General features: G+C 49.4%; 106 protein-coding genes and 1 pseudogene (1 of these 107 running past the window's edge). 89 read left to right on the top strand and 18 right to left on the bottom strand.

All coding sequences use genetic code 11. The annotated features are described in order from the left end of the window. From ACX1DY_RS16050 to ACX1DY_RS16080, 7 genes and pseudogenes are all read left to right on the top strand, one after another. Window positions 1–936 (top strand): annotated as a pseudogene (locus ACX1DY_RS16050) (hypothetical protein); the annotation flags it as partial. 80 nt (window positions 937–1,016) lie between these two features. Further along, entirely contained in the window at window positions 1,017–1,310 is a 294-nt protein-coding gene (locus tag ACX1DY_RS16055) for a hypothetical protein (RefSeq protein ID WP_458965198.1), read from the top strand. 108 nt (window positions 1,311–1,418) lie between these two features. After that, window positions 1,419–1,868 (top strand): hypothetical protein, encoded by a 450-nt coding sequence (locus ACX1DY_RS16060; protein ID WP_458965199.1) that lies wholly within the window; start codon window positions 1,419–1,421, stop codon window positions 1,866–1,868. A gap of 151 nt (window positions 1,869–2,019) precedes the next feature. After that, window positions 2,020–2,733 carry a response regulator transcription factor gene (locus ACX1DY_RS16065; RefSeq protein WP_458965200.1) on the top strand — a complete coding sequence of 238 codons (714 nt, stop codon included), beginning with the start codon at window positions 2,020–2,022 and terminating at the stop codon, window positions 2,731–2,733. Then, a complete protein-coding gene (locus ACX1DY_RS16070) occupies window positions 2,734–4,077 on the top strand; it encodes a sensor histidine kinase (RefSeq protein ID WP_458965201.1) in 1,344 nt (447 codons plus the stop codon). It begins immediately after the preceding gene. 135 nt (window positions 4,078–4,212) lie between these two features. Further along, a complete protein-coding gene (locus tag ACX1DY_RS16075; protein WP_458965202.1) occupies window positions 4,213–5,445 on the top strand; it encodes an aminopeptidase in 1,233 nt (410 codons plus the stop codon). 281 nt (window positions 5,446–5,726) lie between these two features. Continuing rightward, window positions 5,727–9,803 carry an S-layer homology domain-containing protein gene (locus ACX1DY_RS16080; RefSeq protein WP_458965203.1) on the top strand — a complete coding sequence of 1,359 codons (4,077 nt, stop codon included), beginning with the start codon at window positions 5,727–5,729 and terminating at the stop codon, window positions 9,801–9,803. 159 nt (window positions 9,804–9,962) lie between these two features. Here the strand turns inward: ACX1DY_RS16080 and ACX1DY_RS16085 are convergent, their stop codons facing one another. Continuing rightward, window positions 9,963–10,514, bottom strand: coding sequence for a hypothetical protein (locus ACX1DY_RS16085; protein ID WP_458965204.1), 552 nt, complete (start codon window positions 10,512–10,514; stop codon window positions 9,963–9,965). 212 nt (window positions 10,515–10,726) lie between these two features. Between ACX1DY_RS16085 and ACX1DY_RS16090 the strand changes: the two genes are divergently transcribed. From ACX1DY_RS16090 to ACX1DY_RS16125, 8 genes are all read left to right on the top strand, one after another. Continuing rightward, window positions 10,727–11,857 (top strand): amidohydrolase family protein, encoded by a 1,131-nt coding sequence (locus ACX1DY_RS16090; protein WP_458965205.1) that lies wholly within the window; start codon window positions 10,727–10,729, stop codon window positions 11,855–11,857. After that, on the top strand, window positions 11,850–12,875 hold the full coding sequence (locus ACX1DY_RS16095; protein ID WP_458965206.1) for a LacI family DNA-binding transcriptional regulator: 1,026 nt from the start codon (window positions 11,850–11,852) through the stop codon (window positions 12,873–12,875). The genes ACX1DY_RS16090 and ACX1DY_RS16095 overlap by 8 nt, the downstream gene beginning before the upstream one ends. 427 nt (window positions 12,876–13,302) lie before the next feature. After that, the gene (locus tag ACX1DY_RS16100; RefSeq protein ID WP_458965207.1) at window positions 13,303–14,550 is read left to right on the top strand and encodes a sugar ABC transporter substrate-binding protein; all 1,248 of its coding nucleotides are present in this window, start codon (window positions 13,303–13,305) and stop codon (window positions 14,548–14,550) included. Window positions 14,551–14,711: 161 nt separating this feature from the next. Further along, on the top strand, window positions 14,712–15,566 hold the full coding sequence (locus ACX1DY_RS16105; RefSeq protein ID WP_458965469.1) for a carbohydrate ABC transporter permease: 855 nt from the start codon (window positions 14,712–14,714) through the stop codon (window positions 15,564–15,566). A gap of 43 nt (window positions 15,567–15,609) precedes the next feature. Further along, on the top strand, window positions 15,610–16,431 hold the full coding sequence (locus tag ACX1DY_RS16110) for a carbohydrate ABC transporter permease (RefSeq protein ID WP_458965208.1): 822 nt from the start codon (window positions 15,610–15,612) through the stop codon (window positions 16,429–16,431). A 43-nt stretch (window positions 16,432–16,474) separates the two neighbouring features. Then, window positions 16,475–17,467 carry a LacI family DNA-binding transcriptional regulator gene (locus tag ACX1DY_RS16115; protein WP_458965209.1) on the top strand — a complete coding sequence of 331 codons (993 nt, stop codon included), beginning with the start codon at window positions 16,475–16,477 and terminating at the stop codon, window positions 17,465–17,467. 142 nt (window positions 17,468–17,609) lie between these two features. Further along, window positions 17,610–19,778 carry a glycoside hydrolase family 3 N-terminal domain-containing protein gene (locus ACX1DY_RS16120; protein ID WP_458965210.1) on the top strand — a complete coding sequence of 723 codons (2,169 nt, stop codon included), beginning with the start codon at window positions 17,610–17,612 and terminating at the stop codon, window positions 19,776–19,778. A 57-nt stretch (window positions 19,779–19,835) separates the two neighbouring features. Next, on the top strand, window positions 19,836–23,222 hold the full coding sequence (locus ACX1DY_RS16125; RefSeq protein ID WP_458965211.1) for a GH36-type glycosyl hydrolase domain-containing protein: 3,387 nt from the start codon (window positions 19,836–19,838) through the stop codon (window positions 23,220–23,222). 583 nt (window positions 23,223–23,805) lie between these two features. Here ACX1DY_RS16125 and ACX1DY_RS16130 read toward each other — a convergent pair. The 3 genes from ACX1DY_RS16130 to ACX1DY_RS16140 form a co-directional block, all read right to left on the bottom strand. Continuing rightward, complete coding sequence (locus ACX1DY_RS16130) at window positions 23,806–24,255, bottom strand: aminoacyl-tRNA deacylase (RefSeq protein ID WP_458965212.1); 450 nt, start codon at window positions 24,253–24,255, stop codon at window positions 23,806–23,808. Further along, on the bottom strand, window positions 24,255–25,271 hold the full coding sequence (gene trpS, locus ACX1DY_RS16135) for a tryptophan--tRNA ligase (protein ID WP_458965213.1): 1,017 nt from the start codon (window positions 25,269–25,271) through the stop codon (window positions 24,255–24,257). Before trpS ends, ACX1DY_RS16130 begins: the two co-directional genes overlap by 1 nt. A 530-nt stretch (window positions 25,272–25,801) precedes the next feature. After that, window positions 25,802–27,106, bottom strand: a complete 1,305-nt coding sequence (locus ACX1DY_RS16140; protein ID WP_458965214.1) for a DUF5050 domain-containing protein — start codon at window positions 27,104–27,106, stop codon at window positions 25,802–25,804. Between the two features lie 395 nt (window positions 27,107–27,501). On the opposite strand from ACX1DY_RS16140, the gene ACX1DY_RS16145 reads away from it, so the two are divergent. The 5 genes from ACX1DY_RS16145 to ACX1DY_RS16165 all read left to right on the top strand — a co-directional run bounded on the left by ACX1DY_RS16145 (window position 27,502) and on the right by ACX1DY_RS16165 (window position 32,702). Continuing rightward, window positions 27,502–28,455 (top strand): EamA family transporter, encoded by a 954-nt coding sequence (locus ACX1DY_RS16145; protein WP_458965215.1) that lies wholly within the window; start codon window positions 27,502–27,504, stop codon window positions 28,453–28,455. Window positions 28,456–28,638: 183 nt separating this feature from the next. Then, window positions 28,639–29,379 (top strand): N-acetylmuramoyl-L-alanine amidase family protein, encoded by a 741-nt coding sequence (locus tag ACX1DY_RS16150; protein ID WP_458965216.1) that lies wholly within the window; start codon window positions 28,639–28,641, stop codon window positions 29,377–29,379. A 15-nt stretch (window positions 29,380–29,394) separates the two neighbouring features. Beyond that, on the top strand, window positions 29,395–30,864 hold the full coding sequence (locus ACX1DY_RS16155; RefSeq protein ID WP_458965217.1) for an RCC1 domain-containing protein: 1,470 nt from the start codon (window positions 29,395–29,397) through the stop codon (window positions 30,862–30,864). A gap of 361 nt (window positions 30,865–31,225) precedes the next feature. After that, on the top strand, window positions 31,226–31,960 hold the full coding sequence (locus ACX1DY_RS16160; RefSeq protein ID WP_458965218.1) for a helix-turn-helix transcriptional regulator: 735 nt from the start codon (window positions 31,226–31,228) through the stop codon (window positions 31,958–31,960). A 97-nt stretch (window positions 31,961–32,057) separates the two neighbouring features. Beyond that, window positions 32,058–32,702, top strand: a complete 645-nt coding sequence (locus ACX1DY_RS16165) for a hypothetical protein (protein WP_458965219.1) — start codon at window positions 32,058–32,060, stop codon at window positions 32,700–32,702. A gap of 113 nt (window positions 32,703–32,815) precedes the next feature. Here ACX1DY_RS16165 and ACX1DY_RS16170 read toward each other — a convergent pair whose 3' ends face one another. Then, entirely contained in the window at window positions 32,816–33,193 is a 378-nt protein-coding gene (locus tag ACX1DY_RS16170) for a PilZ domain-containing protein (RefSeq protein WP_458965220.1), read from the bottom strand. A gap of 216 nt (window positions 33,194–33,409) precedes the next feature. Here ACX1DY_RS16170 and ACX1DY_RS16175 point away from each other — a divergent pair, with 216 nt between their 5' ends. Both ACX1DY_RS16175 and ACX1DY_RS16180 read left to right on the top strand, forming a co-directional pair. After that, a complete protein-coding gene (locus ACX1DY_RS16175; protein ID WP_458965221.1) occupies window positions 33,410–33,871 on the top strand; it encodes an OsmC family protein in 462 nt (153 codons plus the stop codon). A 221-nt stretch (window positions 33,872–34,092) separates the two neighbouring features. Next, window positions 34,093–35,664, top strand: a complete 1,572-nt coding sequence (locus tag ACX1DY_RS16180) for an ABC transporter substrate-binding protein (RefSeq protein WP_458965222.1) — start codon at window positions 34,093–34,095, stop codon at window positions 35,662–35,664. A gap of 87 nt (window positions 35,665–35,751) precedes the next feature. Here ACX1DY_RS16180 and ACX1DY_RS16185 read toward each other — a convergent pair whose 3' ends face one another. The 3 genes from ACX1DY_RS16185 to ACX1DY_RS16195 form a co-directional block, all read right to left on the bottom strand. Beyond that, on the bottom strand, window positions 35,752–36,435 hold the full coding sequence (locus ACX1DY_RS16185; protein ID WP_458965223.1) for an ABC transporter permease: 684 nt from the start codon (window positions 36,433–36,435) through the stop codon (window positions 35,752–35,754). 46 nt (window positions 36,436–36,481) lie between these two features. Then, window positions 36,482–37,216, bottom strand: coding sequence for an ABC transporter ATP-binding protein (locus tag ACX1DY_RS16190; protein WP_458965224.1), 735 nt, complete (start codon window positions 37,214–37,216; stop codon window positions 36,482–36,484). 70 nt (window positions 37,217–37,286) lie between these two features. Beyond that, on the bottom strand, window positions 37,287–38,048 hold the full coding sequence (locus ACX1DY_RS16195) for a MerR family transcriptional regulator (RefSeq protein WP_458965225.1): 762 nt from the start codon (window positions 38,046–38,048) through the stop codon (window positions 37,287–37,289). Between the two features lie 134 nt (window positions 38,049–38,182). On the opposite strand from ACX1DY_RS16195, the gene ACX1DY_RS16200 reads away from it, so the two are divergent. Both ACX1DY_RS16200 and ACX1DY_RS16205 read left to right on the top strand, forming a co-directional pair. Beyond that, on the top strand, window positions 38,183–40,576 hold the full coding sequence (locus tag ACX1DY_RS16200; RefSeq protein ID WP_458965226.1) for a polyprenyl synthetase family protein: 2,394 nt from the start codon (window positions 38,183–38,185) through the stop codon (window positions 40,574–40,576). 590 nt (window positions 40,577–41,166) lie between these two features. After that, entirely contained in the window at window positions 41,167–42,132 is a 966-nt protein-coding gene (locus ACX1DY_RS16205) for an alpha/beta hydrolase (RefSeq protein ID WP_458965227.1), read from the top strand. Between the two features lie 321 nt (window positions 42,133–42,453). On the opposite strand, the gene ACX1DY_RS16210 is transcribed toward ACX1DY_RS16205, so the two are convergent. Both ACX1DY_RS16210 and ACX1DY_RS16215 read right to left on the bottom strand, forming a co-directional pair. Next, window positions 42,454–44,730, bottom strand: coding sequence for a preprotein translocase subunit SecA (locus ACX1DY_RS16210; protein ID WP_458965228.1), 2,277 nt, complete (start codon window positions 44,728–44,730; stop codon window positions 42,454–42,456). Window positions 44,731–45,013: 283 nt separating this feature from the next. Then, on the bottom strand, window positions 45,014–45,289 hold the full coding sequence (locus ACX1DY_RS16215; RefSeq protein ID WP_458965229.1) for a hypothetical protein: 276 nt from the start codon (window positions 45,287–45,289) through the stop codon (window positions 45,014–45,016). Between the two features lie 461 nt (window positions 45,290–45,750). On the opposite strand from ACX1DY_RS16215, the gene ACX1DY_RS16220 reads away from it, so the two are divergent. Together ACX1DY_RS16220 and ltrA are read left to right on the top strand one after the other, a co-directional pair. Then, window positions 45,751–45,987: a hypothetical protein gene (locus ACX1DY_RS16220; protein ID WP_458965230.1), complete on the top strand. Its 237-nt coding sequence runs from the start codon at window positions 45,751–45,753 to the stop codon at window positions 45,985–45,987. Beyond that, entirely contained in the window at window positions 45,953–47,149 is a 1,197-nt protein-coding gene (ltrA, locus tag ACX1DY_RS16225; RefSeq protein WP_458965231.1) for a group II intron reverse transcriptase/maturase, read from the top strand. The genes ACX1DY_RS16220 and ltrA overlap by 35 nt, the downstream gene beginning before the upstream one ends. A gap of 99 nt (window positions 47,150–47,248) precedes the next feature. Here ltrA and ACX1DY_RS16230 read toward each other — a convergent pair whose 3' ends face one another. Then, entirely contained in the window at window positions 47,249–48,142 is an 894-nt protein-coding gene (locus ACX1DY_RS16230) for a sulfurtransferase (RefSeq protein WP_458965232.1), read from the bottom strand. Window positions 48,143–48,338: 196 nt separating this feature from the next. Here ACX1DY_RS16230 and ACX1DY_RS16235 point away from each other — a divergent pair, with 196 nt between their 5' ends. Next, the gene (locus ACX1DY_RS16235; protein ID WP_458965233.1) at window positions 48,339–49,415 is read left to right on the top strand and encodes a glycosyltransferase; all 1,077 of its coding nucleotides are present in this window, start codon (window positions 48,339–48,341) and stop codon (window positions 49,413–49,415) included. A gap of 144 nt (window positions 49,416–49,559) precedes the next feature. Here the strand turns inward: ACX1DY_RS16235 and ACX1DY_RS16240 are convergent, their stop codons facing one another. Continuing rightward, window positions 49,560–49,949 carry a hypothetical protein gene (locus ACX1DY_RS16240; protein WP_458965234.1) on the bottom strand — a complete coding sequence of 130 codons (390 nt, stop codon included), beginning with the start codon at window positions 49,947–49,949 and terminating at the stop codon, window positions 49,560–49,562. A gap of 227 nt (window positions 49,950–50,176) precedes the next feature. On the opposite strand from ACX1DY_RS16240, the gene ACX1DY_RS16245 reads away from it, so the two are divergent. The 5 genes from ACX1DY_RS16245 to ACX1DY_RS16265 are packed head-to-tail and all read left to right on the top strand — an operon-like array spanning window position 50,177 to window position 53,701. Next, window positions 50,177–51,148: an ABC transporter ATP-binding protein gene (locus ACX1DY_RS16245; protein ID WP_458965235.1), complete on the top strand. Its 972-nt coding sequence runs from the start codon at window positions 50,177–50,179 to the stop codon at window positions 51,146–51,148. Continuing rightward, window positions 51,141–51,887: a DUF2705 family protein gene (locus ACX1DY_RS16250; protein ID WP_458965236.1), complete on the top strand. Its 747-nt coding sequence runs from the start codon at window positions 51,141–51,143 to the stop codon at window positions 51,885–51,887. The genes ACX1DY_RS16245 and ACX1DY_RS16250 overlap by 8 nt, the downstream gene beginning before the upstream one ends. After that, window positions 51,887–52,261, top strand: a complete 375-nt coding sequence (locus ACX1DY_RS16255) for a GntR family transcriptional regulator (protein ID WP_458965237.1) — start codon at window positions 51,887–51,889, stop codon at window positions 52,259–52,261. Before ACX1DY_RS16250 ends, ACX1DY_RS16255 begins: the two co-directional genes overlap by 1 nt. Before the next feature lie 13 nt (window positions 52,262–52,274). Further along, on the top strand, window positions 52,275–52,976 hold the full coding sequence (locus tag ACX1DY_RS16260; RefSeq protein ID WP_458965238.1) for an ABC transporter ATP-binding protein: 702 nt from the start codon (window positions 52,275–52,277) through the stop codon (window positions 52,974–52,976). Next, window positions 52,970–53,701 (top strand): hypothetical protein, encoded by a 732-nt coding sequence (locus tag ACX1DY_RS16265; RefSeq protein WP_458965239.1) that lies wholly within the window; start codon window positions 52,970–52,972, stop codon window positions 53,699–53,701. Before ACX1DY_RS16260 ends, ACX1DY_RS16265 begins: the two co-directional genes overlap by 7 nt. A gap of 132 nt (window positions 53,702–53,833) precedes the next feature. On the opposite strand, the gene ACX1DY_RS16270 is transcribed toward ACX1DY_RS16265, so the two are convergent. Both ACX1DY_RS16270 and ACX1DY_RS16275 read right to left on the bottom strand, forming a co-directional pair. Beyond that, the gene (locus ACX1DY_RS16270; RefSeq protein WP_458965240.1) at window positions 53,834–54,214 is read right to left on the bottom strand and encodes a PilZ domain-containing protein; all 381 of its coding nucleotides are present in this window, start codon (window positions 54,212–54,214) and stop codon (window positions 53,834–53,836) included. Window positions 54,215–54,303: 89 nt separating this feature from the next. After that, window positions 54,304–54,588 carry a hypothetical protein gene (locus ACX1DY_RS16275; RefSeq protein ID WP_458965241.1) on the bottom strand — a complete coding sequence of 95 codons (285 nt, stop codon included), beginning with the start codon at window positions 54,586–54,588 and terminating at the stop codon, window positions 54,304–54,306. A gap of 164 nt (window positions 54,589–54,752) precedes the next feature. Between ACX1DY_RS16275 and ACX1DY_RS16280 the strand changes: the two genes are divergently transcribed. The 11 genes from ACX1DY_RS16280 (at window position 54,753) to coaD (ending at window position 63,803) form a co-directional block, all read left to right on the top strand. Further along, on the top strand, window positions 54,753–56,387 hold the full coding sequence (locus ACX1DY_RS16280) for a sensor domain-containing diguanylate cyclase (protein WP_458965242.1): 1,635 nt from the start codon (window positions 54,753–54,755) through the stop codon (window positions 56,385–56,387). A gap of 150 nt (window positions 56,388–56,537) precedes the next feature. Then, window positions 56,538–57,365 carry a glucosaminidase domain-containing protein gene (locus ACX1DY_RS16285; protein ID WP_458965243.1) on the top strand — a complete coding sequence of 276 codons (828 nt, stop codon included), beginning with the start codon at window positions 56,538–56,540 and terminating at the stop codon, window positions 57,363–57,365. Beyond that, window positions 57,347–57,625: a holin gene (locus tag ACX1DY_RS16290; RefSeq protein WP_458965244.1), complete on the top strand. Its 279-nt coding sequence runs from the start codon at window positions 57,347–57,349 to the stop codon at window positions 57,623–57,625. Before ACX1DY_RS16285 ends, ACX1DY_RS16290 begins: the two co-directional genes overlap by 19 nt. A 123-nt stretch (window positions 57,626–57,748) precedes the next feature. Continuing rightward, a complete protein-coding gene (locus ACX1DY_RS16295; protein WP_458965245.1) occupies window positions 57,749–58,171 on the top strand; it encodes a hypothetical protein in 423 nt (140 codons plus the stop codon). Between the two features lie 173 nt (window positions 58,172–58,344). Continuing rightward, complete coding sequence (locus tag ACX1DY_RS16300) at window positions 58,345–58,479, top strand: YjcZ family sporulation protein (RefSeq protein WP_458965246.1); 135 nt, start codon at window positions 58,345–58,347, stop codon at window positions 58,477–58,479. A gap of 162 nt (window positions 58,480–58,641) precedes the next feature. Beyond that, entirely contained in the window at window positions 58,642–60,360 is a 1,719-nt protein-coding gene (locus ACX1DY_RS16305; RefSeq protein ID WP_458965247.1) for an alpha/beta fold hydrolase, read from the top strand. Between the two features lie 19 nt (window positions 60,361–60,379). Continuing rightward, entirely contained in the window at window positions 60,380–61,318 is a 939-nt protein-coding gene (gene cysK, locus ACX1DY_RS16310; protein WP_458965248.1) for a cysteine synthase A, read from the top strand. 102 nt (window positions 61,319–61,420) lie between these two features. After that, complete coding sequence (locus tag ACX1DY_RS16315) at window positions 61,421–61,885, top strand: ferritin-like domain-containing protein (protein WP_458965249.1); 465 nt, start codon at window positions 61,421–61,423, stop codon at window positions 61,883–61,885. A 93-nt stretch (window positions 61,886–61,978) separates the two neighbouring features. Further along, on the top strand, window positions 61,979–62,317 hold the full coding sequence (locus tag ACX1DY_RS16320; RefSeq protein WP_458965250.1) for a hypothetical protein: 339 nt from the start codon (window positions 61,979–61,981) through the stop codon (window positions 62,315–62,317). 375 nt (window positions 62,318–62,692) lie between these two features. Then, window positions 62,693–63,301, top strand: coding sequence for a 16S rRNA (guanine(966)-N(2))-methyltransferase RsmD (gene rsmD / locus ACX1DY_RS16325; protein WP_458965251.1), 609 nt, complete (start codon window positions 62,693–62,695; stop codon window positions 63,299–63,301). Continuing rightward, the gene (gene coaD / locus ACX1DY_RS16330) at window positions 63,285–63,803 is read left to right on the top strand and encodes a pantetheine-phosphate adenylyltransferase (RefSeq protein WP_458965252.1); all 519 of its coding nucleotides are present in this window, start codon (window positions 63,285–63,287) and stop codon (window positions 63,801–63,803) included. The genes rsmD and coaD overlap by 17 nt, the downstream gene beginning before the upstream one ends. Here the strand turns inward: coaD and ACX1DY_RS16335 are convergent. Further along, a complete protein-coding gene (locus tag ACX1DY_RS16335) occupies window positions 63,775–65,007 on the bottom strand; it encodes a nucleoside recognition domain-containing protein (RefSeq protein WP_458965253.1) in 1,233 nt (410 codons plus the stop codon). The two genes, coaD and ACX1DY_RS16335, sit on opposite strands and share 29 nt — an antisense overlap. Before the next feature lie 185 nt (window positions 65,008–65,192). Between ACX1DY_RS16335 and ACX1DY_RS16340 the strand changes: the two genes are divergently transcribed. Further along, window positions 65,193–66,230: a SepM family pheromone-processing serine protease gene (locus ACX1DY_RS16340; RefSeq protein ID WP_458965254.1), complete on the top strand. Its 1,038-nt coding sequence runs from the start codon at window positions 65,193–65,195 to the stop codon at window positions 66,228–66,230. Here the strand turns inward: ACX1DY_RS16340 and ACX1DY_RS16345 are convergent. Further along, a complete protein-coding gene (locus ACX1DY_RS16345; RefSeq protein WP_458965255.1) occupies window positions 66,220–67,458 on the bottom strand; it encodes a nucleotidyltransferase in 1,239 nt (412 codons plus the stop codon). The genes ACX1DY_RS16340 and ACX1DY_RS16345 overlap by 11 nt on opposite strands. 148 nt (window positions 67,459–67,606) lie before the next feature. On the opposite strand from ACX1DY_RS16345, the gene ACX1DY_RS16350 reads away from it, so the two are divergent. From ACX1DY_RS16350 to ACX1DY_RS16515, 34 genes are all read left to right on the top strand, one after another. Beyond that, entirely contained in the window at window positions 67,607–68,128 is a 522-nt protein-coding gene (locus ACX1DY_RS16350) for a YceD family protein (protein WP_458965256.1), read from the top strand. Window positions 68,129–68,180: 52 nt separating this feature from the next. Further along, window positions 68,181–68,354 (top strand): 50S ribosomal protein L32, encoded by a 174-nt coding sequence (gene rpmF, locus ACX1DY_RS16355; protein ID WP_019911234.1) that lies wholly within the window; start codon window positions 68,181–68,183, stop codon window positions 68,352–68,354. A 268-nt stretch (window positions 68,355–68,622) separates the two neighbouring features. Continuing rightward, window positions 68,623–69,219, top strand: coding sequence for a transcription factor FapR (gene fapR / locus ACX1DY_RS16360; RefSeq protein WP_458965257.1), 597 nt, complete (start codon window positions 68,623–68,625; stop codon window positions 69,217–69,219). Then, window positions 69,203–70,192, top strand: a complete 990-nt coding sequence (gene plsX / locus ACX1DY_RS16365; RefSeq protein ID WP_458965258.1) for a phosphate acyltransferase PlsX — start codon at window positions 69,203–69,205, stop codon at window positions 70,190–70,192. Before fapR ends, plsX begins: the two co-directional genes overlap by 17 nt. A gap of 8 nt (window positions 70,193–70,200) precedes the next feature. Next, window positions 70,201–71,190 (top strand): beta-ketoacyl-ACP synthase III, encoded by a 990-nt coding sequence (locus ACX1DY_RS16370; RefSeq protein ID WP_458965259.1) that lies wholly within the window; start codon window positions 70,201–70,203, stop codon window positions 71,188–71,190. Window positions 71,191–71,224: 34 nt separating this feature from the next. Continuing rightward, window positions 71,225–72,148, top strand: a complete 924-nt coding sequence (gene fabD / locus ACX1DY_RS16375) for an ACP S-malonyltransferase (RefSeq protein ID WP_458965260.1) — start codon at window positions 71,225–71,227, stop codon at window positions 72,146–72,148. A 47-nt stretch (window positions 72,149–72,195) separates the two neighbouring features. Further along, window positions 72,196–72,945: a 3-oxoacyl-[acyl-carrier-protein] reductase gene (fabG, locus tag ACX1DY_RS16380; protein WP_458965261.1), complete on the top strand. Its 750-nt coding sequence runs from the start codon at window positions 72,196–72,198 to the stop codon at window positions 72,943–72,945. Window positions 72,946–73,068: 123 nt separating this feature from the next. Next, on the top strand, window positions 73,069–73,302 hold the full coding sequence (locus ACX1DY_RS16385) for an acyl carrier protein (RefSeq protein ID WP_019911228.1): 234 nt from the start codon (window positions 73,069–73,071) through the stop codon (window positions 73,300–73,302). A 196-nt stretch (window positions 73,303–73,498) separates the two neighbouring features. Continuing rightward, the gene (fabF, locus tag ACX1DY_RS16390; protein WP_458965262.1) at window positions 73,499–74,737 is read left to right on the top strand and encodes a beta-ketoacyl-ACP synthase II; all 1,239 of its coding nucleotides are present in this window, start codon (window positions 73,499–73,501) and stop codon (window positions 74,735–74,737) included. 12 nt (window positions 74,738–74,749) lie between these two features. Next, complete coding sequence (gene rnc, locus ACX1DY_RS16395) at window positions 74,750–75,454, top strand: ribonuclease III (protein WP_458965263.1); 705 nt, start codon at window positions 74,750–74,752, stop codon at window positions 75,452–75,454. 247 nt (window positions 75,455–75,701) lie between these two features. Then, a complete protein-coding gene (gene smc, locus ACX1DY_RS16400; protein WP_458965264.1) occupies window positions 75,702–79,271 on the top strand; it encodes a chromosome segregation protein SMC in 3,570 nt (1,189 codons plus the stop codon). Between the two features lie 28 nt (window positions 79,272–79,299). Further along, window positions 79,300–80,298, top strand: coding sequence for a signal recognition particle-docking protein FtsY (gene ftsY / locus ACX1DY_RS16405; RefSeq protein ID WP_458965265.1), 999 nt, complete (start codon window positions 79,300–79,302; stop codon window positions 80,296–80,298). 181 nt (window positions 80,299–80,479) lie between these two features. Continuing rightward, entirely contained in the window at window positions 80,480–80,950 is a 471-nt protein-coding gene (locus tag ACX1DY_RS16410) for a DUF3888 domain-containing protein (RefSeq protein WP_458965266.1), read from the top strand. Window positions 80,951–81,414: 464 nt separating this feature from the next. Beyond that, entirely contained in the window at window positions 81,415–82,878 is a 1,464-nt protein-coding gene (locus ACX1DY_RS16415) for a circularly permuted type 2 ATP-grasp protein (protein WP_458965267.1), read from the top strand. A gap of 78 nt (window positions 82,879–82,956) precedes the next feature. Beyond that, window positions 82,957–83,910 (top strand): alpha-E domain-containing protein, encoded by a 954-nt coding sequence (locus tag ACX1DY_RS16420; RefSeq protein WP_458965268.1) that lies wholly within the window; start codon window positions 82,957–82,959, stop codon window positions 83,908–83,910. Next, window positions 83,907–84,773: a transglutaminase family protein gene (locus ACX1DY_RS16425; RefSeq protein ID WP_458965269.1), complete on the top strand. Its 867-nt coding sequence runs from the start codon at window positions 83,907–83,909 to the stop codon at window positions 84,771–84,773. Before ACX1DY_RS16420 ends, ACX1DY_RS16425 begins: the two co-directional genes overlap by 4 nt. Before the next feature lie 384 nt (window positions 84,774–85,157). Beyond that, the gene (locus ACX1DY_RS16430; RefSeq protein ID WP_458965270.1) at window positions 85,158–85,709 is read left to right on the top strand and encodes a M57 family metalloprotease; all 552 of its coding nucleotides are present in this window, start codon (window positions 85,158–85,160) and stop codon (window positions 85,707–85,709) included. Between the two features lie 164 nt (window positions 85,710–85,873). Then, a complete protein-coding gene (locus ACX1DY_RS16435; RefSeq protein WP_458965271.1) occupies window positions 85,874–86,293 on the top strand; it encodes a hypothetical protein in 420 nt (139 codons plus the stop codon). After that, window positions 86,244–86,540 carry a hypothetical protein gene (locus ACX1DY_RS16440; RefSeq protein WP_458965272.1) on the top strand — a complete coding sequence of 99 codons (297 nt, stop codon included), beginning with the start codon at window positions 86,244–86,246 and terminating at the stop codon, window positions 86,538–86,540. The genes ACX1DY_RS16435 and ACX1DY_RS16440 overlap by 50 nt, the downstream gene beginning before the upstream one ends. A 171-nt stretch (window positions 86,541–86,711) precedes the next feature. Further along, window positions 86,712–87,521, top strand: coding sequence for an SDR family oxidoreductase (locus ACX1DY_RS16445; RefSeq protein WP_458965273.1), 810 nt, complete (start codon window positions 86,712–86,714; stop codon window positions 87,519–87,521). A gap of 411 nt (window positions 87,522–87,932) precedes the next feature. Next, window positions 87,933–88,727: a DUF2087 domain-containing protein gene (locus ACX1DY_RS16450; RefSeq protein WP_458965274.1), complete on the top strand. Its 795-nt coding sequence runs from the start codon at window positions 87,933–87,935 to the stop codon at window positions 88,725–88,727. 48 nt (window positions 88,728–88,775) lie between these two features. Further along, the gene (locus ACX1DY_RS16455) at window positions 88,776–89,153 is read left to right on the top strand and encodes a GIY-YIG nuclease family protein (protein ID WP_458965275.1); all 378 of its coding nucleotides are present in this window, start codon (window positions 88,776–88,778) and stop codon (window positions 89,151–89,153) included. Between the two features lie 85 nt (window positions 89,154–89,238). After that, on the top strand, window positions 89,239–89,637 hold the full coding sequence (locus ACX1DY_RS16460; protein ID WP_458965276.1) for a DnaJ family domain-containing protein: 399 nt from the start codon (window positions 89,239–89,241) through the stop codon (window positions 89,635–89,637). A 386-nt stretch (window positions 89,638–90,023) separates the two neighbouring features. Beyond that, on the top strand, window positions 90,024–92,516 hold the full coding sequence (gene hrpB / locus ACX1DY_RS16465; protein ID WP_458965277.1) for an ATP-dependent helicase HrpB: 2,493 nt from the start codon (window positions 90,024–90,026) through the stop codon (window positions 92,514–92,516). 413 nt (window positions 92,517–92,929) lie between these two features. After that, on the top strand, window positions 92,930–93,289 hold the full coding sequence (locus tag ACX1DY_RS16470; RefSeq protein ID WP_458965278.1) for a helix-turn-helix transcriptional regulator: 360 nt from the start codon (window positions 92,930–92,932) through the stop codon (window positions 93,287–93,289). A gap of 117 nt (window positions 93,290–93,406) precedes the next feature. After that, window positions 93,407–93,793, top strand: a complete 387-nt coding sequence (locus ACX1DY_RS16475; RefSeq protein WP_458965279.1) for a DivIVA domain-containing protein — start codon at window positions 93,407–93,409, stop codon at window positions 93,791–93,793. Between the two features lie 36 nt (window positions 93,794–93,829). After that, the gene (locus ACX1DY_RS16480) at window positions 93,830–96,538 is read left to right on the top strand and encodes a CHASE3 domain-containing protein (RefSeq protein WP_458965280.1); all 2,709 of its coding nucleotides are present in this window, start codon (window positions 93,830–93,832) and stop codon (window positions 96,536–96,538) included. Window positions 96,539–96,758: 220 nt separating this feature from the next. Continuing rightward, entirely contained in the window at window positions 96,759–97,631 is an 873-nt protein-coding gene (locus ACX1DY_RS16485) for a PRD domain-containing protein (protein ID WP_458965281.1), read from the top strand. Window positions 97,632–97,668: 37 nt separating this feature from the next. Further along, window positions 97,669–98,178, top strand: a complete 510-nt coding sequence (locus ACX1DY_RS16490; RefSeq protein WP_458965282.1) for a PTS sugar transporter subunit IIA — start codon at window positions 97,669–97,671, stop codon at window positions 98,176–98,178. Between the two features lie 19 nt (window positions 98,179–98,197). After that, entirely contained in the window at window positions 98,198–99,649 is a 1,452-nt protein-coding gene (gene nagE, locus ACX1DY_RS16495; protein WP_458965283.1) for an N-acetylglucosamine-specific PTS transporter subunit IIBC, read from the top strand. Between the two features lie 176 nt (window positions 99,650–99,825). Continuing rightward, a complete protein-coding gene (locus ACX1DY_RS16500; protein WP_458965284.1) occupies window positions 99,826–100,365 on the top strand; it encodes a sigma-70 family RNA polymerase sigma factor in 540 nt (179 codons plus the stop codon). 12 nt (window positions 100,366–100,377) lie between these two features. Beyond that, complete coding sequence (locus ACX1DY_RS16505) at window positions 100,378–101,499, top strand: hypothetical protein (RefSeq protein WP_458965285.1); 1,122 nt, start codon at window positions 100,378–100,380, stop codon at window positions 101,497–101,499. Next, on the top strand, window positions 101,496–102,488 hold the full coding sequence (locus tag ACX1DY_RS16510) for an ABC transporter ATP-binding protein (RefSeq protein WP_458965286.1): 993 nt from the start codon (window positions 101,496–101,498) through the stop codon (window positions 102,486–102,488). Before ACX1DY_RS16505 ends, ACX1DY_RS16510 begins: the two co-directional genes overlap by 4 nt. Further along, window positions 102,485–103,369, top strand: coding sequence for an ABC transporter permease subunit (locus ACX1DY_RS16515; RefSeq protein ID WP_458965287.1), 885 nt, complete (start codon window positions 102,485–102,487; stop codon window positions 103,367–103,369). The genes ACX1DY_RS16510 and ACX1DY_RS16515 overlap by 4 nt, the downstream gene beginning before the upstream one ends. A gap of 105 nt (window positions 103,370–103,474) precedes the next feature. Here ACX1DY_RS16515 and ACX1DY_RS16520 read toward each other — a convergent pair whose 3' ends face one another. Continuing rightward, window positions 103,475–103,801: a winged helix-turn-helix transcriptional regulator gene (locus ACX1DY_RS16520; RefSeq protein ID WP_019911205.1), complete on the bottom strand. Its 327-nt coding sequence runs from the start codon at window positions 103,799–103,801 to the stop codon at window positions 103,475–103,477. Window positions 103,802–104,039: 238 nt separating this feature from the next. Between ACX1DY_RS16520 and ACX1DY_RS16525 the strand changes: the two genes are divergently transcribed. The 6 genes from ACX1DY_RS16525 (at window position 104,040) to ACX1DY_RS16550 (ending at window position 109,380) form a co-directional block, all read left to right on the top strand. Next, window positions 104,040–104,768, top strand: a complete 729-nt coding sequence (locus ACX1DY_RS16525) for a GTP cyclohydrolase II (RefSeq protein WP_458965470.1) — start codon at window positions 104,040–104,042, stop codon at window positions 104,766–104,768. A 56-nt stretch (window positions 104,769–104,824) separates the two neighbouring features. Beyond that, a complete protein-coding gene (locus ACX1DY_RS16530) occupies window positions 104,825–105,880 on the top strand; it encodes an ABC transporter ATP-binding protein (protein WP_458965288.1) in 1,056 nt (351 codons plus the stop codon). 73 nt (window positions 105,881–105,953) lie between these two features. Then, complete coding sequence (locus tag ACX1DY_RS16535) at window positions 105,954–106,748, top strand: ABC transporter permease (RefSeq protein ID WP_458965471.1); 795 nt, start codon at window positions 105,954–105,956, stop codon at window positions 106,746–106,748. A 48-nt stretch (window positions 106,749–106,796) separates the two neighbouring features. Beyond that, the gene (locus ACX1DY_RS16540) at window positions 106,797–107,540 is read left to right on the top strand and encodes an ABC transporter permease (protein ID WP_458965472.1); all 744 of its coding nucleotides are present in this window, start codon (window positions 106,797–106,799) and stop codon (window positions 107,538–107,540) included. Between the two features lie 164 nt (window positions 107,541–107,704). After that, complete coding sequence (locus ACX1DY_RS16545; RefSeq protein WP_458965289.1) at window positions 107,705–108,673, top strand: ROK family protein; 969 nt, start codon at window positions 107,705–107,707, stop codon at window positions 108,671–108,673. A gap of 170 nt (window positions 108,674–108,843) precedes the next feature. Further along, window positions 108,844–109,380, top strand: coding sequence for a hypothetical protein (locus tag ACX1DY_RS16550; protein ID WP_458965290.1), 537 nt, complete (start codon window positions 108,844–108,846; stop codon window positions 109,378–109,380). Window positions 109,381–109,444: 64 nt separating this feature from the next. Here the strand turns inward: ACX1DY_RS16550 and ACX1DY_RS16555 are convergent, their stop codons facing one another. Then, window positions 109,445–109,885, bottom strand: a complete 441-nt coding sequence (locus ACX1DY_RS16555) for a DUF4395 domain-containing protein (protein ID WP_458965291.1) — start codon at window positions 109,883–109,885, stop codon at window positions 109,445–109,447. A 154-nt stretch (window positions 109,886–110,039) separates the two neighbouring features. On the opposite strand from ACX1DY_RS16555, the gene ACX1DY_RS16560 reads away from it, so the two are divergent. The 5 genes from ACX1DY_RS16560 to ACX1DY_RS16580 all read left to right on the top strand — a co-directional run. After that, window positions 110,040–110,618: a TetR/AcrR family transcriptional regulator gene (locus tag ACX1DY_RS16560; RefSeq protein ID WP_458965292.1), complete on the top strand. Its 579-nt coding sequence runs from the start codon at window positions 110,040–110,042 to the stop codon at window positions 110,616–110,618. A 65-nt stretch (window positions 110,619–110,683) separates the two neighbouring features. Further along, window positions 110,684–112,138, top strand: coding sequence for a DHA2 family efflux MFS transporter permease subunit (locus ACX1DY_RS16565; RefSeq protein WP_458965473.1), 1,455 nt, complete (start codon window positions 110,684–110,686; stop codon window positions 112,136–112,138). A 221-nt stretch (window positions 112,139–112,359) separates the two neighbouring features. Beyond that, a complete protein-coding gene (locus ACX1DY_RS16570; protein ID WP_458965293.1) occupies window positions 112,360–113,133 on the top strand; it encodes a stalk domain-containing protein in 774 nt (257 codons plus the stop codon). A gap of 201 nt (window positions 113,134–113,334) precedes the next feature. Next, window positions 113,335–113,949 (top strand): TetR/AcrR family transcriptional regulator, encoded by a 615-nt coding sequence (locus tag ACX1DY_RS16575; RefSeq protein ID WP_458965294.1) that lies wholly within the window; start codon window positions 113,335–113,337, stop codon window positions 113,947–113,949. Between the two features lie 35 nt (window positions 113,950–113,984). Next, window positions 113,985–115,343, top strand: partial view of an MDR family MFS transporter gene (locus tag ACX1DY_RS16580; RefSeq protein ID WP_458965295.1) — the 5' portion only. It continues 135 nt past the right edge of the window; 1,359 of the gene's 1,494 nt are visible here — the first part of the coding sequence; the start codon lies at window positions 113,985–113,987; its stop codon lies off the right edge, out of view.

Raw genomic sequence — 115,343 nt, forward strand, 5'->3', positions numbered from 1 at the left:
GCCAAAGGTGTGAAGAAAATAGCTGGCGCAGGAGCCAAGGGCATCAAGAGCCTTTTGAAAAGCGGAGCGAAGCTGGCCTCCAAGAGCGGCAGCATGATTATCCGTAACGGCAAAATCGTAATCAAGAGCCTGCAAAAAGGGCTCATGAAGGGGGCTAAGAAGCTCAAGGGCCTGCTTGGCCGGATTCTTGCAAGGTTCAAGTTCAAGAAGTTTAAGCTAGAGCGCAAGGGTAAGCATATTCGTCTGTACGGCGAGGTTAATCCTTGGGTATTGCTGGCTGACGGAACGATCGAAGAAGTCGATAGTCTGGAAGGCAGAAAAGCAGGAATCAGTACCCAGGCTGAACTGGATAAGATCAAGAACTTGACAGACTCCCAAAGAATAGACGTCTATAATAAGGCCATTGCTAGTAAAAACGGTAAAATTGATTTTGATAGTATTAATGAGATGGCTGACGATGTTACTTCAAGAGCTCAAAAAGCAGGGCTTGATTTAACGCCGAAGTCCAGTCCGTATAAACAACTAGGCAATAAGACAAAAAAGAGGTTGGAAGATAAAGTAAAGAATAGAACAATAACAAAAGAAGAATGGAGACGACTTGAGTGGAACAAAAGACTTGCTTCTAGAAGAGATGAGGGGGTTGAAAATTTCTGGGACCAAGAAAGAGCTAGAATTAGGAATGGTGAGCCAACAACGCGTGAATGGTCAGATGAGCAAATAATTGATATTTTAAATAATAAAGCACCTACTCTAGATGGAAAAACTATTACTGGGCATCATACTTACTCGGTTTCAAAATATCCTCATCTAGCAGATAAGGGAGAGATAATATACCCTGCGACAATTAAAGAGCATCTAAAAAGATGGCATGGGGGTTCATACCGAAAGAGTTTACCAGGTGAACCCATGAATCCACTATTCCCTGAGGAGTTTTAGGTGGAAATATGAAATAGAGGTGAGATATATTGGTTACGTTCTCTTTAGTTCTCGAATCTGATATCAAAGGTACATTATTAATGGCTATCAAAAAAATAATAAATGCTTCACTAACTGAATTAAAAAATAGTATTACTGATAAGAAACCAATAGTGGTTGTAAACCGCCGAAACAAAGAGGAAATGGACAAGATGAAATATTTAGTTGAGGCACTATCCACTAATCAAGTCACATTTAGGATTCTAAAGCATACCCCAATGGGAACTGAAGAGCTAACACCTGAAATGTTCATGAACAGTTTTGAACTGTCACGTCAAATTGCTGAAGAGAGGGAACGAATAGACGCAATTTTAATAGAAGAGGATGAAGATTGACCACTCCTGAACTTGATGACTTTCATATACTTTTTTCATATTTGTCTCACAAAATTCCCGTATCCAATTGTTATGCTTAAATCACTTCAAAGGAAGAGGTGGTATAAAATGAATAACAAATGGACAAGAAAAGCAATCGCAGTACTGGCAGTAGTGAGTGTGTTGGGAGGCTCTACAAGCGCATTCGCGGCAACAGCTCCAGCTAAATCGGCAGTTACATCTAAGGTAACCGCACCGGCTGTGAAGCACACGGCAGTGGTTAAATCCACAACAGCAAAGGCACCAGCGAAAGCAGTAGTGAAGACTCCAGCAAAAGTAGCAGTAAAAACACCAGCAAAAGCAGTAGTGAAGACTCCAGCAAAGGCAGCAGTGAAAACACCAGCAAAAACCACAGCAAAGGCACCAGCAAAAGCAGTAGTGAAAACACCAGCAAAAGTAGCAGTGAAAACACCAGCAAAAACCACAGCAAAGGCACCAGCGAAAGCAGTAGTGAAGACTCCTGCAAAAGCACCAGCAAAAACAACAGTGAAGACTCCAGCAAAACCTAAGAAGAAATAAGCACTATATCTTTTGCACTTAAAACAGGTTAACTAACTTCACAGCGTATTCTTTGACTGAGACGGGGCCGCAGGCAGGATTCCCGTCTTTTGTCTTTTTGTGTTACCCTGTAGATATAAGACGCTGATATAGAAAGGCAGAGTGACTTACGGTGGGCAAAATAGTGGTGGTAGACGATGATCTTTTCATTTTACAGTTGCTCTCCGAGTATTTGCGGAAGGAAGCCTATGAGGTGACTTCTTTTTCGAATGGTACAAATCTGGTGGAGTATGTGCGCTCAGATGAGCCGGAATGTCTGATTCTCGATATTATGATGCCCGGGATTGACGGACTTTCTCTGCTTACCGAATTACGTTCGTTTACCGAGATTCCAATTATTATGATCTCCGCGCGGGGAGAAGAAAGCGACCGTATCCAAGGGCTGGAGCTGGGCTGCAGCGATTTCCTGAGCAAGCCGTTCAATCCGCGTGAGCTGGTGGGCAGAGTCAAGGCCATGCTGCGCTTGGTGAAATTGGGGAACAGCACGCCGGGGGAACCCTCCGAGCAGTCCAAGTCTGAGAGTGTATGCCGGGCTGGAAACCTGGAGATTTTCCCTGATTTTCGCAGAGTGTCTGTGAATAACGAGGAAATAAGCCTGACCTCGCGCGAATTTGAGCTGCTGCTGTTTCTGGCGTCGCATATTGAGCGGCCGTTCGGCCGGGAGCAGCTAATCCAGCATGTGTGGAATTATGATTTCTTCGGGGATGTCCGCGTTGTGGACGATCTTGTCAAAAGAATCCGTAAAAAGCTTGCTGAACACGGTTCTTCACTACTGATCAATACGGTCTGGGGCTTCGGCTACAAAGCGACCGTGAGAAAACTATAGATGCGCACCATAAGAGGCAAGATGCTGTTGTCCTTTATTTTGGCGCTTGTTATTACGGTTGGAATTACGGTTGCTCTGTTCGTACGCCTGATTGATGATATCCTGGTGAATCAGGTCAAGGCACAATTACACGGACAGGCGGAAAAAGCAGGAAAAATATTGCGCGATGGCGACATCTCCGGGCTGGACAACACGGAATTCAAATTTGTCGTAAAGGGACTAATGCTGGATGCGGATTACCTTATACTCGACTCACACAATAAAATTATTGATGCGAACGACGACAAGGAAATAGGAACAACTTTGAAATATACACTTTCCGGCCGGCAAGGGATAGCGATATTACACGGTAAAAAATTTCTGTTCACCAAGGAGCCGCTGCCAGGCCGTCCTTATGCTATTTTCATCTATGCTCCGCTCTCCTCGCTCAGAGCCCACTACGGGTCACTGATGAGAACGACACTGCTGTCGATCGGGTTCAGCTTTTTCATCATCCTGGCTATTGGTTTGCTTACCGTATCGAGGGTCGTGCGGCCATTGCACCAGTTAAAGGAAGCGGTGGGGCGGTATGAGCCTTTTCGTTCACCGGATGCTGCTTTTCCAAAGGGTGATACTACGGAGATCGGCGAACTGATTACCACCTTTCAATCTATGTCTGACCGCATACAGCAGCATCAGCGCAATCAGATTGAGTTTCTGCAGAACGTATCTCACGAACTAAAAACACCACTTATGTCGATTCACGGTTTTGTCTTCGCCATTCAGGATCAGGTGGTCACTCAAGAGGAGGGGCTTGAAGTGATCCAGACGCAGTCGGTGCGCCTGATGGAGATGGTGGATAAGCTGCTGCAGCTTTCCAGGCTGGAGGCGGTGGATGAAGAGTGGCCGACATCGGAAATCGACCTTCGCGCTATGGCTGAGGAAGCGGCGTTATTGCTTATGCCGGCGGCGAATGCCCGGGCCATTGAACTGAATGTGGAAGGGGATAGCCTGCACACCGTTGTCGCCGGAGAGCAGTTGTTCCGTGTACTGGTAAATCTGCTGCAGAATGCGGTAAGACACACATCGAGCCAAATCAATGTGCGCGTTGAAGCGGATTTTCCGGGAGCTGAGTGGGCAATACATATTGACGATGATGGCAATGGATTAAGCGAAAAGGAGCGTGAGGTAGTTTTTCAGCGTTTTTACACGGGGGCTAATGGTGTTACAGGACTCGGCCTGGCGATATGCCGCCAGATTGCCGCGAATTTGGACGGCGAGTTAACGTATTCGGATTCCCCGCTTGGCGGAGCACGGTTCAGTTTTATCAAGCATTTCGGGCGATCATCCGGGGCAGGAGGCTAATACCAATCCGGGTCAGACTCGCAACCTCGCGTATTTTGCGTTAAAATTACTGTGGAAACGGAACGCCTGCTGCTTCGGTCAGCGTGGATGTCCCGCATGAGGTACAGCAATTAAGGATACGGGGGAAAAGAAGCGATGAAGGATTTTGATGTGATGCTGGAGAAATATGCGGACCTGGTGGTCAAGGTCGGAGTGAACGTGCAGCCCGGACAAGTGCTGATGATTCATTCGCCGCTGGAAACGGCTGACTTGACCCGGCTGATCGTAGGCAAAGCCTACGAAGCAGGAGCCAAATACGTGCTGGTGGATTGGGACGATGAGAAGGTTACCCGCATTCGTTACGAGAAAGCTCCAGAGGACTCTTTCGGCTATTACCCGCAGTGGCATGCGGATATGCTGGAGGGATTCGCCGAGGAAGGCGGAGCGATATTACATATTAAGGTGCCTGATCCGGAATTGTTCCGCGGCATCGACGGCTCCAAGGTGTCAACCGCAGTGAAAGCAGCAGCGGTGGCACGGAAGAACTATCAGAACTACACCCGCAACAACAGAATTAGCTGGTCGCTGATCAAAGCGCCGACACGGGCTTGGGCGGACAAGGTGTTTGCAGATCTTCCCGAGGAGCAGAGTGTGGAGGCCATGTGGGAGGCCGTGTTCCAGATGAACCGTGTGGGCAGTGAAGACCCGGTAGCGGCCTGGCGCGGTCATATTGCCGAGCTCAAACAATCCCAGGAGCGGATGAATGCCAAACGTTATAAAAGTCTGCACTACCGCGCTCCGGGTACGGATCTGCATGTCGAGCTGCCAGAAGGCCATCTCTGGCGCGGCGGCGGCGGCGAGAATGCAAGCGGCGTGTACTTCGTGGCCAATATGCCGACCGAAGAAATCTATACGATGCCGCATCGCAAGGGGGTCAACGGGACGGTGGCAAGCACTCTGCCGCTCAATTTGAACGGACGGCTTGTGGATGGCATAACGATTACTTTTACAGACGGGAAGGTAACCGCTTATGATGCCAAATCCGGACGGGAGCACCTGACCTCACTGCTGGAAACGGATGAAGGAGCTTCTTATCTGGGAGAAGTGGCCCTGGTGCCGCATGATTCGCCGATTTCCCGGCTGAACCGGATTTTCTACAATACGGGAATCGACGAGAATGCTTCCTGCCATTTTGCGCTTGGCAGTGCATATCCGGTCAACATTGAAGGCGGAACTTCACTCAGCAGTGAAGAGCTGCTGGAGCGGGGGGCCAATGTCAGCTTGACGCATGTTGACTTCATGATCGGCTCCGCTGAGCTCGATATCGACGGTGAATTGGCGGATGGGACCATCGAACCGGTATTCCGCAAAGGGAACTGGGTGCTGTAACCTGCTGTGAACCACAGCGGACTGTACAATTAGGCTGAAAAGGCTGCAAGCTCATCTCAGGGTGGGCTTGCAGCTTTTTTTTGGATTTGACTTACGCACTCAGGTGATTTGAGGGGGGCAATACACATGAATCAGCATGTGATAAGCATTTTGTGCGTATTATTGATAGCTTGTATGTCGGCAACCAGTACTTTTCCACTAATTCTTTTTTATATACATCGTTATGTACCATGCAATATACTAGAAAATGGGTGTGAAAATATTGGAAGAGGAGATTGTTCATGATTCGTAATTTTAAAAGAAAGATGGCACTTTTAAGCATTATTGCCTTATGTATCACCAGTATTATGCCTTATGGTTTTGCGGTTACGAAGGTGGCGGCTTTAGGTTCAGCTCAAGAAGTGAGTTCTTTCCCAACTGATTCAAGGATAGGCAGTATGACAGTAGACGAGCAGAGAGGTTATTTGTACGCAACGATGCCTGAGACTAACGAACTACTGTTTATTAACAAGAATACCATGCAGCTTGTCAAAAAAATCTTTGTGGGCAGCCAGCCGAATGTTATGGAGCTTGTAGACAACAAGCTGTATATTGCCTTAAGGGGCGCAACTTATATCGCAGTTGTCGACCTGGACAGCAAGATGTTAGTTCATTCTATCGCAATCAAAGATCAGCCAGATCAGATTGCTATAGATAGAAATGATCTCTACTATTCCAATTACGATCATGCCAATATACATCATGTTGACCTTGCTTCTGAAACGGATACCATTATCGATACGGAAATTGGTTATGCGCTTCTGGATACTGATCCTCAGTCCCATCAATTGTTTGTGGGATCAGACCACGGAGCCCGGCTTACTGCCTATACCTCGACGTATGGTGAGAAGCTTTGGTCGACGTTTTCAGTAGACAAGTTCGCTAGCTCATTACTGGTTAACGACAGCGATATTTATTATGGTACGCTTCGCATTGATACACGAGACAGAAGAATAATCTCTACCGCTGTGGAAGATATCTTGGCTGTTGACCAAGACTATGTTTATAGCAATTCCAGGATATTCACCAAGGCGGAAGGAACAGCGGTCGCTTCATATGGGGACGGAAACTCGCTATTGGTTGAGGTCGACAATGCTCACAATTTGTACAGTACTGACATATGGGGAACAGCCATTCACAAATATGCACTCGATTTGCCAACTACTCCTCCTAAGGCTATCGAATACAGCAACGGAAAAGATAGAATTACTTTTAATAATAGGCTTAAAGCGTTGGCTATGGGAAAAAACGAGAAGTACCTGTACGCCATATCTGAATACCCGAACAGATTGCTGCAAATAGATACTGAAAGCTTCAAGGTTGTTGCTGACCGTTATATCGGCTCATTGCCTACTGATATTGATATTCGCAATGGTGTTATCTATGTATCACTCAGTGGCAGCAGTCACATTGCCATGATTGATACTCAGAATGAAACTGATTTTATGGCTCCAATTAAGGAGCTGGAAGTTGGAGATATTACTACAGATGTTGCCGCGGGGGTAGGAAAGGTCTATTACACTGATTCGGGTTTCCCTGCGCATGTAGGTGTATTTGATTCTGTGTATACTAATTTGCTGGAGAGATATCAACAACCAACGCTTACTCTAAATCAGGATGCGTCCATGCTGTATATCGGCGGTGGCTCTTTGTCTCAGATGAATACTGCTACAGGTGAAATTTCACTGGATCAGACCAAGTATGGTGATGGAGGAAATAAAGAGATTACAGTAGATAGCGGCTATATTTATTACGGCGCTCACAGATATGCTGAAAATGATCTAAAGAACCTTTACGGAGAATATAAAGAAAACAATTTTTACGCACATTTGTTAACCGCAAAGGATAACCTGGTACTCTCTACCAATGCTTTTTACGACAGGGACACTTTTAAGGAATTATTCAAACTTCCGTTTACATCAAGCTTTGGTTATATTAAAAATGATGGGCAAATTCTTCTTTTGGATTCGGGGAATTCATCTACAGACACTTTACAGTATACTCTGTACCGATTTGACAGCTATGATACCATGAAAAGTGGAATTAAAAATGAATTGCGGCCGATTTCTGCCTCATTTATTGATGAGGATTTCACTCCGCAGAGAATCAGCGGAGAACTAATCATGACACCTGGGGATTCAACACTCGATGTCAGGGGCTATCAAATCAGTTATTATGATGCGGACAATAAGACTGTAGATGGTATATACGATGATAGTTTCTATTCTTTCGAAAAACAGTCAGATGGAACCTACATTCATCAATTGAACAAGAGCATTTCGGCTTCAGTGAAAAAAATAGCCATTATTCCAATGGTATATAAAAACTTCGAAGGGCTCGTACCGCAAATTGATTCTCAACTAATCATTCGTTTATGGGATTATGGTACCTATTATGCGGAAAATCCTGTGCTTGTTGACACTGATTCATCCCTAGCTTCCATTGGCGGTAAAGTAAGCTTTGAGGCTGCTAAAGGAGAAGTTTCCGGAGATCAATATGCCGTATTTTTTGCTGATCAAGATGGAGTTATTGGCGGTCCTATTGGAATAGTTGAAGCTTCCGGTCAAACGAAATATGAGTTGCCAATTCCGATGGGTACAGTGATACCGGACGGTGCATTTACAATCTCAGTGAGATTACTGGATCAGGATGGCAGCATGGCTCCAGGATATTCCCTAGCAGCGATTGGGGATCGAATGACGATTGCACCTGATCCTGATCAAATTACGGTCGTAAATGCACCAGGTGCGGCCGATTCTGTCACGGTTACCGGGCTGAAGCCAGGAGACAAGGTTAAAGTATATTCATACTTTGGAGAGCTCTATGGTGAGAAGGTTGTAGATGCTAACAGTACTAAGGTAGTGTTTAAAGAGTTGAACCTTAATGAGATTATTAATGTAGTGCTCGTTTCGGTTACATCAGTCGGCAAACATGAAAGCTTTTATGTGCTAAAAGAGTACCCATGGAAGGTTGACACGAATGGTGGCAATTCTGGCGGAAGCTCTGGTGGCGGAAGCTCCGGTGGTGGAAGCTCTGGTGGTAGTGGCGGAGTCAGTCCAGGTGGTGGTGGCGGTGGCGCTCTTCCGAGTGTAGTAGCTCCTGTAGCGGGCATCAACACCGGCAAGCTTACTGTTACCGAGGTTAGTAAAAATACTGATGGAACCTCCCTTGCGGCTGTTAAGCTTGATGACAAAGTGCTTGACACTGAATTGGCCAAATGGAGCGGGTCAGCAAATAAGATCGTTTTATCGCTCACTGAAGTTGCAGATGTAAGCAAAGTAACGCTAAGTGGGAACCAGATCCTTAAGATTACTGGAAAAGATAAAGATGCTGTCATACAGATCCAAGGTGCCAACAACGGTTTTGTCGTTCCTGCCGATGTATTGGGATTATCTGCTACAGAAGCGGAGAAAACTAATATTGTCCTCACAATCTCTTCATTAAAAGCTGAGGTGGCTGAGACGGCAAATAAGCTCCTCACCGCACAGAAGATTGTACAGGTGGGCCAGCCATACCAATTCTCCATCACCAAAGAAATCACAGGTGGAGCATCCGTCGAGATAACCAATGCTGACCGCTTTATCGGTCATATCATTACACTTAACAAACCAGCGCAGTCGATAGATTCGCTGTCAGCGGTTATGCTTAATCCTTACTTAGGAGAGATTATTACTGTCCCCGCAGTAATCACTGAAGATGGAGACAAGATTACTGCAACCATTTATCGAAAAGGGAACTCCGTATATTCACTGATCGCCGGAAAGGGCGGCTTTACGGATGTCCCGTCTGCGAACTTTGCCAAAGCAGCCATAGACAAATTGGCGGTGCGCATGGTAGTTAAGGGCTACGATGATGGATCTTTTAAGCCTGACAATCTAGTGACCCGTGCGGAAGCAGCTACACTGCTGGTCAAAACACTGGGGATTGTTCCTTCCTCTGCGCAAACTTCCTTTAAAGATGTAAAGCCGGGAGCATGGTATGCAGGAAGTGTGTCTACTGCCGTTCAGGCAGGTCTTTTTAAAGGTTACACAGACGGCAGCTTTAAGCCTGAACAGACGATCACCCAACAGGAGATGGTAGCTATTATTTACCAGGCTCTTCTGTATGGGGGTTATGTACACAACGACACAGGAAATCTTCAACAATTCGCAGCTTCAGCGGGTTATAAAGTTTGGTCTTCCAATGCTGTAGATGCAATGCTTAAAGAAGGTTTGCTTAAGAGTGAGGATGCATTTGCCATTCAAGCCAATAAACAAACCACACGAGCGGAGAGTGCGGAACTGATTTACCGTATGCTGCGTGCATTGAAGCTGATTTAATTCTGCACATTCAGAAGCTGGCTGAGGTTTCTTTTTTAGAGAGAGCGGTCCCTTCCAAAAGGGGGCAGCTCTCTTTTTTTCACAGACAAGGCGGATTTGAAAAAGCTCACGCATGCCGAATGTTAGTGCGTACTCCGTTCATCACGCTCCCCGTACACCTTATTTAGGAGCATTATTAAATCTGAACACCAGCATATGTCCATTGAACGTCTCGCTGAGCTTTTCCTCATAATGTCCACCGGTATAAGCCGACACGGTTTTACGCCAGAATTTCTGTCCCACAATGTTCTTCTCGGCTGGATTGGTGAACAGCTCCCACTGGCCTTGGAAGCGTTCGAATACCTGCATGGCGGCCTGCTGGGCATAACCAGTGCCTCTGAAGGGCTGGAGCACAAAAAATTCATTCATAAAAAAATCAACTCTCTTCGCGCAGTGGGGCGGGGTTGCGACAAAGGCGAAGCCTGCAGGAATGCCATCAATCCTGAACAGGAAAGGAAACAGCACACCGGGCTTCTCCCACCAGATGCTCTGAACGTCATATTGGTCAGCCAAGGTTCTAAGCTCGGGACTTTCCTCAAAGATCCCATGCCGGTTAAGGACCGTTCCACCTGTAAGCCCATAATGCCCGGACAAATCATGCAGGTAGAGCGGATACAGATTCTTGATGATATAGGCCTCAGCATGAGAGGCGAGGTTAACTTCGATGTTCATTTCAAACCCACTTTCTATAGTATTTGTATGATTCTACTGCAACTTTATATCACGGCAATAAGGCTGAACAAGGGAGAAATCAAGTATAGAAAGAGTTTGGTATAGTAAAAAAGAAAACGTTCCCAAAAATATCATTTACATATATCTGTAAACAAAGTATGATTTGCGTATATTCGGGAACGTTCCCGAAAATCAATGGGAGGGTGATGCTCATGCGCAAATATATTTTGCTCGCAGCAGGCATTGTGATTGTACTAGTAGCCCTGGTTTTCTGGTATCCAAGTAATGATCAGACAGAGAAAGCCGAAGTGGTCAAGGAGACCGCCGCTCCTTCACCAAAGATTGTGGAAACGGTTGCGGAACCAAGCGAAAATCCGGTAGAGGAGGAGACTCCACTAGCCGATTTAGTTGCAGAATATAAAGGGCTGCAGCTTATTGATGCCCACAACCACGGGGCCAGCTTCTATAAATACCGGGGGATGCTGAACACCTGGAAAGAAAATGGGGTGCATCAGGTAGTGCTGTTCGGCAATTCTTCCGAGCCGGCGGCGATTGATACAGATGAGACCACATGGAATGCTTACCAGCAATACCCGGAGCTGATTATACCTTATTTCTCAGGCTTTGACCTGCATGACAAGGGAAGTCTGGAGGTGGTGAAGAGCAATCTGGAGAAAGGCTACTTCGGGCTGGGAGAGGTGGCAGGCGCTTCAACGGCCTCGCCGGCCATGTCCAAGGTGGCGTGGAAGGCCAATGATCCGATGGATGGTTATCTTCCGCAGATTTACGACCTTATCGCAGCTTACAAGGCGCCGATTCTGATGCATATTGATCCTCCAAACGGCATGCCGGTTGAGAAGCTTGAGGAGGCGCTTACGAAGCATCCGGATACGATCATTATTTTCGCCCATATCAATGCGTACAACACGCCGGAAGAGGTCGACCGTCTGCTCGGCAAGTATCCTAATTTGTATGCGGATTTTTTCGCCGGGTTCTCTGTGTATAATCCTGACAGCGGCAAGCATCCTGAACTATATATTCCTGTGATGAAAAAATACCCGGACCGCTTCATGCTCAGCACAGACTCCGGTTATGGGATAGGCGGCGAGGAACAAGCAATTGATGCGATGTACCGGATGATTGAGCTTCTTGACGATCCGGCAATTGCCCGTAAAATCGCCCATGACAATCTCGCTGCAATCATTGAAGCCCAGCCGGCTACAGAGACACAATTGAAGGCAATCCGCAAGCTTGAACGGCAGACCGGCAAGAGTTATGATGAGGCAAAACTGTCAAAGGCCGCAGCCGGCAAAATTTTGGCGGAAGCCGCAAAGGGTGAATAATCAATTGGACATAACGATTCAGCACATCGCCGACAGGCTGGGTTTATCGGTCAGTACAGTATCGAGAGCACTTAACGGCAGCTACGGCGTTCATCCCCGGACAATCGCCCGTGTGCAAGAGGCGGCAGCGGAGCTCGGCTACGTTCCGAACCTTGGTGCGAAGCAATTGGTGACACGCAAAAGCAATCTGGTCGGGATCTTTATGCCTGAGCTGGAATCGGAATCAAATCGCGGTTTTGATGATATTTTTGCCTCCTTACGCAAAGGGCTGCGGTTATACCAGAAGGAGATTCTGATTTTTTCCGTCCCGTTTGGGGAAGAGGAGTATCGGCCTGGCAGCTTAACCGAATGGGTGCGGATGCGCAGCCTGGAGGGGTGTGTGTTCATGCAGCCTTTCGGTAAGGAGCATCCGCTGATCAGAGAAGCGATTAAGCTGCAAGTACCTAGCGTAAATATGGGCTCTGCCGTGGGGCCGCGCTGTTCGCTTGCTGTCTCGGACAATTACGAAGGCGGGAGAATGGCCGGTTCCTATCTGCTGGAGCTGGGGCATGAGAAGATAGGCTACATCAATGGGCCGGAGCATTTAAGCATTTGTGAAGAACGTTATAAAGGCTTTTGTGCCGCTTTTCGGAACGGAACCGGGACCGGGCATGATCCGGCGCTAAAGAGAATAGGAGATTTCAGTGGAGCTAGCGGGGCGAAGGCTATTCTCGAACTGAAGGAAAGCTTTCCCGAGCTGACAGCCGTCTGCTGTGCTAACGATATGATGGCCATGGGAGCGATAATGGAGCTGGCCCGCCACGGAATTTCTGTTCCTGAAGATCTCTCTATGGTAGGCTACGACGGAACTTATTTTACCGCCTATACCAATCCGCCGCTCAGCACAATCCGCCACCGCTTCGAACAGCTCGGAATACGTGCCGCGGAGCTGCTGCTTGAACTGATAAACGGAGGGGCCGGACGCACTCTGAAGGTTATGCCAGAGCTGGTCCGGCGGGATTCGGTGCGTTCGATTTAACTCTATTGAGGGGACACTTTGGCATCTACTGCCGTGTGTCCTCTTTGCCGTTTCTGGAGAAACGGATGCTGCCCTCTTAATATGTGACTAAATTCGACATATTTCTTTTCTGTTCGAACATTTTTTAAGTTACCTACTTGAAATCGCTAACAGCAAGTCATATAATAAGTTTGTCGAAACGATTCGAGTCATGAAAGCGTTGAACTAAAGATACATTTGAGAAAAGAACTCCTTTTCGAGGGAAATTGTAGAAAAAGTAGTTTTTGGTCTCCTTTTCATGGTGATTAATGATAATGAGATCAGTGATCAGTACTTTATTTCACAGGAAAATTCGAAATTTTTTTCGAAAATAATCGAAACGTTTCGATGTAAGGGCTTTATTCATAGTTTTTCAAGTTTGGCTAACACTATAACAGGGGTGACAGAAATGAAGAAAAAAACTGGTATTGTAGTTTCAGCAGCAATGTTGAGCTTGTCTCTGGTCGTTGCAGGTTGCGGAAGCTCGAACTCGAACAACTCGGCATCAGGTGACAGCAAAACATTGAAGGTGTGGTTCATGGGGACAGCCGACACTGTAACACCAATTGCCAAGATGTATGAAGAAAAGAACCCGGGCATCAAAGTGGAAGTGCAGGCTATTCCTTGGGATTCCGCGCATGACAAGCTGCTGACCGCCGTTGCTTCCAAAAACGGTCCTGACGTTGTCCAAATGGGAACAACCTGGATTCCTGAATTCGCGGCTGCCGGAGCTTTGAAGGATATGGCACCTTATATCGAAAAATACCCAAGCATGAAAGCTGAGAACTTCTTCGATGGAGCAGTTCAAACGACTAAATATGAAGATAAGACTGTAGCCATTCCTTTCTACGTTGAAACTCGTGCGATGTTCTACCGCACAGATTTGCTTGGTTCCGTAGGTTATCCGGAAGGTCCGAAAACTTGGGATGAGCTAAAGGACGCAAGCAAGAAGCTGGTAGCTAAAGGCGGCGCAGGACACTACGCATTGCCAATCGAGGCGAAGGACTCCATTTACACTGCAATCTTCGCTTGGCAGAACGGAAGCGACCTGATTGACAGCAACCGTAAGCCGCAGTTCAATCAGCCGCCATATGTGGAAACGATTAATTTCCTGAAGAGCTTCTATGACGAAGGTCTGTCCCCTAAAGGTACCGACCTGGATACTGTAGCTGCATTTAAAGACGGCACGATGGGAATGTTCATCAGCGGTCCTTGGATGATTCAGACCGTAAAAGAAAAAGCGCCTGAAATTGATGGTAAATGGGCTGTAACCACATTGCCTGCTAAGAAAACCAATACTTCTTCCATTGGCGGTGCCGACCTGTCGATCTTCAACTACAGCAAAAACCCTGATGAAGCAGCCAAGTTCATTGCTTTCATGGCTGAACAGGATGCCCAGTTGAAATTCTATGAAACTTCGAACTCTATGCCTGCACTGAAAGCCGCTTGGAGCAATGACGCTCTGAAAGATCCAATGATCCAGGCTTTCGGCAAGCAGCTTGAAAATACCCGTCCTGCTCCAATGGTAAAAGAATATGAAGAAATTGCCCAGGCAGCTATGGCTTCGTTCGAACAGATCACAGTTGGGGGCGCGGATACGCAAACCGAACTGGATAAGCTGAATGCAAAAGCAAATGAGCTTCTAGGCAATAAATAAGATCTGAACGTGATCAGGCAGACTGCCGGAATCTCCTTAGCTGAGAGGTCCCGGCAGTGTGTATGTTCATCCTAGTAAATGGAAGAAAGTGTGAGAAAGCGAAGGGATGTGATTTTGTGAGCTCATTTGTGAAGCAATGGAACAAACATAAATATCCATATATGTTCATCGCTCCGGCGGTGCTGCTGCTGACCGTATTTTCAATCATTCCGATAATTATCGCGCTGGTCATCAGCTTTACCGATATGGATTTGGTGGGGCTTGCGGATTATTCCAATATTAACGGCGTGGGATTTTCGAATTATCTCGAAATTTTTAAAGACCCGGTTTTCTTGAAATCCATGTATAATACGCTTATTTATGTAGCCGTTGGAGTGCCGATGGTTGTGATTGCCTCAATGGCTGTCGCGCTGCTGCTTAATTATGGAACAGGCTGGCTGTTCAAAAGCTTCCGCGTTATTTACTACATGCCCTCCATTACCAACATCGTGGCTGTAGCTGTGGTTTGGGGATATTTGTACAACGGCAGCTATGGATTGTTCAACTATATTCTGTCTGTATTCGGTCTTCCGGCACAGCAATGGCTCCAGGACCCGGTACTCGCGAAATTTTCACTGATATTGCTGGCCTTCTGGAAATCCATCGGTCTGAATATGATTATTTTCCTGGCCGCGCTGCAAGGAATTCCCCGTTCGTATTATGAAGCGGCTGAAATTGACGGAGCAACCGGCTGGAAGAAGCTGCGTTACATTACAGTTCCTTTGCTCGGATTCGCTACTTTCTTTGTGACCATTACGACTCTGATCGGCTGGATTCAATTCTTCGAAGAACCGCTGGTTATGACAAAGGGCGGACCGCTTAATGCAACAATGTCGATGGCATTGTTCATTTACAACAACGGCTTCCAGCTCAGCAAGTTCGGCTATGCGGCATCCGGCTCGTTTGTACTGTTCATCATCATCATCATAGTGACACTCATTCAGTTCGCGGTCAAAAAGAAAGAAGTGGAATACTAAACCTCAGCCTCTGGCTGCGGGTTTTAAGAAGGAGGGAACAAGCATGGCCCTAAAGATGAAAATGGAAAAAGGTGTAATGATCGCCCTGCTTATTATCGGAGGACTCCTGATGATGGTGCCGTTCATTTGGATGATAGGTTCATCCTTTAAGCCTGAAAATGAATTTACCGTAATTCCGCCAACGCTCATACCGAGCCACCCGACCTTTTCCAATTATAAGGATTTGTTCGTGAAGATGGACTTTTTGATATATTTGAAAAACACGCTGATTATCGTGCTGTGCTCGTTTGCAGGGCTGTTCCTGAATGCGATGGCCGGCTATGCTTTTGCAAAGTTCGATTTTCCGGGTAAAAACAAGTTTTTCTATCTGATCCTGGCTACCATGATGATTCCGTCACAGGTAACTATGATTCCAACTTATCTGATCATTAACAAAATGAATTTGGTGAATACGATGGCGGGCATTGTGCTGCCTGGTTTGGTCGGGGCCTTTGCGATCTTCCTGTTCCGCCAGTTTATGTCCACAATCCCTATGGATTTGCTCGAAGCGGCAAGACTGGACGGGGCGGGCGAGCTGCGGATTTTCTTCCAGCTGATGGTGCCGATTGTGAAGCCGGTATTTGCCGTGCAGGGGATTTTGACCTTTATCGGCGCTTGGAACAGCTTCCTCTGGCCGCTGATTATTGCCAATGACGAAAGGCTGTATACACTGTCTGTCGGACTATCCCTGCTGAAGGGGCAATACGGAACCCAGTTCGGGCTGCAGATGGCCGGGGCCGCATTTATGGTCGTGCCGATTATTATCATATTTATTATCTTCCAAAAGCATATCATAGAAGGATATACCATCTCCGGCATAAAATAATATAGAGAAATATACCTGAGGGTCTCGGGAAGGATTGAACAGGATGGCAACGATCAAGGATGTGGCAAAGCTGGCAGGAGTGGCCTTGTCAACAGCTTCATATGCGATGAACGGCGACAGCAAGGTAAGCGCCAAGACTAGAGAAAAGGTGCTTGAGGCAGCAAGACAGCTGAGCTATCAGAAAAATGGCTTTGCCATGGATTTGAAAAGAAGCCGGACCAACACCATTGCTCTAATACTCCGGGATCTGTCCGGTCCCTACTATTCAGAGTTGATCCGCAGTATTCAGGATGTGGCATTATCCAATTCGTATGACCTGATTGCCTGCAGCTCAATGGGCGGCAAAGACTCAACTGCGGTGAAATTTTTGATGGAGAAAAGAGTCGATGGGGCCATTGTTCTGGCTCATAATATAACTGATGAGATTCTGCACGCAGCGGGAAGCAGCCGTTTTCCAATCGTTGTTATGGACCGTTTGATTTCCGGAGAGGGACTAATCAATGTAATGGTAGATGGTGAGCAGGGGGGCTACAGCGCAACCCGCCACCTGATCGAAAAGGGGCATAAGGAGATCGCCTTTGTCAGCGGTCCCGCCAATTCCTATGACAATGCGCTCCGCTATCAGGGCTTTTTGCGGGCCATGCGGGAAGCCGGGCTTGAGGAGAAAACGAAGTGGAAGCTGAGCGGCGGTTTTATCCGCGAGGGCGGATACAAGGCGACCAAGATGATGCTGGTACAGGGGGAGCTCCCGACAGCTATCTTTTATGCGAATGATGAAATGGCTGTAGGCGGGATGAAGGCACTGGAGGAGGGCGGAGTTTCCGTCCCGGATGATATATCGGTTATCGGCTTTGACGATATTCAACTGGCTGAATACATTCAGCCTCCAATGACAACGATCCGCCAGCCAATGTATGAATCAGGCTCGCTGGCTGGACATCTGCTGTTCCAAAGACTGAACGGAGATGCAGTCAATTCGTTCTACAAGCTTAAAATCGAGCTGATTGAACGCAGATCAGTCAAAACCCAGAGTTAATTGGAGAGCCTCTGAATGGAGGCCTTAAGTCTGGAAATTAAGTGAAACGTTTCTTATTATGCAATATATTACTGGTTCCAAAGCTATGATATTAAAGGATTTATTAAGAAGAAACGTTTCGTATTCACTGGGGGGAGTAGCTATGAGTGAGCATTTGTATAACAAATATGTAAAGAACATGACGCTTGAAGAAAAGATAGCCCAGCTTCTGCAGCTTGCAGCCCCTTTTTACGACGAGCCTGGCGATGATTCTGAAATTACCGGCCCTATGGAAGAGCTGGGCATCGGGAACGATACCAAACGTGCAGCAGGTTCGGTGCTGGGGATAGCCGGCGCGGAGAAAATGATGGCCGTGCAGAAAGAACACCTTGCTAGTAACAGACTTGGTATTCCGCTGCTGTTCATGGCCGACATCGTGCACGGGTTCAAAACCATTTTTCCGATTCCGCTGGCGATTGGCTGCTCGTGGAACCCGGAGCTGGCTGAACTGAGCGCAGAGATTGCTGCACGTGAGGCTGCGGTCTCCGGTCTGCATGTCACCTTTGCTCCAATGGTGGATTTGGTACGTGATGGGCGCTGGGGCCGTGTAATGGAGTCTACCGGCGAAGATACTTATTTGAATTCTGTGTTTTCCAAGGCATTTGTGCAAGGCTTCCAGGGCGATGATCTGGAGAACGATCTGACCCGTGTAGCTGCTTGCGTGAAGCACTTTGCGGCTTATGGGCTAGCCGAAGGCGGGCGCGATTATAACACTGTTGATTTGTCGGAACGCCAGCTGCGCGAATATTATTTGCCGGCATATAAAGCGGCGGTAGACGCCGGGGTAGAGATGGTAATGACCTCTTTCAATATTGTGGACGGTATCCCCGCTACAGGCAACCGCAAATTAATGCGCGGGCTGCTGCGCGACGAATGGGGCTTTGACGGAGTCGTCATTTCCGACTGGGCCGCGATCAAAGAGATGATTGCCCATGGTGCGGCGGAAGATGATAAAGAAGCTGCCTTCAAAGCGATCTACAGCGGAGTCGATATCGACATGATGACCACAAGCTATGTGAACCATTTGCCGGAGCTGGTGAAAGAAGGGCTTGTTGATGAGGCTCTGATTGATGAAGCGGTGCTGCGCATTCTGAAATTGAAGGAAAAGCTCGGTTTGTTCGAAAACCCGATGCGCGGGGCAGATCCTGAGCTTGAGAAAAAGATTGTTTTCAGCGATGAGCATCGCCAGGTGTCCCGCAAGCTTGCCGAGAAATCCAGTGTACTGCTCAAGAATGAAGGCATCTTGCCGCTGCAGGCGAACCAGCGGGTCGCGCTGATTGGTCCGTTCGCAGACAGCGGCGATATCCTCGGCTGGTGGTCCTGGCAGGGATCTAAGGAGACTGCTGTGAAGCTGGGAGATTCCATGCGGGCATTAAGCGCGAGCCCGGACCATGTAGTCATCGCGGAAGGCAGCGGTATCCACACCATCAGTGAGTCTCAAAAGGCTGAAGCCATAAAGACCGCTGCGGCAGCGGATATTATTGTTCTGGCTGTTGGCGAAGCTTCGGAGATGAGCGGAGAAGGGGGCAGCCGCAGTGATATCAGACTGCCTCAAGCGCAGCTGGAATTGATCCGTGTGATGAAAGAGCTGGGCAAACCGCTGGCAGTCGTATTGTTCAACGGCCGTCCGCTTGATCTGCATGGTGTATACGATGTGGCGGATGCAGTGCTGGAAGCCTGGTTCCCGGGCAGTGAAGGCGGGGCGGCTCTGGCAGACCTGCTATATGGCAAGGTGAACCCTTCCGGCCGTCTATCCATGTCCTTCCCTTATTCGGTTGGTCAAATTCCTGTCTATTACAATTCTTATAATACTGGCCGGCCTAAGCCGGAAGAAGAAACAGACAACCGCTATATTTCCCAGTATATTGACATTCCAAATGAGCCGCTGCTGCCTTTCGGTTTCGGCCTGAGCTATACAACCTTTGCCTATGAAGGGCTGTCGTTATCCTCAGAGGTTATGGCCCCTGACCGTCCGCTTGAAGTGAAGGTAACGGTAACCAATACCGGCAATATGGCCGGAACGGAAACCGTCCAGCTGTACATTCGCGACATATCGGGAGAGGTAGTCCGTCCGGTTAAAGAGCTCAAGGACTTCCGGCAGGTTGATCTCGCGCCTGATGAGAGTAAGGAAGTTGTCTTCCACATCGAAGAATCACAGCTTCGCTACCATCACAGCGACCTGTCGTTTACCAGTGATCCCGGCCAGTTCACCGTCTTTGTCGGCGCAAGCAGCCGTGATGTGCAGAAGGCAGGCTTCCGGTTAGTAAAATAATGTACAAATGACAGAACATTCGCGGCATTAGCCCGATCAGATAAGGAAGTGAAAGAAATGACAACTATAACAAACTCCAAGCTGTCGCTTCAAAAGGGTGAGCTGACCTTTACATTTCTGGAGAGCGGTGACCTCTATCAGGCCTTTGGCGGCAAGATGATGATCAATCAGCTGCTGTCCAATAGTGTGGATGGGGCACCCGGGAATATCTATGCAAGACTTCACTTACAGGACGGGATTCATGCGTTTCCACTGATTGGAGCTAAATCGGGCAGCCGTTTCCGTAAGGAGGGTGAACGCCTGGTATGGCAGGGCGAAATTGGAGCGGAGCAGGCAGGTCAAGGACTGACGGCAAACCTCAAGTATCAGGTCGTCTTCACATTGGCTAATAACGGAATATGGTTCTGGGACGTGACGATCGAAGGCGGCGGTGTTCTGCTGGATGTGATCTACACCCAGGATGTGGGTATTGCTTCCCCCGGAGCGGTTACTAGCAATGAAGCTTACTTATCGCAATACATTGACCATACAGTCTTCGAAGATAAAGACAAAGGCTACGTAGTATGCTCACGCCAGAATCAGCCGCAAGGCGGAAAGTTTCCGTATCTTCAACAGGGATTGCTGGGCGGTTCCGCCGGTTATTCCACCGATGGTTTCCAATTCTTCGGCCTGTCTTACAAAGAGACCGATCAGCCGGAGGCATTGTTCAAGCAGAAGCTTGCGAACGAAGTCTACCAATATGAATTTGCCTATACGGCATTGCAGTCTGGGCAAATCCAGATAGACGGACAGGCACGCTTCACATTCTACGGTCTGTTCCGTGAAGATCATCCTGCTGCGATAACAGAGCTGGAGCATGCTGCGGTTGTGCGGCAAGCCTGGCAGGAGACGCTAACTTTGGGTGACGTGTCTGACCAGGGTGATTGGAATAGCCGTGTTGCTGTATCCCCGAAGGTAGGGGAACCGCTGCAAACCTTGCCGCTGACGCAAGATGAGCTGGATGCACTATTCCCGCATAAATTCCAGGAGGAACGCGAAGACGGCAAGCTGCTGGCCTTCTTTACAGACAGCTACGAGCATGTGGTGCTCAAGGAGAAAGAGCTGCTTGTTGAACGTCCGCACGGACATATTCTCATGAGCGGGGATAATGCACGTCTGAACCCGGAAGTGCTGACTACTACTTCTTATATGTACGGTATCTTCAACTCTCAGGTGGTTGTCGGCAATACCAATATGAATAAAATGATGTCCAATGCCCGCAACGCATTGAATGTATACAAAACCTCCGGTCAGCGCATTTATGTGCAGACAGAAGGCCAGTACCATTTGCTCACCATGCCTTCGCTGTTCGAAATTGGCTTCAACTATGTCCGCTGGTATTATAAAACAGCTTCAGACACCCTGGTAATTACCAATTACACCACTGTGGATGCGCCGGAGATCAGACTGCATGTCCGTTCTGCGAACGGCATTTCGTACCGCTTCCTGGTTACCAACCAGATTACAATGAATGTGGCAGAATATGAGGTTCCTTACCAAATGGCCCAAGACGCAGCCAGCGGAGCATTGACCTTCCGCGCGTCAGAGTCGGGAACTAGCAGCCAGGTATATCCAGAGCTGGCCTACCGGATATTTGTTGAGGGAGCAGCTTACCAGCTCGGCAATGAGTCGGTACTGGTAGAAGGTCAAGCTCAAGGCAGCGCTTCGCTGGTTGTTCTGGAGCTTGAGGACAGTGCGGACTGGACATTGAGACTGCAAGGACTGCTGGATGGCAAAGAGCTTCCGCTCACGCATACTGCGGCAGAGACTGAGATAACCCGCTACCGCGAGTTTTTTGCCGGTGTGATGAATGACTTCAAGCTGACCCAGCCGGGCGGCGATGAAGGTGAGCTGTTCAAGGTGAATGCACTTGCCTGGTGGTATACCCATAACATGCTCGTTCACTATTCGATGCCGCACGGTCTGGAGCAGTATGGCGGAGCGGCTTGGGGAACACGCGATGTGTGCCAGGGACCGGTGGAATATTTCCTGGCTACCCATAAATATGAGCAGGTACGGGAAATTCTTTTGACGGTATTTGCCCATCAATATGAGGATGACGGCAACTGGCCGCAATGGTTCATGTTCGACAAGTATACCCGAATCCAGCAGGAAGAAAGCCACGGCGATATTATCGTCTGGCCGCTTAAGGTTCTGGGAGATTATTTGCGGGCAACCCGTGACTTCGCTGTTCTCGACGAGCAGATTCCGTATACCCGCAAGCATGTCTTTGATTTTACAGAAACGACAGCTTCCCTACGTGAGCATGCGGTTAAGGAACTGAATTATATTAAAGCGAACTTCCTTCATGACACCTTCCTGTCCTCCTACGGAGACGGCGACTGGGATGATACGCTTCAACCGGCCAATGCCCAGCTTAAGCAGTATATGGTCAGCAGCTGGACCGTTGCTTTGACATATCAGACGGTGCTTGGACTGTCGGGAGTGCTGCAGGGTGTGGATGATGTATGGTCAGGAGAACTGAAAGAGCTGGCGGAAGGAATTAAAGGCGACTTTAACCGCTATATGCTGGGAACTGATGTAATCCCGGGCTTCCTGTACTTTGAAGATCCGGCTGATGCCAAGCTGATGCTGCATCCCGAAGACAAGGAGACCGGCATCCAGTACCGTCTGCTGCCGATGACCCGCAGCATGATTGGCGAGCTGCTTACACCACAGCAGATGGAGGATCATTACAAGCTGATCCAGGAACAGTTCCTCTGCCCGGACGGTGTACGTCTGATGAACCACCCGGCACAGTATGCGGGCGGAGTCAGCCTCCACTTTAAACGTGCCGAGCAGGCGGCGAACTTCGGCCGTGAGATTGGCCTGCAATATGTGCATGCACATATCCGCTTCGTTGAGGCTATGGCTAAGATCGGCAAACGCGATCAGGTATGGAAAGGGCTGGCGGTCATCAACCCGATCGGCATCCGTGATGCGGTTCCGAATGCGGAGCTGCGCCAGAGCAATTCCTACTTCAGCAGCTCGGACGGCAAATTCGCCAACCGCTATGAGGCGCAGGAGCGTTTTGCAGAGCTGCGTGACGGCTCGGTTCAGGTAAAAGGCGGCTGGAGAATCTATTCGAGCGGCCCGGGGATCTACATGAACCAGTTGATCTCTAACGTGCTGGGCATCCGCGAAGCCGGCGGCGATCTGATCATTGATCCGGTGCTTCCAGATGAGCTGGACGGCACACGTTTTGATTTTGAATATGGAGGCGCCCCGGCCACATTTGTGTACCACTGTGCACAAGGCGAGCTTAGTGCCGTCAAGGTGAACGGCCAGGAGGTTCAGGCTGAGCGGCTGGCTAACCCGTACCGCACCGGCGGACTGCGGATCAAGCGCACTGACTTTGACCGTCTGCGGAGCGCAGAAAGAACTGTAGTAGACATTTATATGTAAGTTAAGATGAAGAAAGCGGCCAGTGGCGCGGACATCCTTAAGTCGGAATGTCTGCGCTCACTGGCCGCTTTTTTAAAATACAAGAATTTATATGTTTTCACACTATAAATTATCCTTCTATTTCTCGCTGAAACGGATACCTGAAAGCGATACGAAGTATCGCTGCTTCGGAAGCATAGGCTTCTTTTAAGGACGGCGTAGCCGTTTCCACTTGTCAGCTAAAGAATAAGGAGCTTTCGGGAAATAAGCGGATGTCGGCTTGAGGGAAGGGGTGGCTCCGTTAAGATTGCTTCCCAAGCCCTAACTGTATTTCGTACAACTAAAAAGCCGTATTTTCGTGCTGAATCTGACTTAATTGCATTCTGTACATCTAAATTGGCAGCAATCTCATAAAAATATAGATTTAGCCATTTTTAATTGCACAGAATACAGTTACCGCTACAAATACGGGTTTAAGCAGTCTTTTAACTGCAGTAAATACAATTAACTAATACAAGCGTCAGACTAAATTGTGTTTGGGAATGCAGTATGGCTCACAATCCCGCCGCAGTCTATCCAAAGTTTAAAGGTTAGGTGTTATCTGTCAAACAACGAACGCAAGAACTCGATTCAGCCGGACGACATCTGCCGGAGCAATTTTCAAGGTGTGCAGTTCATCGCCTGTGCCTCCATAAATATAGTCCAGGGACAGCAGGCGGTTATCGAACAGGCAGGGTAAGCCGTGGCCGATTAAAGGAATTGCCCCTATATGATAGCCTGTGGCTTCCAGAACTTTGGAGGGATCCGCCATCTTCAGGGTAACATAACTGAGCTCCTGCTTCAGAGCCTTAAGATCTACCTGGCCCCGTTGGGCGCTGGCTATAAAAGCAACTAATCCGTGCTCTGTTTGAACGATAAGTGTAGGTGCAGCTTTTGCAAGATCAAAGTATTGCTCCGCATCCCGGGTCGAGCGGATAGGGGTCTTATGGGCAATCAGCTCATAGTCGCTGTTCTTCTCGTCCAGAAACACTGCAAGCTCCGGCAAAGTAAGCATTAGAGCACACCCCTTTCCATGGCGGAGAGCCCGAAATAATCAAGGCTCATCGCTTCCCGGACTTCCTTCATCGTCCCCTTGGCGATTTCGCGGGCATGCTGCGTTCCGGTCATCAGAATTTCTTCCACTACTTTTGGCTTACTGGCGTAATAGGACCGGCGTTCCCGCATAGGTGCGATTAGCTGCTCAAGCGTTAAGGTGATACGCTCTTTACAGGCGGAGCAGCCCATAGTTCCACGTTCACAGCCTTCACGTATCTCAGGAAGAGCATCCGGCTGGAAGGTTCTGTGATAAGCATAAATAGGGCAGATCTCCGGGTGGCCGGGGTCATTTTTATGCACACGGGCGGGGTCGGTGAGCGCTCTTTTTATTTTATAGGCAATGTCTTCCCTGGTAGAATCAAGCGCGATGGCATTTCCGAGACTCTTGCTCATCTTCGCATTTCCATCGGTCCCCACCAGTCTTGGCGTATTGCTTATGAGCGCTCTAGGCTCTACAAGTACGGGCTGATACAGTTCACCAAACCGGCGTACGATTTTGCGGGCCAGCTCTAAATGGGGAAGCTGATCATCGCCCACGGGAATCAATGTTGCTTTACAGAAAGTGATATCAGCCGCCTGGCTTACCGGATAGCCGAGAAAACCATAGTATAGCTCATCCAGTCCCTGTCCCTTGGACTCCGCCTTAATGGTTGGATTGTGGCGCAGCGAATTGACGGACACGAACATCGAGAAATATACGGTGAGCTCAGCGATTTCGGGAATCATCGACTGAATGAAGATCGTAGACTTCTCCGGGTCAATCCCTGCGGACAAATAGTCAAGGGTCATCTCATGGATGTGGCTGCGGATCAAGTCCTTTTGTTCAAAGTGGGTCGTCAGCGCCTGGACATCGGCCAGAAATACAAAGGATTCATACTCCTCCTGTAATCGCACCCGGTTCTCCAGACTGCCGGCATAATGGCCAAGGTGAAGCTTGCCGGTAACACGGTCTCCTGTTAATACTCGTTCTGTCATAGCTGAACATCCTCCTAAAATGGTTGTAAGTAAATTGCTGCAGCATGTGAAATTGCATGATTAACCGCCACCACCAGCCATCCTCCATGGCCATCACCCCCCTGAAAAACAAAATAACCCCGCCCGCTAAGGACGAAGTTGTCGTTGTACCACCTTAAATAACCGCTCAGCCGCATATAGACGGCATTCGGTCTTCGTTATACGGTGCGGAGATTTATACATGAATCATCTCGAGACCGTTCCCCTGATAACGGCGGGACTCCCGGCATTTCCCTACTGCACCCGAAGGAGGGAGGTTCGGAAAAGCAACTCCAAAGGCCATTCGAGCATATCCTGGACACCGGTTCACAGCAACCACCGGCTCTCTGCAGATCCACGCGGAATATGTCTACTTACCCTTTTTCAATGTTGTTCTTGATATATGGGGAATATTACCTTATGAAGCATGATCCGTCAAGCCTCTATACAAAAAACCGAAGCTCCATTTCTGGAGCTCCGGCTGACTGACGAATTTGAATTAGGTTTAAAACTTATCGTGGAGAGATTGTCTCAATGGAATCCACGGTTGTCTCGGAGAGCTTAATCTTCGATTTGCCGTCGGTGCTCATCCGGTACAGGTTGTCGTTATCTTCTGTATTCCAATAGTAGATGCCTGCTACATCCTCATTAAACGCGCTGTTATCCCAATCCACACCGTTCAATTTGGTTAATGTGAGATTTGCATTCAATGCATAAGCACCTTTAGTAGCAAAAAATACAGTTTGTCCAGAGGCTGTACCGTTCTTGAATTTGGCGACATGTTTTACATTGCTTAGTTCAACCGGTTTTGTACTGGTCACTTTACCGTTAGCTACAGTGCTGACATAGCCTTTGCCGTTGCTGCCGACATAGGCCAGCTTGCCTCCGCCCATATCCGAAAGGCTGACAACACTGGTTTGGCTGAATTGAAAGACTTTACCGGCTTTATCAATTGCATAAGCTTTGCTTTTGGTATAGACGAAATTATCATCATCATCTACTGTGACACCCTTGTTGTAAACGAAGTAGTCATTGGACCACCCGCCCGAGAGGGTAGCGTTCGCATCCAGCGGGCTTTTGGCATTTACTGCTTTTGCATTTCCGCCATTGATTGGAAGTGTGTAGAGGATCATGCAGTCCAGTGAATAATAAGTTTCTTGCGGCTTGGTATCCACCATAACAGAGACTGTGTTGTTGCTTGGATGGATAAAACGGGAGGATGGAATGGCTCCTTTCGCAATCCATTGTACGTTACCGCTGCCATCTCTTGATTTCGAAGCGGCCCAGGTGTTCACACCGTCTTTCAGGGCATTGTAATAAATTCGCCCATTCACTACCGAAAATCCCGGGAATTCTATATCTGCATTGGAAGCAACCTGTTTGATCTGGCTGTCATCTGCCGCATTGGCCAGTGACCGGTAGATCTTTCCTGTATCATCCATGAAATATAGGAAATCACCCTCTGCCAGATAAAATACAATATTTTTGTTAGCGGCAAAACTGCTGATCAGCGGATCTGTCTCTGTCAGCGATAAGCGCTGCAGTTGGGAAGAGGAATCACCGGTTAGAAAATACAAGTACTTATCTGTTGCTTCAACATCTGTTCCTTCGAAATTCTCGGAGAGCTTCTGGATTGTACCTCCGGCCGCCGGCACACGGTATAAAGTATCATCTGAGGTATAATAAACGTACCCATTCTCTGAAGCCGCCGAAGCGGTAGGGGTTAGCTTGCCTCCTCCAAGTGTTCCGATACTTACCAGCACACCTGCAAGCAATGTGAATAATACTCTTTTGACTGATTTTGGCATTCGATTCATTTGACGACTCCTCTGTAGATGAAATAGTGTAAATCAAAACATATCTTAAGATATCGGATTTTAATGAAAAAAATAAATAACACAAAAGAACCATTAATTTACTTAGGGTTTACATCAAAGCGAAAATCATTGAGTAAATAGCACAGATTTTAAGGATTAAGGGTTGACATCAGCTTACTTGCCATGTAACATATGAAAGGTCGTCATACCAATAACTGCATACTTTTCTCGTATAACCTCGCAGCCATCAGGCACCAACAGGGCGAGGGTTTCTACTGGAAGCCTACTCTTCCTAACTACGATGACAAGGACCTTGCTCTATGTCCCTTGTCCCCGGAGTTAGGATTATTTGCGTGTAGCGGCCGATTCAGAGTATTCAGGAGGTTCAAAGAAACATGAAAGATTTGAAATATTTGCTCTCCGTCTTGGCGGGGGCTATGAGCTACGGCATTCTGTCAACAATTGTCGTTCTGGCTTACGGCAAAGGATACCAGCTTGGGGAAGTGGTCGGCACACAGCTCTTGACCGGCTGCATTCTTGCCTGGCTGCTCGCCTTATATACAAAAATCAGACAGACACGAAAGGCACGCGCCCGCGGCATCGCTGCTAGTGTGCAGCAAGCAGCAGCGCCATTGACCTGGAAGCACCGGCTGCTGCTGATGCTGGCGGGAGCCCCAACGGTGGCAACGGGTCTGATGTATTATCAATCCCTGCGCTACATTCCGGCTTCGCTGGCGATTATCCTGCTGTTCCAGTTCACTTGGATCAGCGTGCTGATTCAAGCCGTCAGCAAACGCCAGCGTCCCGACAAGATTACATTGCTGACATTGCTGCTGCTATTCGGGGGAACGCTGCTGGCCGCGGGAATTATGGATCAGGGTGCGGCACATTTCGACGTCCTGGGAATCACTCTGGGACTATTGTCTGCGGTAAGCTATTCCATGTTCATTATTTTCAGCGGCAAAGCTGTTCCTGCTGCGCACCCGGCATACCGGAGTGCCTGGATGATTACCGGAGGCCTGCTGCTGTTGTTCATTTTATTCCCGCCATACTTTCTGTTTAACGGCTTGCTGTGGGGACAGCTGCTGCTGTTCGGTTTCCTGCTTGGTTTGTTCGGCGCATTTATCCCGCCTGTGCTGTTCGCTATCGGTGTCCCTCATATTGGTGGCGGGATGGCCGGAATTCTTGGTGCTGCCGAGCTGCCGGTTGCCGTGTTGCTGTCCTCGTTCGTGCTTCATGAGCAGGTGAGCGGATTGCAGTGGACCGGGGTTGTCCTGGTGCTGCTGGGGGTCATGCTTCCCGAGCTGTATAAGCTGCGCTGGAAAAATGCGTCCGCAATCCCATCATAAGCCTCATGTGCTTAAACGCGAAGCCCTTAGCCTGTCACCGCAGACACCAGTCTGCGAAGCGCAGTGCTTGTCCTTGCCGGACAGGGCTTCGCGTTTTTTTGCGGGTTAAAGAGGAACACTGTTCGGAATGTCGAATTTAGGTACGGGTGAGAAAACCGTTAATCCAATAGATAGGAGTACATAATGAGAACAAATCTGAAGGTTATTTCTTTGATTATCATGATTCTGCTGACATCAGCAAGCGTACCGGCAAGAGCAAATGGGGGAGAAGCGGGGGGACAATCAATAGCCAATGCTAAGAGCAAGCCGATAATCTGCATAGATGCAGGCCACCAGAGCAAAGGCAATAACGCCAAAGAGCCGGTTGGACCTGGAAGCCGTACATTCAAGGCCAAGGTGTCCAGCGGGACGCAAGGCATTACCACGAGAATACCTGAATACAAGCTGACGCTTGAAGTGGCATTGAAGCTGGAAAAGGCACTTCAGAACGATTATGAGATTACGATGATTCGCCGGACCAATAATGTGGATATATCTAATAGTGAACGCGCTACAAGATGCAACCAGGCCGGGGCTGACCTTGCTCTTCGATTACATGCAGACGGAAGCGACAACCGCAGTGTTCAAGGAATGTCTTTTCTCTACCCATCTGCGTCCAACACATTTACGAAAAATATTGCTTCGCAAAGTCTGGAGATCGCGAACGTCCTGTCCCAGGCTGTCCTAAAAGAAACGCAGGCTAACTCACGCGGCATCGTTCCGCGGAGTGATCTGACCGGCTTCAACTGGTCAAAGGTGCCTGTCGTGCTGATCGAGATGGGCTTCATGACGAACCCGAAGGAAGACAAGAAGCTAAGCGAGGCTGCGTATCAGGATAAGATTGTAAAGGGGATCAAGAAGGGACTTGATTCGTATTTTAAGTGAGCAGGGGGAGTCACAGTGAATATCTGTAAAAGGATTGTCCGCCTAATGGTATTCATGCTGATAGCCGCCATATTCATTCCGGCAGGCGGTAATGTGGCCGCTGCGGCTGCGGCTGGACCTGTAAATGTGTCAGGCGGCTATGCGCATGGACTTGCAGTCTGGAGTGACGGTACGGTGACAGGATGGGGCTATAACAAATATGGTCAGGTTGGCGACGGCACAACCATTGATCAGTACATTCCAAAGAAGGTTGCCGGGCTGACTAATATCGTGCAGGTTACTGCGGGCAGCAATGCCTCTTTTGCACTGGACAAGAATGGAGAGGTATGGGCCTGGGGCCAAACCTATGGCGCATACGTCTTTGATGATCCGGTTTTGCCATATCAGAAAAGTGGAGGTCCAGTCAAATTAGCGGGGCTTCAGAACGTTTCATCCATTACTACAGACGGCTCTTCGGGAATAGCGGTGAAAAAAGACGGAACGGCGGTACTGTGGTATCCTTCCTTTGAGCAGAGCGATATCACCATGCAGATGAAGGTCCGGTATTTGCCGTTACAAGGAATTTCGGGAGTTCGTTCTGCTGTTATAGCCGGTAATGACGCGCTGTTTCTTACAGACAACGGCAGTGTGAAGCGATTGAGTATTTATAACAGCGTAATGGGCAGAAGCCGCTGGGCGAGCGATCCGGTCACGGTATATACGCTTGCCGCCTCTGCGATTAAGCAAATTGCCGCATCAAGCGATGATGTTTTTCTCCTCCGCACGGATGGACAGGTTCTGCGCTGGAACAACTCGTTAAAAGAGCCTGTAGCATCAGGATTTGGCAATGTGTATAAGCTGCAGACCGGTTACAAGCAGTTGTTCATGCTCAAGATGAACGGAACACTCTGGCAGTGGAACTATAATTCCGGGCCATTGTCCAAGGCGTTCCAGGTGAAGGGTGCAGAGGGCATCACAAATCTCTGGGGAAGCACGGGGAGCTTTGGTTTTGCCCAGCGCAAGGATGGCACACTTCTGGGGTGGGGGGAAGGCTACTATAGCGGATTAGCGGCGGGTAGCGGAAATACAGCCAAAGATGGAGCTGTTACTGCTGTTCCGGTTCAGTCTACACTGAATTTTCTGGTGAACGGCCAGCCAACCTCTTTTTACGGCACTGCAGGTGTTATTGACGGCAAGCTGTATGTTCCTTATACCAGTGTGTTCAAGGCGCTTGGAGTGAAGGCCGGAAGGAGCGAGTCCAATCCGGACCCGAAGGTTAACAACTCCCGTTTTACAGTATGGTCCTTTGTATATGGCAGCACAACCGTCCAGATCAAAGCCAGCGCACCGGAACAGCTCTTCATCAACGGCAGGAAATCGGAGCGTGCAATCTCGCTTAAAAGCTTGTCGGAATCAACCCAGTTTCCACTTCAGGACCTATGTGATCTGCTGGGTATTAGTCTGCAATGGAATACAACCTCGGGTGAAGTTCGGCTGGGGAAATAGCACAAGATAGAGCAATAATCACTGCCGCCAATTTTTGGTGGTTTTTTTTCTACTATAATAGTAGCATAGTCTCCACATCAGCATGATGCCGCTTTCAAGCAAAAATAGTATAAAAGAATCATTAAAACGGTAAAATCGAGCTGTAAGCTGTTTTAACTTTTATATACATATAGACCTTGCTTTTTTTACGAATGGGCCTGTTGGGATATCTTTACCTCTTTGCTGCGTCTAAGCCCTGTAAGCCTAAAGGCTTAAAGTTCAAATATTCATATATATAGAGTGTTCTGGCAAATTACAAATTTTTCTGGGTTTACCCGATAGATATAGTAGATTCATGTTAGAAGGAAGGAGAACTACAGCAATGATCACAGCAATAGATACATGCCGCCAACCGGTGAAATCAAAAAGCATGTTATCGCAGATGCAGCAGCCTGACCTGAACAGTCCCCCTAATCAGCTTTTAGTCGAAGTTTTTCAGCATAGTATTATAAATATTAAGGATCATCTTTCCGGTCCCTATTTATTCCTGCTTACGGATGAGGAGGGGGTGCTTCTTAGCATGGATTACAGCTGCAATCTTGAAAGCGTTGTGAACCGCTCTCCTATTCATTTAGGCATGTTTTTTTCAGAAAAACATTGCGGAGTGAACGCTATCTCAGAGGCGATATCGCAAGGAGGTCCCGTATATTTGCCGCCGGAGCAGCATGAAAGCCCATTTTTCAAAAATTGGCACTGCTTCTCTGTTCCTTTGACCGTTGGGCCCACTATTCTTGGTTATCTTGATGTGTCAACTATTGATGCGGATATGAAAAGTGAACTGATAGCCATCGCCAAGCTGATCCCGGCGGATATACTGAACAACTATCAGGCCAGACTTGCGTCCCAAGCTGCCGGCCAGCCCTCTGCACACTTAAGCGAACGTCAATTAAAGGTGCTTGAACTGATCTCACAAGGTCTGACCGGAAAGGCGATTGCTTCAAAACTGAAGATCAAAGAGTGTACGGTAAATCATCATAAAAAAGTAATTTTCGATAAACTCGGGGTGCAGTCCAGCTCGGAGGCCGTTTCGGTTGCCACCCGGATGTCTTTTTTGTAGAGCGTCCCCTATAGTTTTATATAGGTGGAAATGATAACATTACATGTTAAACTTTTCTGGTGCTAAAAAAGATAAAAAGAATGACCAGGAGGGTATTATGAACAAGAAAAAAGTTGGATTATTATCAATGGTATTGCTGCTAATGCTGGTGATGGTTACAGCATGCGGCGGGAAAGACAAGGAAGTAACCTTAGGTGTGACTGAAAGCGGTTCTTACACAAATGACTATTTCGGTTTGTCCCTTAGCTTTCCAAAAGAATGGGTTTTCCAGAACGCTGATCAGATGATGGAGGTTGTGAAGGCCGGTCAGGAAGCCGTTGCCGGGGGCAATGAAGCCAAGAGCAAAATGCTGGATCTGGCGAAAACCAAAACGCTTAACCTGCTGATGGCCTCCAAGTTCCCGCTCGATTCCGGGAAGACCGGACCTTCTGCCGTCGCTGTAGCTGAGAAAATCAGCATGCTGCAGGGGATCAAGACCGGAAAAGATTATCTGGAGTCTTCCAAGAAGCTGCTCGTAGACAGCAAGCTTCCGTATGAATTCAAGGATGTCACAACAGTTAAAGTCGGCGGAAAAGATATGGATCTGATGCAGGCCACCATTAATACTGGTACTGTGGTAGTTACACAAGACTATTACAGTATTATTATGGATGGGTATGCACTGAACTTCATCCTTACATATACCGATGATGCATCGAAAGCGGAAACGGATAAGATTTTGGAATCTGTAACGTTTAAATAAGAATCAAAAAGGGGTGTCCCATGGGACACCCCTCATTTTTTTAGTAGGAAAAGCCGCGATTCTCCCATAACCGGAGGATCGCGGCTTTACTGGTTATATACTTTTTTGATAGCTTAACGAACTACTATTTTTCCTTCGCCCGCCAGTCTGCGCAGCATGCTTGGGAGACGGTCACGTTCCGCTTCAGGAATGTCCAATTGAATACCGTATTGGTAGCTGCCCTCGTGCTCCTTATTCCATTTCAATGTTCCTTCGATATACATAGGCTCTTCGGTAAGCAGCATCTCCATGCCAACGCGTACATCGTTGCTTTTCGGATTGACATTCAGGGGGAAGGACAAACGGCAGCCCGAACGGCTGATTTCCAGCAGAATAGCGCTTACAGGCTTGGGAGGAACTGGAATCCCGTTAATTGTAAGAATATGAAGATCAAGTGTAGCAGGTTCTATAAGGGTATATCGAAAGGGTTCAGTTCTGCGGTTCGTGTTCATATACTCCTCCATACTTTTCCATGTGTATTTTATATTTATCGACATGAAAGCGGCAGAAGTTAAGAGTTGAAATCCTTTTACAAGTATGAAAATAGAATAGCATTGACAGTAACCAGCACCTAATTTATAATACCCATAAAACACAGTTGAAAAGTATGTATTTGTGTAAGAGTATATTTCAGAGGATTGATGAACCACTACAGGGAGGGATTAATAATGGCTGCTGTTCAGACTTTCCAAGCAACTGCACATTTGCAAGATGGCGTAAAAGTAAAAGCAACGTCCAGGCAGTTTGAGCTTACTATCGACGAACCTCAGAGCCTCGGCGGAACGGATACGGGAATGAATCCGGTCGAGGCTCTCCTTGTCTCGTTAGGGGCATGCCAGTCTATCGTTGCCCGGGTCTATGCGCCTAGGTTTGATGTTAAGCTCGATGATTTTCGCGTAGAAGTTGAAGGCGATATTGACCTTGATGGATTTTTGGACAAATCGGATGTCCGTCCCGGTTATTCAGACATTCGATATACATTTTATATCAAAACCGATTCGCCAAAAGAAAGAGTGGAAGAGTTTGTACGATTTTTAGAGCGCAAATGCCCGGTTGGGGATACGATCGCTAATCTGGTTCAATTAAAGCTCAAAAATATCATCATCGAACCAGCACATTCCGCGCAATAATAATTGTTCAAGTATTATTTTGTTATAGCTGTAAGCAAGAAGTCCGATGTTCACGCGGGCTTCTTACTTGTGCGCCATAAGTAGCGATAGTTAGGCTCTGAGAGCCGTAAAAGTCGTTGCAAAAGTATGCATAATCGTTGACGGCCTGCATTAGAAAAAATGCAAATACTCTTTATACTATATTTGAAAGCGATTACACATAGCGATTGGGGGAAAATCTAGTGAACAAAAAAAGAGGGCTAACACTAATGTCCGGCATTCTAATGCTGTCGCTGCTCAGTGCGTGCGGCGGGGGCAACAACGGTAACGCCGGAGGCAGCCAGGCGGAGCCGCAGGCTTCGGCAGCCGCGACGAAGGCGGCGGGAGATTCCGGCACAGTGGATACCTCCCAGCCTGTCGCGCTGAAGATGATCATGGTGGGGCCCAAGCCGGTCGACTATGATACGGTTTTTGGGGAGATCAACAAGAAGCTGAAGGAGAAAATCAACACGACTGTGGAAGCCGAGTTCCTGGACTGGTCCGATTGGGCGCAGAAATATCCGCTCAAATTCGCGGCCAATGAGGATTTTGACCTCATTTATGCCGCCAACTGGGCAGGCTACAACGATCAGGCAATCAAAGGCGGCTTCCTGGAGCTGACCGACGACATGCTGCAGAAATACACTCCAATGACTTGGAAAGCGATGCCGGAGGTGAGCTGGGGTCAAGCAAAGGTGAACGGCAAGCTTTACATGGTGCCCCAGAACCGCGGAGAAACGGTTGAGAAGCTGATTCTATACCGGGAGGACCTGCGCAAGAAATACAACCTGCCGGAGATTAACAGCCCTGAAGCCTACGCTACCTATCTCAAGACTATCGCCGAAAAAGAGAAGGGTGTCGCACCGTTCACACCGGAGACCGGAGACTGGAAGTTCCACAATCTGGACCGGGTGCTGCTGAAGCAGCAGAACGAATGGAACATGTTCGACCTTGATATGCCGATAGGCTTCAAGCTGGATGATCCAACCGGTAAAGTGTTCAATGTATACGAAACGCCGGAATTCAAGAAATTGGTCTACTATTATAAAGATTTGTCCGATCACAACGCCTGGTCGAAGAGCGCACTGAACAGCAAGCTGGATCACCAGCAGGAGTTCCGTGAAGGAAAGACGGCGTCGATTACGCATAACGTAGGCACGCTTGGCTCTTTGATGACCGACATGCGGGAAAAGAAAACGCCATATGAGTTGGCGCTGGCTGACGTTACGCCGGACAAGAAGAAGTCGGTCGCTGTCTCCACGCAGAACGGGATCGCCATCCATGCCACCTCCAAGAATCCCGAGCGGGCACTGATGATGATTGATCTGCTGCAGAACGACAAGGAGCTGCACGATCTGATCATGAACGGGATCTCCGGTGAACATTACAACCCGGTCGGAGACGATAAGTACACTAACGCAGCAAAAAATGCCAACTACACCGGCTTCTCCAACTGGGGTTTTAACTCGCCCCTGAACCGCGACAACGCTTCCTTCCCGGACGAGGCAAACGCGCTGACCGACAAATGGGAAGGCGAGGTTTATCACTACCCGCTGGAAACCTTCGTGTTCGATAACAGCAAGGTGAAGACCGAAGTCGCGAACGTCGGCAATGTGATGCTCCAATACGGCATTCCGCTGGAATATGGCATGATAGATGATGTAGACAAGGGGCTGGACAAGCTGCAGAAGCAGGTAAAGGCCGCCGGCATAGACAAAATTATCGCGGAGGTTCAGCGTCAGATAGACGAATTTCTGGCGAAGTCGGCTCAATAATACGCATCAGACCGTTTTCGGCAGTTAATAGCTTCATGGTCATGCACACCTGCAAGGGAGCCGTATAGCTCCCCTGCAGGTAATGCATTATTCCCATCTAAAAAAGCGGAGAGAAGCGCCTGCACAGATTACCGCTACAACGATCATCACAATAATGGGAACCAGAGCATTTTCGATGGGCAAGCCGAGTGAGGTGACCTTCAGCAGCTTGATTCCTTGAGTCAGCGGCATGAAATCGGCAATCCTTTGCAGGGGAGCCGGCATTACCTCATAAGGCAATGTAGTTCCTGAGAAAATCAGCATCGGAAAATACAACAGGCTGGCTAAGATGCCAGCTGTTTTAATATCTGGCGCCACTCCTCCCACCAGCAGCCCAATGCTGAACATAGATGCCATAATTAAGAAGTATGCACCTAAAAATTGGAGCCATGAACCAGCAAAGGTATAGTCGAAGAAAGAAGCTGAAACGGCATATACAAGGATAAGTGAAGCAACGGAATAGAGCGCATAGATGGCAACCTGTACCGCCAAAATGAGGGCAGGACTGACAGGAGTTACCTGGAACCTCCTCAGAATTTTTTTATGCCGGTAATCGGATACAACCAAGGGCAGACCCATCACGCCACCGGCACATATTGCGATAGTTGCAGCAGCCCCGAAGGACTGTTCAAGGAAAGAATATTGTGCTCCGTCAAACGCGGGTTTGTTTCCATAAATAATTCCGAGAATAACCACCATCACAACCGGCATACAGATTGCAAAAATCAGCATATCCATGCCCCGCAGCGATAATTTAAGCTCTGTTTTGAACAGGGTGCTAAATGTCCGCATGTTCTTGTTCCTCCTCATCTGTGTACCACAGGTAAGCATCCTCAAATTTATCATACGGGCTGGCTGCAATAGCCTCCTGTACGGTTCCGTAAAATATGCTTTTACCGTTCTTTAGAATGCTGATCTTGTCGCACAGCGCTTCCACTTCATCCATAAAGTGCGAGGTCAACAGAATGGTCAGCCCTTGTGCTTTCAACTCCGCCAGGCATTTCCACACATCCCGCCGTGCTCTTGCATCCAGTCCAGTCGTTAGCTCATCTAAAAACACAACCTCGGGATTGGGAATTAACGCGAGGACGATGAACAAACGCTGCTTTTGTCCGCCCGAAAGCTCGCCGACTTGATTTTTTACTTTGGCCGCCAGGCCAAATTGTTGCAGCAAGTCTATGTAAGCCACAGATGTTTTGTAAAAAGATTGTGTGACCTCACAAAGCTCCGCCACCGTGATTTTGTTCTGATAATTGGCTTCCTGAAATTGAACGCCAACCCGCTCGAACAGCTTTTTGCGGTCTGAGTGGGGATTCATTCCCAGAATAGATACAGTTCCCGCATCCTGCTGCTTCGTGCCTAAGATACACTCAATGGTGGTGCTTTTCCCTGCACCGTTTGCTCCCAGCAAGCCGAACACCTCGCCGCGGCAGACGGATATACTAATATTGTCGACCGCCTTAAGTGTGCCGTAGGACTTGCTTAGTTCATTGACCTTGATTGTTGTTTCCATGCTAATCGGGCCCTCCCGGTTGTTATTTTTTGGTGCAAAAAAAAGAATAACACCAGAGCAAAGTCTGGTGTTAAAGTGGAGGGTTTGCCTTGAAGTGTTTCTTCATTTCTTCCAGGTGCAGGAGCATGCTTCGAGCATTCGTTTCGGCATATCGCAAGGAGGTGAGCAGCTTATCGCATACCGAAATGATGCCTTCATGAGCTTGAGGCGTATCAATAACCTCACGAATGTCTGCCTTCGGATCACTGGACAGGGCACTTAGCATCCGTAGAATCGCTGCAAGGGAATAATTCGCACAGCGCAAGGAACGTATGATTTTGAGCAGGCTAATATCTTCATGCGTATACACTCGATAGCCATTTTGCCTCCGTTTGACCGTAAGCAAACCGTTCATTTCCCAGTTCCTCAGAGCATCCATTGAGATTTGCAGATGGTCAGCCGTTTCTTTTCTGGTGAAGTAGGTGTTGTCCGTTTCCCGCTTCTTGCCTGACAATAGCTGCTCTGCAATGGATAGAGCTTCTTCGGCGTTTTGGTGCTCCTGCTCAATTTGCTGCAGATAGCTTCGGGTAAGCAGAATCGCTCTGTCAAAATCTCCGGCAGCCGATGTTTTAATAATATCAATCGCTTTTTTTCGCAGGCCGTTTTGCAGAACCTCTACCTGCAGGGCCGTTCTGGCAAGCTTAAACTGCTCCAGATGCAGATCTGTAAAAACCCGGTAGCCATTTGGTTTGCGTTCCGGCTTGGGGATCAGCCCAAGGTCCTCGTAAAGCCGCACCGTATTGGGGTGGATTCCGATGGTGCGTGCAATTTCAGATGTTCTATAGGTATTCATTCAGTGAGTTGACCTCCAATCCTTACCTAGATCATAACACTAAGCAAAAGTATGGTGTATGATTTCGTAACCTTGCAGATTATCTTTCGTATAAAGTTAAAAAGTATGATCCGAACAAATAAAAAATTGAGGTAGTGCATCCTATGAATGAAAACATTAAAAATCAGGCTGATACAGGATATCGAAGGTCGGAGCAGAAGGCGGCCCAGTATTTTGCGTCACTTTGCAATCAGGTTAAGGATAAGTCTTATGTGACTGCCTTGACTGAGGATATCGAAATATGGAAAAAGAATCATATGCGCCGGTTTGCATGGCTATCCTTCTTTTCACAAGGAAAGAGTAAACCCGATACCAGGGATTATTATAGATACATTCAGTGGCTGAATTATACGGGGAAATTGGATGCTTACCTGGACCGGAGTGTCTCCTACATTTATATGAGGGATCTGGGCAAAGCCCTGAATTCTCCTGTCACGCAGACCGGGATTCAGCGAACCATTGCTGACTTGAAGAAATACTTGCTTAAGTCCACCAACGCAAACAGGGAGAACCAGCCGGAGTTTATGAATTTGGCCGGGGTGTACCGGTGGGCTCAAAAGGAAGGGATCGAAGCTGCCACAATCTGGGTATTGGGCAAACTAAGGTCCGTATCTTCCCATATTCCGGAGGGAATGAATGCTGAGCATGCCCAGCGTAAGCTGATCAAAATCATCGTTGGCGTTGTTCTGCATGTGATGGAAGAGATGGGCGATGGAGTATCCCCTGAGGAACGTTCCCGCCGGCTGGATGAAGCTATCAGGCTTGGATATTCCTATGGCTTAACCTATCCGTTCATTGATGATCTTCTTGATTCCAATGTTTTGACGGTTCAAGAGAAAGAGCAATACTCCGACATGATACGTACTGCGCTTCTCACTGGAGCTGTGCCTGAGCTGGGCGAATGGTCCGGAGATAATATGGAGTTGATTTTGTACATCCATTCGGAGCTCTCGGAAGCCTTTGAGTATATCAAGGAACATCAGGGGCCGGATACGCAGCAGACATTTTTCGAGCAGTCGTATGTCTTTTTTCATGCGCAGGATATCGACCGTGTCAAGGTGCTGGCGCGAGCCGATTACACCAATGAAGAGCTGTATATCCCCGTCATTTTAAAATCTTCCTCGTCCCGGCTGATTGCCCGCTCCGTGAGCAGTGCCCCTGAGGATGGGGGATTTGAACAACGGACCTTCTTTTTTGGCATCTATAACCAGCTTGCCGATGATTTTGCGGATATGGTTGATGATATGAATGACGGTGCGGTAACACCTTATACCTATTATCTGCAATATCATCAGCAAAGAGCGGATCTGATCAATCCCTTCGAGCTATACTGGACGGTCATTTCCAATCTGATTCATAACGTATACAGCTCTGATGCGAAGGCCCGCGAGGTGCTGCTGGATCGGGCGATCAATGGACTTAAACGTTATAAAGAACGTGTAGGTGCTGTTAGATATGATGAAGTGATGGCGACTTTTGCCTCCGGTAATCCGGAGTTTAACCGTCTCATTCAGAAAATGGTGCAGCAAGCGGATGATGTGGATTTCTTCGACAAGCTGCTGCGGGACCGGATGATAGCTGAGCTGAGAAGCGATGCCAAGGAGAAGGAAGACTTCTTCAATACGCTGATGAATGTCCGCAATCAGATTAACAGCCAATTGAAATTTACCAAGCCTCAAGGGATTCCGGCAATGAAGGAACAGCTTATAGATGCTGCAAATTACAGCCTGGAAGGGGATGGGAAGCGGGTACGCCCGATTTTGACTTGGGTCATGGGTGTGAATGAGTACGGCTTAGATGGGGAGGCAATCATACCGCTGCTGAGATCGCTGGAGTATATGCACACTGCATCCCTGATTTTTGATGATCTGCCTTCACAGGATAATGCGTCAACCCGCAGAGGGCGCCAGACCTTGCATCAGGTTCACAATAGCGCTACTGCGGAATTAACCGGCCTGTATCTGATCCAGAAGGCGATAGGAGAACAAGCGTCTCTTGAACGGTTCAAGGCTGAGACTGTGCTTGCTTTGATCCGCTACTCGGCCCAAAAGGCAGAAGAGATGTGTATGGGGCAGGCGATGGATTTAGACTCAAAAGGAAAAGCATTGACGCTGGAGCAACTGAATATGGTGTGCTTTTACAAAACAGGGGTAGCGTTTGAGGCTTGTCTGGTTATGCCGGCCATGCTCGCAGGAGTCAGTGAATCGGAAATTGCTGCGCTCAAGAAGTACGCCTATCATATGGGGATTGCTTTTCAGATTAAGGATGATTTGCTTGATGTGGAAGGAGACATGCGCCTACTCGGCAAGCCTGTTGGCCAGGATTCCGGTAACAACAATTCGAATTTCGTATCCATCCTTGGCCTTGAAGGCGCCAGTAAGGAGATGTGGGAGCACTACTGCCTTGCCCTGGAAGCACTGAAGGAATTGCCCCGCAATATCGCGTTTCTGAAGCATTTAATGAATTATGTGGTGCATCGGGACCGTTAACATGCAATATGCGGGGCATAATTCTCTATTTCAAACGCTCATGAATAAGCTCCAGATGGGGTTCTGACAAAGCCCTCGCCAGTAATTCGCTGTCGTAACCATGTTCATTCAACGTGTGTATGATCGCTCTGCTCTATCCTGCCGGTTCCTTCAGTTTCGGTATCCAGGTAGTATACATTACTCCAACACAAAAAGCCCACGCCACAGGTGCGGGCTCTTCGTATTTACCCTTGATAAATCAGTCATAACTAAATGTCCAGATGAGTATGGTGAAATGGGCAAGATGCTTCCGCTCTCATCTTTTATGTGCTTGTTTATTTTTGTGAAAGGAATATGCGGTCCGAATGGTACATGAGATTCATTAAATGCGACATGTTTTTTTGAAATGTTTAAATCATTGCGGACTAGGGTAAAAGATGGTGAGCCAGTTGACATTGGGTATAGTAACAAATTTTAATCGATAATAATTAAAATTTAAGAAATTTAATATTGAATTTATTATAGTCGGACCATTTGGTTCGATGGGAGAATTCTTTTCTCGGAACCGTGCAAGACTAGACCAGGCAACTATGTTTAAGGAGGATTTTTTGATGACAACAGCAAACAATAAAGCGAATGAAAACAAAGTTGTACTTGAGTCGGCAGCACAAAAATTCGTGGAAGATACCGCGGGCCCTCCATATTTGTTTGACCTTGGTCCAACCAAAGGACGCGAAACCGTTGACCAAGTGCAGTCCGGCGAAATCGCCAAACCTGCGGTTGATATTGAAGATTTGACGATTCCGGGCGGGCCAACGGGCGAAGTATCGATCCGGATAATAAGACCGCAAAACGCAAATGTGGCTTTGCCTGTCATTCTATACACTCACGGCGCCGGATGGGTATTCGGCAATGCCCACACGCATGACCGTTTGATTCGCGAACTGGCTGTCGGTTCGAATTCGGCTGTCGTGTTCACCAACTATGATTTGTCTCCTGAAGTCCGTTATCCTGTTGCTATCGAGCAAATTTACACCGTGTTGGAGTGGATCTCTAATGAAGGTTCCAGTCATAACTTGAAATCCGATCAGATTGCGGCAGCAGGGGATAGTGTTGGCGGGAATATGACGGCAGCAACCACGCTGATGGCCAAAGACCGCAAAGGTCCGAAAATCAGCAAACAGCTTCTTTTTTATCCGGTAACAAATGCTGCATTTGACACGCCGTCTTATCAACAATTCGCAGAAGGTTACTTTCTACGCCGGGACGGAATGCAATGGTTCTGGGACCAATATACGACCGATTCGGAGCAAAGAGCGGAAATTTATGCTTCTCCGCTTCGTGCGGATCTGAATCAACTGCAAGGTTTGCCGGAAGCACTTGTCATTACCGGTGAAGCGGACGTGCTTCGCGATGAAGGCGAAGCGTATGCCAATAAATTGCGCGAAGCGGGCGTGCCCGTGACGGCCGTCCGCTTCCAGGGCATCATTCATGACTTCGTCATGCTGAATGTGCTGGCCGATACAAATGCAGCTAAAGGTGCAATGCTGCTGGCCAATGCCTGGATTCGCCAATAAAAGACATAAAACAAAAAGAAACCTAGTTCATGATTGCAGGGGGTCCGATAGACTCCTTGCTTTTGTGTCATTAGCCAAGAATTGAGGCGAGAGATTCCTACTGATGTCTTTCTCCAGCGAATGCTGTCCTGGTTAATGCAACCATCCTGCCATTGGTAAAATTCTTTCCGTTCTCACCATTCTCTCCTAGAGCGGAATCAAGAAGCGGAGCTTGTCAGACATTTACATCGCCAAGTAGCTTATACTCACCGGCGATGTATTTTTTGTGCCCCGAAATCAACACGGAGTCAACGCGATCATTCTTGAAAAAGCTACGCTGCATCAATACTTTGACAGCTTGAATATCGGCCTCATAATCATGCGAATCCAATAAGCAAATACGGTTGTTCCGGTCCATGAGCTGCGCTTATTCTGGAGGTATTGATCGTTGATAATATAAGTCCGGGTGGATGCTGGGCTCTTCAGACCGAACTTTTCCCACTCCGCCGGGTCATTCGAACCTCCGAGCCTTTTAAGCATATTTTCCGACGCGCTATTTATTTTAGAAGGAATTTGCTCGTAGGCTTCGGTGATTTGTGCATGAAATTCGTCGATCGGATTGCGGCTGGCAAGGCTCTCCAAGTGGATGCTTTCGCGAAGGTAAGAAGCGTATGCCAGATGTTCAGCCCAGAACTCGTCGAAATAAAAAAGCCGTATCCGCTGCTCCGAAGGGCTCATCGGCTTCTCGCCTTTCAAAATCCTTAGCCGCTCCGCGTATAGAATTCGCCTCTGATCCTCCACCATATCCGAATAACAGTTCAATTCCTTGTGGATATCGAAATTTTGGCCCATAACAATACGCCGAATACTTGTGATCTTGCTACTGAGCACCGGCTCTTCAAGAGCCTCATCCTGCCTGGGAGCGCGAACCGCTTTATGGATGCCGAAGCGAAGCAGCAGCTCGTCCTCCAAGCTTACATAAAAAACGGAAGCTCCCGGGTCGCCTTGGCGGCCGGAACGCCCGCGCAGCTGGTCGTCGATCCGCACGCTTTCGTTCACATGGGTGCCAATCACGTACAACCCGCCCAGCTTGGCGACAACCTCATCTTGCGCGGGGTCGCCGCCGCCGAGCCGGATATCGACGCCGCGTCCCGCCATATTTGTAGACACCGTCACTGCGCCGGTTTCTCCCGCTTTGGCGATGATGCCGGCTTCTTCCGCGTCGTTTTTCGCATTCAGAACATGACAAGGTACGCCGGCAGCCGCTAGCGCCTCTGCCAGCATGGCAGACTCTTCGACGCTTGACGTACCAATGAGAATTGGACGTCCCGTCCTATGGACGGATGAGATTTCTTGTACGAGTGCCTTAAGCTTGGCTTCTTTATGGGTAAAAACCCGGTGCAGATGGTCGATCCGGTTGTTTGGCCGGTTCGGCGGGATTTGCACGACCTGCAGCGCATAAATATCTTCGAAGTCCGTTGCGGAAGCATGCGCGGTAGCCGTCATTCCGCAAATCTGCGGATACAGGCTGATGAAGTGTTGGATGGTGATCGTCCCGAGAATTTTCCCGCCGGCTACGAGCTGCAGCCCCTCTTTGGCTGTAAGCGCGGCTTGGAGCCCGTCCGGCAAATACCGGTTCTCCGCCACGCGGCCGGTATATTCTTCGATCAGATCGATTTTGCCGTTCCGGACGATGTAATCGATTTCTTTCTTCAATAACGATTCCGCATGCAGCGCGCAATTTAATGACGTTAGCAAATGACTATTATGGCTATCGTACAAATTACCGCATCCCAGCAGCAATTCCGCTTTCGCAGCGCCTGCTTCATTTAAGTAAACGTTCCGCTGGAACTCGTCGAAGTCGTAATGCTCATCTTGCTTGAGCTGCCGGGCCACTTCTGCGAAACGAAAGCCGTCGCTCCTGGAAGAGGCCGAATCGCTACTGATGACCAGCGGCACCCGCGCTTCGTCGAGAAGCAGCGAATCCGCTTCGTCGACGATGACGTAGTGGAAAGGACGATGCACGGTATCGGCTTCGCTTAGTGCGATTGTGTCGCGCAAGTAATCGAATCCCGCTTCTTTGGCCGTAACATAGGTTATATCCTTGGCGTATGCATCCCGTTTCCCGGACAGGCTCATGCCGGATTGAACCGAGTTTACCGTTAACCCGAGGAAACGATAGATCGGGCCCATCCACTCCGCATCCCGCTTGGCCAAATAATCGTTAAAAGTCAGCACATGAACACCTTCGCCGGTCAGCGCATTTAGATAAGCAGGCATAACAGCAGAGAGCGTTTTTCCTTCACCGGTATGCTGCTCGATCAGAAATCTCTCATGTAGAGCGATGGCAGCCATGATCTGGACATCGTAAGGCTGTAGTCCGAGCTTTCTCTTCGCTGCCTCGCAGACTAACGCATAAGCATCGACAAGCAGCTCATCCAAAGGCGTGCCCGATTTTGCTTCTTTTTGCAGCCGGAGGGATTCCGCTTGAAGCTGCCCATCGTCCCATGCTTCCAAATTCCGTTTCCTGATGAGCTCCACTTTGTCCCGATAGACCTTCAGCTTATTCTGGATATCGCGGTCTTTGAATTTTTGCATCAACTTGACGGCTATATTCATAGGAATTTAATCTCCTCTCAGTAGAAATACGCTTAGTTTTCAACAATATTTGCATTGCTTCAAAACGCAAGGCTGACCGCCATCGAGCCTAAGACGCGTTTGCGGTCTTTCTGATTTCTTCGATTATAAATGCTTACAAGCAATGTGGTTGAAAGTAATAGGTCTTGCTGCGACCATCTGAAGCGTGCCCTCAGTTCACGAACGTTGTTAACAAGCATACGAGAAATCCTTTCCAGTTATAGGTTGGGAAAGATTGTAACTTATGTATTTCAAAATGTAAACACTATATTGCATTTTGCATCAACTGGTAGATCTTCAGGACAGTATTGACGTTGCGGACGGTCATGTACCGATACAGCTTGGTCATCCAGCTTTTTTTGACATTCTCGTACTCCACTGCGTACAGAATTGCCCCTTGTACATACAACGGTTCGGGCAGAGTGGGCATGTATATTACTTTTGCCCCGGATACGCTGGAATGGGGATCGACCCAATTGGCTGAGCTAACTGCCGACTCCGAGTTGTCTTCCGAAACAAAAAATACATCGCCAGTGTGCACTTATCCTACATGGCGATGTATTTTTTGTTTGTAGTGCGCCCGGCATGGGCGATAACTAGGCGGTGCAAGTCCGCTACAGGCTTGGCAGTAGGAACTGTTAGCCAAAGGCAAGGGTGTCGGTCGTGAGGCCGAATCTGAAGGAAGCCGGAGGCAAACCCTCGGTCTGACGAACAGAAATCACATCGAAGGCATGGTGAGACGGACGAGCTTGCTACACAAAGCGAAGTCCAATACTGCCCGAATCTCATTATGTAAATGTGGCAGATGGATGAGGGGAAAGTTATCGCTCTTACCCGGGGAGATCTCACAGACGTGGAGTAGAAAAAAAAAAATCCGAAACACGGAGTAAAGCTTGCTGTGAGAAGTCAGCAGAAGCCATAGTACGCGAGCCGCGATAGCGGCAAGCGGAAGGGCTGAACAATCGTAAGTCTCGAGTACAGACCGAAAGGAGAGTCGATGCGATGAAAGCAGAAAACCGAAAGGGCTGCCGACAAAGAGATAGCGTGGAACGCGAAGGGTATGCAGGAGCGCGGAGTATCGAAGTTCGGGAAGGTAGAGAAAGAGACGGTGCAACTGACCTGATGGAATGCGTATTGGACAGAGATAATCTGAACCGGGCGTATAGGCAGGTCAAACGCAACCACGGAGCGCCGGGAATTTGGCATGACCGTCGAGGCGGCGCTGCCGTGGCTGCGTGAAAACAGAGACGAACTCATAGAGCGTATTCGGGAAGGAAGCTACAAACCAAACCCGGTGCGGCGCAAGGAAATCCCCAAACCAGATGGAAGCGGCGGGCGAAAGTTGGGCATCCCGACCGTCGTAGATCGGGTGATCCAGCAAGCGCTCGCTCAACAACTACAACCATTGTTCGAGCCACTCTTCTCGGACGGAAGCTACGGCTACCGCCCGGGACGAAGCGCACAGCAAGCCATTCGAAAAGTAAAAGCCTATGCCGAGCAAGGCTATGGACATGCGGTTGAAATCGACTTGTCGAAATACTTCGACACGCTGAACCATGAGCTTCTTTTGAACATGCTACGCAAACAAATTCAGGATAAACGCGTCATCGACCTGATCAAGAAATACCTGAAAAGCGGAGTGATGGAGAACGGTGTACGTCGGGCAACGGAAGAAGGTGCGCCCCAGGGCGGGCCGTTGTCCCCGCTGCTAGCCAACATCTATCTGAACGAGTTTGATCAGGAGATGGAAAGCCGAGGCGTGAGGGTCATCCGCTATGCGGATGATATCGTCGTGCTTGCGAAAAGCAAGCGGGCAGCCATGCGGCTGCTGGAATCTAGCCGGACGTATTTGGAGCAGAAGCTCAAGCTGCAAATGAATGTGCAGAAAAGCAAGGTGGTCAGCGTCGTGGCACAGAAACACTTCAAATTCCTCGGATTTGCGCTGGGCAAGAGTGGAAGGGGCGTCTACGTCCGCGTACACCACCAATCGCTAGTGAAAGCAAAGAAGAAGTTGAAGGAACTCACGAGTCGAAGTCAAGGCAGGAATGCGCGGCAGGTGATGGAGGACGTGAAAGTCTATATTCGGGGCTGGATCGGCTATTTCTACGTAGCGGACATGAAGCGAATGCTGCAAAGCTGGAACGAATGGCTGCGAAGACGGATGCGGATGTACATCTGGAAGCAATGGAAGAAGCCGAGAACGAAGGTGCAGAACCTGCGAAAGCTGGGAGTGCCGGAGTGGCAGGCCTACCAATGGGGGAACACAAGGCTGGGTTACTGGCGAATAGCCGGAAGCGCGGTGTTGAATCGCTCTGTAACAAACGAAAAGCTCGCACAGGCAGGATATTATGACTTTCCTGCGCAGTACGAGCGTCTGCGTCAATTGCACTCAAGCGGTTGAACCGCCGTATACCGAACGGTACGTACGGTGGTGTGAGAGGTCGGCTGCTCAACTAATGGGCAGTCTCCTACTCGATTATTGTTGTCCGTTGTTCCGCCCTTACTCTTCCCCCGTAGCCACCGGATTCTCCTCATAGCTAATCCAGTCACTCCAGCTCCCCGCATACAACCGCACATTCTTGTACCCGGCCTTCTCCAGCGCCAGTACATTCGGGCAGGCGGTTACACCTGAGCCGCAATAGACGATGATCTCAGCGTTCTTGTCCAGTCCGGCGAAATGCGTTTGCAACTGTTCTGCGCTTTTGAAGCTGCCATCTGCATTCTGCGTATCTTTCCAAAAGTAGTTGACCGCTCCTGGAATATGTCCGGCTTTTTTATCCATGGTCTCGTTCTGGCCTTTATAGCGATCATTAGCGCGGGAATCAATGAGAACCGGGACAGCAGGGAAGACAGCGGAAATGTCACTTCCAGAATCAGTCCCGGCTCCGGCACTAGCCAGCTTCTCCGACACTTGGCGAACCTCGTCAACGCCTGCGAGCATCTGCGGCTGCACATTCGGAATGAAGCTGCTTGGCACCCGCACCGGCTGATGATCCGTGACAGGGAATTTTTCTGCCTTCCAGGCGCTGAAGCCGCCCTCCAGAATGAATACCTGCTCATGTCCCAGATAACGCAGCAGCCACCAGAGCCGTGCGGCGTTCATGCCGCTCTCATCGTCATAGGCAACAACGCGTGTGTCGTTTCCGATTCCGAGCTTCGAGAGGCGTGTTGCCAGATCTTGCGGGTCAGGCAGAGGGTGGCGTCCGCCGTGTTCCCCTACCGGGCTTGAGAGATCCAGCTCCAGATCGAGATAGACCGCTCCCGGAATATGCTCTTGCTCATAGCTTTCTCGTCCAGCCTGAGGTTTCCCCAGTGTAAAACGGCAGTCCACAATTGTCTGCTCCGGCTCATAGAGTCTTGCCAGCAGCCAGCGCTTGGACACGGTAGCTTCCATAGTATCCCATCCTTTGCTCATATCAAGATGAAATTAATTATAGCGGAAAAGCCGTGGACTCGCATGGCAAGATCCATAATATTGTTGTTAGGTTGTTAGCAGCACCTGGCACAACGGCCGGTGGAGCTACATATATATACGAAATGTCTGTTATATTCGTTTTGGGGGGACAGCGATTTAGGGAAAGGGTGAGAGCATGGAAGTATCTGGCCAGCAATTTCACACGCAAGCGAACCGGCGTCTTGCAGTAATTGATACGAGGTTTCCATGGAAGCTAAGCGGTTTCCGTTATTGGGAGAACTTAAATATATTAGAGCAAAGGCCGGATACACTGTTCTTTGCGACTGTACCTAATGATGATGACTTCCCTGCTAAAGTGTATCCTTTTTCTGAGTTCATGAAGGTTGCAGTCTCTGAGGGAATAACAGATGTGTATTGTGTTTTCTTGAATTTAACGCTTAGTTTACTGGGACATTGCTTTCTTCCGGATGGCAGCTATATGCCAGGAGCAAATCCGAATCTCAATATAAAAACGTTTTTGGAGGAGCGGCATATTAGACTCCATGCTACCTTGTACCCTGGCGGCGGTCTCGATCCGTGGACCCAAAAAGAGTTTCTTACCTTTGCAGGACAGCATTGTTCGACCGTATTTACAAATATCAATGAAGTAATTGAAGCAATTCCGGCCAGTATTTATTATCCGGTTGTGATCAATACCGATTTATATACATTCCAACAAAAGAAAGTTGAAATTCCGATACAGCTGACATTCTGTGCGTTTAATGCCATTAGAAAAGGGTTCCCCATTATGGCAGATGCGTTTAATCGCCTTCCGGATGATTTTCATTTAAATTTAATTGGTGATTGGGAGGATCACTTAGAACGATTAACAAATAAAAATTATACATTCTACGGTCTGCTTTCCCCTGAAAAATTAAAGTCAGTGTATGAAAGGACCCATATATTCCTGAATTGCAGTGTTCCGGATCGATTTGCTTTAGATGGTTTTCCAACCACTGCGGCTGTTGATGCGATGTCAACGGGCAGTGTGCTTGTCACGACGAATCCTCGAAGCGACAGGTTTATTCTCGAAGAAGGCAGGGATTATTTTGAAGTTGAACCGGGTGGGGATGCTCTTTATGACAGGTTGATTTGGATCAAGAATCACTTTGAAGCAGCAATGAATGTTGGCAAAAATGGTTCCGATAAGATTAAAAGCAAGTTTAATGCGGGTCAAATAGTGAAATCCAAGCTTGCAGATATATTCAAATAAGTAGTTTACGATGGAAGTTAAGATCGGCGGGCCATCCAAAAAGGTGGAATCCGGCGGTCTTTTCGCCGTGCATAAATGCTTGACTTCTGCCGGGCCTGACCACAATAAAAAAGCTCAGGGATATCCCTGAGCCAGGTAAAGCTTTTAAACGTTGGTGATAAGGTCCCAATCGCCAAATGGGAAGGTTTGTTCGGGAACCGGGAATCCGGCAGCATCTCTCCCTTGAGCGTAAAGAGAAACGTCGCTTACGAATCCGGCTGCTCCTGGTGAAGAGACGTTAATCGTGTAATTGGCTACCGTAGTAGGAATTACAAGAGTAACTACACCATGTGCACTCGCGATTGCAAAAGTTGTTGTGAAATACAGTGTTTCTACCACACCTTCAGGTCCGGCATCTGTAACGCTGTAAGCATTGACCACAATAGGCTGGAGTCTTGCTGCAGTGGTGTTCGTAATGCGAAGCTGAACGAATTGTGAGATAGGGGCGAGAGTTGGGTCCAGGTTGGCAACTGCACCGATCGAATGAACCGCCATGTTTGCTCACCTCCTTTTCTTTTGATAACACAATATATGTCGATTTAATAGATTGTATTGGATTGCTATCATTAGTAAATATAAAAAGGCGAATAACAGACAAGCAATTAACACTTGAGTTTATAGGCTTTACAAAAGCAATGAGTCGGTGTACTATGTAACTAATACACAGATACATTCCTTATATATATCGCCAAGCGATAAATAATACCGATCAGGAGGCTATTATGAATCAGATTGCGTATAAGCAAGGGTCTGCAGGGAAAGAGGCTGCTCCTCCAGTTCTGCAAATGAATGGAGTCAGCAAAATTATTAAGGGAAAAGCTATTGTGAACAAGCTGTCTTTTGACATCCGCAAGGGTGAGATTGTCGGTCTGCTCGGTCCAAATGGTGCCGGGAAGACGACTACCATCCGCATGATGACAGGGCTAATCCGAATGTCGGAAGGGGATGTAGTGGTACAAGGCCACAGCATTCGTAAAGATTTCAACAAGGCTATCGCTCATATAGGGGCGATTATTGAGAATCCTGAATTTTACGGTCACATGACCGGCTATGACAATCTGAAGCAGTATCTGCGGATGAGCGATAACATTGCTGAGTCGCGGATTGCTGAAGTTGTGGAGCTGGTCGGTCTGCAGGAAGCCATGAGCAAGAAGGTCAAGGCCTATTCCCTGGGGATGCGGCAGCGTCTGGGGATCGCACAAGCACTGCTGCATTCACCGAAGCTGCTTATTCTGGATGAGCCTACGAACGGGCTCGACCCCGCAGGAATCCGTGAAATGCGCGAATATATGCGCAGGATAGCTGAGGTGGAGGGGATAGCGATTTTGATCTCCAGTCATATGCTTGCGGAGGTCGAGCAGATATGCCATCGTGCTGTTGTGATCCAGAATGGCAGTCTGGTGACGGTAACTTCACTTGGAGGAGAAGCGCAGGAAGAGGCTGCTGTATCGCTTGCAATCCGTGTTGACGAGGTTGCTGCTGCCGTGTCAGTCATCGAAGGTCAGCAGGGGGTACAGCTTGTCCGCATGGATGCGGCACACTCCGAGGTTATTGTTAACCTGCCGGATTTGAAGGTGCCGGAGCTTGTTGCAGCTTTTAGCGAAGCCAAAGTGGGAGTCTACCGGATTACGGAAAATAAGCAAAGCCTAGAGGAAGATTTCCTGAAATGGACGGGAGGAAACCGCATTGCGTAAATTTAACAGGCTGGTTCTGAATGAGTGGCTTAAGCTATCGAAGAAACGAACCTTTTTCATCGCCTATGGGCTTCTAATTTTGCTGCCGCTATTGCTGGGCTACATTGTTCACTCGGTTGCTGGTGCGAGCTATGCTTCGCCGTTTGCCTTTACAGCGGAAATGCTGCTGCCGTCCCAAGTTGGCCAGATGCTTACAATTATAGTCATTATCGGAACGGCGGGGATTGTAGCCAAGGAGCATAGCCAGGGAACCATCAAGTTCCTGCTGATCCGCGCCCGCAGCCGGTCGGCGATTTTGGCCTCCAAATATGTGACCGTGCTGCTGTATGGCCTAAGCTTGACAGTGGTTGCCGTGGCTGCAACTTTTATCGCAGGGATGCTGTGGTTTGGGGGCAGCGGAGGGGAAGCAGGGATCACTGATATCCTTACTTCCTTGTTGTACACTTGCGTGTACATGGTTGTATATGCAACGCTCGCTTTTATGCTCGGAACAGTGACCACCTCCACTGGCGTAACCATTGGCGCTACGATGTTTGCCATTACGATTGACCGAATGGTGATCTCCCGCGAATTTTACAAATACGTATTATTTCCCAATCTGAATCTATCTGCTTACGAGGGCGGTGGGGCGCCGATTCCGGGGATGACCTTGGGATTTTCGATTATGATGCTTGCTGTGTATATGCTGCTGTTTCTCCTGGCGGGATTTGCCGTGTTCAGACGAAGGGACGTTGCTTGATGACTATTGAATTTGACAACAATCAGCCAATTTATCTCCAGATCATGAATTACATCAAAGGGGAGATCGTCACAGGCAAGCTGAAGCCGGGCGATAAAATCCCCTCCGTGCGTGAATTGGCCGCTGAGCTGCAAATTAATCCGAATACAGTGCAAAGAACCTTTCAGGAACTGGAGCGTGAAGAAATCGTGGAGACCCGGCGGGGAATGGGCAGATATGTGACCGGCAATGAACAGACGATCCTGACGATCAAAAAAGAAATGGCGCAGGAAGTGCTGGACCGTTTCATTCGCGGCATGCAGGAGCTTGGCTTTCAGGGTGAAGATATTCTGTCGGCTGTGGCGGAGAATATTCAGACGCGTGATAAACAATAGGGGGATTGTTGCGGTGGACAGGATACTTCAAGTACAGAATGTAACAAAAAAATACGGCTCCAAACACGCACTGCGTGAAGTTTCATTTTCACTGAGTGCCGGTAAAATCGTCGGACTGCTTGGCAGCAACGGCAGCGGTAAAAGTACTCTTATGAAGCTTATCGCCGGTCTGGCTCAGCCGACCTCAGGCAACATTTCCGTGCTGGGCGTCCCGGTGGGCGAAGCAAGCAAAACACTGGTGTCGTTCATGCCGGACCGTCCTTTGACCGAATCTTGGATGAGAGTTGGGGACGCGCTGAAATTTCAGAAGGATTTCTATCCTGACTTCGATGAAGGCAAAGCGAAGCGGATGCTGGAATTCATGAAGCTTAGAGAGCAAGATAAGGTACAGACTCTGTCCAAAGGGATGAGCGAACGCCTGCAGCTGACCATGGTGCTCTCACGCAGGGCCAGCTTATATATCCTGGATGAGCCGATTGGCGGCGTCGATCCGGTTGCCCGGACGAGGATTCTCAATGCGCTGATGGAGTTCTACGAGGAAGATAGTACGATTCTGCTCTCCACGCATCTGGTGACGGACATTGAGCGGATTTTTGATGAAGTGATTTTTATAAAGGACGGCGGGCTGGTGCTGCAAAGTGAAGTTGAGGAGCTTCGGCTTCAGCGTGGAAAAAGCGTCGATGAACTGTTTAGAGAGGTGTACGCAGAATGCTGAAGCTATTGAAATACGATTTTAGGCGCAAACGGGAGCGGGTGCTCGCTTACTTCGTTATCATGCTGCTTGTCCAGGCTGGAATATGGATTACGAACGGCTCCATGGGCACCGATCTGATCTCGATTAATATGCTGACGTATGGTGTTTTCGGCTATTCTCTGGTGCTCTCCGCCATCATCAGCTATGACCGTTATTTAAGATCCTATGCCAGACGGCTTGTGCCGGTCCCTATCGTTCAGAATGTGCTTTCGCCGTTACTGTTCTGCTGGGTGCTGCTGTTGTCTGTGGTAGGTATTGCCGCACTCCATTTGGGAATTTATATACTTGCCTATTCTCCTGATTTTCTTACTGAGCATTTCTGGACTGTGGCTGCTTGGAACACTTTTTATTTCGTCTGGCTGGCCGGTTTTGAACTCATTCTCTTGATGTTCGTCATCACTGTGGCCAGAAGCTTACGGATCAAAGGGAAAATATGGATTGGAATTGCGGTTTTTATGGTGCTTGAGAATGGTTTGAATTTCATAGAGATGCAGATATGGGGCAATCAAACAATTGGTCTTGAGAATGCATTCCGGTTTAGTGTTTATCAAACGTCTCCTGTGCCTAGTAATCTTAAGGTGGATATCTCCGTAAACAACTTTTGGCCGTTCTTATTTGAAGCGGTTATTGGAGCGATACTTGTTTATGTTACTACTTTGCTTGTGAAAAAGAGGATCGAGAACTAACTCCATTCCGCCGCGTGAAGCGGAAGCTTGGCATGAGCCGATCTTTCGCTTTTGTGCAAAGGGAAAGGTGCCTGGGCGTCTGCAATCCAAAAAGACGTCCTCTGAATGAGGGCGTCTATCATTCCAAATGTTCTATAGTCCCTGCGCGCTGCGTCCATTCGTCCAGATTTCCAGCTCGCGGAGAAGCTGCTCTTCTTGCGCTTCCTGCAAATCAAGTCTTATCCCGTACTGGTATTGACCGAGTCCAAACATCCAGCCCCAGCGTACACTGCCTTCGAAATGAAGCTTTTCTTCCGCAAGCTGGAAATGGATCGTCAGCTTCGTATCGCCCGTGGTAAAACGGATATTAAGCGAGGTGCGCACTTTGCAGCCGGAACGGCTGAGATCAAGCAGTACCCCTTCAGTTAATTTCCCGGCACCTGGGCCGGAACTACTGGCGGGAATTTCAAGCCAGCATTCTATAGGCTGGTTCATTACATATCGGAATGGTTCTTTTCTGCTGGAGTCGTCCATTTTTACCTCCGCTAGCTTTTTTGCTATTATATCGAAATGGACCGGGCAGGGCAATCTACTAAAGTGCTATTTTTAGAAATGACGGGAATTTACAAATTATAGAGAGAAGCCATACAATCGACGAACATCTTGTTATATTCGGAACGCTTCAGATCCCGGGAGCAGGAGATGTCTCTGCCAAGGAATTCAAACCAGGTAATTTCGGTTCCATCTTTTTTGTAGACGAACTTCTCATGCTCGATAGAGAAAACTTCATTACTGTAGGAGGGGACATGCTCATATTTGAGCTCTACGTCCTGCTTCTCGGATACCAGTGTAGCCAGAAGTATAAGCATCTTGAACGGGTCATCGTACATTTCAAATTGTTCAGTCATTACCGATCACTCCTTGTTGTGGTTGCTGAGCAGATTATACTATATTGCCAAATTGTAAGCACTATCATGCAATGAACTCAGTATAATTTTGCTACAAGACATCAGTTAAATTAAGAAAGATGCCGATACATAAATATTGACTCATTTCGACAAGGAGAATTTGAATGTCCTTTAACCTGCGTACCTTATTTGCAAGTGCTTTTGCAGTTGTTATCATTCTAATAACCGTTTTGCTAAGCTATATCATCGGCAGTCATTCTTCGAAATCTGTTGAAGCCAGAATCGGAGGTTCCTTTGCTGAGGAGGCCTATCAGTTGTCGGAGAAGCTGGATCAATTCATGTCGTCGCGTTCCGCAGAAGTAGAGGTGCTGAGCAAGCTAAACGCTTTTCAGACGCCAGTAGATCAGGCGGAGGTCAGCGGCTTGCTGAATCAGCTGAAGAGCAGCCTGCCGGTGTTCACCTGGATTGGATTTCTCGATGCCAAGGGGATGGTGCTCTCCTCTACGGACAATGTATTGCTGGGACAAAATATCAGCCAAAGACCCGTCTTCCAGGAAGGCTTGAAGGGGCTGTACACTGGCGATGTGCATGATGCGGTGCTGTTGTCCAAGCTGCTGCCTAATCCAAGCGGGGAAGTACTGCAGTTCGTAGATGTAAGCGCTCCTGTCTACAACAAAGAGGGGCGGGTTATCGGCGTGCTGGCTGCACATCTTAGCTGGGAATGGTCGCGTGAGGTGGAGAAGTCAATTATGGCTCCCCTGAAGGAACGTTTGCAGGACGTGGAGGCGTTTGTGGTCAGTAAGAAGGATGACACCATTCTGCTCGGTCCTGCGGAGCTGGTAGGCAAGAGGATGTCAGATGGAGCACTCAAGTTAGCCAGGGCGGGAACAAACTCCTGGATAGTAGAAGAGGATGGCAGCAAGAAGGAGTCTTACCTGACAGGATATGCCTATGGCAAGGGTTATCAGAATTATCCGGGTCTGGGTTGGACGGTGATTATTCGTCAGCCAACAGATGTGGCTTTTGCTTCGGTTCATCAGCTTGAGCGTTTTATCGTATTTAGCGGATTGGCTTCTGCTGTATTGTTCGCTGTCATCGGCTGGTTCCTTGCTGGCTGGATTACCCGGCCGCTCAACAATATTACGAAGACCGCCGATCTCCTAAGCGCCGGAGCCAACGTGGAAATTCCGGTCTCAACACGCTTCAAGGATGTGGCGGTCCTGTCCGCCTCCTTGCGCCAATTGGTCAATAATCTGACCAAGGTAGAGAGCAAGCTAACCTATATGTCGGATATGGCGATGCATGACAAGCTCACCGGGCTTCCAAATCGGGCTGCTCTGAATGAATTCCTCGCTCACGCGGTCAGCAAAGCCAAGCAAAACAGGACCACACTCAGCTTTTTATATCTGGATCTGGACGGCTTCAAAAAAGTCAATGATACGCAGGGTCATGCTACAGGCGATGCTCTGCTGCAAGAGGTCGCTTTCCGGCTGCTGGATTGCACCCGCGATAATGAAATTGTCGCCCGTCTGGGCGGAGATGAGTTCATCGTAGTTCTGAATACATCAGCAAGCAAGCCTGCGCAGGAAGCGGAAATCGTGGCTTCACGGATCATCAGCAAGATCAACCTGCCCATTGTGATCAGAGGAGAAAACATTCATGTAGGCTGCAGCGTAGGTGCCGCAATATGGTCGCCTGATGGTGCCGACACGGATGAGACGCTAAGGCTGGCGGATGAGGCACTGTATATCTCCAAGCGCAGCGGCAAGAACCGGATCACCTTTGAGGCGGCTGGTTAAAACATATCAAGTGATGCTAGAACCTTTCTTCATACCGCTGGTGAATCATCCGGCGTGCTGTGGGGAAAGGTTTTTTTGTGATTCCGTCAGACCAACAGCACACGCATTTTTACGGAACAAGCATTAGATATAGAGAAAGGATGTGAGGACATGACTAAGAACGACTTTATTGCCAGAATTGCGCCTTTTGCCGTTGCGGACATGAAGCACAGTCATATTGCGGCTTCACTGACGATAGCACAGGCTGCACTGGAATCCGGCTGGGGCAGCAGCGGGTTAACTGTTAAGGCAGGCAACCTGTTCGGGATAAAAGGCAGCGGTCCAGCCGGAAGCATCACCATGCGGACCATTGAATACCGGAAGGGACAAGCCATCCAGGTCTCAGCGGCTTTTCGTGCTTACAACAACTGGGGTGAATCCATTGCGGACCATTCTTCCGTGATACTCGGAGGGGTGTCCTGGAACCGCAGCCTGTACAGCAGGGTCATCAATGTGGACGGGAGAACTGCTGCCCGTGAGATTGCAGCGGCAGGTTATGCCACTGATCCAGATTATGCGTCAAAGCTTATACAAATTATGAATACCTATAATTTATTCCAATATGATGAAATTAAGGAGGATGATGAGATGTCGGCGGAAGATAAACAGAAACTAATTCATTTGGAGACAGAACTGAAGGAACTCCGCCTGCTGCTGTCCGGACTTACTGCGAGCAAAGATATACTGACAACCGGATTTCAGGAGCAAAGCCAGACTCTAAAGAGTGTGATGGAGCAGCTTGCTGCAGCCCAGGGACGAACAGTAATGGATGTGCCGGATTGGGCGCAATCTGCGGTTAACGCTGCCGTCGATGCCGGCCTCCTGGATACGCCTGCCGGAGGCAGCTATGATTTTTACAGAACACTTACCGTATTGTACCGGGCGGGTCTGTTTCAGCCAAAAAGGAGGTGTGATTCCAAGTGGGGAACGACGCGTTAAATAATGTGCTGGCGTTTGCTTCAGTCTTAGCCGTATTTGTAATGGCTCTTGTGCAGCTGGTGAAGAATACAGTGAAGATTCCACGCAACCTCGTTCCGGCGGTTGGCTTAATTATCGGCCTGTTTGTCGGTGCAGTGGCGTATCCGTTTACGGACATGAATTTAATTTTGCGCCTTTGGGCAGGGGGGCTTGCAGGGTTATCGGCAACGGGACTTTTCGAACTTGCGTTCAATAAAAGGGAAGGTTCAAAGAAAGATTGATAAGCCCCTATATCAGGAAATGGTAGGATCATAGAAAGAGGCTTTGATTACAGTCGATATGACCAAGCAGTCGGCTGGATTTCAGAATACTATGTTGTATAAACGATGAAAGGAGGTGCTCTTATGGGAACTTATCTTGATGCAAGAACATCGCAGAATGCCAGCACTTCAGGCTCCATTTCCATTCCAATTACAATCCTTAATACTCCGCAATTGTTCGGTCAAATTGGCTTGATCACCGCAGGGGTAACAACTAACCCGCGTGTCCTGCTCACTGGTACGATATCGGTAGCACTGCCGCTTAATCCGGTGGGTATAACAATAACAATTGTCAGAGGGACGCTGCCAACCGATCCGGTGGTTTATTCTGCCACCTCCACCTTCAGCCTTAGTGTCCTTGCTCCACAGGTAATCACATTTTCTGCAGCTGATTTCTTGCCTCCGATCACCCCGCAATTGACCTACACAGCGTTCGTTTCCTCGAACCTTGCCGGTACGGTTCGTGTCGGTCCGGAGAGCTTTCAGGGTATTTTAGTTTCAGATTAATGACCAGCATCCTGTCAAGCCGTTAACCACGGATATGACAGGATGCTGTTTTTTATGGAACTACAGAGAATCGTAAATAAAGCTTGCCTAAAAAATAAACCATTTTGCCCAATCTGCCAAAGAAAAAGGTACATATTCTGTTCTGTAGTGATCTTTCAGAAGGAGGTTATCTCATGGGAGCAAATTGTGGTTATGGCGGTAAAGAAGTAGAAAATGTAGGCCATCACGTTAGTCCTTTTACGTCTACATCTGCGATCCTGGTGCTTTTCATCCTGCTGGTCATTATTTTGAGTTCCTGCTTCATCTAAGGCTGTGTGTCAATCTGCGCGTTCCCGGGGCTTATTATGCCGGGAATGCGCTTTTCTGCTCTACTGCTACGGACAAGCCGGTTAATCAGAACAAAAATTGAACCATTTACCATATGAATTCGTATTAGAAGAGGATGTAATTTCAGAGAGGAGATTATTGGGATGAGCAAAAAAGTAACATTCTTCTTAGTCTGTATTCTGCTGCTTGGGGGATGGTCATGGCCGGAACCAGCCGCACATGGGGCAGGGCTAACAGTGAAATTCAGTGTCGACAATGAGGTGCTGAAGTTTCCAGCCGGCGGAGCCCCTTATGTAACCGGAAATACAGTAATGGTACCTATTGGTACGGCAGGTAAAGCGCTTGGTTTGGAAGTCGCTTATAGTAAGAAAGACAAGCTTCTGCAAATAAGCCGCAAGGGGCAGCAGTTAACACTGAAGCTGGGCGGCAGTGAAGTGATCATTAACGGAAAGGACAAGCTTGTAATTGATGGCAAGGCTGTTCAGCAGAACAACCGCATTTATGTCCCGCTAGCATTATTCAACGCTATGGGATTAGTCACATCGTATGATTCAGTCTCAGCCCAAGCCGCAGTGAACACTCCGCAAAATTACTCGGAGACGGTTGCAAATCTGCTTGCCTCGGGAAAATATGAGGTACTATCGCAGCGTTATTTTAGTGAGGATGCGAAAAAAGCCCTTCCGGCAGCGGCGCTTCAGCAGGCTTGGGAGAGTATAACTGCTTCATATGGAGATTTTATTAAGCTGAGTTCCGTATCCAGCAGCAGCCGAGAGAATGTCCAGATTGCCATTACGGGTACTGCCTCTTTTGCCAAGGGGGATTTGGTCATCACCACAACCGTCAACAGCAGTGGTAAAATAATCAGCCTTCGGTTCTCGCTTCCTGCCACCTCAGTCACAGCACCGGAGCTTAAGCTTCCTGAGGGGGTAACAGAGGAGGAGGTTACTGTCGGTGCAGGAACGGCACATCCGCTCAAAGGCATGCTGACACTGCCTAAGAATGCGGCTCATCTGCTGCCTTCTGTGGTTCTTGTTCAAGGCTCCGGCGCTTCGGATTATGACGAAACTGCTTATGGGTATAAACCTTTCCGTGATATTGCATATGGACTTGCCCGGCAAGGCATTGCTGTCATTCGCTACGATAAGCGGACTCATGCATATCCTCAGGAATTTACAGGAGCTGCGGGGGCCCGTATAACTGTTAAGGAAGAAACGGTGGAGGACGCCATTGCCGCATCCAAGCTGCTTAAGCAGGACAAGCGGTTAGACCCAGGTAAAGTCTATTTGGCCGGTCATAGTCTTGGCGGAATGCTGGCACCGAGAATTGATGCCGATGGCGGAGATTTTGCCGGATTGATTATGCTGGCAGGCTCACCGAGAAGCCTATGGGAAATTATGTACGACCAGAACAAGGCTGTCATTAATGCAATGGAGGATACCAATCCGCTCAAGGCACAGGCTAATGCAGCTCTCGATGCTGAACTTACCAAAGCAAAATCATTGTCTGCGTTAACTCTTGAGCAAGCGTTGACAGCTCCAAGTGTGTTCAATGTTCCTGCATACTATTTCAAGGAGATGGATTCACATAGTACGGCGGATCTGGCCCGCAAGCTGACCAAGCCGGTGATTGTACTCCAGGGCAGTGATGATTTCCAGGTCTATGCGGATAAAGATTTTCAGCTTTGGAAGGAAGTTCTGAAAGGTGATGCCGCAGCTTCATTTAAGCTGTACCCGGGCCTTAATCATTTCTTCGTTAATTATGATGGAGCAGGTGCAGGAACAACTGCGGAGTATAATATTCCCGGCATGGTAGATTCACAGGTAATTACCGATATTGGTGAATGGATTGAAGCGCATCAGTAATTTTATTGGAGGGATAAATTTGCCTAATATTTCGAAGAACCTGACAGAACTGATTGGAAACACTCCGCTATTCGAGTTAGCGAATTACGGGAAAAGCCACCAGATCCCGGCCAGACTGATCGGCAAACTGGAATACTTCAACCCGGCAGGAAGCGTTAAGGACCGCATCGGTTTTGCTATGATCAAAGACGCTGAAGCCAAAGGATTGATCCATAAGGATTCTGTTCTGATCGAGCCTACAAGCGGAAACACAGGAATTGGCCTTGCTTTTGCCGCAGCCGCTCTTGGCTATAAGCTGATCATTGTGCTGCCGGAAACGTTCAGTGTGGAACGCCGCAAGCTGCTCAGAGCACTTGGCGCAGAGCTGGTACTGACTCCGGGAGCTGAAGGGATGCTTGGTGCGGTCAAAAAAGCCGAACAACTGGCGGCCGCGACGCCCCATTCGTTTATTCCCCAGCAATTCAGCAATCCGGCTAATCCACAGATCCACCGTGAGACTACTGCAGAGGAGATTTGGAGAGATACCGGAGGTGAAGTTGACATCTTTGTGGCGGGAGTGGGTACGGGGGGCACTGTCTCCGGTGTCGGGGAAGTTCTGAAAGCAAGAAAACCGGATGTACAGATCATTGCCGTTGAACCAGCGGACTCACCAGTTCTATCGGGAGGGAAACCAAACGCACACAAGATACAGGGCATCGGAGCAAATTTTGTGCCGGATAATTTCAATTATGGAGTTGTCGATGAAATCTTCCAGGTGAAGAATGAGGCTGCATTCGAAACAGCACGGAGCATTGCCAGAACCGAAGGCCTGCTTGTGGGTATTTCATCCGGGGCCGCCGTATACGCCGCTGCTGAGATCGCCAAACGTCCGGAGAATAAAGGTAAGAATATCGTTGTCATTCTCCCGGATACCGGAGAACGATACTTGTCTACACCGCTTTTTGAAGATGAGGGATGACAGATTGAAACGGCCCGCCATAGCTGACAGGTACCCTTTGGTTTATGGGTGAATATCCTGTAACCAGTGTTCGTACTTTAGCCTAAGGCGGTGTCATCTGAAATGAATTATCAACCTTATTATGCTGTTTACCCCAATCTGACCAACCGGGTGTATTATCGGAACGACGATATGGTGCTTAAGCTGATTGAGCAATCCATTCAAGGTGAACGTAACGATGAAGTGTTCTATGACTTTCTTATCAAACTTGCCCCCACTGAGCAGGAAAGAGAGGTCATTATCGGCATCCGCAATGATGAAAGAAAACACAGGGCTATGTTCAGAAACTTATATACCCAGTTAACCGGAATGGCTCCCCCGGCTGCGGAAGAAGCAGTAGAAGAGCTGCCGGCAAGTTATTTGGAGGGCATTGAAAAAGCACTTTTAGGTGAGCTAAAAGCGTTTGAGAAATATCGTACCCTGTATTTGCATATCAATCCCCTGTACCGGGACTGGATCTTCGAGATTATGACGGACGAGATCAAGCATGCCGGTTATTATAACTGGCTGTACGCCAAAAACAAATAAAGGTAATAGCATGTGAACGCCCTAATTTCTCAACTAGTATAAGCAGTTTGATTTTGGTACAATCAATATATTAAGTCTCAAGGAGCGGAGCGCATGGATAATGATTTGGCTCAGGCATTGCGGTCGGTTATACGGGAAGAATTAGTTCCTGTGAATGAACGGTTGGACCGGACGGATGAAAGATTGAACGGTGTGAATCAGTATCTCGGCCAAATAGATGAGCGACTTGGCCAATTTGATGAGCATTTTGAACAAATTGATGAGCATCTTAGCCGTATTGAAGAAGATCAGCATTTGATTAAACGTGCTGTGTTAGAAACAAATGAACGGGTTATCAATATAGAATCCATTCTTGAGAATCAGCATCGGATCATTGAACTGCTCTCGGCCCGGTCCATCGAACAGGAAGCCCAGCTTAAGCGAATCAAATAACTTTACCAGTCCGGCACGGTCAGGTGCCGGGCTTTTTTTATAACCAAATTAATACGGATTAACGGTGTTATACGCATAAAATCGGGCACCCCTTTCGGGGTGCCCTTTCATGGGAGAGGAGAAACCGGACGAAGAGCTTATGGGGAAACGTAAGCCTGCTCCGCGGTTGTCTACGACATTTTGTGATGTCGATAGTTACATGATGTCCCTGGGGTCCCATTCTTATACATAGACAGTCTGAAAAAATCTGCCGTCCCCTAAATATGACACATAAAGACATTCTTTTTATTTCAACGGACAATTGTGGTACTATAGGCTTGGACTTATGCCTCATACGGCATAACTAACAGAGATACAAGAGCGGGTGAATGATTGGTGAGAGTTGTATCGGGAAGTGCAAAGGGCAGACCTTTGAAAAGTGTTCCGGGCAACGGAACGCGGCCCACAACCGACAAGGTGAAAGAAGCGATATTCAGCATAATCGGCCCTTATTTTGAAGGGGGAGCTGCACTGGATTTGTTCGCCGGGACAGGCGGATTGGGGATTGAAGCCTTGAGCAGAGGAATGGATAGCGCGGTTTTTGTGGATATGGAGCAGAAGAGCATTGATACAGTACGCGCGAATCTGAAGGCGGCCAAGCTGGAGGAACAGGCAGAGGTCTACCGCAATGACGCCGGAAGGGCCTTAAGTGCGCTGGAGAAACGGGGAAGGGCATTTGATCTTGTTTTCCTGGACCCTCCGTACCGGATGAAGCACGGGGATGAATTGATGCTGACAATGGTTCAGAAAGGACTGCTGAGCTTGGGCGCGGTTATCGTGCTGGAGCATGAATCGGGCTATGAATATCCGGAGAATATTCCGGGATTCTATAGAACGCGGCAGGCTGTATATGGAGAAACAACAGTATCTATTTATGAGTTTGAAGCCGCGCCTCTTCACGAAGAAGAGAGCGGTAAGGAGGGAAACGATGAGTCTGCAAATTAGAAAAGAACGTGTCGCCATCTATCCGGGAACCTTTGATCCGGTGACGCTGGGACACATGGATATTATTCAGCGCGCAGCCAAACAGTTCGACAGACTGATTGTTGCCGTACTTAACAATTTAAGCAAGAATCCGCTATTCTCGGTTGAAGAGCGTACGGAGCTTTTGCGTCAGGCTACTGTGGATATCCCGAATGTGGAGGTAGACAGCTTCCGTGACCTGCTGGTTCATTATGTCCGGCAAAAGGATGCCCAGGTGATCGTCCGGGGAATCCGCACGGTCACCGATTTCGAGTATGAACTGCAGAACGCTTCTATCAATCATAATCTCGACCCTGATGCCGAAACGATATTTATGATGACTAATCCTAAATATTCCTATCTTAGCTCCAGCGTAGTCAAGGAAATTGCCCATTTTGGCGGGGACGTCTCCGATTTTGTGACGCCAGAGGTGGAACAGGCAATGAAGCTCAAATTCAACCGGCTGGACGGCGGAGCCAAGTAATAACATAAACGGCCCCGGAGAGAGCTGCTAATAGCAGCAACAGAAGCGATTGCAGCCCAAACAGCTGCGGCAGAGTGCTCCAGACGGTCAAAGGATTTAGCGTGCCGGAGGGCCAGTCAGCTTCTGGAGCTGCAACCGCAGGCAGGACAGCCGGGTGTAAGCTCAGCAATGGCTTCCACAGCAGCATGGTGAACAGGAAGGCGAATGTCCCGTGCAGCAGCCGGCCGGCGGCAAAAGGCAAAAACCGGACTCCGGCCTGTTTCAGTACCGTTAATGCTTGTAATTGTCCGCAAATTCCGCTCCAGCCCAGGGCTGCAGACAGCATAGCTGCTCCAATGATGCCCGAGGAGTCTGAGAGATCAGCCGTTGTTCCTACGGAAGCAAGGGCATTTGCGCCAAGATGAATCTCCAGCAGACTTGCCGGCAATGCCGCAGGCAACTGCGGAAATGCAGTTGAGGCAATATTGATAACTACAGCGAATATAATCATATAACCGCCAACGATCATCAGATTTTGCACTGCGGAACCAACAGATTCACCGAGCAGCCTGCCGAAGCTGCGGCCATCCTGTGAACGGGCTGTTAAGGCTGCAAGATGTACACGTTTCAGCAAAGAGGCCTGTTTGCGGTTTGCCCCTGCCTTAGTGGATACAGCTTGCTTCTTTGATTGTCCGCCAACCAGAGCGGCGGTAAACCCTGAGGCCAGTCCTGCAAGCCAGTGAATGGCCAGCAGGGCATACCCCGCTGCAGGATTGTGCAAAAAGGCTGCGCCCACCACGATAAGCAAGGTAACCGGACTGGCGAAATGGACCAGCGCGGCCATCCGTCCGGCCTCCTTGTCCGTAATGCTGCCTTGTTTGTGCAGTTGCATCACCCCGCCGGCTCCGGCGGGAAATCCTGCGGCCATTCCCAGCGCCAGCGTCCAGCCGCCGGCTCCCGGCAGCCGGAACAGCCGCTTCATGAGCGGCTCCAGCAGCACACCTATACCGTGCACCAGACCTGAGGCGGTCAGCATTTCGGACAGGATCAGGAAGGGCAGCAAGGCCGGGAAAACGATAGTCCACCAGAGCTTAAGACCCTGCAGGGATGCCGCAAATGCGGACTCCGGCGCCGAGACGATGGCAATGGCGAGCAGAATGGCGACGCTTCCGCCCAGGAAGGGCGCAGAAGCTGTGGTTATCCGGTGTATTTTAAAGTTATTCATTTTGAGCATCACCTCTTCATAGCATAGACAATAGCCTAAAGGCTGTTATCAATTTATGCAGCCAAGACAACCATCATGCCACAGTCGAAATGCTTGTATTAATAAAATCCAAGGATAATGAATAAGTTCACACTCTGGATTATTCGAATGTATAGCATAGTGCCGTGGGAAAGAAGGGAAAAGCAGTGAGGCAACCGAAACGCCGGGTAGGATTCCGCGCCACAGCCTACTTGTTCACATTCGTGGTTATTCTCTATGTGGTTGTTTTTATGAATACGCCTTACATTGTTTATCAGCCGGGCAGTGCCTCCGAGGTGGCTCCGATGATTCATGTACAGAATGCCGATTCTAGTGAACGGGGGATGTTCATGATGACCACGGTGTCCGCGAGTTACGCCAATGTGGCCCTGCTGATCGCTTCTGTATTTAATTCCAATGCCGAAATCGTCCTTAAAGAGACGCGCCTGGGGGATAAAACAGAGCAGGAGTATGCGGCTGAACAGGTCTATTACATGGACAGCTCGCAGTCGTATGCTGTACAGGCGGCTTACCATGCGGCCAATATCCCCTATGAAGACGTTGTGGATTATTTATTTGTGTTTTCGGTCCCGGTAACAGGCAATCAGGAGCAGTTCAAGCCTGGCGATAAAATCATCAGCGTTGAAGGACAGACTTTAAGTGGTCCTGAGGCTCTATCCGCACTTCTGTCATCAAGGAAAGTCGGTGATAAGGTAGAGGCTGTGCTGCAGCGGGAAGGCAAAGAAGTGAAGGAGCAGGTCACGCTTGTTGAGGTTAAGGATACGAAGACTGGTGCGTCTAAGCCAGGGCTTGGAGTTGTTATCGGCGCCGTTCAAAAGGTGGAGCCCAAAGCGCCAGGGAAAACCGTCAGCTTTGTCAGTACGGACGTCGGCGGACCTTCGGCGGGCCTGATGTTCACGATGGAGATTTATAACCAGCTGACCCCTGGTGATCTAACTAAAGGCCACCGGGTCGCAGGTACAGGGACTATAGATGCTGAGGGTACTGTAGGAGCAATTGGCGGAGTCAAGCACAAGATCGTCGCGGCGGACCGGAAAGGGGCGGAGATTTTCTTCGTGCCGGTCAAAAATTATGACGAAGCCAAGGCCAAGGCGGATGCAATAGGCACGTCAATGAAGCTTGTGCCTGTATCCACGCTGGCTGAAGCGCTGAAATATATGGAGGAGCTGCCGGTCAAACCCTGACCGGCGGCTGTAAATAATCGTGGAACAGATCTGTACGCAGTGGATTAGCGAACGCTCCCGCATAAGCGGACGCTGCCTGCAGGTCCCATTCCAGCATAGGATGGGAGAAGTGTGCAGGGCTTGTAACAACAGGCCAAGCTGCGCTGTGCTTCATTCTCTTGAGCAGCTTTCGCCCGCTCTCCCGAAAGCCAAGGACCCGGATATACCCGGGTCCTTGCGCTAGCTTAGCGGGCGTCATTTCTGCTTTGCTATGATTCAGCAGAATATGGAGCAGCAGACGCTGCAGTCTGGTGTGGGTGTAGCGCTTGCTTTTCAGCGCTTCCAGCAGTCCGCTTACGGAGAACTGGGGCAGTGCCGGAAGAATCCGCAGCAGCCGGTGCTCCAGTCCTTCATTCATATCCTGCAGAACGCGCAGCTCAGAGGCTGTGCGGGTAGAGAGCAAATGGCGAAGCTGAATCCGGAAGCTCTCCAGATTCAGCGGACCTCTGCCTGCCGCATGCTCCCTCTCCAGGATGGATATGCTATAATCCGGCATATAATCCGCAGGCGACCCGCCCTCTGCCAGCAGCCTGCGGATTGCTGTGGCACTGGCAATGGATGACCCGCTCTGCAGCGGGTCATGGAAGCCTGCGCCGGTACGCGGCACAGTTAATGGCTGAATCGCGCTGCCGAGCCGCCGCAGCGCGATCAGATAGTGCAGGCCGAGGCTGTTGTTCGGCTGGCGCAACAGCTCTGCCGCATCAAAGGGTCTTTCATCTCCCATGAAAGACCCTTCCCAGGCCGCTGCCGCCGCTGCGCTGTACGCGGCGGGGAAGCTCGCTCCGAGCGCCATCCGGCGGCGGATCTCGCCCCGGAGCGCGCTGCTCTCTTCGGCCAGGAAGCCGGCCAGTGGCAGCAGCGCGCTCAAAGTGCCTGCTTCGGAGCCGAAGCACAAGCTGTCCACGACCCCGGTCGCTTCCAGCAGTGCTACTGCTCCGAAGGCGAACCATTCTGCCGGTTGAACGGCATACGCCACCGGCAGCTCAAGCACGAGGTCGGCGCCCATATGGAGCGCCATCTCCGTGCGGGCCTGCTTGCTTACCGCCGCCGGCTCGCCGCGCTGGGTGAACGGACCACTCATGACCACAATCGCGCTGTCCGCTCCGGACAATTTTTTGGACGCTTCAAAGTGGTGGACATGCCCGTTATGTAAAGGATTGTACTCTGCAATAATGCCGACCGTAGTCACGTTTGGTTCACTCCGCATCTGGATTGATAGGATTCTGATTAGTTATATCATAATTTGTCTCTCCCTTTGAAACAATATAAAGGGAAAACGGTTGACAAAGTTCGGTAATAATAGGTATAATAAATTTTGTTTGTTTGGAGTGATACTTATGAAGATTCACTTTCGCAAATTGGCTAATGCCGACGAGCCTCTGCATATTCAAGAAACGATGGATGTCAGTGAGCTTGTCAAAGGGCGAAAGGATATTTTTGCTGTTGCACCACTTTCAGTGGACCTTAAAGCGCTGCCCGCGGGCACCGATTGTGTGAACGTGGTGGGGAAATTGAACGGGAATGTGGACATGTTATGTGCACGTTGCCTTACAGAGGTTAACAGTAAATTGAATATTCCTTTTGCTGAGACTTTCAAATGGCTTAAGCAGCCGCTTCTTCCCGAAGATGAAGATGAGGATCTCATTTACATCGAGGATGAGATTGTGGATCTTGTCCCGTTCGTGGAAGAAAACTTCGTACTGCACTTGCCGGATTCGGTATTGTGCAAGGCAGACTGTCTTGGTCTTTGTCAGACATGCGGACAAAATTTGAACGAAGGCACCTGCAGTTGCGACAACACAGTGGTCGATCCAAGACTCGCTGCGTTGAAAGGATTCTTTACCAAGCAAGATGACTAAGAACAAATCCCGAGTGATAACGGGTTAAAACGGAACTAGGAGGTGTAACACAATGGCAGTACCTCAACGGAGAACGTCCAAAACACGCCGTGACAAACGCCGCACCCACTTCAAACTGGTTGTGCCGGGCATGGTGAAATGCGAACAATGCGGAGAGCTGAAACTGGCTCACCACGTATGCAAAGTTTGCGGAACTTACAAGGCAAGAGAGATCATCAAACAATAGTTTTTAATAAAAGTAGCACCTCATCTGCCGGTGAGGTGTTATTTTTTTTGAAAATAGAAGAATGTTTTAGGTAAAAGAACAGTGACCGGAGCCACATTTGTCTAATGGTTTGAAGTCAATGCTTTATTTTTGCAGCGGCATGCTTTATACTACATATTAGTACCTGGTTCTAAATGTTACTTATAACCATATAGCTATTACGACAGCGGCCATTCTCACGGCCGAATGCTTTTTTGCATGTGCCAGGAGGTGAGCCGCCATAGAGCGGATGTCCAAGAAAGAGCGTCAGCAACAACTGCTGCAGATCATCGAAGGCAATCCTTTTGTGACTGACCGGGAGCTGACCCGTCAGCTGAAAGTCAGCATTCAGACGATCCGGCTGGACCGGATGGAGCTGGGGATTCCTGAGCTGCGCGAGCGGATGAAGCAGATGGCAGAGCATTCCTATGATCAGGTGCGCTCATTGCCTGCAGACGAAGTGATCGGTGATATTGTAGACTTACAGCTGGACCGCAGCGGTATTTCCATATTTGAGATCCGTGAGGAGCATGTGTTCTCCAGAAACGGAATTGCTCGCGGCCACTATGTATTTGCCCAAGCCAACTCGCTGGCGGTTGCGGTTATCAATGACGAGATTGCCCTGACGGCTTCCGCCGATATCCGTTTTGTCCGTATGGTCCGTTTGGGTGAAAAATGTATTGCCAAAGCGCAGGTGCGTTCACTCGCAGGCCGGAACGGCAAAGCTGAAGTGGACGTATTTACCTATGTCGGAGAAGAACTGGTATTTCAGGGCCATTTCGTAGTGTACCGGTCCGCAGTCGAAGAATACAGCGAAGGGGGAAACCGCAGTGCTGATCGCCATTGATGCGATGGGTGGGGACAACGCACCCGAATGCAATGTAGAAGGCGCATTGTCCGCAGCCGCGGAATGGGGTGACACGCAGATCGTTCTTGTCGGCGACGAAGCCAGGCTTGAACCGCTGCTGAAGAATAAACCGTCCAATGTGACTGTACGTCATGCAGGGGATGTGATCGGTTCCGATGAAGAGCCGGTGAAGGCGGTCCGCCGTAAAAAGGATTCATCCATGGTGGTTGCCGGACGTATGGTGCACGATGGTGAAGCGGATGCGATGATTTCCTCCGGGAACACCGGCGCCCTGATGACTACTGGGCTGCTGATCGTGGGGAGAATGCAGGGTATAGAGCGTCCTGCGCTGGCCCCGATGATTCCGACCCTGGATGATGTCGGTGTGCTGGCCCTGGATCTTGGAGCCAATATGGATGCGAAGCCGCAGCATCTGGTGCAATACGCGCTGATGGGCAGCATCTACCGCAGGAAGGTGCACGGCATGTCTAATCCGCGTGTCGGACTGCTGAACGTAGGCACAGAACCGGGCAAAGGCAATGAATTGACCAAGGAGGCATATCCGCTGCTGGAAGCACTGGAGGGCATCCATTTTGTCGGCAACGTTGAGGCCCGTGATGTGCTGACAGGAAGCTGTGATGTGCTTGTCTGCGACGGCTTTGCCGGCAACATATTGCTGAAGACAATGGAAGGTACGGCAGGAGCGATGTTCTCACTGCTGAAGGAGCAATTCAGCAAGTCGCTCAAGACCAAGCTGGGTGCGGGTCTGCTGATGCCGGAGCTTAGAGGCCTCAAGGGCAAAATGGATTACAAGGAGCACGGCGGTGCACCGCTTCTTGGCCTGAGCGGGCTGGTAGTGAAGGGACATGGCTCATCTGACGGCAATGCGGTGAAGAATGCAGTCAGACAAGCGCGGATTGCATTGCAGGCGGAATTGGTATCCAGCATATCGAAGGAAATTAGCGGGAAGTGAGTGAAAACATGAAACAGTTGCGCCCGGTAGGGATTATCGGCACAGGAAAGTACGTGCCTGAGCGAATTTTAACGAACAGCGATCTTGAAAAGATCGTCGAAACCAATGATGAATGGATCGTCACCCGCACAGGGATTCGGGAACGGCACATTGCCGCTCCGCATGAAGCAACCTCGGATCTGGCTTATGAAGCCGCGCTCAAGGCGCTGGATTCAGCAGGCATGAAGGCTGAAGATTTGGATCTTATTATAGTAGCGACCGTTACACCGGATAGCACCTTCCCTTCAACGGCCTGCATTCTGCAGGACAAGCTGGGAGCGAAAGGCGCAGCGGCATTCGACTTGTCGGCAGCCTGCTCCGGGTTCGTATACAGTCTGGCAACGGCAACAGGTTTTATCCAGAATGGCATGTATAACAATGCTCTGGTTATCGGTGCGGACACCTTGTCACGGATTACGGATTATAGTGACCGCAACACCTGCGTATTGTTCGGCGATGGTGCCGGCGCCGTTATTATCGGCGAGGTTCCGGAAGGAAGAGGCTTCCAGTCCTTCGATCTTGGCGCGGAAGGCTCCGGGGGCAGTCTGCTGAAGATGGAAGCAGGCGGTTCGCGTCTGCCAGCTTCTCACCAGACCGTTGAAGACAAGAAGCATTTCATTTATATGAACGGCCGTGAGGTTTTCAAATTCGCAGTGCGGGTTATGGGCACGGCTACAGAACGCGTTCTTACCAAAGCGGGACTCGGCAAGGAGAATATTGATCTGTTCGTTCCGCATCAGGCAAATATCCGTATCATTCAATCCGCGATGCAGCGCCTGGAGCTGCCGCCTGAGAAATGCGTAATCAATGTTGATAAATACGCCAATACATCTGCGGCGTCGATTCCGCTTGCGCTGGTTGAAGCTGCAGAAGAAGGCCGGATGAAGGAAGGCGACACTGTGCTGATGGTCGGCTTTGGCGGCGGTCTCACATGGGGCGCTTCTGTACTGATCTGGTAATTCCCGAGACCTCAATGAGAAGGAGTTCACATTTATGGGTAAAATCGCATTTATCTTTCCCGGTCAAGGTGCACAAGCAGTCGGTATGGGTAAAGATGTATATGATGCTGTTCCACACAGCCGTGCGGTGTTTGAGAAGGGCGATGAGGTGCTTGGGTTTCCGCTAAGCCGCCTTATTTTTGAAGGACCGGACAGCGAGCTGAAACAGACAGCCAATACACAGCCTGCACTTGTTACGACAAGCGTAGCTTATCTGGAGGCGCTTCGTGAACATGGAGTGAAGCCGGATTATGTTGCCGGTCACAGTCTGGGCGAATACAGCGCCCTGGTAGCCGCCGGAGTGCTGTCTTATGAGGATGCGGTCAGCCTGGTGCGCCTGCGCGGACGCTTCATGGAAGAGGCGGTTCCGGGCGGACAAGGCGCTATGGCAGCTGTGCTTGGTGCAGAGCGCGAGGCACTGGCTGGATTATGCCGCAGCATTTCGGAGGATGGCAGCCCTGTGGAGCTGGCTAACGTCAACTGCCCTGGACAGATTGTCGTCTCCGGTTCCCTGGCCGGCGTTAACGCCGTTGCTGAGCGCGTCAAGGAAATCGGCGGCAAACGGGCGATTCCGCTTGAAGTAAGCGGCCCTTTCCACTCCTCCTTAATGAAGGAGGCTGCGGAGCGGCTGGCTGCTGAGCTGGGGAAAGTAACCTTTAATGCTCCCGCTATGCCTGTGGTTGTCAATGTCACGGCAGCTCCGGTTACAGATCCGGAAGAAATCCGTGAGCTTCTGGTGCGTCAGGTGTTCTCGCCGGTGCTCTGGCAGGATAGCGTAGAACAACTGATTGCTGCGGGAGTGGATACTTTCGTGGAGATCGGCTCCGGCAGTGTGCTGGCAGGCTTGATCCGTAAAATTGACAAGAACGTCAAGGTTGTCAATATTAACAGTCTGGAAAGTGCTCAGGCGGGCTTGTAGGCTTAGGTATAATCGAGTGAGTGCAATGGATAAAGGGGGAATATAGCATGTTCTCAGCATTAAAAGGCCAGACGGCACTTGTCACAGGCGGATCACGCGGCATTGGCCGCAGTATTGCGCTGCTGCTTGCGGAATATGGCGTGAAGGTGGCCGTGAATTATTCCGGCAACGAAGCGGCAGCGCAGGAGACTGTGGCCCGCATCAACGAGCTTGGCTCGGAGGGCATTGCCCTCAAAGGCGATGTCGGCAACAGCCAGCAGGCGGAGGATTTGGTAAAAGAGGTCATTAACACCTGGGGCAAAATAGACATTCTTGTCAATAATGCCGGTATTACCCGGGACAATCTCATTATGCGGATGAAGGAAGAAGAATTTGACCAGGTCATCGAAACGAATCTCAAAGGCGTGTTCAACTGTCTGAAATCAGTTACCCGCCCGATGATGAAGCAGCGTTACGGCCGGATCATCAATATTTCTTCGGTGATTGGCGTGATTGGAAATGCCGGCCAGGTGAACTATTCCGCCGCCAAAGCAGGCATCATTGGGATGACCAAGTCGGCTGCGCGTGAGCTGGCTTCCCGGGGCATTACGGTGAACTGTATCGCTCCCGGGTTTATCGACACCGAAATGACGCATGCGCTGTCCGATGAAGTCCGCAGCGAGTATGAGAAGGGGATTCCCCTTGCCAGACTTGGGCGGCCGGAGGACATTGCTATGGCGGTTGTATTCCTGGCCTCGGAAGGGGCAACCTACATGACAGGACAGACACTTCACGTGGATGGCGGAATGTACATGTAAGGCCAAAAAAAGCAGTAAAAATGTTACGGGGGAAGAGAAGCGGAGCGGCCGGAAAGCGTTTTTGGTGCTCTATGGTATTTTGACTTCATATCTCGTATAATACCAAAAGAGGAGGTGAACCGGATGTCCGATGTATTGGAGCGTGTAAAACGCATTGTCATCGACCGCTTAGGTGCCGATGAAGCTGAGGTAACATTAGAAGCGTCTTTCAAAGATGATTTAGGTGCTGATTCTCTTGATGTTGTAGAATTGGTTATGGAATTGGAAGATGAATTCGACATGGAAATCTCTGATGAAGATGCAGAGAAGATTACGACCGTGGGTGAAGTTGTGAAGTACATACAATCTCATACCTAGAGTCATATGATTGAGAGTCCCGTTCCTTTCAGGGCGGGACTTCTCCTCATTTTATAGCGCCAAGGCTATGCCGAAGGATGCGAGCTGCACCTTTACAGGGAAAATAACAGAACCGCTGATTGTACAATCATGCGGCGACTGAAGTTTATATAGTTTCTACTTAAGAAGATACAGCCTACAGATGGGGTGATTGCGTTTGAGTCATAGAGTGGTTGTTACCGGTATGGGCGTGATGACGTCACTGGGTAAGGATTTGGATACATTCTGGGATAGTCTGATGAGCGGCAAATCCGGAGTATCAATGGTTGATTCCTTTGATGTCAGTGAGTACCCTACCCAAATTGCAGCTTCAATTAAAGATTTTGATCCCGAAGCGTTGTTTGGCCGCAAGGAAGCGCGCAAGATGGACCGGTTTGTCCAGTTTGCCCTGGCTGCCGGCCAAGAAGCGTTGAAGGACAGTGGACTTAAGATCGGTGAAGACATTGATGCGGACAGAATCGGTGTATCTGTCGGCTCCGGTATCGGTGGTCTGGGCACTTGGGAAGATAATCACAACCTTCTTTTGGAAAAGGGGCCGAAACGGGTCAGCCCGTTCTTTATTCCGATGATGATTGCGAACATGGGTTCAGGCCAGCTATCCATTAGTTTCGGAGCCAAAGGCCCGAATACGACAACAGTGACAGCATGTGCAACAGGAAGCCATTCCATTGGGGAATCCTTCCGGCTGATCCAGCGCGGAGATGCGGATGCGATGATCTGCGGCGGTTCTGAAGCAACGATCCGTCCGACAGGGATGGCAGGCTTTTGTGCAATGAGAGCCATGTCTTCACGCAACGATGCGCCTGAGAAGGCCAGCCGCCCGTTTGACGTTGACCGTGACGGTTTTGTCATGGGTGAGGGTGCCGGTATTCTGATTCTGGAATCACTGGAGCATGCCGAGAAGCGTGGGGCGAAGATTTATGCGGAGGTTATCGGCTATGGACTGAGCGCTGATGCCCATCACATGACTGAGCCTGATCCGGATGGTGCGGCACGCTGCATGAAGATGGCAATCCGCGATGCCGGCATTGCACCTGAAGAGATCGATTACATTAATGCGCATGGCACTTCCACGCCTGTAGGAGACCGGTCGGAAACGGCTGCCGTCAAGAAGGCTCTGGGAGATCATGCCTATAAGGTTGCGATCAGCTCCACCAAATCAATGACAGGCCATTTGCTTGGTGCTGCCGGAGGCGTGGAAGCGATTATTTGCGGACTGTCTCTGCAAAAGAACATGATTGCTCCAACCATCAATTTGGACAATCCCGACCCGGAATGTGATCTGGACTATGTTCCTAATGTTCCACGTGAGGCGGAGCTTAACATCGCCATGTCGAATTCATTCGGGTTCGGAGGACATAACGCGACCGTTATTCTCAAAAAATACAATCAGTAAGGGGACAGTGCAGTGAAAGGAGACCTGAAGCAGTTACAAAGCCAACTTCAAATCCAATTTCACGATGCTGTACTCCTGAAGCAGGCCTTTACCCACGCGTCTTATGTGAATGAACACCGTTTCAACCAGCACCAGGACAACGAACGTCTGGAGTTTCTTGGCGACGCGGTTCTGGAGCTTACGGTGTCAGAATATTTGTACAACTTGCTGCCGGACAGGCCTGAGGGAGAGCTGACCAAGCTGCGGGCTGCAATTGTATGCGAGCCTTCGCTGGTCAGATTTGCGGAGAGCCTGGGCTTTGGCCGCTATGTACTATTGGGTAAAGGGGAAGAACTTACGGGCGGCAGAACCCGCCCGGCCTTGCTGGCCGATGTGTTTGAATCCTTCGTGGGAGCGCTTTATCTGGACCAGGGCCTTGAAACGGCCCGGAAGTTCCTGGATAATCATGTGTTCCCGCTGGTGGAAACGGACGGTAAGCTGCAAATGCAGATGAGCGATTTCAAGACGGAGCTTCAGGAGCTGATACAGCATCACGGTTTGGGCACGCTGGAATATCGGATTATTGAAGAACGCGGACCGGCACATGAACGGGAATTCGTCTCTGAAGTGTATATGTCGGGCCAGTCACTTGGTAAAGGAAGCGGCCGTTCCAAGAAGGAAGCGGAGCAGCAGGCTGCGGCGGCGGCACTTTTACATCTGAAGGAAGATGGCGCATAAGTGCTCATTTTGCCAGATAAGATGAAATCAGGCCCGCGCTAAAGGGGCTGCATAGAGTAGCAGACGGAGGAGAGCAGCAAGTGGTCTGAATGCCGGCGCAGAGGCGGAAGTCAGACCTTTGCTGCTCTTTTTCGAATCAGTGCTGAGGTAGGGATTTTTGTATGATATCAATGGTTTCTTCGGTTTCAAGGGCTATTTTAGGCTTTAAATCGCTATGGTATAATGGGGCAGAGGTGATAGGCGAGTTATGTTTTTGAAACGGATTGAATTAGCTGGCTTTAAATCATTTGCCGATAAAACGGAAATGGAATTTGTGCGCGGCATTACAGCTGTAGTAGGCCCGAATGGCAGCGGAAAGAGCAATATTTCCGATGGCATTCGCTGGGTGCTGGGCGAACAAAGCGCCAAGTCGCTGCGCGGCGGCAAGATGGAGGATATTATTTTTGCAGGCAGCGATGCGCGTAAAGCGGTCAATTACGGTGAAGTGTCGCTGACGCTGGATAATGAGGATCACGCGCTGCCGCTGGATTTCAGCGAAGTGACTGTAACGCGCCGTGTGCACCGCAGTGGTGAAAGTGAATATTTGATCAACAAGCAGGCTTGCCGGCTGAAGGATATCACAGAGCTGTTCATGGATACCGGGATCGGACGCGAGGCTTATTCAATTATCGGACAAGGCCGGATCGAAGAAATACTCAGTACCCGTTCCGAGGATCGCCGCGGCATATTTGAAGAGGCCTCAGGTATCGTTAAATATAAATCACGTAAGAAAGACGCCGGCCGCAAGCTGGATGAAACAGAGCAGAATTTGCTCCGTATTCATGACCTCATCAGTGAGCTGGAAGATCAGATCGGACCACTTAAGGATCAATCCGAGAAGGCAATCCGCTACAAGGAGCTGCGGGAGCAGCTTAAGCAACTGGAGATTTCCGTATATGTCCATCAGATCGAAGGGATACATACCGCCTGGAAGGAAGGCAATGACCGGCTGGAAGTTCTGCGCAGCGAACAGCTTCAGTTGTCTACCGTTGTCTCGGCCCATGATGCCAAGCTGGAAAGCGGGCGTTCCGAGCTGCGGACGCTGGAGGAAGAAGTAGAGAAGCTGCAGGAGCAGCTCCTGCGGTACAGTGAAGCCAACGAAAAAAGCGAAGGGTACGGCGAGCTGCTCAAGGAACGCAGACGCAACCTTGAGAACAACCGGGAGCAGCTTATGGCTACGCTCGGTTCTGTAGGCGAGCGTTCAGCCGACCGGCAGCGCGAGCTTGCGGAGCTGGAGCATAAGCTGAAGATGACCCGGCAGGCCCTGGAGGAGCTGCGGAAGCAGATCGCAGATGAGGAATCCCGGCTGGAGGGCGTCAGCGGCGGGATTAGCCAGAGCAAGGAAGAAAAGCTGAAGAGCGCTCTTCTGGAGCTGATGAACCTAATGGCGCAGGCCCGCAACGAAATTCGTTATGCGGACCAACAGAAGGAGAGCCTGGAGCGGCGGATGAGCCGCAGCGAGGAAGAAAGCGGCAAATGGACTGCCCGCCTGCAGGAGTTGACTTCCGCCCATACAGGTCTTAAGGATAAGATTGCCGGACTGGGCAAAGAGATTGGCACTCTCCGTAATGCGTACATTACCGAGAGCGAGCAGACCAGTAAACGCCAGAAGCTGCTGGAGGAGACGCAAGGCGGACTGCGCAAATGGGAGCAGAAGCGCGAAGCCCAGGTGTCCCGGCATGAGACGATGAAGGAAATGCAAGATGACTTCGATGGCTTCATGCTCGGAGTCAAAGAGGTGCTGAAGGGAGCGCGCAAAGGCCAACTGAGTGGTGTGCACGGCGCTGTCGCGGAGCTTATCTCGGTTCCTGAGAAGCTGGAGATGGCGGTTGAGACCGCGCTGGGCGCTTCGCTGCAGCATGTGGTCATGGATAACGAAGCCGTGTCCCGGCAAGCCATTGCTTTTCTAAAGCAGCGCCAGCTTGGACGGGCTACCTTCTTGCCGCTGGATGTCATCCGGCCCCGGCAGATTAGCGGAAGCGACCTTAGTATGGTGGAAGGCGCGGATGGTTTTGTCGGGATCGGTTCTGAGCTGGTGGGATTTGCAGACAAGTATGCAAGTATTGTAGGAAGTCTGCTTGGCAATGTTGTTATTGCTGAAAGTCTGGAGCAGGCCAACCGGATCGCGGCTAAGTGCCAATATCGCTATAGAGTGGTTACACTGGAAGGCGATGTAGTGAATGCGGGCGGTTCCATGACCGGGGGCAGCCAGCACAAGAAGAACAACAGCCTGTTAAGCCGCAAACGTCAGCTAGACCAGTTGTTCAGCGAGATCGAGGAGAGTGAGCGCCAAATCTCCAAGCTGAAGCAGGGGATCAGCCGTCTGCGGGAAGAGCAGGAGAATGCTGCCCGGAAGCTGGAAGAGCTGCGGCATGACGGGGACGAGAAACGTCTGGAGGAACAGCGTGTCTCCGGTGATTTGAAGCAGCTTGAACAGGAGCTGCGCCACGTGCAGGAGCAAGTGGAAGGTGCCGGAGCGGAGCGCAGCAGCTTTGAGAACGAGGTACGCACGCTGGAGGAAAGCCGCAAGCAGGCGGTCGCCGAGCTGGAGCGGCTGGAGAAGGAAGAGAAGACCGCGCATGAGGAGATCCGCAATGCCGAAACTGCCCGTAAGGCCAGCGAGTCGGCCAAGGAAGAGCTGCAGAGCAAGCTGACCGGCATGAAGGTGACAGAGGGCAAGCAGGATCAGGAAATCTTCTCCCTTGAAGAGCAACTGCGTCGGATGAGGCAGGATGCCGGCTCGCAGGATAAAGAGCTGCGCCAGAGCCGCAGCCTCCTGATGACTATCGAACAGGATTTGGAAGAAAACGCCCGTGAAGCCGTGAAACAGAAAGAAGACCTGAACAGCTACAAGCTGAAGAAAGAAGATACAGCCGCTAAGCTTGATTTGGCAAGAGCCGAACGTGCAGCCTTGACACGTAAGCTGGAAATTGCCGAAGGCGAGACCAAAGATCAGCGGCAAGCATTGAGAACGGTCGAAGACAAGCTCCGCTCAACGGAGGTTGCCGTGGGCCGGCTGGATGTCGAGCTGGATAATATTCTCCGCAAGCTGAGCGACGATTATGAGCTAAGCTATGAGCTGGCGAAGCAGCGTTATCCTGTACCTGAGGATGTGCCGGCGGCACAGGCGGAGGTACAGCGGCTGAAACGAAGCATTTCTTCTCTGGGCGAGGTTAATCTGGGTGCGATTGAGGAATACCAGCGTGTACATGAACGGTATACCTTCCTCAGCGGACAGAAGGATGATCTGGTGGAAGCCAAAACCACCCTTTACCATGTAATTCGTGAGATGGAAGAGGAGATGTCCAAACGCTTCAAGCTGACCTTTGATGCGATCCGTCGCCAGTTTGGCACGGTTTTCACAAAGCTGTTTGGCGGCGGCCGGGCGGATCTGATGCTGCTTGACCCCGAGCATTTGCTTGATACGGGGATTGATATTGTCGCACAGCCTCCAGGTAAAAAGCTGCAAAACCTTCAATTGTTGTCCGGCGGAGAACGAGCTCTGACTGCAATGGCACTGCTGTTCGCGATTCTGCAGGTTAAGCCTGTGCCGTTCTGCGTGCTGGATGAGGTTGAAGCGGCGCTGGATGAAGCCAATGTTGTGCGGTTCGCCCAATATCTGCGGGAGTTCTCGGGACAAACGCAGTTTATCGTAGTCACCCACCGCAAAGGCACGATGGAGGAAGCGGATGTGCTCTATGGTGTGACGATGGAAGAAGGCGGGGTATCCAAGCTAGTCTCTGTTAAGCTGGAGGATGAGGAAGCGGAGATTGCCTAACGCTCACAAAACTTTTAGGAGGAACAATATGAGCTTTTTTAGAAAATTGAAAGAAAGCATCGCCGGCAAAACGGAAAGTGTAACGAAACAGTTCCGCGACGGTCTGGAGAAGACACGCAAAGGGTTCGTTGAGCGGGTATCGGATCTCATTATCCGCCGCAAAAAAATAGATGAAGAGTTCTACGAGGAATTAGAAGAGATCCTGATCGGGGCCGACGTCGGTGTGAACACGGTTATGGTACTGGTTGAAGAGCTGCGTGCCGAAGTGAAGCAGAAGCGGATTGAGGATGCCTCGGAGCTTCAGCCTATTCTCTCCCGCAAGCTGATGGAGCTGCTGCGTGGCGATGATGATAATAGTCTGAAGGAAAATCCCAATGGAATTACCGTTATTTTGTTCGTTGGTGTGAACGGAGTCGGCAAGACAACAACCATCGGCAAGCTGGCTCACCGCTATAAGCAGGAGGGTAAAAAAGTTCTGCTGGCAGCAGGTGATACCTTCCGCGCAGGGGCTATAGAGCAGCTTGAGGTATGGGGTCAGCGGGCTGGCGTGGACGTAATCAAGCAGCAAGCGGGTTCTGATCCGGCTGCAGTGATGTTCGATGCTGTTCAAGCTGCCAAGCAGCGCAACGTGGACGTGCTGATCTGCGACACCGCAGGCAGACTGCAGAATAAGAGTAATTTGATGGAAGAGCTGAACAAGATTTTCCGGGTCATTCAGCGCGAAATTCCAAGTGCGCCGCACGAAGTGCTGATGGTGCTGGATGCGACTACAGGGCAGAATGCTCTGACGCAAGCCAAGCTTTTTGGAGAAAAAAGCGGTGTTACCGGTCTGGTGCTGACCAAGCTTGATGGTACGGCCAAAGGCGGAATTGTCGTAGCGATCCGTCAAGAGATGAACCTGCCGGTGAAGCTGGTGGGTCTCGGGGAGAAAATGGAGGATTTACAGCCGTTTGATTCCACCCAATTTGTCCACGCTCTGTTCGCCGGCATGATTGCCGAGGAAGCACAGAAGGAAGAGCAGGAGTAATAACAACTAGCGGTTCTTTAAGAAGCTGTACTCTGTTCATGGAGTATGGCTTCTTTTTTTACAAAATTATGTAGAAAGAAAATAAAGTTTTCGACTAACGATGTGTCTTTTACGCTAACGGGGGAGGATAAGCCAATGGAATCTAGGGGAAAATACCCGCAAATAATTGGGGGTTCTTGTGGTGAAAAAATTATTGATTTTAATATTGCTTATCTGCTGTCCAATGAGTGGTATAAATAATAATATTGTTGGAATAAATGAAAAACTGACATCAAAAAGTACTAATGGCCAACCTAAAGAGTCGAAAGAATTGATGTTTCAGGATATGCTAATGCTATATCTTTTGCCGCACATAAAAAAGAAAATAGATGAGATATATCATAATAAATTGAATTATGCACCAGTGGTTTATCCTTATTTTGTGAACGTTACAAATGTACAACGGGTAAATGGTTTCAGAGGATTTCACTTCACCATGACCCTCGAAGTGGCTCCAGTAGTTGGTCCGCATATTTCCGTTGGCATGGACAGTCTAACATTTGATATATCACCTAATAACCCTGATAAAGTAAAGTTAATAAACTGGAAGCATTTAAAGGACCTGCAGAAGACTGATTTTCCACCAAACTGGATGGATGTTCTAAAAAAATAGGTGGATCGCTTCTGCAACACGCAAGGAAAACTGCAGGCAGCCAGTTGGGATATGAAAAGGTCATCTTAACTACAGATCATATTCAACAAAGTAGCCATTAACAAACAGGGAACTTTGGTTCATTATACAGCGGGAGTTTAGGACCTTCCTTTCCGGGTCCAAGACTTCCGCTGTTTCATTATATGAAAGATTCATAATAGTAATGCTTGTCAGCTCTCCTGCATACAATTCTATGTATTCTGTACAAATATGCTTCCTAAACACATACACATTTAGAAAGGAAGCGATTCCATTTATGAACAATGGTTCGTAAATTCCATTTCACTGTTATATATATTGACATGAAGATTAACACTTACGTATTATTAATGTAATATTTACTATTTTCGTGTTTCGTTTATTGTATTTCAAGCAATCGCGTCAACAAACATTACACATCAGTTGATTCGAAAGGGGTGGGGCTCATGTCCAAATTAGATCCTTTGCCCGGGCTGTCTCCGTATCCGCTGCAGCATTTTTATGATGAAATGTATGCTGATGAACGGAGTGTCCGGCCGCATTACACGCATGTAAACCGCATGTTTTCCGGGATGAGCCCCGAGGAGCTGCAAGGCAAGCAGAATCTGATGCAGCGCCGGATGATGGAAGAAGGCATTACCTTTACACTGTACAACCCCGCACAGGATCATCCGATGGAGCGCACGATTCCTTTTGATATGATCCCGCGGATTATCCCGAAAGGAGAGTGGGAGCGGCTTGAAGCCGGTATAGTTCAGCGGATTACAGCATTGAATCTGTTCATTCATGATATTTATCATGAGCAGTACATTGTTAAGGACGGTATTGTCCCGCGGCGGATGATCATCTCTAACTGTTACTTTCGGCCGGAAATGTGTGGCTTGCGGGTGCCTGGCGGGGCTTATATCACTACTTCGGGTATTGATCTGATCCGTCACCATGATGGGGAGTATTACGTGCTGGAGGATAATTTGCGGACACCTTCAGGGTTTTCCTACCTTTTTAAAGGCAGATCCCTGATGAATCAGTTGTTTCCGGAATTGTCCTTTGCCAGCTCTATACGGGATGTGGATCACAGCCTGAACCGGTTTCTATCGGTGCTGCGCAGCCTTTCCCCCTCACGGTCGAAGGACCCGGTCATTGCGCTACTGACTCCAGGTGAATATAATTCGGCTTACTATGAGCATGCTTTCCTGGCACAGCAAATGGGAATCCATCTCGTGGAAGGCCGTGATCTGGTAACCCAGGACCACAAAATATATTTGCGGGAAATGAACGGACTGCGCCGTGTGGATGTGCTGTACCGCCGGCTCGATGATGATTACATTGATCCGCTGGCTTTTCAGCCTGACTCGCTGCTCGGTGTTGCTGGTCTGATGAATGCATACCGTGCAGGGAATATTGCCATCGCGAATGCTCCGGGCACCGGTGTTGCCGACGACAAAGCAATGTATGTCTACGTCCCTGATATGATCCGCTACTATCTGAACGAGGAGCCTATCATTGGAAATGTGCCGACCTATCTGCTGTCCCGCCAGCAGGAACGGCAGTACGTGCTTGATCATTTGTCCGAAATGGTGGTCAAGGAGACCTCGTTGTCCGGCGGATACGGCATGCTTATCGGAAGCGAGGCAACGAAAGACGAATTAATGGAGTTCCGGCGCAAAATACTTTCCGATCCGACACGTTACATTGCCCAGCCGATTATGTCGCTGTCGAGGGCGCCGGTGCTCTCGGATGGCAGTATGATTCCACGTCATATTGACTTGCGGGCATTTGTGCTGATGGGGGCGGACCGCAAGCCGCATGTGATTCCCGGAGGTCTTACCCGAGTTGCCATGAAGGAAGGTTCACTGGTCGTGAACTCGTCACAGGGCGGGGGTGTTAAGGATACCTGGGTAATGGCCTAAGAACGAACGGACAGCAGAGCGTTTCAGAACGGACTGATAAAGTGCGGCATCCAAATGTTAAATGAAGGAGTGGCGACGATGCTGAATCGCAATGCGGAGGCTTTGTTTTGGATTGGCCGGTACATTGAACGGGCAGAGAATCACGCGCGGCTGATTGATGTGCACTATCATATTCAGCAAGAAGAGGACTTTCAGGCTGAAGGGCATAAGTGGTCAAGGCTGATTGATGCGCTGGGCTTCAGAGATGAATATCTGCAGCAATTTGACAGCTTTTTGGAGCAGGATGTCTTGTCGTTCATAACCCTCGATCTGGGTAACTCGAACTCATTATTTTCTTGTGTGCATCAAGCCAGAAATAATCTTCGTACGCTCAGACAGCATTTGCCGAGTGAGCTGTGGGATATTGTGAGCAGCTTCAATCTGTGGCTTGGCGAGCAGTCAGTGGCGGATATTATGAGCGGCCCTCATCAATTCTACCAGCATGTCAAAGAGCGGGCGGCGATGTTCCTTGGAGCAGAGCATTCGGTAATGCTGAGAGGGAATGAATGGCATTTTATCGAGAGCGGGCGTTTTCTGGAGCGGGCGGAAAATACGACACGGATTCTCCAGGCGGTTACGGTATCCTGTAAATCTAAGCCGATTAATGCTATTTATACCCAGCTTCAGGCCGTACTCAAGTCGGTGAGCGGTTATCAGGCCTTCCGCCGCTATTATGCAGATGCAATGTCGCCGGAGAGTATTCTGGAGTTTCTGATTGCCAATGCCTACTTTCCACGGTCGATCCGGTTCTCTTTTCATAAGCTGGAAGAGCATTTGGCAAAGCTTGAGCTGGATACTTCAGAGAAGGGCTCCGGTCATGAGCGGGTCATCCGCCAAGCCGGCAAGATCAAGGCCGATCTCGATTATATGGAAAAAGAAGAAATCTCAGGCGATCTCGTGGAGGATGTGCTGGAGGCACTGATGGAATCCTGCCAGAAGCTCGGCAAAACGATGGATGGAGCCTTTTTTCGCCGTGAAGGAGTGTCTGCATGAAAATTCAGATCGACCATACGACAACATACAGCTACCCGGAGCCGGTTACGGACAGTGTCAATGAGATCCGGCTGACGCCGCGCACCAATTACCGGCAGTCCTGCTACCATCATGAGGTGGAGATATCTCCGCCGGCTAATTTGCTGACTTATGAGGATTTTTTTGGCAATCGGGTGCATGCTTATTCTGTGAACAAACCTCATACCGAGATGGTGATCCGCACCAGAGCGACTGTAGTTACTCTCGATAAGTCCCAAGGCTCGGATCTTCCCCATATCTCACTTGAGGAGCAGGTGAAGCTGCTGCAAGATGAGCGATTCCAGAACCGCTATGTCGAGTTTATTTTGCCTACACGTTATACCGAGATAACACCTGAGCTGGTTGAATTTGCCTCACAGCATCCATTTAACGAAGCGGAAGATATGTATGAATGGACCAAACGGCTGTCATCGACGATTTATGAGCAGTTTACCTATGATCCCGAAGCGACCAGTGTCAATACTACCGTAAAAAGAGCGCTGAAGCTCAAACGTGGGGTGTGCCAGGATTACGCCCATCTGATGATCGCGGTCTGCCGCAGTGTTGGTCTGCCGTCGAGGTATGTGAGCGGATATCATTTTGTTGGCGACCTGCAGGGAGGCAATGCCAATTTCGAGCAGGCTTCGCATGCCTGGGTGGAGACACATATTCCTGGTACCGGCTGGCTCGGCTTTGATCCTACGAATAATGCTGAAGTGAACTGGCGTTATGTCAAGCTTGGGCATGGCAGGGATTACAAGGACATTGTTCCCGTAAAAGGCGTATATCGCGGAGTAGGCGGCACGCTCACTGTGAAGGTGGATGTGCGGCAGTTGGAGAATTGAATATGTAATTACTGAATAGAATGGAAACAGCGTGTGCCGGAATGATTGGTATGCGCTGTTTGTGTTGGTTCAGAGATAAAATTGATATTTTTCAAATAGAATCGTATTCTAAGATGTTTCAAAATTGAAATGAAATATTACATTGGAGTTCCATTTATTCACAAATGGTTCACATTCATATGGGTTTAAATATATAAAATGCCAATAAAAAGAAGGAATGGTAATATGTAAACATAATAAGTATAGAGGAGAAATAAAACCTCTTGTAATTAAAAATGGTAATAAAAGGATGATGTTTGCACACATATCAAGAAAAGTTATGGGTTATTGCTTAGGACAATAATTCTAGAATGAAAATTATGTCTTGAAAAGGAGAGGTTAGCTTTGAAGAAAAAATTATCAGTTTCTATTATTGTATTGATTGCATCATTAAGTCTTTACACAGTTACAGATGCATATGTTTTAAAACCTTATCATTGGAGTAAAAGTGCTGGCAGTACTCAAACAGTCCAATTTAAATATAGTACATCAAATTCAACCTATAGAGCTACATTTAATACAGCTGTTTCTGATTGGAATTCAAGGCAGAGTAAGATTTATTACAGTCTTTCAGATCTTAATGCTAGTGCTGTAAACACGGTTGGAACCGAATATATTGCAGACCAATCGCATTATGGTATCACTCATGTCAGTTATAGCGTCAGTTCAGGATTAATCTATACTGCTGAAGTTTTGATTAATATAGGTAATTCTGATGTTGTAAATAAATCAAATACTAGGAGAAGTGCAGCGAATCATGAACTGGGCCACGCATTAGGATTAGACCATACAACTCCTCCCGTTCTAAGTGTTATGAATTCTTCAAGGGATAGAGAGACAGTCTATACACCTCAAACAGATGATATCAACGGTGTTAATGCAATATATCCGTTCTAAGACAGGAGAAGCATATGAAGTCTTTTCTATTATGGCAAATGAAACGTGCGTAACATGAGAGTGGAAGGCGAAATAAGCGAGTAAACACGTTTGAAGTAATGTTTGGTTTATCTCTTTTTTAGCCAAATGGCTCTGCTAAAATATAGGTTGCGGGAGGAATATATGTGATCATAAAAGGAAAACGCACGGTAATAACACTTATCTTCACAGTGGCTCTGATAGCAACTATAGCGATAATATTAAAAAACAACTTCGCTGAGAGTTCTGCCACAGGTGAACCTGAAATCATTGCCGTAACCATTCATCCGGATTATGCAATAAGCGGTGATCTTAGCGGTCTTGTGGGTTTTGCGGATTATATTGTAACCGGACACTACAAAGAATTCATCGACAACTGGGATATGGGTGAGAAATATATAAGTGACGTATATCAATTTGTAATTGATAAAGTGAACTATGGCGATGTAAGTGGAGAGATAGAGGTTGCGATACCTCATTATCAGCAGCTAAGCACGATTGTTGAAGGTCAGCAATATGAAGCCGATATGGATCTCCCAAATTATACACAACCTAAAAAAATATGAGCCGAAGAATATTTTCACTCCTGCGTCGGTTCCCTTTCAAATTCAATTCGATCAAGCAAATATAGGTACATTGATATTTAATAAAAATAGTAATGCTGAGAAGGAAGTACTGACTAAAAGCAAAAAAGAAAAAATTGTGTTTTCAATCGAAAGTGATGATATTGAAGCTATTGATTCGGTTACAGGTATCACGCTAGAAGATCTGGAATCTCAAATCACTGAAGCTGTCACTTTGAAAAATAAATAAAACAATTCAGCAGTCAGCGTAAGTTTTGGCTTGGCGTTGTTCGGACGTGCTGGAGTAGCAGGTTAGTTGCTTTTTGCGTGAAATTTGCAGAAAGTGATTATAAACAAGGCCGGTTTGGGTAATCTTGAAACAGAGAGCATTAAGCTGGAGGAAATGGAAGGGAGTGTATAAATGAGCCCAGATACAGCGAAAAAACAGCGGTTTCTTGGAAAAACAGCCATCATTACCGGTGCAGGCTCGGGAATCGGCAGAGCGACTGCGATTCAAATGGCCCGCGAAGGCGCCAATGTCGCTCTGTTCGACCTGGTGAATGACCGCACCTTTCTTCTGGAGCAGAAGCTGAATAAGCTGCGCAAGGATTGTGCGCTGGCCATTGATGTGGATACCTCGGATGCTGAACGTATGGAGTCAGCGGTGCAAAAGACAGTGGAGCATTTCGGCGGACTGGATATTGTTTTTGCCAATGCCGGGATTAATGGCGCAGTTGGACCAATTGAGGAGCTTAGTCTCAGTGATTGGGAGCGCACCATCTCTGTCAATTTGACGGGGACCTTTCTGACGCTGAAGTACAGCATTCCCCATCTCAAGGAAAAAGGCAAAGGGAGCATTATCATCACCAGCTCCATTAACGGCAACAGCCGTTTTGCCAGCTTTGGCTGGTCGCCATACAGCACAACCAAGGCGGGACAGGTCGCTTTTGCCAAGATGGCGGCCCTGGAGCTGGCGAAGTTCAAAATCCGCGTCAACGTCATTTGTCCGGGAGCGATTTCGACGAACATTGATGAGAGCACCGAATTTAACGAGGATGTAGAGAGCATAGTGATCCCGATTCAATTCCCGGAAGGTGCTCAGCCGCTGGCCGACGGACCGGGAAAGCCGGAAAATGTGGCCGAACTGGTCTCCTTCCTCGCTTCAGACGAGTCGATCCACATCACGGGCGCGCAGATTGTCATTGATGGGGCAGAGTCCTTGCTTTCTTAAAAAAATACGTGCAATGTTGAGAAAGTTCTCTACATTTAACAGCCTTATCCAACGGTCTTTCAGATCTGGGATAAGGCTGTTTGCGCCAGGTCAACCGCTTACGTAATGAATTGTAAAACATAGAGAACAGGAAGTTGTCGAAAGAATGAAGTGGAAATAGGAAAGGTAGTACCGCAGTATGAAGTGGAGAAATTCCAACTAAGTTACCTAGTGAATCTCGGATTTTTACCGCTAAGGAAAATAAAAAAAATCTGGAGAGCACAGCGACCCAAACAACGGTCTGTTCGCGGAGCGTCCTAATGTAACTCAAAGTTAATTCTTATTCGAAAACAAACAAAATCACAATAAAGTTGATAATAAACAAACGAAATGATAATATGTCTATATATTAAACGAAAAATGAATTGGGTGATGAAGTTGCCGGATGGAAATGGACCGATCGGTATTTCGGAGAAATTTTGGAATGCCTCAATACTGGAGCTGAAGCAAGGTTATCAATACGAGGCCAGAGAGCATTCTGAATTTTATACTTGCCTTGTGTGTGGAGAGGAATTTGAGAAGGGCCTTATTTATAAGGAAGGGAACCAGTATTATGAAGCCGGGAAATTCGCAGCGCTTCATGTCGAGAACGAGCACGGTGGCATGTTCAACTGGCTGCTGGGGCTGGATAAGAAGCTAACAGGACTGACAGAGCTGCAGAAGGGATTACTGAATGCTTTTCGGCAGAGCTTGAGTGATGGGGAGGCGGCAAAAGAGCTGGGCATCGGCAGCACCTCCACTGTGCGCAACCACCGCTTTACACTGCGGGAGAAGGTGAAGCAGGCCAAGCTGTTCCTGGCTGTGATGGAGCTTGCCGAGGAAAAACCGGGGAAGTCTTCGCCTTTCGTCAGCATTCCCCGCTCCGCTGCGATGGTTGATGAGCGGTTTGCCATCACGGAAGAGGAAAATGCCGAGATTCTGAACGCCTATTTTAAGATGGGACCGGAGGGGCCTTTGTCGGAATTCCCTAAGAAGCAGAAGCGGAAGGCCGCCATTCTCCGCCAGTTGATCAAGCGTTTTGAGACAGGGAGGAAATATACGGAGAAAGAGGTTAACGCCATTCTTGGTGAAGCTTTCTCTGATCATGTTACGCTGCGGCGCTATCTGATTGATTATGGGCTGCTGGACCGGGAGGATGACGGAAGCAGCTATTGGGTTAGATTATAACGGCGTTGCCGTTAATGGATACTAAATTTGAAGGAGAGAACAGAAGCTATGGAGAAATCGAAACGTAAAGAGCTGGCCTACAACTATGCGCATTCCCATCGTCCGATGGGTGTATATAGAATTGTTAATACGCAGAATGATAAATCCTTGGTAGGCAGCAGCCTTAACCTGGAAGGCGTCTGGAACAAACATCAATTCATGCTGGAAATCGGCAACCACGACAACAAGACTCTACAAGCCGATTGGAAGGAATATGGAAAAGAAGCATTTTCTTTTGAGATTTTGGAGCAGATCAAACCGGAGGAGGACTTCGTCGCTGAAGTATCTGAACTGGCAAAATACCGTAAGCTGCTGCCTGATCTGGAGGACAAATGGATGCAGCAGCTAGCACCTTATGGGGAACGCGGGTATCACAAGCAAAAGTAAGTTATATAACCTGCCTGGATGAATTGCCTTGCCTGCTGTGCTAGAATAAAGGAAATACGGAAGTGCAGGGAAGAGGTGCGGTAATATGGCGATATTATCTTGGCTCGCAGAGCAGCGGATTCAGGAGTCCATGAGAAATGGGGAGTTCGAGAATCTGCCGGGGCATGGCAAGCCGCTGGAGCTGGAGGATTTATCCGGGGTGCCTGAAGACCTGAGAATGTCCTTCAAAATCATGAAAAATGCCGGCCTGCTCCCTGAAGAAGTGACGCTGCGTGCGGAATGTGCAACGCTGGAGAAACTGCTGGCAGCCTGTCATACAAGGGGGAATACCGTTCACGGGGAACGGAAAGAGCTGGAGTCGAAACTCTCGCTGAAAAGACTCCGCCTGCAGGAGCTATTGCGGCAACGCGGGCTGGAGAACAGCACGGTTTTCACAGATTACGGTGATAAAATACGGGAGCAATTGACCCGCGAAGAGGAATAACAAGGAGTTACAGAAGTCATCCGGCCCTGAAGGGTTGGGTGGCTTTTTTTGTAAAAAATAAGAAAGATCTATATAAGTAGAACTAAAGAAAATATAAAAAGGGCAGAAGTGACGGAGGGGAAGTTTGGATACTTACGGAGCGGAGCGTCCGCCTTTGTATTCAGATGTTATCCGCTACGCGGTATAATCAAAAAACATCTGAATTGGGCAGCGGCCGGAAGTCCAAACATTCACCGCAGTTACGACCAGACCCCAATATGAAAATCTATAGTTCAATTTATATAGTTTCACACAATACTTAATCCAGTGAAGCTTGAAATTCAGTCCGGTTTCGCCCATGATGTGTGTAGACAGGATATAGATGAAAAAGATTATGGAGAGATAAGATGAAGCAGCTTCCTATTATGCAGGTGCTCCCCGACCTGCAGGCAATACTGAATACCTCGCCTGCCGCCGTGCTTATTGCCGAGCCGGGAGCGGGGAAAACGACAGGAACACCGCCAGCCTTTCTGGATGCGCCGTGGATGGCCGGCAAAATCATACTGATGCTGGAGCCGAGACGGCTCGCCGCCCGTTCAGCGGCTAGCTACATGGCAGCCTGTATGGGTGAAAGCGTGGGCCAAACCGTGGGATACCGCATGCGTATGGATACGAAGGTTGGCAAAAACACGCGTATCGTTGTAGTCACAGAAGGCGTGTTAACAAGAATGCTCCAAAGTGACCCGTCGCTTGGCGATGTGGGGCTGGTTATCTTTGATGAATTTCATGAGCGCAGCCTGCATGCCGATTTGGGCCTGGCCTTGACACTGGAGGCGCAGTCTGTGCTGCGTGAGGACTTGCGGATTCTTGTCATGTCCGCCACACTGGACGGCGAGCGGATCTCCGCTGTGCTTGGAGGCGCGCCCGTAGTGAATTGTCCGGGCCGGACTTACCCGGTGGAAACTATATATGTTCCAGGCACGGGTGAGAAGCAGTTGGATAAAACTGCAGCATCCGCCGTCCGCCGGGCTTTGTCCGAGCAGCCTGGCGATGTGCTTGTTTTTTTGCCGGGTGAACGGGAAATCCGGCAGACGGAGAGGGAGCTTGCGGACGGCAGTCTTCCCCCTGGAACGGTGCTTCGGCCGCTCTATGGGCAGCTCCCGCAGGAGAAACAGGACTTGGCGGTGGCGGCTGCTGTGCCTGGTGAACGCAAGGTGGTGCTCGCAACCTCGATTGCCGAGACCAGCTTAACGATTGAAGGTGTGCGCAGCGTAGTAGATACGGGCCTGCGGCGGACTCAGGTGTTCTCGCCGCGTACCGGCATGCCGCGGCTGACTACGGTGCCAGTCTCCAAGGCATCGGCTGACCAGCGGCGCGGCCGTGCGGGACGCACCGCGCCGGGTGTATGCTACCGGCTGTGGAGCCAGGAGGAGCATAACCGTCTTCCGGACGACAATGTGCCGGAAATCATGGAGACCGACCTGGCGCAGCTCGCGCTGGAGCTGGCGCTGTGGGGCGCGCGCAGTCCTGACGCGCTGCCCTGGCTGGACGCGCCGCCTGCCGCGCCTTACGCGCAGGCCGTGGCGCTGCTGCGCCAGCTCGGCGCGCTTGACGCCGGCGGCGCCATTACGCCGCATGGCCGCAGCATGGCCGCGCTCGGCGCGCACCCGCGCATCGCGCACATGCTGCTGCGCGCGGCAGAGCTTGGAGCGGCGCCGCTCGCCTGCCGGCTGGCGGCGCTGCTCCAGGAGCGGGACCTCTTCCGGGGTCCCGCCGCACAGAGCTGCGACCTCACGCTGCGCGTGGAGGCGCTGCTCGGGTACGAGCGCTCCGCAGACAGCGGCGGAGCGGACCCGGCGGCTCTGCGCGCGGTGCAGCGCGAGAGCCGGAACTTCCTGGCGCAGCTGCAGGCAGCGCCGGGAGAAATGCCCGACAACATCAGCCGCACCGGGCTGCTGTTGTCGTTCGCCTACCCCGACCGTATCGGGCAGAAACGCGGCGATGGCGCGTTTCTGCTCTCCGGTGGCCGGGGGACGGCCATGAAGGAAGGGCAGCCGCTCTCGCGCTCGCCCTATATTGTGGCGGCCGGCGTGGATGACCGTGCCGGCCAGAGCAGGGTCCTGCTGGCAGCTGACCTGCCGGCAGAAGACCTGTTCATGCATCACAAAGACAGCTTCACGGAAGAACGTGAAGTTTACTGGGACAAGGACAGCGGAAGTGTCCAGGCTCGCAGACGGACAAGGCTTGGTGCTTTGATCGTAAAGGAAAAAGCACATGAGCGGCCAACAGCGGAAGAAACGGAAGAGGTGCTGCTAGCCCAGATTGCTGCTGAAGGGCTGGAACTGCTGCCTTGGGACAAAGTTGCGGTTCAGCTCCGGCAGCGGATGGAGTTCATGCATGGCCTCAGAGAGGAATTTCCTGATGTATCGGATAGCATGCTGCTCTCCACTGTCCATGAATGGCTCCAGCCTTATATTCAGGGAATGCGCAATCTGCGCGACCTGCAGCGGGTGCCGTTATCGCGGGCGCTGGAGGGGATGCTGGACTGGAACAGCCGCCAGACCCTGGACAAGGAGGCGCCAACGCATATAACCGTTCCGAGCGGTTCACGGATTCCTGTGGATTATGGGAACCCGGGCGCGCCAGTATTGGCGGTCAGGCTGCAGGAGATGTTCGGGCAAGTGGATACGCCAAGAATAGGCGGGGGGAAGATTGCGGTGCTGCTGCACCTGCTCTCGCCGGCGAGGCGGCCGATACAGGTAACGGCGGATCTGGCCAGCTTTTGGCGCAGCACCTATTTTGAAGTCAAAAAGGATCTGAAAGGACGCTACCCCAAACACTACTGGCCGGAGGACCCCATGCAGGCAATCCCGACGAACCGAACGCGTCCGGCGAAATAAAGGCCATCCGCTTGTAATCATAATCCCGCAAAGACTGCACCGCAGGCATTAGCACCTCGGCTGCAGTCTTTTTAAAATATATGTTTCACGCCATTAATCATCCTTATATTTCTCGCTGAAACGGCTGCCGCCTCTTTAAGAGGACGGCAAAGCCGTTTCTACTTGTAGTGCCCCGATCCACACTTCATTCCTACATTTCAACATATGAAAAATTCACAACAACCTAAAACCAAAATCAAATCTCCCAAGCTGCATCTCCCAGCCATGCAACTATGCCTGTCCTTATCACTTATCCAAAAAGAAAAAGGTGGGGCTACACTCTTAAAATTTCTTATTGTGAAACTTGGAAAATAGTGCTTATACTAAAGATAAGGCAGGAAACTTAAGGTAATCTACCCCTTTGGAGGTGTCCTATGGCGTTTATGATTGCCCAACGGGCTTTTATCAAGGTATACCTGATTACGATGGTCGAACAGCATAAAGGCTATGGCTATCAGATGCTGGAGGATTTGCGCAGAGACTTCAAGGCACACGGCTATTCGCCGCCTCAAAGTGAAATTTACCGCGCTCTTCATGAGCTGGTGCAGCAGGGGATTCTATACCGTACCAAACAACTGAAGGGGAATGATCCTAAAGTGGATTTTCAGGAAATTGTGCTGTACCACTTCACGGCGGACGGAGAGGAAAAAGCGAAGCTGTACAAAAAACAAGTAAAGATGGATTTGGACCGCTGTCTGGGCATTTTAAACAAGGCTGTTGCAGATAACTATTAGAATGATGCATTTTCCTGGGTATCAGAACTACAACTTTAGTGATATTTTCAGGTTGCAATCACCCTGCTATAATAATTACTGCCGGATGAAAGCAGTATATACTTGGAGGTAACTTAAATGGATGAACACATGAAACGCCGGTTGGACAAACAAAGAAAGCTATTCAGCCAGCTTGGTATTACACTTGACGCGCTGACAATTCATGAGAAGGAATTCAACACGAAGCTGCGCGGCTATGACGCAGAGGAAGTGGACACGTTCCTGGATAGCGTAATCAAGGATTACGAACGTTTTTATGCCACAATTGCCGATTTGATGGATAAATGGCAGGAGCAGCAGATTGAGCTGCGCGAATTGAAGGACAAGGCCAAAGCAGCGGAGGCCATCCCTGCACCAATCGTTAGAGGCATTGATCCGCTGGATCTGGAGGATATTATTCTCAAGCTGGAGAGTAATGTGCGGCAATTAAAGGACAGATTACCCCGGAGCGAAGGTTATCTGTAAGATCATATAATGGGACGCACGATGGAGGTTGGACCATTGCTGAACAAGCAAGCCTGGAGCTTGAAAATCCGGGGCAAAATTGCGCTTGGATATATCATGATCCTATTTATGCTAGGTCTGTTTCTCATCGTTGTATCCACTAGGATTACTGATCTTGAGAAAGAGACTGTTTTTCTGAGCGAGCATGATATGCAGGTGGATGAGCTTACATATCAGATTGAGAAAAATGTGCTTGATATGGAATCCGGTCAACGGGGTTATGCCCTTACCGGCAATAGCGACTATCTGCAGTCCTATAATGACGGAACTGTGCAGTGGCGGATTAATTACGAGAAATTAAACGGACTGATCACCGATAATCCGGGCCAGCTGCAGAATCTAAGATCGATCAAAGATAATATTGAGCTATGGATCACATCCGCAGGTCAGCATGTTGTGGAGCTTAAGCGGAATGGACAGGATAAGGCAGTTGCCGCATTTTTTCGCAGTGATACCGGCAAATTAATTATTGATTCCATCCGCAAGCAGTCTGATATTTTTCGCGATAACGAGCGCAAGCTGACCACCGGACGCATTGTTGATCTCAAAGCCGGCAACCACAAGCTTATGGTAACCATGTATATTCTGTGGATGCTGGTGGCTGTGCTGACTTCGCTTATTACCTACCTGATCTCTGAGAGCATCGCCAAGCCGCTGCGCAGAGTGATTCAGGCGATTCACAGCATCGCTGGCGGCGGCAACATGTCAGAGCGGATTAAAGTAAGAACCCTTGATGAAATCTATGATCTGGCGAATGCAACAAATGATCTTCTGGATACCGTACAGCGGGATCAATGGAGCAGCGATCAGCTGGCAGCCATGTCTTTGGCCATTCAGGAAACGACAGAGCTTTCTTTGCTGGGCAGAACCTTTATGAATAAACTGTCTGTCATGCTGGAGATGCAATACGGGGCCATTTTTGTGCTTAACAAAGAGGGAGAATTCAAGCGGGTCTATTCGTATGCCGGGGCAGAGGATAAAGAAACCCGCTTCGGCGCAGATACGATCAAGCCCGGCGAGGGATTGATCGGGCAAAGCGCAGCAGATAAGAGACTCATGGTCATTGAGAATTTGCCGGAGGATTATATCCGTATTAATTCAGGTCTCGGAAGAACTGCACCCAGGTTTGCGGTAATTGCTCCAGTTCTTTTTGAGAACAAAACGATAGCTGTACTGGAAATAGCCTCGCTTACGAAATGGGCTCCCTACCATTTTAAGCTTTTGACAGAGCTGCTGAATGTGCTGGGAGTGAACTTGAATTCTGTTATCACCCGTATGGAGATCCAGCATTTGTACCATGAATCGCAGGTGATGAACGGGGAACTGCAGGTTCAGTCTGAAGAGCTGCAGGTGCAGACCGAGGAGCTGCAGAACCACACCCATGAATTGCTGATTCTCAACCGTGAGCTGGATCATCAGAAGACGGTGGCAGAGAATGCAGCCGTTCAACTGGTAAAATATAATGAACAGCTCGAGCTAAGCTCCAGCTATAAATCCGAGTTTTTGGCTAATATGTCGCATGAGCTCCGTACACCTCTTAACAGCATGCTTATTCTGTCACAGCTGCTGACTGAGAATCGTAACGGGACGCTTACTGAAGAGGAGCAGGGCTATGCTTCGGTAATCCATTCATCGGGCAGCGATTTGCTTGCGATGATCAATGATATTCTGGATCTGTCCAAGGTAGAAGCCGGTAAAATGCTGGTGGAACGGGAGGCCGTTAATCTTACAGAGCTGCCCTCCATGCTGCTGGGTTATTTCAGCACAACAGCCGACCAGAAACATATTAATTTTAAAGTGACTCTTCGGCATGATGTGCCTGATTTGATCTTTACGGATGAAATGCGTCTGCATCAAATTCTGCGGAACCTGCTCTCCAATGCTTTTAAATTCACCGAGGAGGGTTTTGTGGAGGTTGTAGTTAACCGTCTGGAGTCCTATTCAGGAGCTGACTATGAAAGTGCCGGTCCAGTGATCTCTTTTGCCGTAATGGACAGCGGAATCGGGGTCTCCGAGGAGAACCGGGAGCTGATCTTTGAAGCTTTCCGCCAGGCAGACGGCTCAACAGCGCGCAAATTCGGCGGCACCGGTTTGGGATTGTCGATATCCCTTCAGCTTGCCAGGCTGCTTGGCGGTACGATTGCGCTGGAAAGTGAAGAGGGGAGAGGCAGCACCTTTACACTCTATCTTCCTTGCCGAGAGGAGGATACCGACATAGTGCAGGCAACCTCAGAGGCTGCTGCTGCACTTGAACGGGAAGAGAAACCGCACAGCCGCCTGCTGAAAGCCGATAAGAGCCTTTTCGAGAAGGAATATCGTAAGCTGAGCGGCAAAACGGTGCTGATCGTTGACGACGATATACGCAACATCTATGCTCTTGAGACAGGTCTTGCACCCTATAAAATGAATATTTTGACGGCCCAGTCAGGGTTTGAATGCTTGCAAAAGGTTAGGGAGCATCCAGATGTGGATATTGTCCTGCTGGACATCATGATGCCGAATTTGGACGGGTATGATACGCTGTCCATTATCCGTGAAGAGCTGCTGCTGCCGGAGCTTCCAATTATCGCAATTTCAGCTAAAACGATGAAGGAAGACCGCGAGCGATGCCTGGCAGCGGGAGCTTCTGATTTTATAACCAAACCTGTGCAGTTACAGGATGTGGTGACTCGAATGTGCAGATGGCTTGAAGCACCGGCTCTGTAAATTGCAAGCCCAAAAAGCCTATGAGCGTAAACTTGACATTTGTAAAAAACTCATTGACGGAAGAAACGCTATGATTTATGATTAGTCCATAAATGATCATTTATATGCAATTGGCGTGTTACCTTTAAGGGCATGAGCCAAGAATTATCTCATTCATTTGAGTAGTTCTTGGCTCTTTTTAATGCCCAAAATTCTGACAATGGATGGAAGGAGGGAGAACTTGGCCAAGGAAAACGAGCAGTTTGAAGTATTGCGGGTGATCGGCAACAACGTTGTGATGGTTCAGAAGGGCAAAAAAGGCAAGGAATACGTGATTATTGGCAAAGGTATCGGATTTGCGGTCAAAGATTCAGGTGTTATTGAAGCGAATGACAAACGGATCGAGAAGTTGTTTCGGCTGGAGGATCGGGAGGAATGGAGTCAATATCAGATTCTGCTCGAAGATATCGATCCCAAGGTAATGAAAATCACAGACGACATTATTGCGGATATCGCTCTTGAGTTTTCTGACAAGTTGAACGACAAAATCTATTTGGCGCTCCCCAGTCATATCCAGTTCACCATTTACCGTCTCCGGAGCGGTATGGACATTGTCAACCCGTTCCTAGAGGAAACCAAAATGTCATTTCCCAAAGAATTTGAGATCGCTTACAAGGCAGCGGAAAAAATAAGTGCAGAATTTAATGTGCAGATTCCTGAGGACGAAGTGGGATTTCTAACCTACCATGTATATTCGGCGGTCAGCAATGTGCCGGTAGGTCAACTGGTTAAAGCCTCGAACATCGTTAGCGAGCTGATGGAAATCATTCGTAAGGAACGCAACCTTACGTTCACGCGTGGAAGTATGAATCACGTCAGGCTGATGATACACCTGAGGTTTTCCATTGAACGGATTCTTCAGGGTTCGCTTATTGACAATCCGTTCGTCATGCATATTCAGAAAGAGTATCAAGAGGAATACTTGCTGGCTCAAAAGCTGGGAAAAGTCATGCGGAATTTACTGGACGCAGAGGTCCCGGAAGAAGAGATATGTTTTCTCGCCATGCATTTGCACCGTTTATTTCAGACCTTAGATAAACAGAAGCGGCTTTGAATTTACACAATAAATAGCAGTAGCGGGAGTGGAATTTATGTTTTCAAAATGGAAATCAAAAAAAGAAGAGAAGCGTGCCGAAGCGGCTATTCTAAATATCTCGGCTCCAGTCAGCGGCCAGGCCGTTCCATTATCGGGTGTGCCGGATGAAACTTTTGCAGGCGGACATATGGGGAAGGGAGTTGCTATAGAGCCCATTGAAGGCAAATTAATCGCCCCATTTGATGGCGTCGTAGCACATGTGGTCAAATCCAATCATGCTGTTATCCTGGAGCATCCCTCCGGTCTGCAGCTGCTGCTGCATATCGGAATTGATACCGTAAGCCTGAAGGGCAGCGGATTCACCAGCCATATAGCGAGCGGTGACAACGTAAAGGCTGGGGAAACGCTGATCGAATTTGATCTGGAAGCGATCCGGACTGCCGGATACCGGACGATTACGCCGGTCATTGTGACCAATAGCGGAGAGTTTGTCCAGGGTGTGGATTGTCATTACGGCGAGGTCGCCGCAGGCCGGGAAATCATTTTAACAGTGGAGAAAATATGAATTAAGGGGATGAGTGTTTATGTTGGCTTTTCTGCAAAAGCTGGGCAAGTCACTGATGCTTCCGGTCGCAACATTGCCGGCGGCGGCGATTCTGCAAGGATTTGCACTGATTAACTATGAAAAGGATTTCCATCTGGGAGCAGTTGGACGGTTTATTAACACTTATGTGGCACCTTTTCTGAATGCAGGCGCTGGGGCAATCTTCGGCAACCTGGCCTTAATCTTTGCGATCGGGGTTGCCATTGGATTTGCCGGTGACGCTGTAGCAGCGCTGTCCGCGCTGATTGCTTACCAGATTCTTGAGAGTATTCTAAAAGTCATTCCTGCGCAAATGCCTTTTATCAATGACGATGTTACACTGAACATGGGTGTGCTTGGCGGGATATTTGCTGGAGCCTGGGCTGCCTTCCTCTATAAGAGATACCATAATATCAAAATGCCGGATTGGCTGGGCTTCTTTGCGGGCAAACGGTTTGTTCCGATTATTACAGCAGTAAGCACAATGATTCTGGCTGTTTTGGTCGGCATGATCTGGAGCCCTATTCAAAATGTAATCAGCGATTTCGGCACCTGGGTTGTCGGTCTCGGCGCAGTCGGCGCATTTATCTTTGGGACCGCTAACCGTCTGCTAATTCCTTTTGGACTTCATCATGTAATTAACGCGATTGCCTGGTTCCAAATCGGTGATTTCACCAACGCTGCCGGAGAGGTAGTTCATGGTGACTTATGGCGCTTCTTCGCCGGAGATAAATCTGCCGGAATGTTCATGACAGGCTTCTTCCCGATTATGATGTTTGCCTTGCCGGGGGCTGCGCTAGCATTTATTCATACGGCAAAACCGGAAAAACGTAAAATGGTTGCCTCCATCTTCATCGGTTCTGCCATCGCTTCCTTCCTGACTGGGATTACAGAGCCGCTTGAATTCTCGTTCATGTTCATTGCGCCGGTGCTCTATCTGGTCCATGCCGTGCTAACCGGTTTTGCCGGGTTCCTGATGTATGTGCTTGACGTGAAGCTGGGCTTCGGTTTCTCTGCGGGGCTGATTGATTACCTGCTGAATATGAAGCTTTCAACTAACGCTTGGGTTCTGATCCCTGTAGGTCTTGCATTCTTTGTTCTCTACTATGTGCTGTTCCGCTTTATTATTGTGAAGTTCAAGCTGAAGACACCCGGACGCGAGGATGATATTCTCGAAGAACGGATTGAAGCTGATTCTGGCGGAGCCAAGATTTCTTCGTCTTCCAGAGCGGTCAAAATTTTGGAGAGTGTTGGCGGCCCGTCGAATATCCGCAACATTGATGCCTGCATTACACGGCTGCGGCTGATTGTGAATGACGAGCAAGCAGTTAAGGATGCCTCGCTCAAGCAGCTTGGCGCATCTGGGGTCATGAGGCTTGGTCAAGGTGCGGTGCAAATCGTATTTGGTCCACAATCGGAGCAAATCAAGGATGACATCAAGAAACTTCTGTAAAAGTTCACAGCAGCAGATAAAATTAGAAAGCAGCTCCTTCTTTTAAGAGAGGAGCTGCTTTTCTGCGTTTATAACGGAAAAATAGAAATGTTATGATATTTGTATTGAATTGTGATACAAAATAGCTTTGGCGTTCGTCTTACTTATAGCTGCAGCTAATAAGGAGGATTTACACAATGGAAATTCCGGAATCTGAACTGTTTCGCGCTGTATTTTATGAACACTATCCGGTGGTGAAGCGAAAGCTGGCGGCTCTGGTACGCGACGAGTCGGCAGCAGAGGATTTAGCGCAGGATGTGTTTCTCAGACTATACCGCAATCCGCCTGATGATCCAGATGCGCTGGGGGCTTGGCTTCATAGAGTGCTTACCCGGATCGGATATGATTATTTGAACAAAAAAGTCAGGGAGCGGAAGCTCCAGGATAAGCAGGAGCTGCTGTTCAGCGCTGAGGCAAGTCCTCCTACCGGTGAAGAAGCGGTGCTTAGCAAGCTGGATCAGGAGGATGTGCGGGTATGGCTGGACGGTCTGCCTGAGAGAGATAGACAAGCGCTGATGCTGCGCTACTCTGGCTACAGCTACTCGGAAATTGCCGGCCAGCTTGGCGTTAATCCGCCGGTTGTCGGAACATTGCTCAGCCGGGCCACTTACAAATTAAGACAGCAGGCAGCAGAGTCGCTCCCGCAGGACGGAACAGCCGGACTTGCAAAACTTTGAGGAGGAAAGAAAATGACCAATCTCGAAAATAAACATACAGATAAGCACGGAACGGATGAAGCATGGGCGAAAATGGAGCAGAAGCTCTCCGCTGAACGGGTGAACCCGGTATGGGCAACCTGGGGGCAGCGTGCAGTGACTCAGAATGAAACAACAATGCATGGGGTAGACGCGGCTGAACCACTTAATAATGAAACTGTGCAGCAGCATGCACTAGCATCTGGGGCACCTGAGCCTACAGGTAATAAAACGATCCGTGGCCGGTCACGGCGGCCTGTAATGACCCGGCGCCGGAAATGGGCTGCAGCAGCAGCCGGCGTAGCCGTATTTGCCGCCATACTCTCTACACCTGTAGGCAACACGGCAATGGCCGCCATTTTGGGTCAATTCCGCGTACAGGAAGTTACGCTTGTCAATGAAGATGATCTGCGAAATCTGTTCTACCAGCTCGGGGAGGGAGGGACTATTGGCGAAGAGGTTAACAAATTTGGCGCCTTCAACACTTCTTCCGGCAAGATAACCGGAATGGTTCCAGTGGGTGCGCTTCAGGACAAATTGGGCTTCTCCGCGCTGACTGGCGATGCCATTAATAACATTAAATCGGTGTATGTAAGCCCCTCACAGGAAATTACGCTGACATTGAAGGTTGATGAGGTAAATAAAGCGCTGAAGAGTCTGGGAGCGAAAAAGCTGTTGCCTGAATCCATTGACGGCAAGCCGGTCACGCTGCGGCTTCCCGAGTCCGTAAACTACGATCTATCCAAGGATGATCACTGGGCGAGTCTGCGGCAGATGAATACGCCTGTGGTAGATGTAGACCCTTCTATTAACGTCGAAGAAGCTGTCCGGGCTGTTCTTGACTTTCCGCTGCTGCCGGATAACTTGAAATCCAGTCTGCAGCTAAGCAGTATTCTGGCCGGAGAAATACCTATGCCTGTGATCAAAGGCAATCATTCCGAGCAGGTCACCGTGGACGGTACACAGGTGATCTTGGAAACCACAGAATATAACAATGGGCCAGACTATAGCGCAACCTGGGTGAACAAGGGCCAACTGTTCGAGCTGAACGGAGGAACGGTGTATCAGGATAAAGAAAAGTTCATGAAACAGCTTCAGGAGTTGATCGCGCAATGAATGCACCCGCAATCGAAGCACGGCTGCTAACCAAGGAATACAGCAACGGACGCGGCTGCCGTGATGTTACAATTACTGTTGAGAAAGGGGAAGCCTTCGGCTTCCTCGGTCCCAACGGTGCCGGAAAAAGCACCTTTGTCAAAATGCTGGCCGGATTGATCCGCCCGTCCAGCGGAAGCGCCGCTATATTCGGGCATCCGATCGGCTCACTTGCGGCCAAGGAGAAGATCGGTTATCTGCCGGAGCTGTACCGGTACCAGGAATGGCTGACCGGGGAAGAGGTGGTTAGACTCCATGCCCGCTTATGCCGTATAGCAAAACCCGTGGCGGACCGCAGAATACCTGAGCTGCTGGAAGAGGTGGGAATAGGGCAGCGCAGCCGTGACCGCGTGAAGCATTATTCCAAGGGAATGCAGCAGAGGTTAGGCCTCGCCTGCGCGCTTGTGAATGATCCGGAGCTTGTTTTTCTGGATGAGCCTTCATCGGCCCTTGACCCGATAGGCCGTATGGAAGTGCGGAGCATACTGGAAGGGCTTAAGCAGCGGGGCATTACCATTTTTCTCAACTCTCACCTGCTTGAAGATGTTGAGGTGCTGTGCGACCGGATGGCGCTGCTCAATAACGGCGAGATCCTGCGGCACGGCAAAGTCTCGGAAGTATTAAATAAGCGAACTAGCTGGCATTTTAAAGTGGGCGGCTATTCGCCTTTTTTGCTGTCTTGGCTGATTGAGCAGACGGGGCTGCAGATTAGACAGTCGGCGGAGAATGCAGATCGTAAAGACGGCACAGCTATAGTACCCTCGTCCATTGAAGGCAGCACCGTGTGGCTGGAGGCGGAAGTCGAGAGCGAGGAACAAGTAGGCTGGCTGAATACACTGATAATCCAGCAGGGCATGACCTTATATGAGGTTTCGAGTAAAAAAGAACGGCTGGAAGAATGGTTCATGGATGCTGTTTCAGGGCTTAGCCACAGGGGGGAGCGGGAATGAGAATTATAATGGAAATGACCTGGAGGGAGCTGCTCCGCAAGAAAGTTATGCTCATGACGCTGCTGATGACTGCTGCATTTCTGCTCGCATTCTGGTTTGTTGCGTCAACCCTTGGAGCCAGCGGGGCTCCCCAGAGAACGGGTATCGCGAATGGGGACAATCTGATTGAAAGTTTTTCGCGGGGCGTTGTCATTTTATCCATAGGGTATTTCTTCGGAGCGTTTGTCCTCGCATTTCTGGCAATCTTCAGTTCCTTCTCGGCTATCGCGGGGGAAGCGGAGCAGGGGGTTATGCAAGCTTTGCTGCCTCGTCCGCTGCCGCGCTGGAAATGGTATCTTGGCCGCTGGCTCGGTTATGTCACATTAGGGATTCTTTACGCATTGCTTCTGTTTGCGGCGATATTGCTGATAGCCGATGCGCATGCCGCAATCCCGCGCGACGGCGCGTCTCTTGTACAAGCTTTTCTGCTCTTCGCCTCCGTAGTGCCGCTGCTGATCAGCTTGTCTATGCTTGGCTCCGGCTTGTTCTCGGCAATCGGGAACGGCGTCTTCATGACCATGCTCTACGGAGCGGGCTGGATCGGCGGAATGATCGACAACTTAAGCAGTTCGCTTGGTTTGAAGGAAGAAGCTCTGCATACGCTGCACAATCTGACAGGGATCATGTCACTGCTTATGCCGGCGGATGGTCTGCAGCGAAAAATGACAGCGAAGCTGTTCAATCTCTCTGAGATTAGCAGTATGATTAATATGAATCTTAGTTCCTTTCCACTGCTGGACGTGAGTTCCAGTCCTACGAATTCTTTTGTCTTTTATGCCATGCTGTATACGATTATTGTCTTTATGATAGGAATGCTGCGGTTTCAGCGGAAGGATCTGTAGCTCTGCCCCTGCGTTCATTAACAATTGACATAACAAATAGCGCCCTTAGCTGATTCCATTAGGTGGAACCGGGTAAGGGCGCTATTTGCGCATGCATGCCGGACGTCATTTACTTGCGCCGATCTCAATCCAATCTGTTGACCAATTGCTGATTTCACCAAGAATTGGAGCGAGTGCATTACCTTTGCTGGTTAATGAGTATTCAATGCGTACAGGTATTTCAGGGTAGACTGTGCGCTGAATGATGCCTTCGTTCTCCATTTCCTTCAAGCGGTCGGACAATACCTTGCCGCTAAGATTGGACAGACAGCTCTCGATTTCTCCAAATCGGCGGGGACCATTCATGAGCACGAATACTATAAGCGCAACCCAGCGTTTGCTGAGCACGTCTACCGCTTTTTCAAAGCGGGGACACATTTCGAAATTTTCCATAAAGATCACCTCCACATTCATTATATCATAAACTTACAATAAGTAATTATAAATATTTAAATATATATTATAACTTGACGAAGTTATATTACAATGATAAACTAACTTACAAATAGTTACTTGACGTAAAAAGTTGAAATATTAAAATCGAAATTAATCTTACTATGTTTAGGACGGTGTTATCATGATCAAACCAGAAATCTTATCTATTCTGCAGAATAAAATCAAACGGATTACCATGGATGATTCCACTAATATACTTGTCGGACCTATTACTCTGCCTGTGAATCTTGATGGAGAGACCGTCACCTTTAAATGGTATAGCTGGCTTAAGACCACGGATGAGGAATTGCAGGGCGGCGACAGCAAAGAAGCGACTGAGCTGCTGATTTCACGGCTATCCTCGATGAATCTTGCTGAAGGACAGCAATCCAGCGTACTGGTCTACGGCGATTTTGAACATTCAGACGATGCGCTGATCCGCATGCACAGCATTTGCCATACCGGAGATATTTTTGGCAGCAAACGCTGCGATTGCGGATTCCAGCTCCGGCAGTCGATGAAGATGATCGCACAGCATGGTTCAGGAGCCCTGTTCTACCTGGCTAATCACGAAGGAAGAGGCATCGGCCTGTTCAGCAAGGCTATGGCATACATTCTGCAAGAAGAAGGGTATGATACTGTAGAAGCCAATCTGGAGCTGGGCTTTGCCGATGATTCCAGAGACTATAGAGATGCGATCAGCGTTCTGCAGCACCTGCGCAGCAAGCCTGTGACATTGATTACGAACAATCCGAAGAAGCTGGAAGCCCTGAAGGCAGCCGGTATGAATACTGGCAAGAGAGTTCCTTTATGGGGCGATGTCTCCGTCTTCAATGAAAAGTACCTGCGGACAAAAGTGGTGCGTTCGGGCCATCTGGAGGCAGTGCCGAGCACCGATTTTTTTGAGGGACGAGTAGCCAAATAACACAGAGATGTTATAATGGGGTACTGAGCCCAATACTAAGTCTAGTGAGGTACAATATGAATGCAATTCAAGTGCAGGACTTGCGCAAAACCTTCAAAGTCCAAAAAAACCGCGAGGGCCTCAAAGGGGCCTTCGCTGATTTGTTTAAGCGGCAATATTCTGAGGTTACAGCGGTAAAGGATATCTCGTTCAGCATTCCGCAGGGCGAAATTTGCGGTTATATCGGCGAGAATGGTGCGGGTAAATCAACTACGATCAAAATGCTCACCGGCATTCTGGTTCCGACCTCCGGCACGCTTTCCGTTGGGGGCTATGTGCCCTATGAGGAACGTGAGAAATTCGTGGGCAACATCGGCGTTGTGTTCGGACAGCGCAGCCAGCTATGGTGGGATATCGGCGTTATTGAGTCCTTCCAGCTGCTGCGCAAGGTGTACCGGGTGCCGGAGCAAGACTTCAAGAAGCGGCTCGATGAACTGGTTGAACGGCTTGAGCTTCAGGATTTGCTTAACCGACCGGTCCGCAAGCTTAGTCTCGGACAGCGGATGCGCTGTGAGCTGGTGGCTGCACTGCTGCATAATCCGTCCATTCTGTTTCTGGATGAGCCGACGATTGGTCTGGATATTGTTGTGAAGTCGGAAATCCGCCAGTTTCTGAAGGATATGAACCGCGATCATGGGACGACTATTCTGCTGACCACTCATGACCTGCAGGATATTGAAGCGCTGTGCTCCCGGGTGATCATGCTGGATGATGGACGGATTATTTATGATGGCGGCCTTGAGGAATTGAAGCAGCGCTGGGGAACCGGGCGTGAGGTGATTTTCCAATTCGGGACAGCTACGAAGCTTGCACAGCTCATGCACTGGACAGAAGGGATGCCGGTGACCTGGACAGCCGAGAATGATCTTGGCGCCAAGGCCTGGATTCCGCTGGAGCTGAATGTGTCCGATGTGCTCGGAAGAGTCGTTGGACAAGCGGATATTACGGATATCAAGATTATTGAAACGAATACGGATGATATCGTCCGCAGCATTTATCAATCAGGCTCGGCGGATAAACCGGAAGAGAAGATACTTGCTTTGCAGGATGAGAAAGAGGTCATTCATGTCTAATAAGCTCAGAGCTGCGGCAGCAGCAGCCGGAGGCTCCTCTTCGGGAGGTTCACAGGAGAAAGGATGGAGGCTGCTGCTCGGCGCTTATTTCGATTTCATCCGGATCCGTTTTCTGACCATGCTGGCTTACCGTGTCAATTATTACTCAGGTATTCTCATTTATACGCTGAACATTGGGGTGAATTATTTCACCTGGAAAGCCATTTACGGCAACGGCGAATCACTGGGCGGCTTCACGGGTGCGCAGATGACGACTTATGTCGCTGTCTCGTGGATGGCGAGGGCCTTTTACTTCAACAATCTCGATAGGGAGATTTCTACGGATATACGGGACGGCAGCATCGCCATCCAATTTATCCGGCCGTATAACTATGTACTGGTCAAAATGATGCAGGGACTTGGCGAAGGCGTGTTCCGCTTCATGATGCTGATGATCCCGGGTATGGTGATTGCGGTTTTGCTGTTTCCAGTTCACTTACCGACAGCGCCTTCGGCCTGGGCAGGATTTCTCGTTATGCTCTTTTTCAGCTTCCTGATTAGTTCACAGATTAACGTCATTACGGGGTTATCCGCCTTCTTCGTGGAGAACAACGAGGGCATGATGCGCATGAAACGTGTGGTGGTTGATCTCTTCTCCGGTCTGATCGTGCCGATCAGCTTGTTCCCGGACTGGTTGTCTTCGGTCCTTAAAGTTCTGCCTTTTCAAGCAATTACCTACCTGCCGGGCTCCGTATTTACGGGACGGGTTCAGGGCGTGGGCATCTGGAATGTGCTGGGGGTCCAGGTCGTCTGGTTCCTGCTGCTGCTGATTCCGATTGTCTGGCTATACTATGCGGCGCGTCAGCGGCTGTTCGTGCAGGGAGGGTGAGCGAAGTTGTATTACTTGGGATTACTGTTTGAATATTTGAAAAACTATATGAAGACCCGCCTAACCTACCGCGCCGATTTCTGGGTAGAGGTGGTGTCGGATTTGCTGTTTCAGGCGACCAACTTCATCTTCATTCTGGTCATCTTTATGCACACCGACAGCCTGGGCGGATGGAATCAGAATGAGGTAGTGTTCGTATACGGCTTCTTTATGGTGCCTTTTGGCGTCTTCAGTTGCTTCGTGAATATGTGGGGCTTCAGCGAGCGCTACATTGTCAAAGGCGAAATGGACCGCGTCCTGACCCGTCCGGCGCATAACCTGTTTCAGATTTTCCTGGAAAATGTAGACCCGCCCGCACTGGTCGGTTCAATCATCGGCCTGATCATTATGGCGATCAGCGGGAGTAATCTGGGGTTGCCTTTTGAATGGTGGACGATTCCGATGCTGATCATTCTGACCCTGAGCGCGGTTGCGATCTACACAGGGATCTATACGACCCTGACCTCATTGTCTTTCTATTCCGATGCTCCAACCGGGATTCTGCCGCTGATGTACAACATCCAGACCTACGGCCGCTATCCGGTTACGATCTACAACCGTGCAATACAGGTACTGCTTACGTGGATTGTCCCGTTTGCTTTTGTCGGCGTCTATCCGGCAGCTCTGTTTCTCCACCGGGAAGAGATGCAGCGCATGGCACTGCTGACTCCAGTAGTGGGTGCGGTGTTCTTGGGAATCGGGCTTGTATCCTGGAATTACGGAGTGAAAAAATATAAGGGAGCCGGTTCATAAAACCGGCCTCCAGTGCAATAACAGTAAGGCAGACAGGCGATGAACCGCCGGGTCTGTCTTTTTGTGTTCCAAAAGTATTATAAGATGTTATATAAGTCTCTTTTAACATGTGCAGCAGTTCCCCATAATGATTAGTGAGATTAGAAGAAGTGGGGCGTGGAACAATGAGATCGTACATCATAGGAGTAGATTTGGGCGGAACCAATATCAAGGCGGCTTTATTTGATGCCGATTTTACGGCAGTCAGCGAGGTGTCGGTTCCTACAGAGGCGGCAGAAGGACCGGTGCATGTGCTTAGCCGGATTCGTTATGCGATAAAGCTGCTGACCGAGGATAAGGGGATCAGCCTTCACAGCGTCGTTTGCATGGGCATGGGAGTTCCAGGGCTGCTTGATCCCAAGGAGGGGCTATCCCTGTTCTCACCCAACTTTCCGGGCTGGGAGCAAGTACATATTGTAAATGAGATGAAGCCATACTATGACTTTCCTGTATATATTGACAACGACGTAAGAGTGAATCTGTATGGGGAATGGCTGCATGGAGCCGCAAAAGGGTATCAGAATGTGATCCTGCTGACCTTGGGGACGGGGCTGGGTTCGGGGATTGTGAGTGACGGTAAGGTGGTCTATGGAACGACGTTCAGCGCAGGGGAAATCGGCCACATGAACATGTACAGGCAGGGCCGTCCCTGCCGCTGCGGCAGTTCAGGCTGCCTGGGCAGATATGTGTCGGCGGTGGGCATGGTAAATACGCTTAAGGAAAAGCTGGGCGAAGGCAGACACAGTATCATCCAGACTTGGACAGGCGGCGACAATGAGCGGATAACGGCTCTGATGATCTCGGAAGCCTATGACCTGGAAGACGAAGTGGCGGTAGAGGTAATGCATGAGACGGGGACGCTGCTTGGCTTTGGTCTGGCCAACGTTATCAATCTGCTGAATCCCGAGGCGATTGTGATCGGCGGCGGGATGTCTGCGGCTGGGGAGCGGCTGCTGCGCAGTGTCCGTGCAACTGTGAAGGAACACGCGCTGGGGCTGTCCGGCAGCAAGTGCAGCATTGTCCAGGCCGGGCTTGGCAGCCGGGCGGGAACACTGGGAGCCGCAACATATGCATACCGGAGGCTGCATGCATGATATGCTATAGACATCTATGTCGCTCTTTCGCGACACTTCAGGGCGATGAAATTTCATAGAAGGGCCTTAAGTTTGGCTTCGCCAAATTCGAGGCTTCCATAACAATGTCCTCTGTTCGGACATCGTTATTTCAGGATAGACAATCTGAAGATTCAAGCAGGAGGGCAAAGATGAAACACGACATTCAAAGAGTGCCTTATGGCTATGAGCCTCCGGCTGCAGAGCGTAAGGGAACACTGGTGTTTTATGATTCTTTTGAGCGGATAACGGATCAGGAGCTTGAACTCGCGGCCAAGACAGCGGCGGACCGTAAATTCACCAAGCTGGTGCTGTATCCTTTGCATGAAGAAACGGTAAGGCGGATGAGCAAAGAGCCTGTACAGGCGTTCTATAAGCGGGAGGACCGTCTGCATGAGTGGAAAAGAGAACAGGGACGTTCGTTCATTACAGTGGAGAGTCTCGAAGGCAAACGGAAAAAATATACGCCGCTGGATTCTGCTCTCCGTCATATCAGTACCGTGTATCCATCGCCGTATTTTCTGTATCTGACGCCGGAGACGGCGAACCTGTTCGCTTCCTATTCTTCTTTTGAGGAGTGGATCGTTAAGATTCGTCTTATCCTGTCAGCGGCTCCGGCTTATGTACACCCGCGTCTGGAGAAATTCAGGCATCGCTGGGATGTCGCAGGGGAAGAACGTGAGGAGTAGAGCATATTGCGCAGCGGGCGCCTGGCGGCAGTCAGGCGCCCCGCTGCTGCATGTAGGGGGAAGTTCAATGCACAACTTTTTGCTTGCGTCTGTAGGTGTACATTTTCCATTGATAGTGGATGAAGCAGCCGATGCAGAAGCCGAGAATGGCGACAGTGGCCGCAACAGCGACCATAGCAGTGAAGATGTAGGCGGCAACACTCCAGCCTGCCAGGAAGCTGACCAGTCCGGCCGTGAGGCAGAAGACGGCGATGCTCTGATTGAACTGCTGCTGATCCCAATCTTCAAGCAGATAGCTGGATCGTTCTTTGGTCAGAAGCATGGCGGCAAGCTTAATGACCGGATTGTAACCGAACAGCAGGCCAGACAGTCCGGCAGCAAGCGGCAGTGCGAGAACCCAGTACTGGCCTGTAAACCAGGTTGCCAGTACGGATAAGACGATGAACGCCTGATTGGTTTTGACAAGCGGGCGCGGAATTCCCCTTGATGCAGCATCCTTGCTCATCTAAATCATACCTTTCGCATTGGAATAATAAAATTATAACGTATTCAACCTATGGCGGCAATTGAAAAAATACTTTAAATTTGAAAATAATCTTGACATTTTGCGCAAATTCGTGGTTTTATTATGTAGACCAATCGTTATAATACAAGAGGGAGTGGCGCGCTTGTCAAACAAGCCCAATGCGCGTGATGCGATTGTGGATACCGCAACAAGATTATTTTTTACACAAGGCTATCACGCTACCGGTCTGAGTCAAATCATCAAGGACAGCGACTCGCCCAAGGGATCGCTCTATTATTACTTCCCGCATGGTAAAGAGGAGCTGGCACTAACCTGCATCAACAAGACGAGTGAAATCGTCGCAAGACAGCTCAGGGATTATGTGGAGAAGGATGTAAGTATCGTTCAGGCGGTTCAGGAGTTTATCATGCAGATGGTTAAGGACGCGGAGGGTTCCGATTATAAAGGAATGGTCCCGTTCAGCTTCTGGGTAGCCGTGGAGACCTCCTGCATCAGCGAAGAGCTGAGAACAGCATGCCAGGCTGTGTTCAAGGACTGGCAGGATGTGATTATGCAGCGTTTGCTTGAGGAAGGAACCGATAGCCGGCAAGCAGCCGATAGGGCGTCTGTAGTGGTCTCCTTGTTCGAAGGAGCGTTATTGCAGACATTGACCTGCCGGAGTACTGATCCGCTGCTCGCCGCTGCCAGAATGGTTCCTGTATTGCTGGGTTAAGCAAGAAACACACACAGAGAGATAAATAAACGTATAATCAGGAGGATCTAAGAGTGGAAGCCACCATGACTGAAAAGAAACAAACCGGAGAAAGAAAGTTCAAAACCATTCCGATTCTCGTCTCCCTGCTGCTTGCCGGGTTTATCGGCATGTTCAGTGAGACAGCTCTGAATGTCGCACTAAGTGATCTCATGAAGGTGCTCAATATTACACCGACTACTGCACAATGGCTGACAACAGCTTATCTGCTGACACTGGGTATTCTTGTTCCTATATCCGGTCTGCTGCTGCAGTGGTTTACAACTAGACAGTTATTCGTTGCCGCAGTATCGTTCTCCATCCTGGGAACCTTCCTGGCAGCGGCATCGCCAAATTTCGAATTTTTACTTACGGCCCGTGTTGTTCAAGCGATGGGAACCGCACTGCTCCTGCCGCTGATGTTCAATACAATTCTGGTCATCATCCCCGCTGAAAAAAGAGGAGCAGCGATGGGGCTCATCGGGCTCGTAATCATGGTCGCTCCGGCGATTGGCCCGACGATTGCCGGGCTGCTGATTGAGAGCCTGAGCTGGCACTGGATCTTCTGGCTGTCCCTGCCGTTCCTGGTGATCGCCTTGATCAGCGGAATTCTGTTCATGCAGAACGTGACCGAGGTCACGAAGCCGAAGATTGATCTGCTGTCGATTGTGCTGTCCAGCATTGGTTTTGGCGGAGTCGTGTTCGGATTCAGCAGCGCCGGGGAAGCGGAAGGCTGGGGAAGCCCAAAAGTGATCATTGCCATCGCAATTGGCGTGATTGCCCTTGTCCTGTTTGTGATCCGTCAAAATACAATGAAGCAGCCAATGATTAATCTGCGTGCATTCAAGTATCCTATGTTCGTGGTTGGTGTGCTGATGGTCTTCATCTGTATGATGGTCATTCTGTCCTCGATGCTCATTCTTCCAATGTACCTTCAGCAGGGGCAAGGCTACTCTGCCTTCAAAGCCGGCCTGCTGCTGCTGCCCGGAGGATTTATCAACGGACTGATGTCGCCGGTTATGGGACGCTTGTTCGATAAATACGGCCCGAAATGGCTCGTTATTCCCGGGCTGGTCATTGTAGCGGTAGCGCTGTGGTTTTTCTCGAACATCAATGCCACTTCTACTGTAGTGTTCGTAATTGTGCTGCATAGCGCGCTGATGATTGGGGTATCCATGATCTTCATGCCTGCTCAGACCAACGGCATCAATCAGTTGCCTATGGAATTGTACCCGGACGGTACCGCCATCATGAACACCCTGCAGCAGGTTGCAGGTGCAATTGGTACGGCGCTGGCAGTAAGCATCATGACCGCAGGCTCCAAGAGTTATATGGAGTCGGTGAGCAATCCGGCCGACCCGGCCAATCTGCTGCCTGCGTTTACGCAAGGCGTGCAGAATGCCTTTATTTTTGGAATGGCGATGGCTGTTATCGGTCTGCTGGTCGCTTTCTTCTTGAAGCGTGTCATCGTTCAGCATAAAGCACAGGCGTCGATGCATTAATAACAGTTGAGTATCGGGCACATCCGCAAGGCGGGTGTGCTTTTTACTATGTCAGAGAATTCAGAATTATAAACTATCGTATCATCTCAAATTACTCAATACATAAGATATAACAGGACGCCGCTTACAGGTGTTATAAAATCCGGTTTTTTGGTTAATGTTTAATGTATGTTCTATTCCCAGCAGCTTGTGTGAATAATACAGGAGAGGTGGAATCTGATGTGAAAAACAAAATCGCAGCCGTTATCCTCAGTATTCTGTTATTGGCAGCCGGGTCAGCGCTTATAACGCCGCAGAGCGTTCAAGCCGCAGATAATGTGAAGGTAGTTATGAATGGACAGCTATTGCCGCTTGACGGGTCAACAGCTTATAGGAATGGATCAGGGGTTATGATACCGCTGCGCGAGACAGCCGAAGCCTTAAAGTACAAGACGTCCTATCAGGGCAGCACTGGACAAATCCAGTTGACACGCTTTAATGAGACTATTGAGTTCAAGCTCAGCGGCCAGGAGCTTACGCTTAACGGAAAGGATAAAATACCTTTCAAGGAACCGGTTGAGGTCAGACAGAAACGGATTTATGTTCCGCTTTCCTTTTTTAATGCGATTGGGTTAATTACCTCTTATAATCTTGCCGAGGGCCAAGCCGAGATTTACGCTCCCGAGGTAATGGCAGGAGCGGTATCCGGACTGCTCGCTGCAGGCAAATACCAGGAGCTTCAGAACCGTTATTTCAGCGGGCTGGCAGCGGAGCAGCTTTCCTTGCCGCTGATTCAGAAGAGTTGGGAAGGCATTGCGGTTCCGGCTGGAAATTTCTTCGGTGTAAAAGCAACGGAAAGCCAGTGGGGCGAGGAGAATATGACGATCCAGAGCGTGCTCTATTTTGCCAAATCCGAAGCTGCATTGACTCTGACAATAGACAAAACGGGTAAAATCACCGGGCTCAAGCTTGAGCCGGTAATCGCCGATGAAGCTCTGTCCAGCCAGGCGAATTAGAAGATATGAATAAGGTGTTGAGTTAAGAGGGCTGCGAATGCGGCCTTCTTTGTGTTGAACTATGTGTTTGCTGGTGAAACCGTTTCACTATAAATTTGCTTGACAGGAGCCTCAATTGAGAGTAACTTTAAATTCGGATTAAACACTGTTTAAAACGGGGTTCAGCAACATGTACCAGGAAAGGGGGGATCAGCCAAAGCTATGATCAAAGATGAGAACATCGCTGACATAACAGAGAAGGATACGAAGCAGACTATACTTGAGGCAACTTTGGATCTAATTCGCAGCGAGGGGTTCCATTGTGCCACCATGCGTAATATAGCCGCCAAAGCAGAGACGAATCTGGCCCTTGTCAACTATCATTTTGGCTCCAAAGAGAAGCTGTTGGCAGATGCGGTACGGATGCTGCTCTCTACCTTTGACAATGCTTTTTCAGCGCTGGAGGACGACACAATGCTTCCAAGGGAGCGGCTTAAGCAATTTTTCCTTCGTTATATTGAAGAGCTTAAGCGTTACCCCGGATTGGCCAAACAAATGCTTGATCAGAGACACCATATCATGGGTTCCCTGGACGAATACACCCGTTACTGCAAAATGATGCGGATCGGGAAAATTCTTCAGGCCATCCAGGAAATCACCGGTGAGCAGGATAAAAATACTCAGATGACGATGTATCTTCAGATATACGGCGCTGTGGTATTTCCGGTGATCATGGTCACAAGCTTGCCTGAGAATCAAACGGATATGCTGCCGTACTTCAATCTTCCTTCCATTGAGGAACAAATCGACGGACTGTTTGAACGTTATTTTGATTAATACAATTATATATAAAGAGAAAGAGTGGAGAATAAATGTCAAAAACAACAAATGTGAAGAGCGCCCCGGTGGAGCAGCCTTTCTCATTAAAAGCTATACTGCCGCCGCTGCTGGCGATTATCGTCGGGATGATTATGGTTATCCTGGATGGTACGGTAGTCAATGTGGCTGTACCAAAGCTGGTAGATTATTTTAATACGGATCTCAAAACAGTGCAGTGGGCGATTACGGGCTACACCCTAGCTTTGGCTGCTGTTATTCCGCTGGCCGGTTATATGACAGACCGTTTCGGGTCCAAGCAGGTCTTCATCTCAACAGTTGCCATGTTCGTCTTAGGCTCGATGCTGTGCTCAATCGCGCAGACGTCAACACAGCTCATTATGTTCCGGGTCATTCAAGGACTGGGCGGCGGGATGGTTGCCCCGATTGGGATGGCGATGGTATTCAGACTTGCGCCGCCTGAACGCAGAGGCTCCATTATGGGTATGCTCGGTATTCCTATGCTGCTCGCTCCCGCACTTGGACCGGTATTGTCCGGTTGGCTGGTAGAGTATGTGAGCTGGCACTGGATCTTCCTGATCAATGTTCCAATCGGAATCGTCGGCATCATTCTTGGCATCAAATATTTGCCGAAGACAGAAAAGAAGGGCAAAGCTCATCTCGACATTCTGGGTATCATTCTGGCTCCAGTAGCGTTCTCCATGCTCGCTTACGGTGTGAATCAGGGCGGCAGTGAAAGCTGGTCCTCGACAGGAGCTATTGTGGGCTTGGCTGTAGGCGGTGTAGCGCTGGTGCTGTTTATTATCGTCGAACTGCTTCACAAGCATCCGCTGCTTGAACTGCGTGTGTTCCGTTCATCGGATTTCACCCGGGGGATTATTCTTAGCTGGGTGACTCAAGCCGCATTGTTCGGCTCCATGCTGTTCGTTCCGCTGTATCTCCAGCAGATCCGCAACTACACGCCGCTTGAGACCGGCCTGATTCTGTTGCCGCAGGCGCTGGCCTCCGGGATTGGGATGCCGCTGGGCGGAAGATTGTTTGACAAGATTGGTGCGCGTCCGCTGGTGTTTGTGGGTCTGAGTATTATCTCAACTGCATTGTTCCTGTTGTCCGGCGTGACCGTAGACACAGGTCTTCCAGTCATTATGGCCTGTCTGGGCTTGATGGGTCTTGGCATGGGCTTGTCGATGATGCCGGTCAATACACATGTACTGAATTCTGCGCCGCGTGAATGGGTGAACCGGGTAACTCCGCTTACCGCTGCTGCACAGCAAGTAGTTGTGTCCTTCGCTGTAGCAGGAATGACCGGTTACCTGACTAGTCAGATTACAGCTCACATGGGCAAAATGGCAGCGGGGTCCAATCCGTTGTCGGCTATGGTGTTAGGGTTCAAT

It is taken from the genome of Paenibacillus sp. BAC0078 (assembly GCF_054483875.1).

What these genes read in the sequence shown, in the direction of transcription:
- ACX1DY_RS16060 (WP_458965199.1), top strand. Translation starts at nt 1,419, where the DNA reads ATGAATAACAAATGGACAAGAAAAGCAATCGCAGTACTGGCAGTAGTG.
- ACX1DY_RS16475 (WP_458965279.1), top strand. Translation starts at nt 93,407, where the DNA reads ATGGATGAACACATGAAACGCCGGTTGGACAAACAAAGAAAGCTATTC.
- fabD (WP_458965260.1), top strand. Translation starts at nt 71,225, where the DNA reads ATGGGTAAAATCGCATTTATCTTTCCCGGTCAAGGTGCACAAGCAGTC.
- ACX1DY_RS16540 (WP_458965472.1), top strand. Translation starts at nt 106,797, where the DNA reads ATGAAGACCCGCCTAACCTACCGCGCCGATTTCTGGGTAGAGGTGGTG.
- ACX1DY_RS16220 (WP_458965230.1), top strand. Translation starts at nt 45,751, where the DNA reads ATGAAAGCAGAAAACCGAAAGGGCTGCCGACAAAGAGATAGCGTGGAA.
- ACX1DY_RS16235 (WP_458965233.1), top strand. Translation starts at nt 48,339, where the DNA reads ATGGAAGTATCTGGCCAGCAATTTCACACGCAAGCGAACCGGCGTCTT.
- ACX1DY_RS16265 (WP_458965239.1), top strand. Translation starts at nt 52,970, where the DNA reads ATGCTGAAGCTATTGAAATACGATTTTAGGCGCAAACGGGAGCGGGTG.
- fabG (WP_458965261.1), top strand. Translation starts at nt 72,196, where the DNA reads ATGTTCTCAGCATTAAAAGGCCAGACGGCACTTGTCACAGGCGGATCA.
- ACX1DY_RS16160 (WP_458965218.1), top strand. Translation starts at nt 31,226, where the DNA reads ATGATCACAGCAATAGATACATGCCGCCAACCGGTGAAATCAAAAAGC.
- ACX1DY_RS16450 (WP_458965274.1), top strand. Translation starts at nt 87,933, where the DNA reads ATGAAGTTGCCGGATGGAAATGGACCGATCGGTATTTCGGAGAAATTT.
- ACX1DY_RS16210 (WP_458965228.1), bottom strand. Translation starts at nt 44,730, where the DNA reads ATGAATATAGCCGTCAAGTTGATGCAAAAATTCAAAGACCGCGATATC.
- ACX1DY_RS16490 (WP_458965282.1), top strand. Translation starts at nt 97,669, where the DNA reads ATGTTTTCAAAATGGAAATCAAAAAAAGAAGAGAAGCGTGCCGAAGCG.
- ACX1DY_RS16385 (WP_019911228.1), top strand. Translation starts at nt 73,069, where the DNA reads ATGTCCGATGTATTGGAGCGTGTAAAACGCATTGTCATCGACCGCTTA.
- ACX1DY_RS16545 (WP_458965289.1), top strand. Translation starts at nt 107,705, where the DNA reads ATGAGATCGTACATCATAGGAGTAGATTTGGGCGGAACCAATATCAAG.
- ACX1DY_RS16315 (WP_458965249.1), top strand. Translation starts at nt 61,421, where the DNA reads ATGAATTATCAACCTTATTATGCTGTTTACCCCAATCTGACCAACCGG.
- trpS (WP_458965213.1), bottom strand. Translation starts at nt 25,271, where the DNA reads ATGACAGAACGAGTATTAACAGGAGACCGTGTTACCGGCAAGCTTCAC.
- ACX1DY_RS16510 (WP_458965286.1), top strand. Translation starts at nt 101,496, where the DNA reads ATGAATGCACCCGCAATCGAAGCACGGCTGCTAACCAAGGAATACAGC.
- ACX1DY_RS16460 (WP_458965276.1), top strand. Translation starts at nt 89,239, where the DNA reads ATGGCGATATTATCTTGGCTCGCAGAGCAGCGGATTCAGGAGTCCATG.
- ACX1DY_RS16240 (WP_458965234.1), bottom strand. Translation starts at nt 49,949, where the DNA reads ATGGCGGTTCATTCGATCGGTGCAGTTGCCAACCTGGACCCAACTCTC.
- ACX1DY_RS16085 (WP_458965204.1), bottom strand. Translation starts at nt 10,514, where the DNA reads ATGAACATCGAAGTTAACCTCGCCTCTCATGCTGAGGCCTATATCATC.
- ACX1DY_RS16280 (WP_458965242.1), top strand. Translation starts at nt 54,753, where the DNA reads ATGTCCTTTAACCTGCGTACCTTATTTGCAAGTGCTTTTGCAGTTGTT.
- ACX1DY_RS16270 (WP_458965240.1), bottom strand. Translation starts at nt 54,214, where the DNA reads ATGGACGACTCCAGCAGAAAAGAACCATTCCGATATGTAATGAACCAG.
- ACX1DY_RS16440 (WP_458965272.1), top strand. Translation starts at nt 86,244, where the DNA reads ATGAAGCCGATATGGATCTCCCAAATTATACACAACCTAAAAAAATAT.
- ACX1DY_RS16420 (WP_458965268.1), top strand. Translation starts at nt 82,957, where the DNA reads ATGCTGAATCGCAATGCGGAGGCTTTGTTTTGGATTGGCCGGTACATT.
- ACX1DY_RS16140 (WP_458965214.1), bottom strand. Translation starts at nt 27,106, where the DNA reads ATGAATCGAATGCCAAAATCAGTCAAAAGAGTATTATTCACATTGCTT.
- ACX1DY_RS16075 (WP_458965202.1), top strand. Translation starts at nt 4,213, where the DNA reads ATGAAGGATTTTGATGTGATGCTGGAGAAATATGCGGACCTGGTGGTC.
- ACX1DY_RS16080 (WP_458965203.1), top strand. Translation starts at nt 5,727, where the DNA reads ATGATTCGTAATTTTAAAAGAAAGATGGCACTTTTAAGCATTATTGCC.
- ACX1DY_RS16105 (WP_458965469.1), top strand. Translation starts at nt 14,712, where the DNA reads ATGTTCATCGCTCCGGCGGTGCTGCTGCTGACCGTATTTTCAATCATT.
- ACX1DY_RS16070 (WP_458965201.1), top strand. Translation starts at nt 2,734, where the DNA reads ATGCGCACCATAAGAGGCAAGATGCTGTTGTCCTTTATTTTGGCGCTT.
- ACX1DY_RS16100 (WP_458965207.1), top strand. Translation starts at nt 13,303, where the DNA reads ATGAAGAAAAAAACTGGTATTGTAGTTTCAGCAGCAATGTTGAGCTTG.
- ACX1DY_RS16295 (WP_458965245.1), top strand. Translation starts at nt 57,749, where the DNA reads ATGGGAACTTATCTTGATGCAAGAACATCGCAGAATGCCAGCACTTCA.
- ACX1DY_RS16300 (WP_458965246.1), top strand. Translation starts at nt 58,345, where the DNA reads ATGGGAGCAAATTGTGGTTATGGCGGTAAAGAAGTAGAAAATGTAGGC.
- ACX1DY_RS16470 (WP_458965278.1), top strand. Translation starts at nt 92,930, where the DNA reads ATGGCGTTTATGATTGCCCAACGGGCTTTTATCAAGGTATACCTGATT.
- ACX1DY_RS16370 (WP_458965259.1), top strand. Translation starts at nt 70,201, where the DNA reads ATGAAACAGTTGCGCCCGGTAGGGATTATCGGCACAGGAAAGTACGTG.
- ACX1DY_RS16350 (WP_458965256.1), top strand. Translation starts at nt 67,607, where the DNA reads ATGAAGATTCACTTTCGCAAATTGGCTAATGCCGACGAGCCTCTGCAT.
- ACX1DY_RS16305 (WP_458965247.1), top strand. Translation starts at nt 58,642, where the DNA reads ATGAGCAAAAAAGTAACATTCTTCTTAGTCTGTATTCTGCTGCTTGGG.
- ACX1DY_RS16520 (WP_019911205.1), bottom strand. Translation starts at nt 103,801, where the DNA reads ATGGAAAATTTCGAAATGTGTCCCCGCTTTGAAAAAGCGGTAGACGTG.
- fapR (WP_458965257.1), top strand. Translation starts at nt 68,623, where the DNA reads ATGTCCAAGAAAGAGCGTCAGCAACAACTGCTGCAGATCATCGAAGGC.
- ACX1DY_RS16335 (WP_458965253.1), bottom strand. Translation starts at nt 65,007, where the DNA reads ATGAATAACTTTAAAATACACCGGATAACCACAGCTTCTGCGCCCTTC.
- ACX1DY_RS16170 (WP_458965220.1), bottom strand. Translation starts at nt 33,193, where the DNA reads ATGAACACGAACCGCAGAACTGAACCCTTTCGATATACCCTTATAGAA.
- coaD (WP_458965252.1), top strand. Translation starts at nt 63,285, where the DNA reads ATGAGTCTGCAAATTAGAAAAGAACGTGTCGCCATCTATCCGGGAACC.
- ACX1DY_RS16205 (WP_458965227.1), top strand. Translation starts at nt 41,167, where the DNA reads ATGACAACAGCAAACAATAAAGCGAATGAAAACAAAGTTGTACTTGAG.
- ACX1DY_RS16320 (WP_458965250.1), top strand. Translation starts at nt 61,979, where the DNA reads ATGGATAATGATTTGGCTCAGGCATTGCGGTCGGTTATACGGGAAGAA.
- ACX1DY_RS16175 (WP_458965221.1), top strand. Translation starts at nt 33,410, where the DNA reads ATGGCTGCTGTTCAGACTTTCCAAGCAACTGCACATTTGCAAGATGGC.
- ACX1DY_RS16530 (WP_458965288.1), top strand. Translation starts at nt 104,825, where the DNA reads ATGAATGCAATTCAAGTGCAGGACTTGCGCAAAACCTTCAAAGTCCAA.
- ACX1DY_RS16525 (WP_458965470.1), top strand. Translation starts at nt 104,040, where the DNA reads ATGGATGATTCCACTAATATACTTGTCGGACCTATTACTCTGCCTGTG.
- ACX1DY_RS16150 (WP_458965216.1), top strand. Translation starts at nt 28,639, where the DNA reads ATGAGAACAAATCTGAAGGTTATTTCTTTGATTATCATGATTCTGCTG.
- ACX1DY_RS16285 (WP_458965243.1), top strand. Translation starts at nt 56,538, where the DNA reads ATGACTAAGAACGACTTTATTGCCAGAATTGCGCCTTTTGCCGTTGCG.
- ltrA (WP_458965231.1), top strand. Translation starts at nt 45,953, where the DNA reads ATGACCGTCGAGGCGGCGCTGCCGTGGCTGCGTGAAAACAGAGACGAA.
- ACX1DY_RS16130 (WP_458965212.1), bottom strand. Translation starts at nt 24,255, where the DNA reads ATGCTTACTTTGCCGGAGCTTGCAGTGTTTCTGGACGAGAAGAACAGC.
- ACX1DY_RS16120 (WP_458965210.1), top strand. Translation starts at nt 17,610, where the DNA reads ATGAGTGAGCATTTGTATAACAAATATGTAAAGAACATGACGCTTGAA.
- nagE (WP_458965283.1), top strand. Translation starts at nt 98,198, where the DNA reads ATGTTGGCTTTTCTGCAAAAGCTGGGCAAGTCACTGATGCTTCCGGTC.
- ACX1DY_RS16145 (WP_458965215.1), top strand. Translation starts at nt 27,502, where the DNA reads ATGAAAGATTTGAAATATTTGCTCTCCGTCTTGGCGGGGGCTATGAGC.
- ACX1DY_RS16515 (WP_458965287.1), top strand. Translation starts at nt 102,485, where the DNA reads ATGAGAATTATAATGGAAATGACCTGGAGGGAGCTGCTCCGCAAGAAA.
- hrpB (WP_458965277.1), top strand. Translation starts at nt 90,024, where the DNA reads ATGAAGCAGCTTCCTATTATGCAGGTGCTCCCCGACCTGCAGGCAATA.
- ftsY (WP_458965265.1), top strand. Translation starts at nt 79,300, where the DNA reads ATGAGCTTTTTTAGAAAATTGAAAGAAAGCATCGCCGGCAAAACGGAA.
- ACX1DY_RS16505 (WP_458965285.1), top strand. Translation starts at nt 100,378, where the DNA reads ATGACCAATCTCGAAAATAAACATACAGATAAGCACGGAACGGATGAA.
- ACX1DY_RS16230 (WP_458965232.1), bottom strand. Translation starts at nt 48,142, where the DNA reads ATGGAAGCTACCGTGTCCAAGCGCTGGCTGCTGGCAAGACTCTATGAG.
- ACX1DY_RS16415 (WP_458965267.1), top strand. Translation starts at nt 81,415, where the DNA reads ATGTCCAAATTAGATCCTTTGCCCGGGCTGTCTCCGTATCCGCTGCAG.
- smc (WP_458965264.1), top strand. Translation starts at nt 75,702, where the DNA reads ATGTTTTTGAAACGGATTGAATTAGCTGGCTTTAAATCATTTGCCGAT.
- ACX1DY_RS16445 (WP_458965273.1), top strand. Translation starts at nt 86,712, where the DNA reads ATGAGCCCAGATACAGCGAAAAAACAGCGGTTTCTTGGAAAAACAGCC.
- ACX1DY_RS16455 (WP_458965275.1), top strand. Translation starts at nt 88,776, where the DNA reads ATGGAGAAATCGAAACGTAAAGAGCTGGCCTACAACTATGCGCATTCC.
- ACX1DY_RS16190 (WP_458965224.1), bottom strand. Translation starts at nt 37,216, where the DNA reads ATGGAAACAACAATCAAGGTCAATGAACTAAGCAAGTCCTACGGCACA.
- ACX1DY_RS16550 (WP_458965290.1), top strand. Translation starts at nt 108,844, where the DNA reads ATGAAACACGACATTCAAAGAGTGCCTTATGGCTATGAGCCTCCGGCT.
- ACX1DY_RS16185 (WP_458965223.1), bottom strand. Translation starts at nt 36,435, where the DNA reads ATGCTGATTTTTGCAATCTGTATGCCGGTTGTGATGGTGGTTATTCTC.
- ACX1DY_RS16245 (WP_458965235.1), top strand. Translation starts at nt 50,177, where the DNA reads ATGAATCAGATTGCGTATAAGCAAGGGTCTGCAGGGAAAGAGGCTGCT.
- ACX1DY_RS16115 (WP_458965209.1), top strand. Translation starts at nt 16,475, where the DNA reads ATGGCAACGATCAAGGATGTGGCAAAGCTGGCAGGAGTGGCCTTGTCA.
- ACX1DY_RS16500 (WP_458965284.1), top strand. Translation starts at nt 99,826, where the DNA reads ATGGAAATTCCGGAATCTGAACTGTTTCGCGCTGTATTTTATGAACAC.
- ACX1DY_RS16255 (WP_458965237.1), top strand. Translation starts at nt 51,887, where the DNA reads ATGACTATTGAATTTGACAACAATCAGCCAATTTATCTCCAGATCATG.
- ACX1DY_RS16575 (WP_458965294.1), top strand. Translation starts at nt 113,335, where the DNA reads ATGATCAAAGATGAGAACATCGCTGACATAACAGAGAAGGATACGAAG.
- ACX1DY_RS16195 (WP_458965225.1), bottom strand. Translation starts at nt 38,048, where the DNA reads ATGAATACCTATAGAACATCTGAAATTGCACGCACCATCGGAATCCAC.
- ACX1DY_RS16125 (WP_458965211.1), top strand. Translation starts at nt 19,836, where the DNA reads ATGACAACTATAACAAACTCCAAGCTGTCGCTTCAAAAGGGTGAGCTG.
- ACX1DY_RS16555 (WP_458965291.1), bottom strand. Translation starts at nt 109,885, where the DNA reads ATGAGCAAGGATGCTGCATCAAGGGGAATTCCGCGCCCGCTTGTCAAA.
- ACX1DY_RS16055 (WP_458965198.1), top strand. Translation starts at nt 1,017, where the DNA reads ATGGCTATCAAAAAAATAATAAATGCTTCACTAACTGAATTAAAAAAT.
- ACX1DY_RS16090 (WP_458965205.1), top strand. Translation starts at nt 10,727, where the DNA reads ATGCGCAAATATATTTTGCTCGCAGCAGGCATTGTGATTGTACTAGTA.
- ACX1DY_RS16565 (WP_458965473.1), top strand. Translation starts at nt 110,684, where the DNA reads ATGACTGAAAAGAAACAAACCGGAGAAAGAAAGTTCAAAACCATTCCG.
- ACX1DY_RS16110 (WP_458965208.1), top strand. Translation starts at nt 15,610, where the DNA reads ATGGCCCTAAAGATGAAAATGGAAAAAGGTGTAATGATCGCCCTGCTT.
- ACX1DY_RS16275 (WP_458965241.1), bottom strand. Translation starts at nt 54,588, where the DNA reads ATGACTGAACAATTTGAAATGTACGATGACCCGTTCAAGATGCTTATA.
- ACX1DY_RS16165 (WP_458965219.1), top strand. Translation starts at nt 32,058, where the DNA reads ATGAACAAGAAAAAAGTTGGATTATTATCAATGGTATTGCTGCTAATG.
- rpmF (WP_019911234.1), top strand. Translation starts at nt 68,181, where the DNA reads ATGGCAGTACCTCAACGGAGAACGTCCAAAACACGCCGTGACAAACGC.
- ACX1DY_RS16425 (WP_458965269.1), top strand. Translation starts at nt 83,907, where the DNA reads ATGAAAATTCAGATCGACCATACGACAACATACAGCTACCCGGAGCCG.